This window comes from Rhizobium sp. 01T437 (assembly GCF_056398505.1).
Genome location: NZ_JBFTPM010000004.1, coordinates 283,196 through 395,963 on the forward strand (window position 1 = coordinate 283,196; position 112,768 = coordinate 395,963).

The window sequence follows — 112,768 nt, forward strand, 5'->3', positions numbered from 1 at the left end:
GACATGCGCCCATCGAGCTTCAGGAAGGCGATGATCGAGCCGGTGAAGGTCAGCGCGCCGATCGCCACACCGATCGCCATTTCGATGCGTGCTTCCGTATGGATCTGGCCGATCTCGCCGATACCGAAAGCATCAGGCGTATAGAGCGCCGACGCCGCGACCAGAACCGCGGCAAGACCAACCAGTGAATGGAAGCCGGCAACGAGCTGCGGCATCGAGGTCATGGCGATGGTGCGGGCAATATAGGCGCCAGCGCTGCCGCCGATGGCAAGACCGAGAATGATGAGCACGAAGCCGCCGAAGTCAGGCGTCGCCAGCACCAGCGTCGTGAGAATGGCAATCCCCATGCCGATCATGCCGTAGAGATTGCCCTTGCGGCTGGTCGCCGGATGCGAGAGCCCCCGCAGCGCAAGGATGAAGAGAACGCCGGAGACGAGATAGAGGAAGGCTGCAATATTGGTCATCGGCCCCTCACTTGTCCTTCTTGCGGTACATCGCCAGCATGCGCTGCGTGACGAGGAAGCCGCCGAAGATATTCACCGAGACGAGCACGAGCGCAACGAAACCGAAGCCGGTCGCAAGGCCGCTGGTCGAAATGCCGACGGCAAGCAGCGCACCGACGACGATGACCGAGGAGATCGCGTTGGTAACGGCCATCAGCGGCGTATGCAGCGCCGGCGTTACCGACCAGACGACGTAGTAGCCGACGAAGATCGACAGCACGAAGATCGCGAACTGGAAAACGAAGGGATCGATCGCCCCACCGGTGGCAGCACTTGCCGCTTCAGGCGCCTGGGCCGCAGCGGTGATGACCGCGGTGACGGCCTGGTCGAGCTGCTCCAGCGCCTTGTCCATTGCTTCACTGGCCATCAGTTATCCCCCTTCTTGGCGCCGCCGAATGCCGGATGCACGACATCCCCCGCATAGGTCAGCATCGTCGCCCTGATGAGCTCGTCCTCGAGGTTGAGCACGACCGATTTCGTTTCCTTGCTCACCATCGTCTCCAGGAAGGTGACGAGGTTCTTGGCGTAAAGCGCTGAGGCACTGGCCGCCACACGGCCCGCCATGTTCGGAAAGCCGATCACCTTCACACCTTCGACATTGGCGACCTGCCCTGTAACCACACCTTCAATATTGCCGCCACGCTCGACTGCGAGATCGACAGCAACCGCCCCAGGCTTCATCGAGGCCAGCATGGTGCGCGAGACGAGCCGCGGCGCCGGACGGCCGGGAATGAGAGCCGTGGTAATGACGATATCCTGCTTGGCGATGTGCTCGGCAACGAGTGCAGCCTGCTTCGCCTGATAGTCGGCCGACATTTCCTTGGCATAGCCGCCGGCCGTTTCCGCCGCCTTGAACTCGTCATCCTCGACGGCGATGAACTTCGCGCCGAGCGAAGCAACCTGTTCCTTCGCTGCGGGGCGAACATCGGTTGCCGAAACGGCGGCACCGAGACGGCGCGCCGTCGCAATAGCCTGGAGGCCGGCAACGCCCGCGCCCATGACGAAAACCTTGGCGGCAGGAATAGTACCCGCTGCCGTCATCATCATCGGCATGGCGCGGTCATAGACGACGGTTGCCTCGATGACCGCCTGATAGCCTGCAAGATTGGCCTGCGACGAAAGCACATCCATCGACTGCGCACGGGTGATGCGCGGCATCAGCTCCATCGCGAAGGTGGAAAGACCGGCGCGGGCCATTGCGGCGACCGCCTCATCATTGCCATAGGGATCCATGATGGCAATGACGACGGCACCGGTCTTATAGCCGGAAATTTCGCTTTCGCTCGGCCTGCGGACCTTGAGGATCACATCGGCGGACGCTGCATCCGCGAACGTGCCGATTGCGGCGCCCACGGCCTCGAACTCACTATCCGGAATGCGAGAAAGTGCTCCGGCGCCCGCTTCGACGATGACATCGAAGCCGAGCGACTTTATCTTTTTCACGGTTTCGACAGACGCGGCAATGCGCGTCTCATCGCCCGTAATTTCCTTTGCTACGAAAACGATATTGGCCAACTGCCCCCTCCTCCGGGTCAGCTGGGCCGTGGCAGGCTGCTTGCCTGCACGGGCCAAGCATCTACATCACAAAGTTCGGAAGACCGTGCCTTCCCGCAAGCCGCGCTTAGCGGAGCAGGAAGATGCCGGCAACGAGGATGATGAGGAAGACGAGGATGCCGCCGAGGAAACCGGCGCCGCCGAAGAAACCGGCAGCCATGGCAAGCATCAGGGCGATCAGAAGCATCGAGCCGTATTTCGTGCCGGCAATGAACATGTTGTAGGTCTTTTCATGTTCCTTGTAGTCCATCGGCGCGCCGGTCTCGACCGGTCCGGTATGATGTTCGGCCATGAATATCGTCTCCCTGAAATGCCTTAGCGCTGCCTGATTCCCTCGCCTCGGCGAGGCAAATCCCCACCCGCAGGGATTACACAATGACGGGCGAAAGCGCAATGCATGAGAATGCCGCAGGGACGCCCTTCTCCTGATGTGGAGAGGGCATTCCCTATAGATGAATCAAAGCGGCAGATCCGTTCCGAGCTGGCCTTCCGGCACGAAACGGGCGGTGGGAACGATGGTGAGCGAAGGCAGCGTGTTTTCCGGGCCGCGTGCGAACATCATCCGCTGCTCGCTGGCGCTGGAAATGAAGAAGGGATAACGCGTGAGAAGCTTTCGGCCGACCTCGATGACGTTGGTCGCCATCAGCGTCATGTCGATCCCGTAATTTTTGGCCTTCTGGCCCGGCACGACGGTGTCTGCATAGAAGACACGCTTGTAGAATGCCGCATGCGGCGGGCGGACGAACTGCAGAACCCGATGTGCGCGGAAATACGCGGCCGCGACGATGCTTGGCCGCAGCGTCAGGTAGGGAATCCAGGTCAGATCGGCGGTCAGATCGGGATCAGCGGCAAAACGCGCCGGATCGATCAAGCTGAGGCCGGCATCCAGGAGCGCATCGATTGCTTCCGGGAAGGCTCCGGCCGACTGGCTGACGCGATGTTCCGGCGTCACATGGTGGATACGGATCGTGCTGACGAGCTCGCCGTAATAATAGAGCCCGAAAACATGGGCATGGCTGTCGAAATCCGTGTCGTCGAGCAGTCCCTTCGGGGCCAGCGCCAGCGTGTCGTGCGCCTTGTAGGCCTTGTAACGCAGCCGCTCGACATCCTCCATGTCCTCAGTGCTTTCGACGCGGCGATATTCGACATTATCAAGAACTTCGAGAACCTTTTTCGAAAAGTCACTCGTACTCAAAGGGACAGACGCCATAGATGCACCCCGTTGTTAACGGGTCATTAATCATACCCCATTCGTTAAAGCGCAAGATTTGATAAGAATTTTGGACGTATTTGAATCATTAAGGTTAACGGCCGCGAATATGCCCGTGGTCACACCGTCAGGTAGCGCCCTGATCAGGCGACCTTGCTGCGGCGCCGCGGTGCCGTGCGGCGGTTGAGAGCGTGGGAGAGGATGCCGATTTCCTTCGAGGGGACCGGCGGGGAAAAAACGTAACCCTGTACGAGATCCGTGCTGCGGTGCTTGTTGAGAAGCGCTAGTTGCTCCGGGGTTTCGACACCCTCGACGACGATCTTGAGGCCGAGTTCACGGGCAAGATGCACCGTGCCGCGCAACAATTTCAGACGGCGCGTATCTTCAACGATGTTACGCACGAAGGAGCGGTCGATCTTGACGATGTCGAGCGGCAGCGTGTCGAGATAGCTGAGGCTGGAAAAGCCGGTGCCGAAATCGTCAATAGCGATGGTGATGTCGCGGCTGCGCAATTCGGCGAGGATGGCGCGCACGACCGCCGGCTCGTCGATCAGGCTGCTTTCGGTGATTTCCAGATGCAGGCGCGATGCCTCAAGACCGGAATGCGCCAGCGCGTCCGAAACGACCGACAGGATGTCCGCGTCACGCAGGTCGCGCGCCGACAGGTTGACCGAAACGGCGATATGATCCGGCCAGCTCATGCATTCTTCACAGGCCTTGAAGAGCACGAAACGCGTGATCTGCGAGATAATGCCCATCTCTTCTGCGAGGCGGATGAAGACGTCGGGCGGAATGGAGCCCTTTTCCGGATGCACCCAGCGAGCCAGTGCTTCTGCGCATTCGATGCGCGTACCATCAGCCTTGAACATCGGCTGGAAGGCGAGGTGCAGCGCATTTGCAGCCACAGCCTCGCGCAGATCCGCTTTGAGCTTCTGCTGCTCGATATAGCGACCGTCCATTTCGTGCTCGAAACCGGTGATGCCGCCCTTCAAGCGCGACTTGCTTTCGAACAGCGCAAGGTCAGCCTTGACGCTCCACTCGTCCATGGCGAAGGCGTCGCTCTCGAGGACTGCGTACCCGGCACTGAGCGAGACGAGGAAGGTCACCTCATCGACTTCGTACTGACCCTGGATCGCGGCATGTAGCTTGCGGATGTCGGCATCCAGCACCTGCCGGTCACGCGCATGCGGGAAGAAGAGGATGAATTGGTCGCCCATCAGGCGGCCGACGATGGCGTTGCCGGCCATCTCCTTGACCCGCACGGCGATGGCGCAGAGCAGGTGGTCACCGGTCACATGGCCCCGCATGTCGTTGACATGCTTGAACTCGTCGATATCGAGGATCATAAAGCCGAGCGGACCGCGTTTCTTCGAATGTCTGGCGAGATAATCCTGCACGAGGTGGCCGAAATATTCGCGGTTCGGCAGGCCGGTCAGCGCGTCGAAGCGCACCATGTGCAGGATCTTCTGCTCGGCCTTCACACGGCTCGAGACGTCTTCGAAGATCAATACCGCACCGCCATCTGCGCGCCGGCTTGCTGAGAATTCCAGCGACAGCCCCTCGGGGAAATGGATGAGCGTGCGCGACAGGCTGCCTTCGGCCACCTGTGTCAGTTGCCGCAGGATCAGCTCCGGCTGCGAAGCGTCCATGAAGCTGTAGCGTGCGCCATAACGCAACACGGCGCCGAGATCGCGATCTTTCAGCCGGTCCGGCGCGCCGATTTTCAACAGTTCGCAGGCCTTGCGATTGATGACCTGGATCCGGTTCTCCTCGTCGACCATGACAAGGCCGTGCGGCATGTTGTTCAGCGCCGTATCGAAGCGATCGGCAATCGAAGCGATCTCGCGGCGCGCGATCACATTCTCATAGAGGAACTCGCGCACGCCAGTCGCCATGGCCCGCGTCGTCAGCCAGAAAGGAATGAGGAAGACCGACAGGATGCCGCGGTAGAAATCCAGCGTCATGATGCTGCAGATGATCATCGGCAGGCAGCATGAGAAGGTCTGCAGATCGACCGCCATGCGCGAGCCGTAGTTGCGGCCGACGACCGAAACCATCGTCGCCATGGTCACCGCAATACAGGCGAGCTCGGCAAAGGAATCACGCGTGAAGAAGATGGCATAACCGCTGCCGATACCGAGCAACGTGGTGATGCCGGCTGCGCCGACCACGAGAATCTTCTCCCAGCGCTCGATCTCGGCAAAGGAGAGCTTCTCCTTGTCTACCTTGTCGAACAGGCGGAAAATCGCCATGCGGGCGCAGAACACCATGATGACGGCGACAGCCAGCAATATATAGACGGGGGAGTCGGTCTTGGCGGCGACAGCCAGGAAAGTGGCGGAGTGTACAATGACGCCAGCCAGAAGCGTCATGCGGTTCCCGGAGAGGGAACTCACAAACGACAGATACACATCCTTAGGGACCCTGTTCGGGTTATGTGGCTTCATCCATACTTTCCCTGTGCGCGGGAAATGTAAACCGAACCCTTTAAAAATTGATTTCAAACGGTTCAAACATTTGGTCAATTTTTCTAAAACCCTAGGATGAGTTACTCATCCTAGGCGCGATAATACAGCTTTCTCGCGAGGTTCTTGAAATAAATATCCGCGCCTGAGTTGCCAGAATTTTCCAACGGCATCACAGGGTCTAGCCGCATACGACTATACTCCAAGGCGGGTCATTTATCCTTCCAATTTCAAAAACCCTAGTTTACACCGATTGCAGAGGGAGAACTGCCGAAAACGGCAACATAATAAGGGGAGGCGAATGTCGGTATTACTGGCCGTCAGTCGGCTGATCGACTCGATCAGCGAGTTCATTGGCAAACTATCCGAATACATGGTGTTGTTCTGCTGCCTGATCAGCGCCGGAAACGCCGTCGTCCGCTACGCCTTCAACTACAGCTCGAACGGCTGGCTCGAGATCCAGTGGTATCTCTTCGCCTTCGTCGTGGTGCTCGGCGCCTCGCATGCGCTGCGCAACAACGAGCATGTCCGCGTCGATCTGATCTATGGTTCGGTTTCCGACAGGGCGAAGATCTGGATCGACATCGTTGGCCTCATCCTCTTCCTCATTCCCGTCTGCATCTTCCTCACCTGGGTCTCCTGGCCCTTCTTCGCGCTTTCCTACCGGCAGGGGGAAATATCGGGCAACGCCGGCGGGCTGATCCGCTGGCCCGTCAAGCTGGTCCTTGTCGCCGGTTTCGCGCTGCTCTCCCTTCAGGGCGTTTCCGAGCTGATTAAGCGGATCGCAGCCGTTACCGGCCATATCAACATCGACACGAAATACGAAAAGCCGCTGCAGTAACGCGCGCCTGGAGGAACGGATTTGTTTGATTTCGGCATCATTCCGCCGGCCATGTTCCTGGGCATGGTCATCTTCATGCTCTACGGCTTTCCGGTCGCCTTTTCGCTGGCCGCCGTCGGCCTGTTCTTCGGCATCATCGGCATCGTCACCGGCCATTTCGACGAAGCCCTCCTGCAGGCGCTGCCACTGCGCTTCTTCGGCATCGTCTCCAACGACCTCTTGCTTGCCATTCCTTTTTTCACCTTCATGGGCGCGGTGCTGGAGCGTTGTGGGCTGGCCGAAGACCTGCTCGAAGGCACCGGCAAGCTCTTCGGTGGCGTTCCCGGCGGGCTGGCCTATGCTGTCATCCTCGTCGGCGCCGTGCTTGGCGCGATCACCGGCACAGTGGCTGCCTCGGTCATCACCATGGGTGTGATTTCGCTGCCGATCATGCTGCGCTACGGCTACAATCCGCGCCTTGCCACCGGCGTTATCGCCGCCTCCGGCACGATCACCCAGGTGATCCCGCCCTCGCTGGTACTCGTCGTTCTCGCCGACCAGCTCGGCAAATCGGTCGGCGACATGTATCGCGGCGCGATCGGCCCGTCGATCCTGCAGGTGGCGATCTTCCTGCTCTTCATCCTGGTGCTGTCGATCGTCCGGCCAAAATCGATGCCGCCACTGCCAAAGGAAGTGCGCGGCGACTTCAATTGGGCGCTGCTCATCAAGGTGCTGATGGGCATGGTGCCCTCGATCGTGCTGATCTTCCTCGTGCTCGGCACGATCTTCATGGGTCTTGCGACGCCGACGGAAGCCGGCGCGCTCGGCGTCGTCGGCGCCATGCTGCTCGCGGCCATGAACCGGCGCCTCACCTGGCCGTTGATCCGCGAGGCGATGACATCGACCACGCACATCACCTCCATGGTTGTGATGATCCTTATCGGCTCCACCTGTTTCAGCCTGGTCTTCCAGGGCATGGACGGCTCGCGCTGGATCGAGCACATGCTATCGGGCATTCCCGGCGGCCCGGTCGGTTTCCTGATCTTTGTCAACATCTTCATCTTCGTGCTCGCCTTCTTCCTCGATTTCTTCGAGATCGCCTTCATCGTCATCCCGATGCTCGCCCCCGTCGCCTCCAATCTCGGCATCGACCTGATCTGGTTCGGCGTGCTGATCTGCGTCAACATGCAGACGAGCTTCATGCACCCGCCCTTCGGCTTCGCGCTCTTCTACCTGCGCTCGATCGCCGGCCGCGAGGTCAAGACCTCGGATATTTACATGGGTGCGCTTCCCTGGGTCGGCATGCAGCTGATCCTGGTGGCGATCGTGATCTTCTGGCCACAATCGGTGACCTACTGGCTGGACCATGGCCCGAAGGTCGACCCGAACTCGATCAAGATTGAAGTCCCGGGCTTCGGCGGTCAGCTCGGCCTGCCCCCGCTCGGCGGCAACAATGGCTCGCCGCAGATCCCGGGCCTGACCCTGCCGCCGCTGAATGGCCTGCCGGGAGCGCCGCCGGCGCCTGCCAAATAGCCAGCAAAAAAGCAAAACCCCGGATCGAAATCCGGGGTTCTGGTATCGTGTTCGTGTAAACCACCAATGTTAGCGGCGGGGGCTCCTCAGATCTTACCCGCGCGCTGCTGGATCATCATGAACGTATCGAACGTGTATTCCGAGAGCTGCATCCAGAGATAGGCATCCCGCTTGAAAGCAGTCTGGTCATCGTAGATCTTCTTGAAATATTGGTTCGTGCCTGAGATTTCGCCGTAGATGCCCATCGCGGCCTGGAAGCAGGCTTCCATGATCTCCTGGCTGAACGGCCGCAGCGTTGCGCCTTCCGCAACAAGCTGCTTCAGCGCGCTCGGGTTCTTCGTGTCGTATTTTGCCAGCATGTTGGTGTTGGCGAAGGCACAGGCGTCGTTGAGCGCTGCCTGATAGTGCTTCGGCAGGCTGCTCCACTTATCGAGGTTGAAGAAGGCATGYACCGTCGGGCCACCTTCCCACCAGCCCGGGTAATAGTAGTACTTCGCCACCTTGTGGAAGCCGAGCTTCAGGTCGTCATAGGGGCCGACGAATTCTGCCGCATCGATCGTTCCCTTTTCCAGCGCCGGATAGATGTCGCCGCCGGCAATCTGCTGCGGGATGACACCGACCTTCTCCATGACGCGACCGGCGAGACCGGCAATGCGCATCTTGACGCCCTTGAGATCGTCGAGCGTATTGATTTCCTTGCGGAACCAGCCGCCCATCTGCGCACCGGTATTGCCGGCCGGCAGGGCATACATGCCCTGCGTGGCATAGAATTCGTTCATCAGTGTATTGCCGTTGCCCTGGTAAAACCAGGCATTGGTCAGGCGGCTGTTCAGTCCGAACGGAATGGCAGTTCCGATGGCATAGGTCGGGTCCTTGCCGACGAAATAATAGGAGGTGGTGTGGGCTGCCTCGACAGTACCGACCGCCACCGCATCGACGGCCTGCAGGCCGGGGACGATTTCGCCGGCTGCGAAAGGCTGGATCGTGAAATTACCATCAGTGGCAGCCGAAACATGCTTGGCAATATCTTCGGCGCCGCCATAGATCGTGTCCAGGCTCTTCGGAAACGACGAGGTCATACGCCAGGCAATCTTCGGGTTTTCCTGCGCAATTGCAGGTGCTGCCAAAGCAGTCGCGGCAACGGCACCGGCGCCGGCTGTTCCCGCCTTCTTCATAAATGAACGACGATCCATCAAAAACCTCCCGTATAGATGGCACTGCGTGGTCAATCCTCACCCCTACCCGCAGTAATGGCAAAGCTAAGCATGGCGGAAGAAGCGTTTCAAGCTTTAGTCTATTAGTCTTTGGGATCACGACGCTTCTGTGGCGCAGGCCACACATCCATCGGAATCAGCAGCTTAGCTGCATGGTGCCGGCCGCTTCCGCGATGAAGCGACCGGGCTTGCCTTCGGGATCAATGATGATCGTCGTCCTCGTCGTCATGCTCATGTTTGAGCCAAGTGCAGAGTTCGGCCGGAAGCAGTTTTTCGTAGGCATCGTCGCTGYCGACGAACTTTCCGAGATCCCTGACGCTGACGAAACCGACATTCGGGAAATGCTCCGCGGCGCTACGCAGGAATTCAAACTTCTCGTCGCCGATACCGACCATGACATAGTAAATCTGCGAATCAGCCTGTTCAGCCTTCTGCAGCAAGTCCCAGGCCGCGTCCCGGTCGGAATTCTCCCCGTCTGTCAGGAAATAATTGATTGCCGGAATGCCCGACCGCGTCTCCTCACCGAAGGCGTCGCGCCGCATGCCGAAGATCATGCCGAGCAGGCCACCTGCCCCCTCTTCCTCCATCAGCCCGTAAGCCATGAGGTTCGAGCGGATGACCGGACCGTAATCAGTGCCGCCCCACAGGATCGGCTGGACATCCTGGTTGCCGACAATCTCGCGCTGAATGTAGCCCTCGTAATTCTTGGCCGTGGCAGGCGTCAGCGACGCCATATTCTGCTTGTTGGAAAAAGCCCAGGTATCGATACGGCCATCATCGTCGAAATAGAGAGCGACGGGAAGGATGCGCTCCAGCGCCGCCTGCACCGCGCCGGATTTGAAAAGGTCGCCCATGGAGCCCGAGACATCGATATTGATGCCGACCTGCGCCGGAATGCGCTCGTGAATGCCCTGTTTCTGCAAAACGAAGCCGACGCGGCGAACCTCTTCCTCCGGTTTCTGTAGCTTGAATGTCGTCACGGCCTATTCCTCTCCAGTTTGAGTTTTCCAAGAATGCGGGTGTGAAGGTCGCGAAGCGACACCGTTGTCCTTGCCTGCTCCGCCGATTGAGCGGTTCGCGCTGCCGTTAGGGCTGCGGAATATGCCGCATGCCAGGCAGGCAGGTCTTCCTGCAATAGGCCCTCGGCCAAGCGGGCGAGCGCTTCGATTTCCTGCGAGACGGCCGCAACGGTCCAGATGCTCATCTCGACGGTCGCCTTCGTTGCCGAAAGGCTTGATGTCCGTGTTTCCAGTGCTTCAGCCTGCGAGGCATAATGAGCCTGCCGCTCGCGGTCGGGCAGTTGAAGGCTGCCGATATGGTGGACGAGGAATCGACCGGCAAGAATATGCCCGGCAAGGTTATTCGAGAGTGACTTATAGGCCTTGCCGACAGCACGTACCTGCTTGGCAACGGCAACAATCTCGGGCGCAAGCGCATTAAGTTCAGTCGCCAAAGCCCGCACCTCCGGATAGAGGCGAGAAAAAAGGCCGGCTGGATCACGGGGCGCGGCGAGAGCCTTGACGGTATTGAGAAAACCGCCGCGGACAGCAAACACCCTTTCCGGATCGAGGTCCGTCAGGCACTGCAGCAATTCGGCGGCAATCCGTCTCCCCTCTGCCACAACTTCACTGCTGACGATCTTGAGTTCGCTTTCCGCCAGTCTGCCGTGCTCGATCTGCAGAGGAGCACCGAAACGGACCACATCATCGAAATAATGATCATCGAGATTGGTGCTATCGACAATCCGCAACGCTGCTTTTGCCACCGCCTCGGTCGCGTTCACATCCATGCCCTGAAGATCGGCGACGCTGCAGGAGATGCGTTGCCTCACCTCCCCAGCGGCTAGAACCCGTGGGCGATCGCCCTTGGGCGCGGGAGCACGGGGCGCACCGAAGAGTATCTTCGGCTGGTTCCCATCCTTCGAAGCGACAACAGGCTCTGGCGCGGCACTTTCCGGGAAAAGCACCCTGGGTGATCCGCCCGGCTTTTTCTCCGGCGGTTCATCTGCCTTGCCGCTGGTCAAGCAGAGCCTCCGCTCAGCCGAGATAGGCCTGGATGACATCGCCGAGCCCGGCATTCGATCCCGCGCCGACGGCATAGAATTTCCAGGATCCGTCCGCCTGCTTCAGGAAGGACGCAACCTGGATCGTCGTTTTGCCGGCAAATTCGGCCGTCAGCTGATAGCGGCAGAGCTCGTCGTCCATAGCATCGCAGACTTCGATATAGGCGTTCTTGACCTTGCCGAAATCCTGCTTCTTGCGAGCGGCATCGTGGATCGTTGCCCAGACGGCGAGCTCGGAAATCTCGCGCGGCAGCTTCGCCAGCACGATCTTGAACTCCTCGCGAAAGCCCTCGTCGTGATGACCGCCGCCATGATGATCGTCACCACCATCGTCATCGGGCTCCGGCTTTGTGAGAGCGCCACGTCCGGTGCGGTCGTCGCGCTCATGCCACATCGAGCCGTCATCCGTCTGGAAGGATCCGTCGGCATTCTTGGACAGTGATCCCTCGGGATTGCTGGAGCTGCGCACGAATGCGTAGCATAGCGCATGCGAACCGTCATTGTAGAGCCGCGCCCGGTTTGAATCGCCACCAGGATGAACCAGCGCAAAACAATGGACATCGAGGTCGAAGGCCGGACCGGAGCCTTCCGGCGGATCCCAGACGAGGCCGGAATGAACGAGCTGGATCTCTTTCTGGATCTGGAACGACTGACCCTTGTTGAGATTAAAGGTTGCCATGCGCTGTCTTCTCCTGAGGTCTCAGATCGGGCGGGCAATCACGATCTGGCGTGCTTGTTCAAGCTTGGTGCGGGCGGCGGCATAGCGCTCCTTGTTGCGCTCGCCTTCGGCAACGACCTTGTCGGCGATCGCCCGCAGCCGCTGGGCGGTACCGAGCACAAGATCGGCATCCGCAAGGCGGGTTTCGCCGGCTGCCTTTACCGCATTGACCGAAACATCTTCGAGCACCTGCGAGCCATACTGCTGCAGCGAGGCCCGCAGCTCACGCCGCATAGCATTGATCTGCTGGATCGACTGCATCTGGAAGAGCGCATGCAGCCTGATCAGGATCGACTTGATGTCGTTGAATTCGGCATTGGCAGAGGTGACGGTATCAGCGAGCGTCGCAAGGGCCGCACCCCGCGCAATGCCGATCGAGTCGAGATCCGTCGGCGCCTTGGCGTAGGCCGTTTCAAGAACGAGCACGCGGTTCTGGAAGATATCCAGCTTCTGCGAGAAGTCGCGAGCTTCCTGAACCTTGAGCGGATCGCCCGAGACCGCCTCTTGCTTCAGTCGTTCGAGATCCCTGCTTGCGTCAGCGATGAGGCGACGGCCGGCCTCGACGAAAACCCCGAGCGAAACGATCGTATCGCGATATCCCTCCGCCAGGGTGCTCATACGCGAGACTTCGAGAATGAGCTTGCCGCTTTCCTCATCAATCTGGGCTTCCATCGGCTTGATGAGATCGCTGAGCGACTTCGCCTTGCTCTGTAGCATGCCGCGCACTTCATCCGTCACGGACTTCAACCGTTTGGCAGGGTCGCCAAGACCGACCGCCATCAGCAGACGTTCGAGAAAGCTTCCCTTCAGCTTCTCTCGGATGCTTGCCTCCAGCTCTTTCAGATCCGCATCCTTCACACCCTCGCGAATCGTGCGGAAAAGCTCGAAAAGCACCGGCGACTGGGCGTTGGTAATCTGCGAGAGAATAGTATCCAGCTTGGCACCGAAACTGCTGATGGCTTCCTGGCCGAAGGTAACAAGCGTATGCGGCTCTGCCGTCGCCAACCGATACCGCTCTGCCAGATCGCTGATATCGCCAGCCTTTTCCGGCGGAAGCACGATGGTCACGACGGCGGGCGGGCCGCCGGCCGCAATCGAGGGCATGAAGTCAGGTTTCGTCTCGAGTGCCGTCGTCTTCGGTTCCGACATGCCGTCAATCCTCTTGGTCCGTCCTCTTAACGATACGGTCAAGCCGCACGAAAATTACGAACACAGGTTGCAGAAATCGGCTGGAATGTAATTCAAGGGATGACACTCGGCAACACGATCCCCAACAATATTGGATGTATTTACCGACACTCCGATATTGTCGCGTTTGAAACTTGAAAGAGCTGGAAAACTTTAAAATCAATTATTTAGCCAACTTCCAGTAAACACCGGACTTTTGAACCGTCGCAATTTGGCCACCGCGTGCATCCAAGCGTTGACTTCACGGTCGATCTGGCCGCACAAACGTCCGATATTGTTTTCTTCGGGGCAAAAATGACGAAACCGATCGTTGCGATTCCCGCCGATATCAGCAGCCTTGATGGCGCAACCTGGCATGCCGTGCAGCATCAATATGTGCGCGCGGCGCTGAATGCAGCCGGCGTAATGGCCTTCATCATTCCGGCCTTTGAAGAAGGCTATGACATAGATGCCATTCTCGATCGCGTGGACGGCGTGCTGGTTTCCGGCTCCGCAAGCAATGTGCACCCCTCGCTCTACGGCCTCGAAGCCACCGAAGCCGATGGCCCCTTTGATCCCGCCCGCGACGCCACGAGCCTGCCGCTGATCCGCCGCGCCATCGATCGTGCCATCCCGCTTCTTGCCATCTGCCGCGGCATTCAGGAATTGAATGTTGCGCTTGGCGGCTCGCTTGCGAGCGAAATCCAGGAACAGCCCGGCATCTGGGACCACCGGAAACCCGATGTGAAAGATCGCGACGGCATGTATGCGATCCGCCAGAGCGTCTTCGTCAAGGAAGGCTCCTGCATCGCCGGTATCATCGGCGCCGGTGAAATTCGCGTCAACTCGCTGCATCGCCAGGCAATCGCCAAGACCGCCCCGCGCCTGCAGGTCGAAGCTACAGCAGAGGACGGCACGGTCGAAGCCGTCTCCGTCATCAACGCCAAGGCCTTCGCAGTCGGCGTACAGTGGCACCCGGAATACTGGGCCGAGACCGACAAGCCCTCGAACAAGCTCTTTACCGCTTTCGGCGATGCCGTCAGAGATTACGCCGGCGGCAAGTTGCCATCGCTTCCGGTGCAGGCAATCGCCTGAAAACAGAAAGGCCGCCGGATCGCTCCGACGGCCTTCTTCATCTCTAACTCAATGGCTCAGCGGCCGCCTTCGATCTTGCGGTGACGCTGGTTGGTGCCATTCGCACCATACGGATATTGCCCCGGCGTCGGCGCGCTGACTTCGTTGAGCTTTGCCGTCTCTTCCGCCGAAAGCACGAATTCCGCCGCAGCGAGATTGTCGGCGAGCTGTTCGGATGTGCGTGCGCCGAGAATGACCGAGGTCACTGCCGGACGCGCGGCCACCCAGGAAAGTGCCACCTGCGCCATGCTGACGCCGCGTGCCTTGGCGATCTCCTCGACAGTGCTGATGATATCCCAGGTCCGCTCCTGCGCGTTGCGGGCAGCATAGGCTTCGCCGCCGCGATTGGGATTTTCGCCGAGGCGCGTCGCACCTGTCGGCGTCTCGTCGCGCTTGTACTTGCCAGTCAGCCAGCCACCGCCGAGCGGCGACCAAGGCAGCAGGCCCATGCCTGCATCCTGGCAGGCATCGACGATCTCGAGCTCGATGTCGCGCATCAGCAGGTTATACTGCGGCTGCAACGTCACTGGGCGCGTATAGCCCTGTGCCTTGGCGATCTCGGAAGCCTTGGCAATGTGCCAGCCGACATAGTTGGAGAAGCCGTAGTAACCGATCTTGCCCGCGCGAACGGCATCATCGAGGAATCGCAGCGTCTCCTCGATCGGTGTCAGCGCATCCCAGGCATGCATCTGGTAGAGATCGATATGCTCGACGCCGAGCCGGCGCAGCGAGTCGTTCAGCGCCTGATTGAGGTGGCGGCGGGAAAGGCCGATATCGTTCGGTCCGTCGCCCATTGGGAAGCGACCCTTGGTAGCGATGACGGCCTGCTTTGCCTGCGTCGGACGCGCCTTGAGCCAGCGGCCGGTGATCTCCTCCGATGCACCGGCGCTATAAACGTCAGCTGTGTCGATAAAATTGCCGCCCCAGGCAAAATAGTCGTCGAGCATCTTGAAGGAAGCCGCCTCATCGGACTCCTTCCCGAAGGTCATGGTACCCAGGCAATATGCGGTGACGATGGCCCCGCTGGGACCGAGCTTGCGATAATCCATTTCTGCCTCCTTCCAGAGGCGCCGGCTGCCCGCGCGAAAAGTCGCCGGGCGGAGCAGACGCTCCCCGATCAAATCGCTATGTGTAAGCTTGAGACGGCGAAATGCCGCCGATGAAATCACGGCCGCTGGGAATGGACGCGGCCGGAACCAATCATAGCTAATCCTTCCCGGTCGACCAAGTGGGAAACGGGAAAAAGACTAAGGGCAAAATAGGAACAAGCGAAACCCGCCCTCCGCCTTCACGGAAGGAGTGAGGAACGGCCTATTGCTTGACCGGGGTTTCCGCCACGGATGTCACCGGCTTGCCCTGCTCGAACCAGGAGATGAGGTTTTCCGCCACCAGATCCGCCATCGCATTGCGCGTCGGGATGGAGGCCGAGCCGACATGCGGCACCAGCACAGTATTCGGTGCGGAAAGCAGACCGGCCGGCACGTTCGGCTCATCATAGAAAACATCGAGGCCGGCGCCACCGATGGTGCCTGCATTGAGCGCAGCAATCAACGCATCCTCATCCATCGTCCAGCCGCGGCCGACATTGACGACGATGCCATCAGGCCCGAGCGCGGAAAGAACCTCCGCGTTGATCGTGCGGTGAGTCTGCGGCGTTTTCGGCACGATCGCAATCAGCGTGTCGACGGCTTCGGCAAGCCCCTTCAGCGTCGGGTGATAATCATAGGGCGCATCGGCATGGCGGGAGCGTGTGTGATAGCTGATCTTCACCTTGAAGGGTTCCAGCCGCTTGGCAATCTCAAGGCCGATGCGACCGAGACCATAGAGGCCGACATGGCGGCCTTTCAGTGAAAAACGCGTCAATGGATAGGAGGCACCAGGCTTCCAGTTGCCGTCCCGCAGCCAGGCTTCCGCCTTCGGCAACTCGCGAACGGTATTGAGCAGGAGCCCAATGGCCGTATCGGCCACCTCGTCGTTCAGCACGTCAGGCGTATTGGTGACGATGATGCCCTTCGAGCCCGCAAGTTTCGCATCGATGCCGTCGTAACCCACCCCGAAACTGGCGACGATCTCCACATTCGGCAATTGTTCGAACCAGGCGGCCGGGAAAACTCCGCTGAGCGCCACGCCGCGAATACGTTTCGCCGTCTCGGCATCGAGCTTCAGCGTCTCGTCGCGATCGACGGTTACTACCTCGAAACGATCCTTTAGTTGGGCGAGAACGCGATCATGTATCTTCCCGGGAACGAGAACGGCAATGCGGGACATGGCTTTTCCTCTTGGCTTCGGCGGTCAGGAACGCGGCCGATAAGGGCTTGTGGACTGGCGGATACGCATTTCCGGCTTGATGAGATGGATACCATCAGGCTCATGACTGCCGGCAAGCCGATCAAGTAGGGCGCGGGCGGCAAGACGTCCAACCTCCGTCTGGCCGTTCCAGACGGTGGTCAGTGCCGGCGTGGCGATCGAGGCTTCCTCCAGATCGTCATAGCCGGTCACCGAGATATCGCTGCCGGGCACGAGGCCGGCACGCGCTATGCCGTTCATAAGGCCGATCGCGACCAGATCGTTCCAGCAGACGGCCGCCGTAGGCTTCTGCGGCAGGGAAAGGAAATGCACCGCTGCCTCGAAACCGCCCTGCTTCGAGCGCGGGCCGGGAATGCGCAGGTTCGGATCGACCTCGATGCCGGCCTTGCGCAGCGCATTGACATAGCCCTGATAGCGGTCGCGCCCGGTCGAGGTCTGGTCTGTACCACCGATCATCGCGATCGTGCGATGGCCGAGGCCGATCAGGTGGTTGGTGGCAAGCGAAATGCCGTAGCTGTCGTCGCCGCGATAGGTCGGCACATCCTGGCTGTCCATGGAGCGGGCGACAAGGATCGCCGGCATGCCGTTTTCCTCAGCGAGCTGGATATCCTCCGGCGGCGTGCCGATCGCCGGCGACATGATGACCCCGTCACCACCGAGCTGCAGCAGCGTTTCGATGAAGGTGCGCTGCTTCTCGACGGAATCGTAATGATTGGAGAGAATGAAGGTGTGGCGGCTGCGATCGAGTTCGCTTTCGATCGCCTTCAGGATTTCCCCGTAGAACGGGTTCATGATGTCGTGAACGACAACACCGATAATGCCGGAGCGCGACGTGCGCAGGCTGGCGGCGCGGCGATTGTAGATATAACCGAGCGCGCGGGCCTGTTCCTTGATCTTTTCGCGGGTATTACCGGCAACCAGCGGACTGTCACGTAAGGCAAGGGAAACAGTCGCCGTTGATATGCCGAGCGTTTCGGCAATCGTCGAAAGCTTGATCTTCTGGACCACGTCTCCTCCTCCAGGCAACGCGTGAAGCTGGTCAACGGCTGCCGCAGTGCAACGACAGCCTTAAAAAGTTTAATTAAAAGATTTAAGCGGCGCAGGCAATTCGCCTTTTGAGGAAATTTTCAGTCTTCCTCATCTTCGTCGACATGCATTGCCTCCGCCTGCAGATTGGCGTCGATCGCCTTAAGCAGACGCACCAGATTGCGGATCTCCTTTTCGGAGAAATCGAGCGTCGCGAGCTTGTCGCAGGAGGAAGCCGCAAGTTCGATCCCCTGAACGCTGCCGCGGCCGAGCTCGGTGAGATAGACCTTGGTGAGGCGGGCGTCTTCGGCGTCGGGCTTGCGCTCCAGGAAGCCCTGCGCCTCCATGCGGCCGATCGTGCGGGTCATGGTAGGCGCCTTGACACCAAGCTTCTGGGCAAGCCCGCCGGCTGTCATGCCGTCGCTTTCGGAAAGGGAAATGATGACGCCATCCTGGCCGGCATAGAGACCGCTTTCGAGCAGGTTGCGCGACAGGACCGTGCGCATGGAGCGGGCAGCCTGCGTCAGAGCCGGCGAAAGATCGACAAGCGTATACTCGGTCTGGTCCTTCTTTTTCTTGCGCTTCTTGCCGTCCTTATGCTTCTTGCCCATTGCCATCCCTTTGATCTTTAAGCACTGCCCAGGCTGCGTTATGACATTGCCCATCATCTCGTCATAAACAAGAGGCAAGGCCGATGTTGGTTCCGTCGTTCCGTTTCGAGGACAATGATCCCGCACTTGCTCCAGAGGCCCGGCACCAATGGATTACGGTCCTGCCACTCGGCGCACATGAACAGCACGGTCCCCATCTGCCCTTCGAAACCGACACATTGATCGCGCAGGGCATCGTCAACAGGCTCAAAACCGCCCTTCCGGCCGGTTTGCCCGTCACCGTACTCCCTGTCGAATCGGTCGGCTACTCCTTAGAGCACATGGATGTTGAAGGAACGAAGACGCTCTCTTTTGATACAGCCGTAAAGCGCTGGCTCCATATCGCTGAAAACCTCTCGAAGCTCGGTATCCGCAAACTCGTGATGCTGAATGCCCATGGCGGCAACTCGCCACTGATGACCATCGTCGCCACGGAAGCACGCGTGCGCTTCAACATGCTGGCCGTCGCCACGAGCTGGACCCGCTTCGGCCTGCCGGAGGGTGTGATTTCGCCGGATGAAAAGGCTGTAGACATTCATGGCGGAGATATCGAAACATCTGTCATGCTGGCTCTCTATCCGGGCAGGGTGGATATGGAGAAAGCTGCCGACTTCCCTTCCAGCCAGACAGAGCTCGCCCGGCGCTTCAAGCACCTGCGCGCCTATGGCCCGCATGCCTTYGGCTGGAAGATGTCCGACCTCAACCCGCAAGGCGTTGCAGGCAATGCGAAAAAGGCAACCGCAGAAAAGGGCGAGGCGCTGATTGCCCATGCGGTCAGCGGATTGGTGGAGTTACTGCAGGATGTCGATGCTTTCGACGCAGAAACGCTGCGATGAAGGCGCGGCTTTGCACAGAAAGCAATGTGATCTTATAACATACAAAACCCTTTGAACTGCCGCTTCCAAGCGCCTATATGAAACCGACCCATTCAGGCCCCGCACTTTGCCCTCGGGGTCAATATCCTACTTTCGAGGTTCTCATGACCGACGCGATCCAGACACAGCAGAAGCCCATCCCCGTCACCGTGCTTACCGGTTATCTCGGTGCCGGCAAGACGACGCTGCTCAACCGCATCCTTTCCGAAAACCACGGCAAGAAATATGCAGTCATCGTCAATGAGTTCGGCGAGATCGGCATCGACAACGACCTGATCGTCGAATCCGACGAAGAGATCTACGAAATGAACAATGGCTGTGTGTGCTGCACGGTCCGCGGCGACCTCATCCGCGTCGTCGAAGGCCTGATGCGCCGTCCCGGCCGCTTTGACGGCATCATCGTCGAAACCACCGGCCTCGCCGATCCGGTTCCGGTTGCCCAGACCTTCTTCATGGATGATGACGTCCGCGCCAAGACCGAACTCGACGCCGTTGTTGCCCTCGTCGATGCCAAGCACCTGCCGCTGCGCCTGAAGGACAGCCGCGAGGCCGAAGACCAGATCGCCTTCGCCGACGTCGTCATCATCAACAAGACCGATCTCGTCACGCCAGAAGAACTGGCCCAGATCGAAGACATCGTGAACGCTATCAACCCGGCAGCTCGCGTCTATAAGACGAGCCGTTCCGGCGTTGATCTCGCCCGCGTTCTGGACCAGGGCGCCTTCAACCTCGAGCGCGCGCTGGAAAACGATCCGCATTTCCTCGAGCACGGCCATGACGATCATGTCTGCGGCCCGGACTGTGATCATGATCACCATGGTCATGACCACCATCATCACGATCATGACCACGACCATCAACACCATCATCATGGTGAGATGTCGGCCATCCATGACATAACGGTGCAGTCCGTTTCGCTGCGCGGCGGCGAGATGAACCCGGAGCGCTTCTTCCCCTGGATCCAGAAGATCACCCAGACGCAAGGCCCGAACATCCTGCGCCTCAAGGGCATCATCGCCTTCAAGGATGACGCCGAGCGTTATGTCGTCCAGGGCGTGCATATGATCATCGAAGGCGATCACCAGCGTCCGTGGAAGGATGGCGAAAAGCACGAAAGCCGTCTCGTCTTCATCGGTCGCGACCTTGATCGCACAAAGCTGGAAGAATCCTTCAAGGCGTGCGAGGCGACCGCCTGATGCCAACAGTTGCACCGCTTGATCTCGACGGCCACGTTCTGGCCGTCGAATTTTTAGGTGATGTCCCCTTTTTCGCGAATGCCGACGGTACCTTTCACCGGCTCAATGGCGGCGACAAGGTCATCGAAGCCCATCAGGGCATGCTGACAGCGATCCGCGACCCCTACAGCGAAAGCCTGATTTCGGGCGGCGAGGATGGCAAGGTGCTGCGCATTACCGCTGACGGCAGCGTCAGCGAAATTGCCTCGGCCCCGCGCAAATGGATTTCGCAAGTCGCCGCCGGCCCGCAGGGTGCGATCGCTTATTCCTACGGCAAGAGCACGCTCGTGCGCCTCACCGATGGCACGACGAAGGAATTTCCCGAAGAGCGCACGGTCGAAGGCATCGCCTTCGCGCCCAAGGGCCTGCGCATCGCAGCCGCCCGTTATAACGGCGTATCGCTGCATTGGGTCGGCACAAGCGCCAAGCCTGTTGATCTTGAATGGAAGGGCGCCCATACCGGCGTCACCTTCTCGCCCGATGGCAACTTCCTGGTCACATCAATGCAGGAAAATGCGCTTCACGGCTGGAAGCTCGACGTCAAGTCTGGCACCGAAGCCCGCCACATGCGCATGACCGGCTATCCGGCCAAGGTGAAGTCGCTCTCCTGGTCCGCCAAGGGCAAGTGGCTTGCCTCCTCCGGTGCGCCGGCCGCCATCGTCTGGCCCTTCCAGGGCAAGGACGGTCCGATGGGCAAGGCGCCGCTGGAACTCGGCACGCGGGCCAACATCATGGCGACTGCGGTGAAATTCCACCCGGTTGAGGATATACTCGCCATTGGCTTCATCGACGGCATGATCCTTGCCGTTCGCCTCGCCGACAGTAAGGAAGCGCTACTGCGCCGTCCCGGCAAGGGCGCCATCACCAGCATGAGCTGGAGCAAGGACGGTAAGCTTCTCGCCTTTGCTTCCGAAACCGGCGATTGCGGCGTCGTGGATATTGCGACGGCCTGATCCCATGGCTGTCGAAGCAACGGCCCTGGGTTCCAAGGACATGTATGAGGCTGCCATGGTGCGGCGCACCGCATTATGGCGCGTGATGCCGCATCTTCCCGACCTTCACACCCCCGGAGGAGGACGAGGCCTGCTGGCGAACACATCTGCTGCGAGAACACACGGTTCTCGCAGCGTTTGTCGACAGACGGCTGGCTGGCGTTATCGCCTACGGCAATGGCTGGATCGAGCAGGTCTACGTTCTGCCCGACGTCCAGGGTGTGGGAATCGGCACGACGCTTCTCTCTTCAGCAATGAATGACATGGACGATATCCGCCTCTGGACCTTCCAGCGAAATCGCCGCGCCCGTGCCTTCTATGAATCACATGGATTCTCGTCCATTGAAGAAACAGACGGCAGCGGCAACGAGGAAAGAGAGCCCGACACGCTCTATTATTGGCGCCGCCTGCCAGAACCGGTGTATGATCCCGGCCCAGCCCATCGCTGACACGCCGCCGCAAGAAGATTTTTAAGAAGGACCCGACAATGCCTGTTCCGAATAACGCTGCCGCCGATGAGCCGCGCGCATTCTGGTCCGTCTGGTCGGCAATCCGCACGGAAGCGATCGATCTGGCAGCGCGGGAACCAACCCTGCGGACACTCCTTGAAACACAAATCATCCGCACAGAAAATGACGCTGATATCATCGCGCATGTGATTTCGGCGCGCCTCTCGGTCGCGAAGGTCGATGCCGAAGACCTGTTCCAGCTATTTTACAGCACACTGCAGGAACACCCCGATATCGGTGTCGCAATCGAAGCCGATCTTTTGGCCGTGCGCGAACGAGATCCTGCCTGCACCACCTATCTGCACGCATTGTTGAACCTCAAGGGCTTTCACGCCCTGCAGACCCATCGCATTGCCCATGCCCTATGGATGGCTGGCCGTGTCGAGATTGCGAGCTGGCTTTCAAACCTCGCCTCGCTGGTCTTCGGTCCGGATATCCATCCGGCTGCACGGATCGGTTCCTCGATCATGCTGGACCATGGGTCGGGCATCGTCATCGGCGAGACGGCCGTCATCGAAGATGAAGTCTCTATCCTGCAGAACGTTACGCTCGGCGGTACGGGCAAGGAGACAGGTGATCGCCACCCGAAGATCCGCCACGGCGTGATGATCGGCGCCGGTGCAAAGATCCTCGGCAATATCGAGATCGGCGCTTTCAGCAAAATCGCGGCCGGTAGTGTCGTGCTGAAAGCAGTCCCGGCCCATTGCACGGTTGCCGGCGTTCCCGCGGCTGTCGTGCGTATTCATCGCAATGATGAAATCCCAGCCGAAACTATGGATCAAAACATCTAGAAGGGGTGGGCCCGGCTCAAGCGGCCTGCTGGTTTTCCCCTGACGCTTCGACCCGGTCGCGGCCTTGGCGTTTCGAACGGTAAAGCGCCTCATCCGCCTTCTGCACGAGCCGCTCGAAGTCCCCGTTCCCTTCCGTGCGTGTGGAAACGCCGATGCTGAGTGTCGGGAAGATCGCCAGGTCCGGCATCTGCATGACAGCTGCCGCAAAGGAAAGACGGATGCGGTTTGCGATCTCTACCGCTTCTTCCCGATCGACATTGCGGAGCACCGCCAGGAATTCATCCCCGCCTTGCCGGGCAAGCAGGTCGCAGGAACGCATGATGCCCTTCGACACTTTGGAGAAAAGTCGTAGGACCTCGTCGCCGGCGGCATGACCGTGCTGGTCGTTCAACTGCTTGAAATTGTCGATATCGATGATGAGGAGCGATACCGGCTGGCCGGCGAGCAACGGCACATGCTGGGCAAGACCGCCGCGGTTGAGCGTGCCGGTCAGGGGATCGTGATGCGCAAGCTCGATGAGCTGGTTCCGGCTCCGTTCGGCCGCCATCAGCACCATTGCCATGCTGCGAAGCATGATGAAGGCCACGGCCGATACCGCCATCCAGCTATGGATGACGCTGCTGCCGAAGGGATCCGGCCCGCCGATGTCTCGGGTTGCGGCGAGAAGGCTGCGAACCGCGAAAATCGCCGCAGTGACGACGTAAAGCCCCAGAAGAAGAGCCGCCGAATAAAGTTTCTCGCGGCGGAGAATGCCGGCTGCTTCCCTGGCGATCGTGATATCGCAGAGGCAGCAGATCACCGAGACATAGAGGAGACGCTCAGATATCGCTGCGGGATCGCTGATGAAAAGCGCCACGGGCATGCTGCCGCAGATTATCACGAGCCAGGAATAGCGCCGGTCGATGGGATGTCCCGCAAAGGCGCGGACGGCAAAGAACATCAGCATGTAGCCGACGATGGTCAGCACATTACCCGCATCGATGGAGATGTAGTAGGGAACGAGATTGCGCAGCGCGACGAGGAAGGAACCGATACCGACGAGCAGGTTGCTGGCGCCCCACCAGAGCGGCCAGCGTTCGAAGCGGCCCGTCGCATAGGCAGCGAACTGGAGAACGCTCAAAACGACGCAGCTCACCGCAACGATGAAATAGATTGTCCGCAGATCCAGCAGCATCGAGCCTATCCCGAAGTCCTACGCCACGAACCCTACAGGACACGATTTGCAGTTTGATTGGATGCTTCGCTAAAAATTTAGCGACATCTGGTTTTTCTGCATCAGGCGGCCCGTACTGTGCCGATGATGTCAACCAGCGGGCCGTGCAGCGAATCCCGATAGCCGTTGCGGGCGGAAGGACCGCTCTCCTCCAAGGTGGAGCGATGAGCTAGCGCAGCGACGCGGTGACATCAGCAGCGGAAGTCAGCGATTCACGCGGACGTGAAACTCTATGATCCGCGCACTGGCCACTTGCAGTTCCGCCAAGCGGCACGACATACTGCGCATGACCAGCCCATATGCGCATCTGGAGGAGACTGCATGGCCCGCGTGATCGTCATCGGAGCAACAGGACATGTCGGCACTTATCTCATACCCCGCCTCGTCGAGGCCGGCCATGAGGTGGTGGCGATCAGCCGCGGCGCGGCCGCGCCCTACAAGGCGCATGAAGCATGGAGTCGCGCCGATATCAGGCATATGGACCGCGCAGCGCTCGAAGCCGAAGGCCGCTTCGGCGATGCGATCCGTGCGCTGGAGGGCGAGATCGTCATCGACATGATCTGCTTCACGCCGGAAAGCAACGAACAGCTCACAATCGCGCTTGAGGGGCATGTCCGCCATTTCCTTCATACCGGCACGATCTGGACGCATGGTTTCTCAACTGTGGTCCCGACACCGGAGGAGGCGCCGAAGAAGCCCTTCGGCGACTATGGCGTGAAGAAAGCCGCGATCGAAGCCGATCTGCTACGGATGGCTCGCGAGAAGAATTTTCCGGTAACTCTCATCCATCCCGGCCATATCGTCGGCCCCGGCTGGAACCCGCTGAACCCAGCCGGCCATTTCAATCCCGAGGTTTTCACCTCGCTCGCACGTGGAGAAACGCTTGCCCTGCCGAATTTCGGCATGGAAACAGTGCATCACGTCCACGCCGACGACATCGCCGAACTTTTCATGGCCGCCATCGCAAAGCCACAGGCGGCGATCGGCGAAGCTTTCCACGCGGTATCGGAAAAGGCGGTGACGCTGCGAGGCTACGCCGAGGCAATGGCTGCCTGGTTCGGCCAGGAAGCGAAACTGGAATTCCTGCCCTATGAAGCCTGGGCGGAGAAACAGCACCCGGAGGAGGCGAAAGCCACCTGGGAACATATCGCCCGCAGCCCCAACTGTTCGATGGAAAAAGCCCGCCGGCTGCTCGGGTTCACACCGCGGCACAGCTCGCTGCAAGCCGTGCAGGAAGCCGTCCGCTGGCTGATCGACAATGGCCGCGTCGAGGCAAAGGCTCCCTAGCCTTCAGTGATAGCCCCTAAACAAAAAAGCCCCTCCCGGAGAATGGGAGGGGCTTTGCCGATCAGGCCGCCTTCCGGACCGGCGCTCCGGCCAGCATGCGTCCCGAAGGAACGATCATGCCGGCCGCGCCGCCAAGCCAGCCCTCGACGAGCTCAAGCGCCAGAAAGCGCGAGCGTTCGAAGGGGCCGGGCATGACAAGGTGACGAGCCTTCTCGGCAAAAAAGCCGAAACGCTCGTAGTAGTCCGCATCGCCGACGAGCAGGATCGCGCCGTGGCCGCGGTTCTTTGCTTCGAGGATCGCCGCACGCATCAGCGCAGAGCCGATGCCCTTGCCGCCATGCTTGCCATCGACGGCGAGCGGGCCGAGCAGCAGCGCGTCGAGCGGCGTACCCTCGTAGTTGATACCGGCTTCGACATTCCAGAGGCGCACCGTGCCGATCGCATGGCCGTCGCGGTCGCGCGCGACCAGCGCCAGGCCTTCGGCCGGCACACGGTTGCGGCGGATCATCTCAGACGACTTCTTGCGGCGATCCGGACCCATGACGCGATCGAGCAGGGTTTCGCGAGCGACGACGTCGGACGGATTTTCCGCGTCGATGGTGAAAGTAACAGGCGCAAAGAATGCGCGGACAGAATCAAGAACAGCGGCCATCTTGGCCTCCCGTACCCAATACCGTTATCAGCGGTGATGACTGGAAATTGTGAAGTTGCCGCCCCGGCTGGTTACGGGGCTAGCAGAAACAAGACCTTAGATGACGTAGGCCTTCAGCGGCTCGAAGCCGTTGAACGCAACTGCCGAGTAGGTCGTCGTGTAGGCGCCAGTGCCTTCGATCAGAACCTCGTCGCCGATCGTCAGAGACATCGGCAGCGGATAGAGGTTCTTTTCATACAGCACGTCGGCCGAATCGCAGGTCGGGCCGGCGATCACGCAGGGCTCCATCTCGTCGCCGTCACGCTCGGTGCGGATCGGGTAGCGAATGGCTTCGTCCATCGTTTCGGCGAGACCGCCGAACTTGCCGATGTCGAGGAAGACCCAGCGCGCGTCGTCATTGTCCGACTTCTTGGAAATCAGCACGACTTCAGCCTTGATGACGCCTGCATTGCCGACCATGCCGCGACCTGGTTCGATGATCGTCTGCGGGATCTGGTTGCCGAAATGCGTGCGCAGCGCCTGGTAGATCGACTTGCCGTAAGCTTCTGCGGACGGAACATCGCGCAGATACTTGGTCGGGAAGCCGCCGCCCATGTTGACCATCTGCAGGTGGATGCCCTGCTTGGCAAGCTGGACGAAGACGCGCTTGGCATCGGCAAGAGCCGAATCCCAGGCATCGACCTTGGTCATCTGCGAGCCGACATGGAACGAGACGCCGTAGGACTGCAGGCCGAGCTGATGAGCGTAGACGAGAACGTCGACGGCCATCTGCGGAACGCAGCCGAACTTGCGCGACAGCGGCCATTCAGCGCCTTCACCATCGGTCAGGACGCGGCAGAAAACGCGCGCACCCGGAGCTGCACGGGAAATCTTCTCGACTTCTTCGTGGCTGTCGACGGCGAAGAGGCTGACGCCGAGTGCATGCGCACGGGCGACGTCGCGTTCCTTCTTGATCGTGTTACCGTAGGAAATACGGGCTGCGGTCGCACCGGCTTCGAGCGCCATTTCGATTTCTGCGACGGACGCGCAATCGAAGTTGGAGCCGAGGCCTGCAAGCAGCTTCAGCACTTCCGGAGCCGGGTTGGCCTTGACGGCATAGTAGATGGCGCTGTCCGGCATGGCGTGACGGAAGGCGTGAAAATTGTCGCTGATGACGTCGAGGTCAACCACGAGGCAGGGACCGTCGGGACGTCGGGTTGCGAGAAAGTCGCGGATGCGCTGGGTGGTCATATTGATTCCCTCTTCCAATTCCAGAGCTCCGGCATCAACCGGAGGACAAAGGGCATGCAAGAACCGCTCAGGAACCAGCCGGTGGAGACCCCGGATCCTTGACGGCGCTTGATGCGCGAATAGTGAACCAACGCCGCGAATGCGGTATAGGTTCGGCTTTGTCTGCCATGGATTGGAGGGAATATCCCTGCCGCACTTCCGGCAATGAAGGTGTGCCTCTTCAGTAACCCCCGCGGATGGAAAGCAGGGAGAGAACAAAAAGGCCCGCACCGTCGTTGCTTCAGGCGTCCTCGCATTTTCCGGTTGGCCGGAATAGCGACTGGAGGGGTTAATTCCAGGTACCTTACCGATTTCCTCACCAATTCGAGGGTTCGGCGGACACCCATGGGCACGTGCGACTTTGGGCTGAGGTGGAAATAAGAATATTCGCCGACATAATCAAGAGAATTTTTGATCACGCCCCAAAAAATAAATTGAACACAACAGCCAGATTTGTTCAATATTCTGAAACAGATCGGAGGAATCATGGACACGCTGACCCGCATACGCGCCTTCATCGATGTGGTCGAAGCGGAAGGTTTTTCCGCCGCAGCTCGGCGCACCGGCCGCTCCAAGGCGCTGCTCTCCAAATATGTACGCGAACTGGAGGACGAACTCGGCGCCTTGCTGCTCAATCGCACCACCCGTCAGTTCTCGATGACCGAGGCCGGACACACCTATTATCGCACGGCGTCCGACATCCTGAAGGAGATCGATAACCTCGCCGACCTCGTGCGCGAGAATAATGCGCAGCTGAAGGGCCGCCTGAAGGTCTCTGTGCCGCGCACCTTCGTCGATGCCGATGTCGGCCAATCGTTAATCGATTTCGCCAAGGAAAATCCAAACCTGCAGCTGGAGATCGCCGCGGACGACCGATTCGTCGACCTGATCGAGGAAGGCTTCGACGTCGCGGTCCGCGTCACCAAACTCGAGGATTCCGGTATGATCGCCCGCAAGATCTCCGATTTCCGCGTCCATATCTGCGCCACGCCGGAATTCCTCGAGCGCTACCCCAATATCGAGCACCCGAGCGATATCTCCAACGTGCCCTTCATCGTCGATACCAATTCCCGCAACCAGGCGAGCATCCGCTTCTACAATCCCGACAGCACCTCCTTTGCGGTCGCCGTTTCCGGCCCGATGGAAGTCAACAGCCCGCACGCGACACTGCGCGCCGCGCTGTCAGGGATCGGCATTGCGCTGATTCCAGACTTCATCGCTCGCAAACCGATCGAGGACGGCAGGCTGGTGACGTTGTTCAACGACTATATTCCGACTGACCGCGGCATCTATGCCGTCTATCCGCACCGCCGTTATCTGCCGGCAAAGGTCAGGATCTTCGTGGACTACCTCCACAACTGGTTCAAGAAACATCCCTGAAGCGAGCCGGATGCGCGCCCAAGCGTCGCAGGGGCGGTCCCAATTCCGTCCCATTTTCTGGTGAGAAATCAACCCAACCGAACAGGGCAGCGGGTAAGCATGAAAAGATCGACACTTCTGACGGCTGGGCTTCTTTCGCTCGCCCCCGCCACCGCCTTCGCCCATCCGCATATCTTCGTGGAAGCGCGGCTGGAAGTTGTCGCAGCACCCGACGGCAGCATTCAGGAACTGCGCAATGTCTGGCGCTTCGACGAGGTCTTCTCCTCTTCGGTCGTCATGGATTTCGACAAGAACACCGATCTGAAGCTGGAGCCGAACGAACTTGCCGAGGTCGGCAAGACGGTCCGGGATTCGCTTGCCGACTACGATTACTACATGAACCTGACGATCAACGGGAAGAACATCACCGTCCAGAAGCCCGACATCATCCACGTCGACTACAAGGAAGGTCAGCTTCTGATGTTTTTTGCGGTCAAACCGGTCGAAAAGATGCCGCTGAAGGGCAAGCTGACCTTTGGCGTCTATGATCCGACGCTCTACACCTCGATCGACTTCCCGACCGACAACGAACTCGCCATAGTCGGCGACGGCTTCAAGGCCTGCAAGCACGCGGTCGTGCGCCCGGACGCAGACGAGGTGATCTCTGAAAACAAGCAGTCGCTGACCGACGCTTTCTTCAACGATCCGACCGGTACCAATATGTCGAAACTCTTTGCCACGCGGCTGGAGGTCTCATGCTGATAAAGCGCCCGCCCCTCGCCCTGCTTGCGCTCGCTGTCATGGCCGTCGCTGCCCATGCGCAATCGCCGCTCGGCATCGGCACGGCCGAGCCGAGCTTCCAGCCGACGGGCGGACCGCTGGCGCCGCTTTTCCTCTATGTGAATTACGAGCAGCAGGCCTTCTATCGTGCGCTGACTGGCGCGCTGAAGGAGATGCGCCAGGATCCTTGGCAGCTTTCCTCGCTGATCGGCCTTTCCTTTGCCTATGGCGTCTTTCATGCCGCCGGCCCCGGCCACGGCAAGGCTGTGATCTCGTCCTACATGATCGCCAACGAAATCGAGCTTCGACGTGGCGTCGTCATCTCCTTCATCTCAGCCTTCGTCCAAGGCGTCATGGCCGTCGTCCTCGTCGGCGGCGCGTGGCTGGTGCTGCGCGGCACCGGCATCACGCTGACCATGGCAACACACGCCATGGAAATCGCAAGCTTCGTGATGGTCATCCTCTTCGGTGGCTGGCTGCTCTTCCGCAAGCTGCGCTCGATGGCCGGCAGCCTGCCACGCCGTCGGCTCATGGCAACGCCGGCCGGGCCTGTCAGCATGATGCTGGACTGGAAGGACAATGCCGCCGAACGCCAGAGCGCCAATTTCAGCTTCAACGGCAAGGCGCAGGCCGTGGACCTCGGCCATACCTATGTGCCCGGCATGGTCTGCGAGACCTGTGGCAATTCACACCTGCCCGATCCCTCGCTGGTCAGCGGCGACAAGTTCAGCGCGCGTGAGGCATGGTCTGCAGTGATCGCTGTGGGCTTGCGCCCCTGCTCCGGCGCATTGCTGGTTATGACCTTCTCACTGCTGAACGGGCTTTATCTTGGCGGCGTGCTCTCGGTCGTCGCCATGTCGCTCGGCACCGCTATTACCGTTGCAATTCTTGCCACGCTCGCCGTCACTGCCAAGAGCACGGCGGTGCGCCTCTCCGGCCGCGGCTCGTCCGCCTCCGTCTGGATCGGCAATGCGATCGAGATATCAGGTGCAATTCTTGTAATCTTGATGGGTGTATTGCTGCTCGGAGCCTCCCTGCAGGGATAGGCTTCAGGGCTTTCTGCTGCGCTGATAGCGCGCCCGCAGCCAGAATATGCCGAAGAAACACATCAGCAGGCAGACGCCGACGATGACCGCCAAAGTCGGCGAGAAACCGCCGATCCACAGCACGATGGTCGGCAGGAAATAGATCACCAGCCCGGCAGAAAACAGAATGATAGCGGCGGCAATCGCCTGCGAACGGCTTTCCGGGCTCATGGACATGCTCACTCCTCTTGTCCGGGAGTGGATAGGCCAGCCGCTTCGCAAAGGCAACTGGCCCCAGGATCACTGTACCGCTGACATCACTGAGAGAGGGTGACCTTGGCGGAGGAAACCGTCGCCTCGATATGATCGACGAGCTGATCGGGAAGACCGAGCCTGCCCGCAAGCAGATCGAGATAGCCGCGTTCGGCACGCGAATCCGGTTCGATCGTCAGGCGCGACGCCGTATAGAGCTCAACCTTCTGTTCCTCTGTCACTGCGGCTGCGACGAGCGCATCGATGTCCGTCGGCTCCGAAAGCTCGCGTTCGATGAAGCTCGCCGCCTCCCCGCTGACATCGGCAGCCTTGACCTTGTCCATGATGAGCGTGCGTTCCGCGTCGTCGATATGGCCATCGGCCTTGGCCGCAGCAATCATGGCGCGGATGAGGATGAGCACGAATTCATTGCTGGTCGCCGGTGAGGCCGAGCCGAAGCCGGATTCGGCAGGCGGCGGCAGGAGAACGGGATTGTTCGCCGTTGGCGCATCGGAGGGTGCTGCGGGCGCCTGTCCGGCCTGATAGTTCTTCCAGGCCTGGTAGCCGAGACCTGCGATGGCTGCGAGACCACCAATGGCGACAGCATTGCCTGCGATGCTGCGTCCAGTCTTGGTGCCGAGAAGCACGGCGGCAAGCGCGCCGGCCTTCAACGGATTGTCTTTGGCCACCTGGATCGCATCGCCTGCCCGGTCGCGCACGCTGCCGCCCACGCCCGGCACCTGCGATCCCAGAAACTGGTCGAGTAGCTTCTTTGCGTCGAACATGTCCTCATCTTCTCCCTGTTCTAGAGGCTCGAGGAGAACATAGGTTTGCGACTGCCGAAATACAAACGAGGGTGGCGCGGCCACCCTCGTTCAAAAACTGTCAGCTTTAAAAACCGGCAAGCTTTGAGAGCTCAGCCCTTCAGCGCGAACGCTTCGGAGGCGAGTTTGGTGATGCCTGCCCAGTCGCCCGCAGCAACCAGTTCCTTCGGCGCGACCCACGAACCGCCGACGCAGATGACGTTCGGCAGCGACAGATAGTCATTGGCATTCTTCAGCGAGATGCCGCCGGTCGGGCAAAAGAACGTGCCAGCAAGCGGCGAGGAAAGCGCCTTGAGATAGGCAGCACCACCGGCCTGTTCGGCCGGGAAGAACTTCAGCACCTGATAGCCTTCTTCGCGCAGTGCCATGACTTCGCTCGCGGTGGCGGCGCCAGGAAGCAGCGGCACCGGAGAATCGGCTGCGGCATCCAGAAGCTCCTGGGTCGTACCGGGGCTGACGATGAACTTGGAGCCTGCCTGCACGGCGGCTTCCCAGTGGGCGGCGTTGAGGATCGTGCCGGCGCCGACTTCAGCACCCTCTACTTCAGCGGCAACCGCGCGCACGGCATCGAGAGCGGCCGGGGTGCGCATCGTGATCTCGATGGCCTTCAGACCGCCGGCAACGAGGGCTCGAGCGAGAGACACGGCCGACTTCGCGTCCTCGACGATCAGGACCGGAACGACGGGCTGGAGTTTCAGGATGGAAAGGAGTTTTTCTGTCTTCTCGCCCATGGCCACGGTTCCCTTAAACGATTGAAATCGGTTTTCGAATAGCGCCCTCACAGAGGCTTGTCGAGATAAAACCGGCCCCTGCGACAAGCCGGGTATTAAATCATAATAAATTGGGGTACCGTGCGACGATCGTCACAAAAGGTTCATTTGCATGGCGAAAGAGATCGAACGGAAGTTCCTCGTACGCGGCGAAGCATGGCGCTCTGCCGTAGAGTCCAAGTCGGTCCTGAAACAGGGCTATGTAGCCTCGATGGATGATCGCTCTGTGCGGATTCGTATCCTTGATGAGAAGACCGCGCGGCTGACGATGAAAATCGGCCGCGGCACCCTCACCCGCGATGAATTCGAATACGAGATCCCTGTCTCCGACGCCGACGAACTGTTGGAAAACGCCATCGGTATCGTCATCGAAAAGACGCGTTACCGCGTCCCCTATGAAGGTTTCGTCTGGGAAGTCGATGTCTTTGCCGGCGCCCATCGCGGCCTCGTCATCGCCGAAGTCGAGATGCAGGCCGAAACTGACAATCCTCCCCTGCCCGCCTGGCTCGGCCGCGAGGTCACGGGCGATTTCCGCTATTCCAATCAGGCGCTGGCCACAGAATTTGAGCACGACAGGCATGGGCTATCGCATACGGCCTGAGGCCGACTTTACCGACGAGTTCCGAAGCGCCGCTGAGGAGCAGCTGAAGCGCGCCATCACCGTTCTCGACAAGCGGCCGGAAGGCGCCCATGAGGCGATCCACGCCTTCCGCAAGAGGATCAAGCGGCTGCGTTCGCTTTATCGTCTTGTGTCCCGCGAAGTGCCGGAATTCCAGAAGCAGGAAAATGCCCGTCTGAGAGAAACGGCACGGTCGCTGTCGGCCATCCGCGATGCCGCGGCAATCGTCGGTACCGCCCGCTACCTGCAGGACAATGCTCGCAATCTGGAAGAGGCCGAGGCGCTCGGCCGTATCGTTTCCATTCTGGAAGCCCGGCGCGACTGGATGGCGGAAGCCGAAAGCGGCCTTGAGGAAAGGCTGCATGATGCTGCCGGCAAGTTGCGGGAAGCGATCGCGGCACTCGACGATGTCGCCTTCGACAAGAGCCACCGCAAGAATGCCCGTATGCTGGCAAAAAGCTGGCGCAGGACGGCATCGCGCGCCAGAGAAGCGCTTGATGCCTGCCAAGAGGACACAGCGGCCGGAGATTTCCACGAGCTGCGCAAGCGCACTTACGATTATCGCCTCTATCACGCGCTTCTGCGCGATCTCTGGCCAAGCGCCATGAAGGCCAAGCGCGACTTCGCCAAGGATCTTGTTGAACGTCTCGGCCATATCAACGATCTCGCCGTGCTTTCAGGCCTCGTGGAGGCAGAACCACAACTCTTCACCCGCAACGACGATCTCGCCCATCTGCTGGATGCCATCATCTTCCGCCAGCAGGAAGATCGGCGCGAAGCGTTGAGCGACGCCGAAACGCTCTATGGCGATGATCCTGACGATGAGGCGCAGCGTCTGGAATTGCTTTGGGTGTCTATCGGCAATTGACGCATTTGATCTGTTGACCTCAACTATACTTGAGGTCCTAGCCTCGACCCGGTCAATGAACCGATCGAGGAAAATATGTCTGCAGACAATGCCACGACGCCCCAGATCCAGGGCATCTACGAAACCCATCTCACCGTCGCCGATCTGAAGACCTCCATTCCTTTTTACCGCGATATTCTCGGACTGGAACTCGCCGCCGAATTTCCCGAGCGTCGCATTGCCTTCTTCTGGGTGAACGGCAAGAAGAACGCCATGCTCGGCCTCTGGGAAACCGGCACCGGCCCCTTGAAGATGCGCCTGCACATGGCGTTCCGCCTGTCGCAGGAAGAAATGATGCGGGTGCCGGCGCTGCTACTCCACAAGGGCCTGAAGCGGCATGGCTTTCACGGCGAGCCGATCACCGAACCGATCGTCATCGGCTGGGTGCCGGCGCTGTCGCTCTATTTCAACGATCCCGATGGACATTCGATCGAATTCCTGAGCGTGCTCGACGAAGAGCCGGATGCCGCGTTTGGCATGCGGTCCCACGCCGAATGGAAGGCGCGCGGATAGGCCACAATCCCACAATGCCGTCCTTGCGTAATGTCATTGCGCAGGGACGGCATATTCTGTATTTCCACCCGCATGACCGACAATGCGACCCAAACAAGCCCCTTCCTGGTGGCAGCGCTCTATCATTTCGTATCCCTGCCGCGCTTCGAGAGCCTGCAGGCGCCGTTGCAGGCGCTCTGCGAGGAGAATGGCGTGAAGGGTACGTTGCTTCTGGCCCACGAAGGCATCAATGGCACGATTGCAGGACCGGATGCCGGCATCCATGCCGTCCTCTCCTTCCTGCGCGCACAGCCGGAATTTGCCGCCTTGGAGCACAAGCAAAGCCGCGCGTCCAAAATGCCCTTCCTGCGCATGAAGGCGAAGCTGAAAAAAGAAATCGTCACCATGGGCGTCAAGAATATCGACCCCAACAACGTGGTTGGGACCTATATCGATCCAAGTGACTGGAATGCCCTGATCTCCGATCCCGATACGATCGTCATCGACACCCGCAACGACTACGAGACGGCAATCGGCACATTCCGCGGCGCGGTTGACCCCAAGACCAAGACCTTCCGTGAGTTTCCGGACTGGGTGCGCAACAATCCCGGGCTGCACAACAAACCGAAGATCGCCATGTACTGCACCGGCGGCATCCGCTGCGAGAAGGCAACGGCCTTCATGAAGGAACAAGGCTTCGAAGAGGTTTATCACCTCAAGGGCGGCATCCTGAAATATCTGGAGGAAGTGCCGCAGGAAGAAAGTCTTTGGGACGGGGCATGCTTCGTTTTCGATGAGCGCGTTTCAGTGGAGCATGGTTTGAAGGAAGGCGAGCACAAGCTCTGCCACGCCTGCCGCAACCCGATTATGGCAGAAGAGGTCACCTCGCCCTATTACGAGGAAGGCGTTTCCTGCAGCAACTGCTACCATACGCGCAGTGAAGAAGACCGCCTGCGCTATCGTCAGCGCCAGCACCAGATCGCGCTCGCCAAGAAGCGCGGCCAGAAGCATATCGGCACGTAGAGCAATTCCAGCAAAACTGCGTGGCGGTTTTGCGTCCGGAATTGCATGAAAACAAAGAGATAGAGCGACGTTTTAGCCTGCGATCCGGCGCAGGACCCGGGCTTCGCGGCGCTCCTGCAATAGGCCATTGATCTGGTCGGCGGCCATGGGCTTGCCGAAGAAATAGCCCTGCAGACTGTCGCAGCCAAAGAGGCGGAGCGCGACAGCCTGCTCTTCCGTCTCGATGCCCTCCGCGGTGACGGGGATATCCAGCGCACGCGCAAGTGCGACCGTCGCCTGCAGCATTTCGCGCTGCCGGCTGTCGCCGGTAATATCGGTCACGAGCGAGCGGTCGATCTTGATGCGGTCGAAGCCGAACTGCCGCAGGTAGCCGATCGAAGAAAAGCCGGAGCCGAAGTCGTCGAGCGCCACCTTGACGCCGAGCGACTTCAGTCGCTCGATCGATTGGCGCGTGCGCTGCGGATTTTGGATCATGTAGCCTTCGGTGATTTCCAGCGTGACGCGGCTCGCCTCGATCTCCGTCTGCTTCAGCACATAGCGAACATAATCGGTGAAGGCCGGATTGCGGAACTGGCCTGGTGAAACGTTCACCGAGATCTTCAGCTCCGGCCATTGCTTTGCCGTTTCGCAGGCCTTGCGCAGCACGAAAAGGCCAAGGGATTCGATGAGCCCGCTGGTCTCTGCGATCGGAATGAAAACTTCAGGCGAAACCGGACCGTGGCCCGGCCGGTTCCAGCGCACCAGTGCCTCCACGCCATTCATCTCATGCGTCGCGGCATCGACGAGCGGCTGATAGGCAAGCGTGAGATCGCCGCTTTCGATCGCCATGCGCAGATCGAGCTCCAGCGCATTGCGCTGCGCGCGATCGGTATCCATGGCCGGATCGTAGAGCGTCATGCGGGCGCGGCCGGCTTCCTTGGCCTTATACATGGCAAGGTCGGCCCGGCGTACCAATTCCTCCCGGTCGATCGAACCGAGCGATGACATGGCGATGCCGATGCTGGCGCCGACCACGACGATACGACGGCCGACTTCGAGCGGTTCGGCAAGGAAATCGAGGATCTGCTCCGCAAGCTGCAGTGCGGCCGCATTCTCCGCATCCGAAAGGAATGCGATTGCAAACTCATCACCGCCGATGCGCGCGAGCACCGCATCATCAGGGATCAGCACGTCCAACCCTGCCGCGACAGCGCGGATCAGTTGGTCGCCGGTGCCGTGCCCATAACTGTCGTTGACTTCCTTGAAGCCGTCGAGATCGAGATAGAGCAGCAGGACGTTCCGCTTCGTCTGCTGGGCTTCCGCAACGAAGCTGTCGACGGCAAGCCCCAGGCCATCGCGATTGGAAAGGCCGCTCAGGCGATCGCGAAGTGCTTCTTCCCGCGCACTGTTTTCCTCCGCCTTCAGGCGCCGACCGGCCAGCCAGCCGATGATGAGGAGGACGACGAAAAACAGGCCGACCAGACCAAGCGCCTGGATGACCATGGGCCTGACCTGCGCATAACCGATATCGCCGGGCGAACGCGACACCCAGACAAGCTTGCCAAGAACCGCGCGAGCAGGATCTGCAATTTCCACCGAATAGGCCGAGGCAAAATCCGCAGGCACCAGCCGCAATCCATTCAGCACGTAAGTGGTGCCGAGAGCAGATATTTTTGCATCATCGAGATGCCGGGCGAAAATCAGATAACGATGCTGACCGGCAGGCATATCAAGCTCACCGGACTTCTCTCGCACCAGCGCGATACCGACGGCGGCAATGCCTCTGGCGGTCTTGATGAAACCGATGGCTTCCGGCTTCTCGCCGGCATCAGGTGCACGAACCTTGTCCAGAAGCCGCCAAAGCGAGGGGGAGAAGAAATCACTGACCGACATCTGCATTGGCAAACCGTCCTGATAGGACATGACGGTTTTCTTCTGGTCGTCAATGACGATGGCCATATCGAAGAGAGGGCTATTGAGGGACATCTCGCCGTAATTGCTGATCGTCCACGCCATGCCCTCCGGCTGATAGACATTGGCAGCCGCATCATCCCAGGCGGCATAGTCGTCAAGCGTGGCGGCAAGCTGATCTTCGAAGGTCTTGAGCGCCCCGACGGTGGTTTCACGCGAGCGCTCGTCGTCGAGCACATTGGCATTTTCCGAGACGCGCTCCAGCGCCGTCAGAACCATGATGGTGACAACTGCGACAATGACCGCAAAGGAAAAAAGCACGCCAGTAACCGTGGTATGGCGGCCTAAACCTGATCCGTTGCTTTTAGACCTCAAGACTGCCGGCAATTCATACAACTCCCCGTTCGAGAAATCTTCGCAGTCAAGGGTCAAGAAACGCTTAAGATCATGGGAACTATCGAGAATCCGGCTCAGGATTTACCTGAATACCGCATGTTTTCGCAAATTGACAACTAGTTTCCAATAATGGTAACTAGTTTTCATTATTGGAAACGGAGAATTGCGAATTTTGAAGCGCACAATCGAAGCCGATCTGCTGACGGACATTATGCTGATGGTCTTCCGCATCAACGGACGACTGTTGGATGGCGGCGACCGGCTGGGCGCATCGCTGAACCTCACCAGTGCCCGCTGGCAGGTACTCGGAGCAATTTCGCTGTCCCCAGGTCATATCACGGTGCCCGGAATTGCAGAGATGATGGGCATGACCCGTCAGGGCGCCCAAAAGCAGGTGAACAAGCTCGAGGAAGACGGCTTCATCGAAAAGCGGCCCAACCCGCGCCATCAGCGCTCGCCCTTCTATGTGCTGACACCGCAAGGCACTGAAAGCTATGCGCGGATATCAGCGCTTCATACCGGCTGGGCCAATGCGCTGGCCAGGGGACTAAATGCGCCGGAATTGCGGGCGGCGCTCGATCTCCTGAACAGGTTCGACCAACGGCTGGCGCTGGACGCCACGGAAAGCGAGGAGCAGAGATGAAAACGATCGTTCATGCCGGCGCAGGCACTCTTGCCATGATCCTGATTGCGGTTTTTCTGACCGCAACGCTGATCTCCGAATTTCTTCTGGATACGACTGCTATTCTTACCGTTAAGAAAGCGATCCTTGCCGGTCTCTGTCTGCTGATCCCGATGCTCGCAATGTCAGGCGGCAGCGGATTTTCGCTTGCCAGAGGCCGTCATTCGCCGGCTATCGAAAGGAAACGCGGACGCATGAAGATCATCGCCGCAAACGGGCTGCTGATCCTGCTGCCCCTGGCAATCCTGCTTTACCTTCGCGCGGCGGCAGGTCTGTTTGACGGTGTTTTCTATGCCATGCAGACGTTCGAAGTTCTGGCTGGCTCCGCGCAGCTGACGCTACTTGCCCTCAATTTCCGCGACGGGCGGAAAATGACGAGAGGAAAACGTCTCGCCGCGGCAAAGACGTTGAACGCGATCTGAATCGGCAGGGCATCGATGCCCTGCCGAAAATACCTGGCCTCAGACGGCCTTGTGGTTGCCCTTCGGGAATTGGCTGGCAAGTTCCCGATACCACTTCCCGCTCTTCTTGACCGTGCGAACCTGCGTTTTGTAATCGACGTGAACGAGGCCGAAGCGCATGCGATAGCCTTCCGCCCATTCGAAATTGTCCATCAGGCTCCAGGCGAAGTAGCCGCGCATCGGATAACCGTCCTTGATGAGGTCGGCGACGACATTGAGATGGTCGCTGACATAGTCGAGGCGCATCACGTCATCCACCGCGCCGTTGACCACATCGGTATTATCGCAGGCGCCATTCTCGGTGATGTAGCATTCCGGCAGCTCGTAACGGCGATAGAGGTCTTCGACGAGCAGCTTGAGGCCCGGCGAATAGACTTCCCAGCCGATATCCGTCTTCACGTCGCTTGCGGGAGGCGCTTCCACCGTCCAGGGGAAATCGCCCTTGCGGCTGGCGTCGTCGGCAACGCGCTCCGGCTTGTAATAGTTGAGGCCCCACCAATCGAGCTTCTGGTTGATCACCTTGAGATCGCCGTCCTCGATGACGGGCATGCGGTCGCCGAGCGCTTCGACGAACTCGTCAGGATATTGGCCCTTGAAGACCGGATCGAAGAAGGCGCCGTTATGGAACTGGTGCGCGCGTTCGCCAGCGGCGAGATCAGCCGCGCTGTCCGAGCCCGGAATGATCGACGAGGCGTTGAGCACCAGACCGACGGGCACGTTCGGCGCTTCGGAACGGATCGCCTCGACGCCGAGACCATGCGCCAGGTTCATGTAGTGCATGGCATGCAGGGCTGCCTGCATGTTGCGCTCGCCCGGCGCATGAATGCCGTAGAGGTGGCTGAGCCAGACGATGCACCATGGCTCGTTGAAGGTGGCAACGCTGTCGAGACGATCGCCAAGGCGGTTCATGACCGTCTTGGCGTAACGCTGATAGGCATAGGCCGTCGAACGCGCCGTCCAGCCGCCATCACCGGCGAGCAGCAGCGGCAGGTCCCAGTGATAGAGCGTCGCGAAGGTCTTGATGCCACGTGCCTTGCAGCCGTCGACGAGACGATCGTAGAAATCGAGGCCGGCTTCGTTTATCGGGCCTGTGCCGTCAGGGATGATGCGCGGCCAGGCGATCGAGAACCGATAGGCATCGACACCCATCTCCTTGATAAGATCGAGATCCTGTTCCAGCCGGTTATAGTGGTCGCAGGCAACATCGCCGTTATCGCGATTATAGACGCGGCCGGGCATGTTGCAGAAGGCGTCCCAGATGGACGGCTTGCGGCCATCGGCCTTGCTGGCGCCCTCGATCTGGAAGGCAGCGGTGGCAACACCAAAAGTGAAATCACCGGGGAAGCGGTCTGCAAGCTTTTTCGGATCGATCATTTGTGAATCCCATCTCTCAGTTATGGACTGACCGTTTGGGCGGGGTTTAGCCAAGCCCGCGCCCAAAGTACAGGCCGGCAGCACGAAAAACTGCAACGTTACAGGAAGAAAGACGACAGAACAGCGAGGCCGTCACAAGCCACTCTTCCGGATCTCATAACGCCAATGTCAGCAGTCGTGATTTGCCGTCGCACCCCTGATCCTTACACGGAAAGGGCATCACAATATGAAAGGAAACGAATGCTCTCTTCGATCCATCTGCTGCAGCCGCATCTCCTGAGCCTGCTGCGCATCGTCTCGTCCCTCGTGCTTTTCAGCTACGGAACGCAGAAGATCCTGCTTTTCCCGGCCGCGGCAAGCGTGCCGCCCGTCGGTTCGCTTTCGTGGGTTGCCGGCCTTATCGAACTCACGCTCGGCTTCCTGGTACTCATCGGCTTCCAGACCCGCATCGCAGCCTTCGTGCTTTCCGGCCTGATGGCCTTTGCCTATTTCATCGGTCACGCATCGAAGAGCTTCTTCCCGGCACAGAATGGTGGCGTCGCGGCGATCCTGTTCTGCTTCGTTTTCCTTTATCTGGTCGCCGCCGGCGCAGGTCCGTTCAGCGTCGATAACCTGCTGAAGCGCGGCCGCACTACGGTTGCAGCCTGATCACTACAAAAGGAAAAGCCGGGGCGATATCGAACCGCCCCGGCTTTTTTAATGACATGCGCCTTATCGGCTCAGAAGCTCAGACCTTGACCCACGCGCCATTGCGCTTGGACGACGCCACGCAGGCTTCCACGAAGGCGACGCCCTTCACACCATCATCGACGGTCGGGTAGACCACGGCCTTGTCGACCGCCTTACCTTTCTTGTGAGCGTTGATGGCATGTGCGGCTTCCGTATAGATCGTCGCAAAGGCTTCCAGATAACCTTCCGGATGACCCGACGGAACACGGGAAACGCGGGCAGCAGCAGCACCGGAACCGGCGCCGTTGCGGGTGATCAGCCGCTTGGATTCGCCGAACGGCGTGTACCAGAGATAGTTCGGATCGGCTTGAACCCATTCGATCCCGCCCTTGGTGCCGTAAACGCGCACCTTGAGGCCGTTCTCATGACCCGGCGCCACCTGGCTGCACCACAGCATGCCCTTCGCCGGCTTTTCCGAACCCTTGGCCTTGAAGCGCAGCATCACATGGGCGTTGTCGTCGAGACGGCGGCCCGGCACAAAGCTGTCGAGGTCGGCAGCAAGGCTGTCGAGCTCCAGCCCGGTGATGAACGAAGCGAGATTATAGGCATGTGTGCCGATATCGCCGGTCGAACCGCCCACACCGGACTGCGCCGGGTCAGTGCGCCATGCAGCCTGCTTCTGGCCGGACTGCTCGATGGCCTCCGTCAGCCAGTCCTGCGGATATTCAGCCTGCACGATGCGGATATCGCCAAGCTCGCCGTTCGCGACCATTTCGCGGGCCTGACGGACCATCGGATAGCCGGTGTAATTATGCGTCAGGATGAAGAGAGCGCCGCTCTCGTCGGCAACCTTCTTCAGCTTCTTGGCATCGGCAAGGTTTGAGGTCAGCGGCTTGTCGCAGATGACGTGGATGCCGCGGCGCAGGAATTCCTTGGCAGCGTCATAATGCACATGGTTCGGCGTGACGATGGAGACGGCTTCGATGCCGTTCTTCAGCTTCGCTTCGCGGATCGCCATTTCCCGGTAGCTGGAATAGGTGCGCGACGGATCGAGACCGAGATCGCGACCGGACTGGGCAGCCTTTTCCGGCGTCGACGACAGTGCACCGGCGATCAGATCATACTGATCGTCGATACGCGCCGCGATGCGGTGGACAGCGCCGATGAAGGCCCCTGCCCCGCCGCCGACCATGCCGAGCCGGATGCGCGGCTCGCGGGTCTGTTCGGATGATGCTTCGATTGCCATAATATTCTCCTCGAAATCCTGATCCGGTTACGACAGACCCAGCATGCGCCGGTTGGCCGCCTGGTCGGTGCCGCCGGCAGCGAAGTCGTCGAATGCCTTTTCAGTGACGCGGATGATATGTGCCGCAACGAATTCAGCGCCTTCACGCGCACCGTCTTCAGGATGCTTCAGCGCGCATTCCCACTCGACCACGGCCCAGCCGTCGAAATTATTGGCGGTCATCTTCGAGAAGACAGCGCCGAAATCGACCTGGCCATCGCCCAGCGAACGGAAGCGGCCCGCGCGTTCGACCCAGCCCTGATAGCCGCCGTAAACGCCCTGACGTCCGGTCGGATTGAACTCGGCATCCTTGACGTGGAACATCTTGATCCGGTCTTTGTAAATGTCGATGTTGTCGAGATAATCGAGGCACTGCAGCACGTAGTGCGACGGGTCATAGAGCATGTTGGCGCGCGGATGATTGCCGACGCGCTCCAGGAACATCTCGTAGGTGATGCCGTCATGCAGGTCTTCGCCCGGATGGATTTCGTAGCAGACGTCGATGCCGTTTTCGTCGGCATGATCGAGGATCGGCTTCCAGCGGCGGGCAAGCTCGTCGAAGGCGGTCTCGACGAGACCGGCGGGGCGCTGCGGCCAGGGATAGATGAAGGGCCAGGCAAGCGCGCCGGAGAAGGTCGCATGCGCCTTGAGGCCGAGATGCTTGGAAGCCGTCAGCGCGTACTTGACCTGCTGGACGGCCCATTCCTGACGCGCCTTCGGATTGCCGCGCACTTCAGGTGCGGCAAAACCATCGAAGGCTTCGTCATAGGCCGGATGGACGGCAACGAGCTGGCCCTGCAAATGGGTGGAAAGCTCGGTGACCTCGACGCCGTTTTCACGCGCCTTGCCAGCGAATTCATCGCAGTAATCCTTGGAGGTCGCCGCCTTCTTGAGGTCGATGAGCTGGCTTGCCCAGGTCGGAACCTGCACGCCCTTGTAGCCGATATCGGCCGCCCATTTGGTGATCGCGTCCCAGGAATTGAAAGGAGCGGTATCACCCGCGAACTGTCCGAGGAACAGGCCCGGTCCCTTGATCGTCTTCATGTCAGATTCCTCCCTGAATATCGATCGTAAACGTTTCCGATAAATCTTAGTGCGCCGTTTGACAAAGAAAAGGCGCCTCCCCGCCAGTGCGAAAGATTTAGCGGGTGGGCCAAAATCAACGCGGTCTGGACCTAATCACGCTCACCGCGGATCGGCAAGAGGTACGTGCCGCATTTTGGCTTCAACTTGTCCGAAGGCATGAAAAATGCGCCCATCCTTTCGAATGGGCGCACGATGAAAGTATTATCAGAACGGAGAATCCGGGAAGTAGAAGTTCTTGGCATTCTCCTTGGTGACGAGCGTTGCGTCGAGGATGTAGTTGCCGTGAACCGGAACCTGATCGTAGAGCGCAGCAGCCGTCAGTTCCATGGCTGTACCGACCATTGCCGGCGGATAGAGAACGTCAACCGGGATCAGCTTGTCGCCATCCATGACCTTCTTGACCATGTCCTTGGAGCCGGCGCCGGCAACGACATACTGGATGTCGGTGCGCTTGGCCTGCTCGATGGCCTGCAGAACGCCGACTGCCATGTCGTCATCCTGGCACCATACAACGTCGATCTTCGGATACTTCGTCAGATAGTCCTGCATGACCTTGAAGGCGTCGTCGCGGTTCCAGTTGCCGTACTGGCGGTCGAGAACCTTGACCTTGGAGCCTGCAATACCCTTGTCGAAACCGTCCTGGCGCTGCTGGTCGATCGGGATCGGCAGGCCGCGGATGATAACGACCTCAGCTTCCGGGGTCTTTTCGGCAATATACTTGCCGGCGACTTCGCCGAGTGCCGGATTGTTGCCGGCGACATAGAGATCACGCACGGAATTGTCGTTGTTCGACGGCGCGCGGTCAACGAGCGCGACGAACTTGCCCTTGCCCTTGACTTCCTTGATGGCGTTGACGAGCGGATCCGGATCCGACGGCAGGATAACGAGTGCGTCGATGCCCTGCGTGTCGAGGTCCTGCACGGCGTTTGCCTGCGTTGCGGCATCCGGCGAGGTCTTGACGATGACGTTCAGGCCCGGATGTTCGGCCATCAGCTTCTTGGCAACGCGCTCGGCATGGAACACGACGCCCGACGTCCAGCCATGGTCAGCGGCCGGAATGGACACGCCGATCGTGTAATTCTTGTCCTGGGCGTAGGCTGCGCCGGCAAAAGCCACCCCCGCAACCGCCAGACCCAACATGAGCTTGCGCATGCTATTTCCTCCCAAAAATATCAGGGACTTATTCAATCCGGGCCGGGTGCCCTGGATAGCCCGGCCAATCCGAGAAGCACTTGTCTTACGATTTGCGCACCAGCGACCGCTGCACCAGCATGGCGATGATGATGATCGCACCCTGGATTGCGCCGATCAGGTATTCGCTGATGAAATTCGAAAGCAGCATGATGTTGCCGACGAGCTCGAGAATGAAGGCGCCGCAGATCGTGCCCCATACCCGGCCGGCACCACCCTTCAGCGCCGTACCACCGACGACGACAGCCGTGATGGCCTGCAGCTCCCATAGGATGCCGGTCGTTGCCGAGGTCGAGCCGAGGCGCGGCACATAGAGCAGCACGGCGATCGCCACGCAGAAGCCCTGGATGACGAAGGCAATTGTGCGCACGCGGTTGACAGCAATGCCGGAATAGCGCGCGACATCACTGTTCGAACCGACAGCCACGACATGCCGACCGTAACGCGTACGATAGAGGATGAAGGCCGCGACGGCGGTGACCGCCAGGATGACGACGATCGGCACCGGCATGCCGAGAATGCTGCCGAAATAAGCCGGACGATAGAGCGTCTGGATATCTGCCGAGCGCAGCGTGATCGCGCCACCCTGCGAGAGCCATGTCGTCAGACCGCGATAGATGCCCATCGTACCGAGCGTCGCGATAAAGGGTTCGATCTTGCCGACCGTCGTGATGAGTCCGTTTGCGAGACCACAGAGCGCACCGGCGACCACCGCGAAGACGACAGCCGCAACCAGCATCAAGGTCGGATCGGCGATGACGCCGGAATTGATGAGCAGGATCATCAGGCTCGCGACGAAGGCCACCATGGAGCCGACGGAAAGGTCGAGGTCGCCGGCCGAGATCACGAAGGTTGCACCGACAGCGATGATGGCAATGAAGGCACAGCGCGTCGCGACATTCGTAAGGTTGGTGATGCCGATGAAATTCGGGTTGACCAGTGCGCCCACGATGAGGAGCAGGGCCAGTGCGGCAAAGGGCGCAACCGCGCGCAGATCGACGTCACGCCAGGATCTGCGCCGGATTTCCCTGGTCTCCTCGTTAACACTCATGTCCAAAACCAACCTCCCGTCCCATGACTGTTGGGCACTTTGTTTGTCCCGCGCGCAGCACGCCCGTGCCGCGCCGTGCCGGCTCAGGCAGCAGCCTGACGCTTCAGCCCCGCGGCGTAACGCATGATTTCCTGTTCGGAAATTTCATCCCCCTCGAGCATGCCGACGATCCGGCCTTCACGCATGACAGCCACGCGTGTGCAGAGACCGATAATCTCGGGCATTTCCGAGGACACGACGATGATCGACCGCCCGTCGCGGGCAAGCGCCGAGATGAAATGATAGATCTGCTGCTTGGTACCGACATCGATGCCGCGCGTCGGCTCATCGATGATGATGATCTGCGGTTCTGTTTCCATGACCTTGGCGAGCAGCAGCTTCTGCTGATTACCACCAGACATGCGGCCGGCAATGATATTGCCGTCGCGTACGCGGATGTCGAAGCGCCGCTTGGCCTTTGCAAGCGCTGCCGCTTCGCTGATGGGGCTCAGATAGCCATGGCTGACATGGCGTTCGAGCGATTGCAGCGTAAGGTTGGCGATCATACCCGAACCGAGCAGCAGCCCCTTCGACTTGCGGTCCTTGGTCATATAGGCAAGACCGGCGCGATTGGCGGCACGCGCATCGCCCGAAGACACGCTTTCGCCGTGGATAACGACCTCGCCGGAGAGGCGCGAACGCAGGCCGGCAACAGCTTCCATCAGCTCGGTACGACCCGAACCGATAAGTCCGGAAAACCCGATCACCTCGCCCTTGCGCACTTCAAAGCTCGCATCCTGTACATAGCCGGTAGACACCGAACTGACGCGAAGCACGACTTCCTCGTCGACATTGGGCTCGACTTTGGCGGGATAGAGGCTGGAAAGCTCGCGACCGACCATGAGCTGCGCGATGGATTCGCCATCCAGCATGGAGGTCGGCGCAGTCTTCACCCACTGGCCGTCACGCAGGACCGTGACCCTGTCGGTCAGTTCCATGACCTCATCGAGCTTGTGGGAAACGAAGACGAAGCTGGTGCCCTTATCGCGAAGCTTGCGCACCTGCTTGAAGAGCATATTGATCTCCTCGCGCGACAGAACCGCCGTCGGCTCGTCCATGAAGACCACACGCGCATCGCGGCTGATCGCCTTGGCAATCTCGACCATCTGTTTGTCGGCAATGGAAAGTGAGCTGATCATCGCATTCTCATCGACATGCGAACCGAGCATGTCGAGCACCCGGCGCGTCTCACCGCGCATATATTTACGGTCGAGCACGCCGAAATGCGTGACCTCGCGTCCGAGAAACAGGCTCTCCGTTACGGTCAGATGTTCAGCGAGATTGAATTCCTGATGGATGATGACGATGCCCAGTGCCTCGGCAGCACCGTTCGGCGGCAACACTATGGACTTGCCGTCGAGTAGGATCTCGCCCGAGGTTGGCTGCTCGAAGCCGGAGAGAATCTTGACGAGGGTGGATTTTCCGGCGCCGTTTTCACCCATCAGCGCATGGATTTCACCGGCGCGAAGATCGAAATTGACGCTGAAAAGAACCTGCACGCCGCTGAAAGACTTGCAAATGCGCTTGGCGGACAACACCACCGGTGCAGCCTCTGCGGTATCCACGGTCATGATTTCCTCCTGCGGCTCCCATCCGCTTATGTTGGGCATATGTAAACCTTTACATCAGGCATGTAAAGGTTTACATCGTGGATTTACACAGACTTGTCAGCAGTCGCCTTTGACCTCCCGGTAAGTCTGTGTAGTGTGCGGCGAAGACAGCCCAAGGCAGAGCCCCGTGTCGAATTCCACGCCCGCAACAATCGAAGACGTCGCCCGTATCGCCGAGGTTTCCATCGCGACGGTTTCGCGGGCAATTCACATGCCCGAAAAGGTGGCCAATTCCACGCGCCTGAAGGTCAACCAGGCGATCGCGATCACCGGCTACACGACCAATGCCATGGCGCGCAGCCTGCGGCTCGGTCGTTCGAACATGATCCTGGTCGTGGCACCCGATATCGGCGACCCCAACTTTTCCAATATCCTCATCGGGCTCGAAAACGAAGCACGGGCCCATGGCTACGGCGTGCTGATCGGCCACACGCAGAATGATGCGCAGCGCGGCCTGGAATATCTGAAGTTTTTCAGTTCCAACCAGGCCGCCGGCCTTATCCTCTTTACCGGCATCCTGCCCTTCGGCCACCAGACTGTGACGGCGCAGCTGCCGCCGAGCGTCGGCGTCTTTGAACCCGTCTTCAATGGCGGCATTCCCTATGTCGGCGTCGACGATATGGAAGGCGCAAGGAAAGCCGTCGATCTGCTTCTGGCGGAGGGACACCGCAAGATCGCCTTTATCGGTGATTCCCGCACCCGCCTCGCCTATAGCCGCCGCCGGCAAGGCTACGATGCCGGCCTGGACGCCGCCGGCGTGCCGAAAGACACGCGTATCGTGCTGGAAGGCGATGGCACGATCGAGAGCGGCCGCCATGCCGTGGAGCAGCTCTTCATGCGTGACACGCTGCCGACCGCCTTCATGTGCGTCAACGACCAGACGGCGATCGGCGTCATGATCGGCCTCAACGCCCGCGGCTATAACATCCCCCAGGATTTCTCCGTCACCGGCTTTGACGACGTACCGCAAGCCGTGTTCATGAGCCCGTCGCTGACGACCATTCGCCAGCCGCGCACGGCAATCGGCAAACAGGCCATGGCGCTGCTCCTGGAGCTTCTCTCCGACGGCCGCCCTGCCGAAACGGAAATCCTGCTGCGGCCGGATCTCGTCGTGCGCAATTCGGTGTCTGCGCCACCGCGCAACTGGCAGAAGCGATAAGCGAGTTAGGTTCTAAAGCTGAGCCTCGATAGCCGCCTTGTCGATGACCGACCAGACCTCGAATATCCGGCCGTCCATGAACGCGTAGACGACATTCTCAGCAAAGCGCACCCTTCTGCCATTGACCGGCAGACCGAACAGCATCCCTTTCGGCGTGCAGTCGAAAAGCAGGCGGCTCGCGATGCGCGGCGGCTCGCAGACCAGCATGCTGATATCGAAAAACAGGTCGGGGATAGCCCGGAAATCGCCTTCGAGCATCTCGCGATAGCCGGAGAGCCCGATACGCTTGTCATTATAACTGACATCCTCATGCACGAAATTGCTGAGATTCAGCCAGTTCTGGCTGTTCAGGCACGCAACATAGCCGCGATAGAGATCTGGAAGCTCAGTATCGGTCATGGAAACTATCCCCGCTCGTAGGTTGTCGGCTGGAAATTAGGACGGTGGGAGCACCAGACAATGTCGATCCGCGCATAAAAAAGCCGGGGAGCTCTCGCTCCCCGGCCCTCATGAGAAATCAAACCGGCATCAAACGTAGCGGTTGACGATGTTTTCGAGCAGTTCCTGCTTGCCGGATTTCGGCTGCGGGTTGACGTCCTTGCTCTCGACCCAATGGGTGATCTCTTCCAGCGAATATTCGCCGCGGAAGAGCTTCTGGCCCTCAGCCGAATTCCAGCCGGCATAGCGGTCTGCGAGCGGCTGGGAGAGCGCCTTGTCCTCGATCATCTTGGCAGCGGCCTTCAGACCGCGGGCGCAGCAATCCATGCCACCGATATGGCCGATCAGGAGGTCTGCCGGGTCGAGCGACTGACGGCGCAGCTTGGCGTCGAAATTGGTGCCGCCGGTCTTGAAGCCGCCGCCTGCCAGAACGTGGTAATAGGCGAGCGCCATTTCCGGAACATTGTTCGGGAACTGGTCGGTATCCCAGCCGGACTGGTAGTCGTTGCGGTTCATGTCGATCGAGCCGAAGATGCCGAGCGCGTTGGCGAGTGCCAGCTCATGCTCGAAGGAGTGGCCGGCCAGGATCGCATGGCCCTGCTCGATGTTGAGCTTCACCTCGTTTTCGAGGCCATGCTTCTTCAGGAAGCCATAGACGGTCGCGACGTCGTAGTCGTACTGGTGCTTGGTCGGCTCCTGCGGCTTCGGCTCGATGAGGATCGTGCCCTGGTAGCCGATCTTGTGCTTGTACTCGACAACGAGGTTGAGGAAGCGGCCGAGTTGGTCGAGCTCGCGGCCGATATCGGTGTTGAGCAGGGTTTCATAGCCTTCGCGGCCGCCCCACAGAACATAGTTTTCGCCGCCAAGCTTCTGCGTGGCGTCGATGCAGGTCTTGACCGTCGCAGCAGCGAAAGCAAAGACATCCGGATCCGGGTTGGTTGCCGCACCCGACATATAGCGGCGGTTCGAGAAAAGGTTCGCCGTGCCCCAGAGCAGCTTGGTGCCGGTGGCAGCCTGCTTCTCAGCGAAATAGTCGACGATCTCGTTCAGGTTCTTGGTGTTTTCGGCAAAATTCTTGCCTTCCGGGCGCACGTCGGCGTCATGGAAGCAGTAGTAGGGCGCGCCGAGCAGCGAGAAGAATTCGAACGCAACGTCGGCCTTGAGCTTGGCGGCCTTCATCGTGTCTTCAAACCACGGACGCAGGAAGGTCTGGCCACCGAAGGGGTCGCCGCCCGGCCAGGTGAAGGTGTGCCAATAGGCGACGGCGAAGCGCAGATGGTCTTCCATGCGCTTGCCGAGAACGATTTCGTCCGGCTGGTAGTAACGGAAGGCCAGCGGGTTGGTGCTGTCAGGGCCTTCGTACTTTATTTTCTGAATGTCGCCGAAAAATCCGGTGCTCATTTGGGTTCTCCTTGGGTTCAGTTCTTATGGATGGATCAATGGGCCAGCGACTTGATCGCCGGGTAGACGGAGCGGTAGCGCTTGTAGGCATCTTCATAGGCGCCGCTGAGGGCGGCGACAGGCTCGATCGTGCCGGCAGTGACCGGCGGCGTGCAGACGGCAACCGGATCAGCACCTGTTGCCGCAATCAGGCCAAGGCGGGCAGCACCGAAGGCGGCGCCGAAATCGCCGTCCGCCGGCATGTCGACGGGAACGTCGAGCGCGGTCGCAATCGAGGCGAGCCAGTAGCGCGAACGCGAGCCGCCGCCGATCGCCGTGACGCGGGAAATATCAGTACCGGCCGAACGCAGCGCTTCCAGATTGTCGCGGATCGCAAAGGAGACGCCTTCCAACACTGCCTGTGTCAGCACCGCACGGCTGCTTTCATGCTCAAGACCGATGAAGGCGCCGCGGATGACCGCATCATTGTGCGGCGTGCGCTCGCCCGAAAGATACGGAAGGAAGGTGACGCCGGTCGGCGCCTTCAGGCCTTCGCCGATTTCGCCGGTGAGATCGGCGGCCGACTTGCCGGTAACCGACGAATGCCAGTTCAGCGCGTCGGTCGCCGAGAGGATGACGCCCATCTGGTGCCAGGTATTCGGCAGCGCATGGCAGAAGGCATGAACAGCACTTTCGGGCTTCGGCAGATAGGCGGCATTGGCGGCAAAGAGAACGCCCGACGTGCCGAGCGAAACGAAAGCAGCCCCATCGCTGACCGTACCCATGCCGCAGGCCGAAGCCGCATTGTCGCCAGCGCCACCGGCAACGACGACATCACCGGAAATGCCCCAGGCCGAAACGAGCTCGCCGCGTAGCTTGCCGCCTTGCTCCGTGCCTTCGACAAGCGTCGGCATCTGCTTCTCGTCGAGATTGGTCGCAGCCAGCAATTCCGACGACCAGGCGCGCTTGCCGGTATCGAGCCAGGACGTACCTGCTGAGTCGGACATCTCAGAGATATGTTCACCCGTCAGCCAGAGGCGCAGATAGTCCTTCGGCAACAGAACCTTAGCGACCTTGGCGAAGATCTCGGGCTCGTTCTTGGCGACCCAGGCAAGCTTCGGTGCGGTGAAGCCCGGAAAAACGATATTGCCGGTCAGCTTGCGGAAGCGCGGATCGGCGTCGAGGGCCGCAGCCTCAATATGGGAACGCGTATCGTTCCAGAGGATGCAGGGACGCAGGACCTTATCGGAGGCGTCGAGCAGGGTGGCGCCGTGCATCTGGCCAGAGAGGCCGATACCCTTGACGGCTGCAAGCTCCTTCGGATGTTTGGCCTTGAGGCCGGCAACAGCCTCTTCCGTTGCGCGTACCCAATGGGCCGGCTCCTGTTCGGACCAGCCGGAATGCGGACGCGAGACGTCGAGCGAACCATTGGCGGAGCCGATGATCTTCTGATCGCCGTCGATCAGCATCGCCTTGACGCCCGAAGTTCCGAGATCGAGACCCAGATACATGTGGTATTTCTCCCTTTGCCGTTACGGCAGATTGTCTTTCAGGAATATGTCGAGGCGAATGCGCTCCTGTGCGTCGATGACCGAAAGCCCGTCCGCCTTTGCCTTGAGAACACGGATCGCGCTGCGCACCTCATGGCCGGCATCCTGATTGAGGATTGCGTCGATAGTGCCGTCGAGAAGGGCAGCGCGAGTATGTGCCGTCAATTCATGGGCAATCACCGTCAGCGCCCTGTCGACGGCCTTTTCCTTCAGCGCCCGGATCAAACCGCGGTTACCGGCACCGAGGCTGTAAATGCCGATGATGCCGTCGTTCTTCCCAAGCGCATCGGCAATCAGCATGTGGGCAACTTCAGGGTCGTCCCGGCCTTCGAGAACCGATAATAAATGCAGCGCCGGAAACTCCTGAGCCATGACGGCGGCGAAGCCCTCCAGGCGTTCGCGATGGTCGCGTACCAGCATAGAGCCGGCCAGAATGGCAATCTCGCCCTTGGCGCCGCCGAGGAAGCGTCCGAGCAGGCGCGCAGCGGTACGCCCTGCCGCAATATTGTCGACGCCGGCATAGTGGTGGCGCAGCGAACCCGTCAGATCGGAAACGAGCGTGACGACCGGAATGCCATCTTTCACCAACCGGTCGACGGCGGAGCGCACATCGGGCGCATCGGTCGCGACAAGTGCAACACCGGAGGGCTTTTCGGCCGCGAGCGTTTCCAACTCACGCACCAGCGCCTGCGGATCGAAGGCGGGCACCTCGACGATGCGGATATCCGTACGCTCGGCGACCGAACGCGCGATCGCTGTGCGGATTTCGGCATTCAGGCCATGCATGAATGAGTTGTCGCTGGCGGGCAGGATGAAGGTCAGCGGATAGACGCGACCTTTGGCAAGGTTTGCAGCGGCCACGTCGCGCACATAGCCGAGATCGCGGATCGCGGTTTCGACCTTCTCCCGCGTCACATGACGTACGCCCGGCCGCTGGTTCAGAACCCGGTCCACGGTCGCAAGACTGACGCCCGCCGCAGCGGCGATATCATGAACGGTTGGCCTCATCATTCCTCCTGGACGAGACCATTAGCGCCAAATTTGATGTACGTAAATCAAAAAAGTGCACGAGGTGGCAAACACCCTGTTGAAGGGAAGCGAAACYACCCRTGCAGAAAAACAAAAAGGCCCTCCGAAGAGGGCCTTTCTTGCAATGACGGCCGGAGGTCAGTGGCCGCCACCGCCTCCCCCGCCGCCTTGCGGCGCGGGTTTCTTGATCATGAAGACGCCAAGGACCATCGCCAGGAAAAGCACAGTCAGCATCAGGAAAATGTCGCCGAACGAAAGGATCATCGCCTGTTTGGTGGCCAAGCCGACCATCTGCTTGACTGCAACATTCGCACCATCCAGACCCCAATTATTGAAGTTGTTGGTCATGTTGTTCATCTGGTCGATCGCAGCCGTGTTGCCCCAGTGCACGTTTTCACGCAGACGCTCGTAGTGCACGTCCTGTCGGGTGGTCAGCACGGTGTTGATAACAGCAAGACCGACGGCGCCGCCGAGGTTACGCGTCAGGTTGAAGAGGCCGGATGCGCCACGGATACGCTGCGGCGGCAGGGTGCCGAGCGCAATGTTGTTGATCGGCACCATGCACATCATCAGGCCGAAACCGCGCAGGATCTGCGGGATGAAGAGCTCGTAGAAGTCCCAGTCCTGCGTCAGATGCGTCATGATATAGGTGCCGGCCGCAAAGCTCACGAAACCGATCGCCATCATGAAACGCAGGTCGAGTTTCGTCGACAGTCGGCCAGCAATCGGCGCGGTGAAGAACATCGCAAGGCCCGACACGAACATCGTCTCGCCGATCATCTGCGAATCGTAACCGCGGATGCGGCCGAGATAGACCGGATAGATATAAGTGAGCCCGTAAAGGCCGATGCCCATGACGAAGGAGAACACCGAACCAAAGGAGAAATTGCGGTTGGCAAAGGCCGTGAGATCGACGACCGGGAATTCCACCGTGAAGGCCCGGTAGAAAAAGACGACACAGGCGACGGCGGAGGCAACGGCGCCGATGACGATGGAGCTATCGTTGAACCAGTCGTTCGAATTGCCTTCTTCCAGCACATATTCCAGTGCGCCAAGGAAAACACCCATAGACAGCAGGCCGTACCAGTCGAACTTCTTGAAGAGCGACAGTTCCGGCTTGTCGAAATCGATAAAGTTCCAGGTGACGATCGTGACGATGATACCGGGCACGATATTGACCAGGAACAGCCAGTGCCAGGAGAAGGCATGGCTCAGGTAACCGCCGACCGTCGGGCCTATGGTCGGCGCCAGCGTGGCGATGAGGCCAATGATCGGCGAGACGATCGCACGCTTCGACGGCGGGAAGATCGTGAAGGCGGCCGCGAAGACCGAGGGGATCATGCCGCCGCCGATGAAGCCCTGAATGACACGGTAGACGATCATCTGGTCGATGTTCGTCGCCGTTGCGGCCAGGGCGCTCGCCATGGTGAAACCGGCAGCCGAGATTGCGAAGAGATACCGTGTCGAGATGATACGCGCCAGCGTGCCCGACAGCGGGATCATGATGACTTCGGCGATCAGATAGGCAGTTTGCACCCAGCCGATTTCGTCCGTGCCGGCAGACAGGCCTGCCTGGATTTCGGCGAGCGAAGCGGAGACGATCTGAATGTCGAGGATCGACATGAACATGCCGAGCACCATCGCGAAGAAAGCGATGAGCCTTTTGGGATCCATGCGATCGGCGGCATGCGCAGGCGCTGCCGGGATCGAACCTGCCGTTGCTGTCGCGCTGCCGGCCATGGGACTACCTCCGCCCTAAGGCCTTACTTCACCGGTGCCGTGCGGGTATCGACGTCGACCACGACGCTGAGACCGGCGCGCAGGCGGCCGCTATCGAGCGCATCCTGTGGCAAGACGATGCGAACCGGCACGCGCTGGATGATCTTGGTGAAATTACCCGTCGCATTTTCCGGCGGCAGCATCGAGAAGACCGAGCCGGAGGCCGGCGCAATCGATTCAACGGTGCCGACAACAGGATAATCGCTATAGGCATCGACATGGACGTTCACCTTCGAGCCGGCAACGAGATGCTGGATCTGCGTTTCCTTGAAGTTGGCGTCGATATAGAGCTGGCGCGTCGGCACGAGCGCCATCAATCGCTGGCCAGGCGAGACGAGATCGCCTTCCTGAACCGAACGGTTGCCGACGACGCCGTCATAGGGTGCCTTCAGCACCGTGAAGGAAAGGTCGCGGGCAGCCTTGTCGCGCTGGATTTCCATCGTGCGGACGGAGCCTTCGGCTTCCTTGCGCTGAGCCTCGAGGATTGTGATGTTGGCCTGCGCGAAAACGATGTTGGCATCGCCGCCGGCAAGGTTTGCCTTGGCCTGATCGAGCGCCGTATTCGCATCATCGAGATCGGCCGTGGTGCCGACCGACTTCGCCTGCAGGTCGCTCTGGCGCTTCTGCTTGATCTCTGCGCCGCGCACCGTGGCTTCGAGGGCAGTCTTCTGGGCCTGGGCCTGCACGAGGCTGGCCTTGGCGCCTTCGATCTGCGCATCGATTCGGCTGAGCGACAGCTGCTCGGTTTCGATCTGAGCGTTCGCCTGGTCGAGGGCGTTCTGGTAGTCGCCGTTATCAAGGGTAGCGAGAACGTCGCCTGCCTTGACTTCCTGGTTGGCGACAACATTCACCTTCGCGACATAGCCGGTGACCTTCGGCGAGATCGTCGCGATATCGCCCTCGATATAGGCGTCCTCGGTCGACACCATGAAGCGGCCATTCGTCCACCAGTCGTAGCCATACCAGCCGGCACCGGCGAGAAAAGCGAGCACGACGACGGGCAGCACGAGGCTACGGCGCTTCTTCGGGGCAGACGGAGCCGGTGCGACAGCAGGCGCGGACTGCGCGGGAGCCGTCTGCGGTGCCTCGGCCTTCGGGGCTTCAACGGGAACTGCGGTTTCCGCTTTTGCCTCTTCGGCGTCGGCATTTTCGCTGACGATGCGCGCGACGTTGCTTTTCTGGTTTGTCGACATGGACAAGCTACCGATCTGGAGTAAAATAATCGAACTGAACGGTTCGGTTCAGTTGACATAAATGGTTTTTGACTTCATATCAAGATGCATAGAACCAATCGGTTCGATTTCTTTAAAAGAAAACATGAATTCGCCAAGACGGTTAAGGAGACATGACACTGAAGCCCGAGGATACCGCCGTATTCAGCCCACCCGTTCCGGGAGGCCGCTTTGCTGCGGGTGAGGATCCTGCCAAGCGCCAGCAGATCCTTGATGGTGCCAGGCGCGTGTTCCTAAAGATGGGCTTCGACGCGGCCAGCATGAACGACGTGACCCGCGAGGCCGGCGTCTCCAAGGGAACGCTCTATGTCTACTTCGCCAACAAGGAAGAACTCTTCCACGCCATGGTCGAGACCGAGCGCGCCGCCTTCGTCGCAGCCGTGCGCATGGTCCTTGCGGAGCACGACGATGTCGAGGCCGGCTTGTACGAATTCGGGATAACCTTCGTTACCCACATGACCGAAGACAAGGTCATCGATGCCATGCGCACCGTGCTCGGTGTGCGTGAGCGCATGCCCCTTCTCTGTCAGCGCTTCTTCAAGGGGCCGCAGAACCTGCGCACTATCATGCACGACTTCCTGGAGCGGCACGTGCAAGCCGGCACCCTGAAGATCGAAGATATAGATCTCGCCGCCGGCCAGTTCCTCGACCTTGCAAGCGGCAGCTTCTTCAAGCTGCGTCTCTTCGGTAACATGGAAGGCCCGCCGCCGCGCAACGAGATCGAGCGCGTCATCCGAGGCGCGATCTATGTCTTCATGGCCGCCTATGGCGTGCGCAAGCACGAGCCCGCCTGATCCCATCTTGACCCCGATTGGTTTTCTGCCGGATTTGCGCAATAGCGATCAAATCCGGCCGCCGCATTTCCTCTAGGAATGAGGCGGCAACCAGGGGAGAAGAGATGAGCGCCATCGGACGGGCGATATGGTTCATCGAGAGCCATTTCGAAACTGATATAAGCCTCGATGAGATCGCAGAAGCCGCCGGATTGTCGCGCTATCACCTGTCGCGTGTCTTCGGTCTGGTGACCGGCCATTCGATCAGCGGCTATATCCGCGCACGGCGCCTGAGCGGTGCCGCGCTGTCCCTCATCTCAGGCTCATCCAGCATCCTCGAAGTTGCCCTCGATGCGGGCTACGGCTCACACGAGGCTTTCACCCGTGCCTTCCGCGACCAATTCGGCATGACACCGGAAGCGGTGCGCCGACAGGGGCACATTCGCAACCTCGCTTTGATGGAGCCTATCAGGATGAAAACCGCAAACCTTACCGATCTCGAACCGCCGCGTTTCGAAACCCTGCAGCCGATGCTTTTTGCCGGCCTCCAGGAAACCTACGCCTATGGCGGCAATGCCGCGATCCCCTCGCTCTGGCAGAAGTTCAATCAGCATTTCGGCCATATACCCAACCAGAAGGGCAATGTCGCTTACGGAATCTGTACCCATATCGACGGCGAGGCCGAGAAATTCCGCTATATGGCGGCGGCAGAGGTGTCCGACGCCGACGATCTGCCGGATGGCTTTGCGACACTGAAGTTGCCGACCCAGCGCTACGCCGTCTTCTCTCACCGCGGTCATGTTTCCGGTATACCGGTCACGATGGACCTGATCTTCGGCAACTGGTGGCCGACTTCAGGCCTCGAACACGGCAGCATGCCCGACATGTTCGAACGCTACGATGAGCGCTTCGATCCCCACACGGGGATGGGCGGAACGGAAATCTGGCTGCCGATCAAGGAATAAAAGCCTGATCGTTTTCGTATACCCCCTTGCGGCGCTTGCCCGGCAGGTCCGCAACGATACATTGTCCGCGTCCTTATGTGACGCAAGGGGGAAATACGCCGATGCAGGATATCATGACGCTCATTCAGGACCCGGCTGCCTGGGTGGCGCTTGTCACGCTCGTGGTGATGGAAGTGGTTCTCGGGATCGACAACCTTATCTTCATCTCCATCCTCACCAACAAGCTGCCGCCCGAGCATCGGGAAAGAGCCCGCAAGACCGGTATCGCCCTTGCTCTCGTCATGCGTCTTGCCCTGCTCGGCACCATCGCCTGGATCGTCCAGCTCACCGAACCTCTTTTCGAGCTTTTCGGCCACGGCTTCTCCTGGAAGGATCTCATCCTGATCGCCGGCGGTCTCTTCCTCGTCTGGAAGGCCACCAAGGAAATCCATCACAATGTCGATCCGGAGGATCAGCACGAGAATTTCATTGCAGGCAAGACAGGCACGAGCTTCGCCTCGGCGATCGGCCAGATCCTGCTGCTCGATCTCGTCTTCTCGGTGGACAGCATCATCACCGCCGTCGGCATGACCCCGCATCTGCCGATCATGATCATCGCCGTCATCGCTGCCGTCACGGTCATGCTTGTCGCCGCAACGCCGCTCGCCAATTTCATCGAGCGCAATCCGACGATCGTCATGCTGGCGCTCGCCTTCCTGCTGATGATCGGCACGACGCTGATCGCGGATGGCATGGGCTTCCACGTGCCGAAGGGCTACGTCTATGCCGCCATGGCCTTCTCGGCCCTCGTCGAGATACTGAATATGTTCGCGAGGAACGCGCGCCGGCGAAAGCGTGAGGGCAGCCACTAAGGCCGCACTTGCCGCACGGTTTAGCTGACTATCTCCGCCTTACTGAGTGAGGCGGAGATTTTTCTCAGCGCCGGCCGCCTTGCTGAAGAGCACCGACATCGCCGTCTTCATGTCGTCCCCAGGCTTCACTTCGAAGAAAAGATCATCCGAAGCGCACTCCTTGAGCTTCGGTCCGATCTGCGTGCCGAAGGTCGGATTGATCGCCCGGTTCCAGATCGGGTCCGTCGGAATGGGAAGATAGGTCGTGTAGAGGATCGCGAGCTTGATATTGCGGCTTTTGAGCTGCGAGCAATATTTCAGATCGATGGGTTCGAGACAGCGATCGGCATCGGCCCAGCCGAGATAGCCGGTGCAGCCGGAAGGCTTGCGACTGTCCCCTAGGCCATCGGTGACGAAGAAGATCACGGTCTGGCGGTCGCTTGTGCTCGTGCCGTTGCCGCCATTTCCCTTGATCTCATTTCCCATGTTTGTCAGCGCAGTATCGAAGCTCGTCAGCGCGTCCTCGTTGTAGCCGTGGTGGTCGGTCGTCATCAGCGTCACCTGCCCCACGGCATTGGCGATGCTTGCCATGTCGATCGTCGGCGCGGCGACTTTCAGGATGCCGTAGCCGGGCTCCTTTGCGGCCTTGCCGAAGTTGTAGGCTGCGACGCGGAACTGGTCCGGCGAGGTGCGCAGGCTTGTCACGTCATCCATCAGCGCCTTGGCGGCCTGCGCCACCACGTCGATGCGAAGCGTCACGTTATTGGCGCGAGCGATGTAGAAATTGCTGGACGTATCGTCATGCACGGTGCCGTCATTGCCGGTCCACGACATATGGCAGGCAAAGGCGCAGTTCCGTCCGGCAGCGTCCTGAGCATTGGCCGAGACGGAGACAAGCTTGTTGATATCGGCCTGCGTGGCACCGATCCCCATCGATGGGGTGTTGTCGAGCAGCATGTAGAAATCGGTATAGATGCGCCTCTCGGCACCATAGGTCGCCGTCGCAACACCGGTCACGGTCATCGTGTCCTGGCCGAGGATCTGCATGAAGGTTGTCGGAACCTGTGCCGTGAAGGTCACCTTGGAGCTGATGTCTCCTCCCGACTTGATGACCTTGACGTCTACGTCGAGCGCAGTCGTGCCGATATGCACGTCGCGCTGCGACAGGAAAAGCGTCTTGCCGTCGGCATCGCCGACATCCACTTCGCCATCCTGCTTCATCTGCTGGGCAGCAATCAGAGCCGGCGATTTTGACGATATCGCGCCAAGTGCTGCGGCATCCGCAGCCCCCATCAAATCCGAATGAATTTCGAGAGCGCTTCCATAATCGACCGCAATGCCGGCGGCGCCGAGCAGTGGGACGATCGCGAGAGCAGTCAGGATACCGAAATTGCCGCGGCGATCTCCGAGGAGACGCAGGAAAGGGGCGCGCATAATATGACCTGTAAAAAATCAATGATTGTTCAATGAGTAAAATAATGGATGGAAGAGCTTAATATATTGCCCAATGACCTCCGCTCCGGCGGGCCGGAAGTAGGCCGTCGAAAGCGGTTTTTCTTGACGCGCCCTTTTGAATATGGCCTAAGCGCAGCCACACGGATAATCGGCGGATTATGCGGGCAGACGCCTTGCTCCAGCCGATTTCTGATAGATATCTGCATTCTCCAGGCCGGACGTCGCTTTCATTGAAAAGCCGCTCGGCATTCATTGACGGGCACATAAAATGACAGCTTCCGGCGTCCGCGTCCGCATCGCTCCCTCGCCGACCGGCGAGCCGCATGTCGGCACCGCTTACATCGCTCTCTTCAACTATCTCTTTGCCAAGAAGCACGGCGGCGAGTTCATCTTGCGCATCGAGGATACCGATGCGACGCGCTCGACCCCGGAATTCGAGACCAAGGTGCTGGATGCGCTGAGATGGTGCGGGCTGGAATGGAAGGAAGGCCCCGATATCGGCGGCCCCTACGGCCCCTATCGCCAGTCCGACCGCAAGGACATGTATCAGCCCTACGCCCAGGAGCTGCTGGAGAAGGGCCATGCCTTCCGCTGTTTCTGCACGCCCGAGCGGCTGGAGCAGATGCGCGAAAGCCAGCGCGCTGCCGGCAAGCCGCCGAAATATGATGGTCTCTGCCTGACGCTCAAGGCCGAGGAAGTCACCTCGCGCATGGCCGCTGGCGAAACCACCGTCATCCGCATGAAGATCCCGACCGAAGGCTCGTGCGACTTCACCGACGGCGTCTATGGCGATGTGTCGATCCCGTGGGATTCCGTCGACATGCAGGTGCTGATCAAGGCGGACGGCATGCCGACCTATCACATGGCCAACGTCATCGACGACCATCTGATGAAGATCACCCATGTGGCACGCGGCGAAGAGTGGCTGGCATCCGTGCCGAAGCACATTCTGCTCTATCGCTATTTCGGCTGGGACCAGCCGGTGTTCATGCATCTGTCGCTGATGCGCAATGCCGACAAGTCGAAGCTGTCGAAGCGCAAGAACCCGACCTCGATTTCTTATTATTCCGCGCTCGGCTACATCCCCGAAGCGGTGATGAACTTCCTCGGCCTGTTCTTCATCCAGATCTCCGAAGGCGAAGAACTTCTGACCATGGACGAGCTCTCCGAAAAGTTCGATCCGGAAAACCTGTCCAAGGCCGGTGCGATCTTCGATATCCAGAAGCTCGACTGGCTGAACGGCCGCTGGATCCGCGAAAAGCTGTCCGAAGAGGACTTCCGTGACCGCGTGCTCAACTGGGCGATGGAAAACGATCGCCTGATGGCAGGCCTGCGCCTGTCGCAGACGCGTATCTCGAAGCTCGGCGAACTGCCGGATCTTGCAGGCTTCCTGCTGAAGTCCGATCTTGGCCTGCAGCCGTCCGACTTCGCCAAGATCAAGTCGCCGCCGGAAGAGATCCTCGAGATCCTCAACACGGTTCAGCCGGATCTCGAAAAGATCCTGGAATGGAACGTAGAAACGATCGAAGCCGAACTGCGTGCTATCGCCGACCGCATGGGCAAGAAGCTGAAGGTCGTGGTAGCCCCGCTCTTCGTCGCCGTCTCCGGCTCGTCGCGCTCGCTGCCGCTCTTCGATTCCATGGCGATCCTCGGCCGCTCGGTCGTTCGCCAGCGCCTGAAGCTCGCCTCGCAGGCGGTCGCCGCCCTCGTCGGCGCGAAGTAAGAACAGTCAGAGGATTTCGACAATGGCTGACAACAAGACCGAAAGCACCCTTTCTTCCGATGCAACGGAAGTGCGCGCCCAGAAGCTGAAGCTGCTGCGCGAGCAGATCGGCGACGTCTATCCGGCGCATTTCCACCGCACGCTGACCAATGCCGAGCTAGCTGCGAAATACGAGAACCTGGAACCCGACGTCGAGACACAGGATGTCGTGACGGTTGCCGGCCGCGTCTACTCGTCGCGCAACTCCGGCATGTTCATGGACATCCACGATGCCGGCGGCAAGATCCAGATTTTCAGTCACAAGGACACGACCCCGGAAGAAGCGCGTGCGCTTCTGCCGATGATCGACATCGGCGACATCATCGGCGTCACCGGCATCGTGCGCCGCACCAAGCGTGGTGAACTGACGATCAATGCCCAGAAGATCGAGATGCTGACGAAGTCGCTGCTGCCGATGCCCGAAAAGTGGCACGGCTTGTCCGACATCGAGCTGCGCTACCGTAAGCGCCACCTTGACATCATGACTAACGAGGAATCGAAGCTGCGCTTCCAGCAGCGTTCGAAAATCCTCTCCGGCATCCGCCGCTTCATGGAAAATGACGGCTTCATGGAAGTCGAAACGCCGATGCTGCATTCGGTCTATGGCGGTGCTACCGCCGAGCCGTTCAAGACGCATCACAACACGCTGAAGCTCGACATGTATCTGCGCATCGCGCCGGAACTGTTCCTGAAGCGCACGCTGGTTTCGGGCCTCACCGACAAGGTCTTCGAGATCAACCGTAACTTCCGCAATGAAGGCGTCTCCACCCGGCACAATCCGGAATTCACCATGATGGAGTGCTACTGGGCCTATGCCGATTACGAGGACATCATGGACCTCGTCGAGCGGCTGTTCGAGAGCCTGGCGCTCGCCATTCACGGCACGACCGAATTCCCCTTCGGCGACAAGACCATGTCCTTCAAGGGGCCGTTCAAGCGCGTCCCAATGCCTGATGCCGTCAAGGAAGTGACGGGCATCGACTTCCTGGCGATCAAGACCGATGAGGAAGCCCGCGCCGCAGCCGAGGCTGCCGGCTTCGAAGTCGAGAAGGACTGGACCTGGGGCGAATGCCTCGCCTTCATCTTCGAAGAGAAGGTCGAGCAGACGCTGATTCAGCCCTCGCACGTCACGCATTTCCCGAAGGACATCTCACCCTTCGCCAAGGAAGTGCCGGGCGAGCCGCGCCTGGTCGAACGTTTCGAGACCTATTGCAATGCCTGGGAACTCGGCAACGCCTTCTCGGAACTCAACGATCCGGAAGAGCAGCGCCGCCGCATGGTCGAGCAGCTCGAACAGGCCCATGCCCGCGGTGAAAAGGAAAAGCAGCTGGACGAGGAATTCCTCGATGCGATCGACCAGGGCATGCCGCCCGCCGGCGGTCTCGGCATCGGTGTCGATCGCCTGATCATGCTACTGACCAACGCACCGTCGATCCGCGACGTCATCCTCTTCCCAGCCCGCCGCAACAAGGCCGACTGAGAAACGGATTCTTCAGATGAAAAAGCGGAGCGCCCGAAAGGACGCTCCGTTTTGTTTTGAAGCCCTTCCCTCAGATCATGTAACCGCCACCGACTTCGATCGTCTGCGCGTTGACCCAAGCCGCATCGTCGGAAGCTAGCATGGCGATGACCCGGCCGACATCTTCGGCTTCGCCGATACGGCCAAGCGCTGTCTGTGAAGCGAGCAGCGCGGCAAATTCCGGATTTTTGTCCAGCGCAGCGTCGGCGAGGTTGGTGCGGATAGCGCCGGGCGAAATGGCGTTGGCGCGAATCCTGCGGCCACCGAATTCCTTCGCCTGATAGCGGGTCAGCGTTTCAAGTCCGGACTTGAGTGCTGCATAGGGCGCAACACCGGCCGTTGCGACGCGCACGGAAGCGCTCGTCACGTTCAGGATCACGCCGCCATCCGCCATCAGCGGTAAAAGTGCCTGCGTCAGGAAGAACGGTCCCTTCAGATGGACATTCGTGAGAGCGTCGAACTGTTCCTTGGTCACCGTCTCCATGAGATTGAAAATGCCGAAACCGGCATTGTTGACGAGGCAGTCGAAATCGCCGCGACCCCAATAGGTAGAGAGCAGTCGTTTGACCTCTTCCACAAAGATCGGGAAACTGTCGGCATCGCCGACATCGAGGGCAAGCGCCACGGCCTGGCCGCCTTCCGCCTTGATCTCGGCAACGACCTCGTCCGCACCAGGCTTGTAGCTGTTATAGGTGAGGACGACACCCATGCCTCGCCTTGCACATTCCTGCGCCGCCGACTGACCGATGCCCCGGCTGCCGCCGGTGATGATTGCAATTTTCATCTCTATCTCCTTTGCTTTGACAGCCGGAAGCTATGGGAAACAGCCGATCTGCGCTCCGCCGGAAACTGCCTCGTTCTTGCCTAATCCTGCTTTTGCCTTGCGCTCCGTTCCACCCTGGTCCAGAATTTCGTCATGCAAACAATGCTCGAAGAGATGCGCCGCTTGACGGCTCATGCCGAAAACCGGCCGACGGAAACCGGCATACCCGGCATTCTTATGGTCAAAGGGGAGATCCCCGAACACAAGCTCGGCGCCGTCTACGAACCGATGGTCAACCTGATCCTGGACGGCAGGAAGACTTTGACGATCGCCGGCCAGGACTACTGTTACGATCCCACCAGCTATTTCGTGATCTCGATCGATATGCCCGCAACCGGCACAGTCCAGCAGGCAGGTCCAGACAGGCCCTATGTCGGCGTTAGTCTGTCGCTTGATCCGGCAAGGGTCACAGCCCTTCTCATGGACCTTCCACCACAGTCCTATCGGGACGGGCAAAGCGGCGGCTATTCGGTCTGCCGCATGACCTCGGAACTCCTGAACGCATGGCTACGAATGCTGCAGCTCATGGAACGCCCGCAGGATATCCCTGCCCTTGCCCCGGCCTACGAGCGTGAAATCCTCTATCGTGTTCTGCAGGGACCGCAAGGCTGGATGTTGCACGATATCGCAGCACCCGACAGTGCCCTGGCGCGGATAAAGCTCGCCATCCGCTGGGTTCGCGAGCACTACGCCGAAGCGATCGAGGTCGAAAGGCTCGCTGCCCTCGCCTCCATGAGCGTCTCGGCCTTTCACCGCCATTTCAAAGCCGTGACGGCGATGAGCCCGATCCAATTCCAGAAGCGTATTCGTCTGCTGCAGGCCCGCCAGCTTCTGATTGCCCAATCCGGAAACGCATCGTCTGTCGCCTATGCCGTAGGCTATGAAAGCGCCTCGCAATTTACCAGGGAATATGCGCGCTTCTTCGGCCGGCCACCGGGGCGCGATATATCCTTGATAAGGGAAAGCATCAGGCCCGCGGCCTGATCGGCTTAATGTCCGCTCTTGGCCGGGGGTTCCTCTGCCGGAGTGGCTGCATCCTTTGCAGCCTGCTCTTCAGCAGACGGTTCCTTGGGCTCCTTGGCCGCCGGCTTGCTCTCTTTCTTGGTGGAAGCAACGGCAACCGGATCGATGCAATCGGCTGGATCCTTGAGGCTCGCATTCAGCGCTGCGATCCGATCGTCCGGCAATTCGATGCGCTCGCCATAGAAGAGGCCCTGCTCGCTCGCCTTGCCGTCATAATAACGGGCCGTATAGGGCTTGTCGTCGAGCCCTTCGACCATCTTGTCGGGATGCGCAATATAGACCACATCGGCACCGATCGCCCGGCCGCGAATATCCGAGCGCAAGGTCGGACCATTCTCGTCGAGGACAACGACCTGCACGAGGTCGGGCTTCTGTGCTTCATAGACCGCCTGGGCGACACGCAACGCCGTCTTGATGCGCGTCATGCCGTCAACAGGTTCGGTCTTGATGTACTTGCGGACCCAGACGTGATCCTGCTTCTTGATCGTCACCAGATTGACGTCGGTGCAGGCCACGCCATCGGCGGATTCCTCATCACCGAGCAGCCTGTCTTTACCGACATAAACCGCAGCACCGCCGGAAACGCCCGCTAACAGGGCGCTACCACCGATGATCAAAGCCAATTTCCGGGAAGGCCGGAATATGCGCAGTAAGGCCTTCACGCCAACTGCTCCGCCATCTGAAAACTCCAACGCAATACAAGTGACTGTGAAGCTAGGGAAATGACGTTTCCGAATCTTTAAGTGGACCGTCCGACTTTGTCTCGAATTGAATAAATACCAAAAAAGGTCCAGCCATTCGCAAGCTTGCCAGATCGCTCGAGCACGTGCTCTAAAATGCCATGGCCTTCACGCTTCGCCAGATTCAATATTTCGTCGCCGTTGCCGAACAGGGTTCGGTCACGCGCGCCGCGCAGAACCTGTCGATCTCCCAATCCTCGATAACGGAGGCGCTGAAGGAACTCGAAAACGACCTTGGAGTTGTGCTGTTCGATCGACACCCGCGGGGATTGTCAGTCACCCACAACGGCCATCAGTTCCTGCGGCACGCCACGAAAATCCTGGCAACGGTCTCCGACGCCCGCACCAGCTTTTCCGGCCAGGAGAACATACCCTCCGGCACGCTCAATATCGGCGTCACCTCGCTCGTTGCGGGCTATGTGCTTTCGGATCTGCTGGCACGCTATCGCCGCGCCTGTCCAGGTGTGGAGGTCAGCGCCATCGAGGACAATGGCAGTTACGTTGAGCATCTGCTGGTCGGTGGCGAGCTGGATGTCGCCGTCATGGTGATTTCAAATCTGCGTGATCGAATGGCCCTGCAGGCCGAAATCCTGGAAACCTCACCCTATCGCCTGTGGCTGCCGATGGGGCATCCGCTGGTTTCGGCGGATATCATCTCAATTGCCGACATCGCCCGCGAGCCTCTGATCATGCTGACAGTGGATGAAATCGAGGAGAATACCGGCAAGCTGCTGACCGCACTCGGCGCCCGCCCGCATGTCGCCTTCCGCACCCGCTCGGTTGAAGCCGTGCGCAGCCTGGTTGCGACCGGCGCCGGCGTCGCGCTGCTGCCCGATCTCGTCTACCGCCCCTGGTCGCTGGAAGGTGACCGCATAGAGAGCCGCGATGTTTCGGGCGCCCTGCCCGTCGTGCAGGTCGGTATGGTCTGGCGCAAGGGCTCCAGCCTGCCGCAGGCGGCACGCGATTTCGTGGCCATCGCCGAGAACATGCGATCGGGAAGATCCCGCTAGATATCGGAATTTCCGATATCGCCTTTCTGATAAATGAATTTGCGAAACCGGCCTTTCCGCGTCACCCTTTCTTCCGGGAACAAAACGCCGCAAAAGCGGCACCGAACCGGGAGACAGACGATGAAGCATCTTCTGAAATCGTGCACTGCTGCGCTCGCGAGTCTGAGCTTCGTGACACAGGTTGTCGCTGCCGAACCGCTGAAGACACTGGGCAAGGGGGAAGGCGCCGTCAGTATCGTCGCCTGGGCTGGCTATATCGAGCGTGGCGATACCGACAAGAATTACGACTGGGTCACTGACTTCGAGAAGGAAACCGGCTGCAAGGTTTCCGTAAAGACCGCTGCCACCTCCGATGAAATGGTGGCGCTGATGAACGAAGGCGGTTTCGACCTCGTCACCGCCTCAGGCGACGCATCCCTCCGCCTCGTTGCCGGTAAACGCGTCCAGCCGATCAACACCGACCTCATCCCGAGCTTCAAGACTGTCGACGAGCGCCTGCAGAATGCGCCCTGGAATACAGTGAACGGCGTCCACTATGGGGTGCCCTATCTCTGGGGGCCGAACGTGCTGATGTATAATACCGACACCTTCAAGGATAAGGCGCCGACGAGCTGGAACATCGTCTTCGACGAACAGAACCTGCCGGATGGTAAGTCCAACAAGGGCCGCGTGCAGGCCTATGACGGCCCGATCTACATCGCCGATGCCGCTCTGTATCTGATGGCGCACAAGCCCGATCTCGGCATCAAGGACCCCTATGAGCTCAACGAGGACCAGTACAAGGCCGCTCTCGACCTGCTGCGCGGCCAGCGCAAGATCGTCTCGCGCTACTGGCATGATGCGATGATCCAGGTCGACGACTTCAAGAACGAAGGTGTTGTCGCCTCCGGTTCCTGGCCGTTCCAGGTCAACCTGCTGCAGGCCGACAAACAGAAGATCGCCTCCACCTTCCCCGAGGAAGGTGTGACCGGTTGGGCCGACACGACCATGCTGCACGCCGACAGCGAACATCCGAACTGCGCCTATATGTGGATGGAACATTCGCTGAAGGCCAAGGTCCAGGGTGATGCTGCCGCCTGGTTCGGCGCTGTGCCATCCGTTCCGGCCGCCTGCAAGGGCAATGAACTGCTGACCGATGCCGGCTGCAACACCAACGGTTATGATCACTTCGACAAGATCAAGTTCTGGAAAACGCCGGTCGCCAAATGCGCAAGCGAGAGCGAATGCGTGCCCTATCATCGCTGGGTATCGGATTATATCGGCGTGATCGGCGGGCGGTAACGCCAAGCCGGTTCACGTAAACAAAGTCCCCTCCCCAACCCCTCCCCACAAGGGGGAGGGACCAGAGTGGCGCCGCCGCATTCCTGCCGAAACGCCGAAATGTTTGAGCGTGGGCGCGGCAGATTAAGCCCCTCCCCCTTGTGGGGAGGGGTTTGGGGCAGGGTCTTTTTGAAGATCAAAGCCTCTCTCAGATAATACAGCTCCGGAGCCCCCATGACGTCCGCCGTCCGTTTCCAGAAGGTCTCTCGCCATTTCGGTGCGGTGCGCGCCGTCGATGGCGTCGATCTCGAAATCGTACCAGGCGAGTTCTTCGCCATGCTCGGCCCGTCCGGTTCCGGCAAGACCACCTGCCTGCGGCTGGTTGCAGGCTTCGAACAGCCGACATCGGGACATATCGAAATCTTCGGCGAAACCGCCGAAGGCATCCCGCCCTATCGCCGCAACGTCAACACCGTCTTTCAGGATTACGCGCTCTTTCCGCATCTCGATATCCTCGACAACGTCGCCTACGGACTGATGGTCAAAGGCGTCGGCAAAGCAGAGCGGATCAAAGAGGCTGAAAGGACGCTGGAACTGGTGAAACTGCCGGGCTATGGCAGCCGCCGCCCCGGCCAGCTTTCCGGCGGCCAGCGGCAGCGCGTAGCGCTCGCCCGCGCCCTGGTCAACAAACCCCGCGTGCTTCTTCTGGACGAGCCGCTCGGCGCTCTGGATCTGAAGCTGCGCGAGCAGATGCAGGAAGAGCTGAAGAGCCTGCAGCGCGCCCTCGGCATCACCTTCATCTTCGTCACCCACGATCAGGGGGAAGCGCTCTCCATGGCGGACCGCGTTGCGGTCTTCAACAATGGCGGCATCGTCCAGCAGGGCACGCCGCAGGATATCTACCGCCGTCCGAAGACCCGCTTCGTCGCCGATTTCGTCGGCTCGTCGAATGTCATTTCCCCTGACGTCATGACGGCTCTTGGCGGCGAGAAGCGCTGGGCGAGCCTGCGTCCCGAGGCAATTCACCTCGCCACCGACGGCGTCGAAGCCAGGGTCGAGAATGCCAGCTTCCTCGGCGCGGCGACCCGGCTTACCGTCGATATCAGGGGATCGCGCCTGCATGTCATGCTGCCGGCCGGCAGCGACATCCCCGATATCGGCACCGCCATCCGCCTCGTGTGGCAACAGGGCGACGTGCATTACATGGATGATGCGGCATGACGGCTCTGGCGATAATCAAGGCGGAAACCTCGATCCTGCCGCGCCGCGGCGGTTTCTTCGGCCGCCTGTCGGATAGCTTCTGGCGTCAGCCGAAACTGCTTCTCTTCCTAATGCTGACGCCGCCGCTGCTCTGGCTCGGCATCATCTATATCGGCTCGCTGATCGCGCTGCTGTTGCAGAGTTTCTTCTCGATCGATGATTTCTCGGGAATGGTGAACCACGAATTCACCCTCGATACCTATGCCCAGCTCCTGAACCCTGGCAATTTCGACATCATCGTCAGAACCATCCTGATGGCGGCGCTGGTGACGGTGGCCTCCTCGGTCATCGCCTTCCCGATTGCCTATTACGCCGCCCGCTATGCGCAAGGAAAATGGAAGGCCCTGTTTTACCTTGGTGTCATGCTGCCGCTCTGGTCGAGCTATCTCGTCAAGATCTATGCCTGGAAGCTGATCCTCGCCAAGGAAGGCATCCTCACCTGGCTCTTCGACAAGCTCTATCTTTCCTGGCTGCTCGACGGCGTCCTCGCTTTGCCTGTTGTCGGCGGCAATTCGCTCTCCGTCAGCTACCTCGGCACGTTCATCGTCTTCGTCTATATCTGGCTGCCCTATATGATACTGCCGACGCAGGCAGCGCTTGAGCGCGTGCCCGGCAACCTCATCGAAGCATCCGCCGATCTCGGCGCAACGCCGCGCCAGACATTCCGCACCGTGCTTTTCCCGCTGGCGCTGCCCGGCATCGTCGCCGGTTCGATCTTCACCTTCTCGCTAACCCTGGGCGACTACATCATCCCGCAGATCATAGGCTCCTCACGCCTCTTCATCGGTCAGGCCGTCTACGCACAGCAGGGAACTGCCGGCAACGTGCCGCTCGCCGCCGCCTTCTCCGTCGTGCCGATCGTCATCATGGCGATCTACCTCGGGCTCGCCAAACGCATGGGAGCCTTCGATGCGCTCTGACCGCGGACAGAAATCACCCCTCGTCCTGAAGATCGCAGCGGCCGGCGGCCTGCTCTTCCTGCATCTGCCGATCCTGCTGATCTTCATCTATGCCTTCACGACCGAGGAGAAGAGCTATCAGTGGCCGCCACCCGGCCTGACGCTGCAATGGTTCGGCATCGCCTGGAATCGGCCGGATGTCTGGTCGGCACTTGGCCTCTCCCTGCAGGTTGCCTGTATCGCGACCGTGATTGCGCTGATCCTCGGTACGCTTTGCGCGGCCGCCGTCAGCCAGACGAAATTCTTCGGCCGCGAGGCGATCTCACTGCTCGTCATCCTGCCGATCGCCCTTCCCGGCATCATCACCGGCATCGCGCTGCGCTCCGCCTTCAGCCTGTTCGACATACCCTTCTCGGTCTGGACGATCGTGCTCGGCCATGCCACCTTCTGCGTGGTTGTCGTCTACAACAACGCCGTCGCCCGCTTCCGGCGCACGTCAGGCTCCCTGATCGAAGCCTCGATGGATCTCGGCGCCGACGGCTTCCAGACCTTCCGCCATGTCATCCTGCCGAATATCGGCACAGCGCTTCTGGCCGGCGGCATGCTCGCCTTCGCCCTGTCCTTCGACGAGGTCATCGTCACCACCTTCACCGGCGGCCAGCAATCCACCCTGCCGATCTGGATGCTCGAAGAGCTGATCCGTCCGCGCCAGCGCCCGGTCACCAATGTGGTCGCGATGGTCGTCGTGCTCGTCACCTTCCTGCCGATCCTGGCGGCCTATTACCTCACGCGCGACGGCGACCAGATCGCCGGCGCCGGCAAATAACCCGCAGTGGGACGCGGAGCCCCTTCCGCTCCCACTCGATCAACCACAAGGGAGAACGCCCATGGACACGCAAATGCTGATCGGTTCCCGCTTCGAGACCGGTACGGAAACGGAAGAGCACATCCTGAACCCGAAAACGGGTGAGACCGTGCTGAACCTTGCCGAAGCCTCGCTCGGCCAGATCGATGCCGCCGTGGATGCGGCCGAGAAGGCCTTTGTCGCCTGGTCGCAGACGACGCCATCCGAACGCTCCGCCTATCTATTGAAAATCGCCGATGCCATCGAAAAGGACGCGCAGGGCTTCGCCACGCTCGAGGCGCTGAACTGCGGCAAACCGATCAATGCCGTGCTGAATGACGAAATCCCGGCCATTGTCGATTGCTATCGCTTCTTTGCCGGTGCGGTGCGTAATCTGCACGGACCGGTCGCCGGCGAATATCTTCCCGGACACACCTCGATGGTCCGCCGTGACCCGATCGGCATTGTCAGCTCGATTGCGCCCTGGAACTATCCATTGATGATGATGGCCTGGAAGCTGGCGCCCGCCATCGCCGGCGGCAATACCGTCGTCTTCAAGCCGTCTGAACAGACGCCGCTGACGGCGCTCAAGATGGCAAAGCTCCTTTCCGATATTCTCCCCGAGGGCGTGGTCAATGTCATCCTCGGCCGCGGCGAGAGTGTTGGCAACACGCTGATCAACCATCCGAAAATCAATATGGTGTCGATCACCGGCGACATCGCGACCGGCAAGAAGGTGCTGCAGGCTGCCGCCAAGACCGTCAAGCGCACCCATCTGGAACTTGGCGGCAAGGCACCGGTCATTGTCTTCGACGACGCCGATATCGATGCCGTCGTCGCCGGGATCCGTACCTTCGGTTACTACAATGCCGGTCAGGACTGCACCGCCGCCTGCCGCGTCTATGCCGATGCGAAGGTTTACGACAATTTCGTCGCTGATCTGACCTCCGCTGTTTCCAGCATCCGTTTCAACCAGACCAATGACACCGAGAACGAAATCGGACCGCTGATTTCCAAGCGCCAGCGCGATCGTGTCGAAAGCTTCGTCACCCGCGCCGCCGAACACAAGCACATGGAAATCACCACCGGCGGCAAGGTCTCTGGTGACAAGGGCTTCTTCTTCGCGCCAACGGTTATCGCAGGCGCCACGCAGGAAGATGAAATCGTCCGCCGTGAAGTTTTCGGCCCCGTCGTCTCCGTTACCCGCTTCACCGATGTCGAGGATGCGGTGAACTGGGCAAACGACAGCGATTACGGCCTCGCCTCCTCCGTCTGGACCAAGGATGTCGGCCGCGGCATGAAGACTGCTGCTCGCCTGCAATATGGCTGTACCTGGATTAATACGCATTTCATGCTGGTCAATGAAATGCCGCACGGTGGCCTGAAACAATCAGGCTACGGCAAGGACATGTCTGTCTACGCCCTTGAAGACTATACGGCAGTCCGCCATGTGATGATCAATCACGGATAGTTGAACAGAAGCGTCTTAATCTTCTTCAAAAGTCACTGCCGCCATCAGTGACTTTTGTCACTTTGTCACAATACAACTGCAGATACTATTTCTGAACGTGGAATTGCCGTTTCGCTATATATGGCAACCCGCGATAAACGTGGTTCTTCACTGGATCAAAGAAATCGGTCAGGCATTACTTACCCATGGCGACGCGCATCGACATCTCCGAGCTCGAAACGGCCCTGGACGGATTGCTGGAATCCGCTCTGGTACCGGCAAGCTGGGAGCGCACGCTGGAGCAGATCAGCCGCGCCACCGGTTCCACCGGCACGCATATCATGCCGGTGCGCGGGAAATTCCCCTCCGGCTTCCTGAGCACACCGAATCTGCTGGAGGCCTTCCAGGTCTATTTTGACGAAGAATGGTACAAGCGCGACTTCCGCGAACGCGGCCTGGCGGTTGCGATGGCCAAGGGGGTCATCATTGAACACGACATCGCCGGCGATGAGGAGTTCAACCATCAGATCTTCTATACGGAGTTCCTGGCCCGCTTCGGCTTCCGCTATTCCGCCATGGTGGGCTTCACCTCCGGCGATACGATGCTGAGCCTCAACCTGCAGCGCCGCATTCAAGACCAGCCTTTCGATCGCGATGACGAGCGCCTGCTGATAAAGATGCAGTCGAAACTGACGGCCGCCGCCGAGATCATTCGCGCGCTGCATGTCGCCAAGATCGACAGCATGAGCGAGGCCTTTGAGTTCGCTGGCACTGCCGTGGTCTTCTTCGATCGTTTTGGCCGCATCACCCGGCTGAACCAGCGGGCGGAAATGCTGCTCGATGGCAATATCCGGATTGTCGATCGGGAGCTTACGGCTCTCAGTCAGGAAGAGACGGGGCTTCTGCGCCGCCATCTACAGGCGATCCTTTCGAAGGAGCCTTTCACCAATCCGGCCGTCTCCACGCCGGTTCTGTTTTCCCGCCCGGGAAAGGCGCCGCTGATAATCCGTGCCCAGCGGCTGAACGGAGTACCGGCCGAACTCTTCTCGCATTCCGCCGCCGTCGCCATCATCACGGATCTCTCCGAACGTGCGGCCCCGAGCCGCGATCTGCTGCGCCGGCTCTTTTCGCTCACTCCTCAGGAAACGACGGTAGCGCGCCTGCTGATGGATGGTTCGTCGCCACGCCAGATCGCCGAAATATCCGGCCTGACTTATGAGACGACGCGCGGCTACGTGAAGAAGGTTCTCGCCAAGACTGGCACACAGCGCCAGTCCCAGCTTATCTCCCTGCTCTCAAGCCTGAAAATCTAGACCCGTTTTAGGCCTGACCATAGAGCGCAAGCAGCTCAATGCCGCCTTCCCATATCATGTCGAGCGCCACATAGACGATGATGGCAAGGCCGATCCAGCCGATCCAGCGGAAGCGGTTGAGCAGCTTTGCCACAAAGTTGGATGCGACACCCATCAGGATGACGGAAAGGATGAGACCGAAGATCAAGGCATTCATGTTCGACTTCGCAGCACCGGCAACGGCCAGGACGTTGTCGAGCGACATGGAAAGATCCGCAAAGATGATCTGGCCGATCGCCTGACGAAAAAGCTTCGGCTTGTGAGCGTGACGTCCGGCTTCCTCGCCGGTCTCTTCGTCGTCCACCTCGCGCAATTCCCTAAACATCGTCCAGCAGATCCACAGAAGCAGCAGACCTCCGACGAGATTGATGCCCTTGATGACGAGCAACTGCGCGGCAATGACGGCGAAAACGATGCGGATAACGGCGGCTGCGGCAATGCCGATTACGATCGCCTTCCCGCGCAGCTCGGTGGAAAGGCCTGCAGCTGCCATGCCGATGACGACCACATTATCCCCTGACAGGATGATGTTGATCATGATGACTTCGAGGTAGGCGGAAGTGACCTGGGGGTCCAGAAAAGCGTGCATGGAGGGTGGCTTTCGTCGATGGGGCAAATCGATGATGATCCCTTCAAACAGATCGAGACACCTTTGAAAAGTCCGTGCAGGCCAGAGCGGTATGCCCTTAAGGAACGGCGTTCCATTTTCAACGATTTGGAACAAAATCAGCTTTGGCGCGTCTTCTTCCGGCAATCACGGAAGGAAGATATCCATGTTAAAATGGGCTCTGATATTTCTGGTAATTTCGATCGTCGCCGGCTTTTTCGGCTTCTCAGGCATCTCCGCGGCGACCACGACGATCGCCCGTGTGCTCTTCGGAATTTTCCTCGTTGTCTTCCTGATCTTCCTCATCCTGGCCTTGATGGCAGGACAGGCGATCTTCTAGCCACGGGGCTATGAACGACGACGACGACGGCAGCAGCTTCAAGACAAGTTCACTACAGCACCGCCGTCAGCCAGGGATGCATTCCCTTCATCTGCCTTTTCATGAAATTGTCGATAGACACCGATCCTGCACCCGAAACCGCAAGCACGAACATGCCGCCGGCAATTGCGAGATCCTTCTCGAAATGCAGCAGCTCATTCTGACTCGCGAAGTTGGTGTGGAACAGAAAAGCCGTCGCGAGGCAGAACAACCCCAGGGCCACCGCACCGAGCCGGCTAAGGAAACCGGCAGCAATAGAAAGGCCGGCACCGAGCTGCAGAGCAATGACGGCAAACGTCACCAGCGCCGGCAGGCCAAGCTTTTCGAAGGTAGCAAGCGTCGCGGTGATGTCTGAGATGAGCGACGAGCCCTCATGCAGGAAGATCAGGGATAGGAGAAGCCTACCCAGAAGAAGAATGAGATCGGCCAGCCGAGGCCGGATTGCAGCGTTTTCCATCATATCCTCCACTTTATCAGGAGCAGGCAGCGAACCACCTGCTCCCGCCGTTGATGTGTCGGTCACTTACCGCCCTTTGCGGTGATGGCTCCCTGAAGGTCTTCGAGTTCCTCGCAGCCGCCGGGGCAAAGCTGTTTAAGGACTGCCACCTGCTCCTCAGCCTTCGCCATATCGCCGGTCTCGACATAGAGTTCGCCGAGATATTCGCGTGCCGCCTTATGATTGGGCTGAAGCTCCAGCGCCTTGGTATAATAGGTCAGCGACGTCAGGTAATCACCGGTCTTGCGCAGCGTGAACCCCATCAGATTGTAGACGTCCGCCTGCTGATTATCTTCGGCAAGATCGCGAAGCTCCGCAAGTGCGCCGGCATAGTCCTTGGCGTCGATCTTGGCCCGCACCGAAGTCAGGTCCGGAGCGTCAGTCGACTCCATGTTGTCGACGGCGAAGGCTGGAAATGTGGTGACCGCGGAAAAGCCGGCGGAAATGGCGCAAGCCCAGATGAATCCCAGAATTGCATACTTCATCATTGTAACCTCCTCCGGCCTTTCAGGCCTGGATTGTTGGGGTGAAGGCATAGGCGCTTCCGTCCTTGACGAAGGTGCCCGAGCCGGGAAACGGGAAGTGCGAGCCGCAGATCGCGATATTGTCGGCAATGACGCGATCGATGAGACGGCGGCGCGTGTCGATGGCCGTCGGCCCATCCTGGTCGTAGCTGCCCTGCCATTCGGGATGCGGGGCAAGCAGCGCCGGCACATACATGATGTCGGCGGAGACGAGCAGTTGCTTGTTGCCGGAGGTGACAAGGTAGGTTGAGTGGCCGGGCGTGTGGCCCGGCGCTGAAAGCAGCCTGATGCCGGGAGCAACCTCGGCCCCGTCATCCACCAGCTTCCAGTTCTTCCATGTCGGGAAGACGGCGGCGATGCGCTTGCCGGCCGGCTTCCGACCTTCGGCGAGCTTCTCGACGCGACCCGGTGCCGTCCACCAGTTATATTCGGCAGCATTGACGATGAGCTCGGCATTCGGGAAGACCGGATTGTTCGTTCCCTTTTCCATCAGGCCCCAGACATGGTCCGGATGGAAATGCGAGATCATGATCATATCGATCTTCTTATAATCGATACCGGCCGCCGCCATATTCGCCGGCAGATGTGTGGCATTTTCCTGCCATTGACCGACGCCCGAGCCGGCATCCATCATGATCAGCCGGCCGCTGACTTTCAAAACGACCACCGTCAGCGGGATCGGCATGAATTCTGTCGTCAGCCCTGCCTTGGAAAGCGCCTCTTTGGTATCCTCGATCGAGGCGTTCTTGATGAATGCAGGATCATGCGGTTTTTTCCAGATGCCGTCATAGATCGCCGTGACCTCGATATCGCCGACCTTGTATTTATAGAAGCCGACCGTCGGTTCCAACGGTGTCGCGGCAAGTGCCGGCATAACGAATTCGAGCTTCGATGACAGGCCGAATGCAGCCGCAGCAGCGGCCGATCCCAGGACGGCGCGACGTGACATGGTAAACATGAATATGCCTCCTCTTGTTGATGGCATTTCGACTGGCGAAGACTGCAATTCATCTGACGCCCTCGCTGACGAACTAGATCGCCAGCGGGGCGCTGTTATTCCCGACCCGAACGATATTTTCGACAATCCATTGAAAATGCTCTGTTATTTTAACGGCGCACATCTTTCGTACCGCCGCGTGCAAATAAACCGGCGCTATTTGGAATAAAATCGCGCGCCGATCGGTCTAGACTGCAAGGGACCCGCATGTGACCGCGGCTCTCGCGTGCAATCGGCTGCTGTTGAAGCAGGGAAGATGATGACAAACGCTCAGATCACCTATCCCGTCGGATCGATCGACTGGATGCTGCTGCTCAATCGGCCGCTGCCGGAGACACGCATTCGAACATCAGCGCTGGCAACGCTTTTGGCGGGCGCTGTGCGGCTGTTCCACCTTATGGCAGCTGAAAAATCGGCCGACAGCCGTATCGCGTCGAAGGACGATGCGACCGCGCAGCGTGAATTCATGCAGCGCTTCCAGCACGTGATCGTTCCGCACCTGGACGCGGCCTATAATTTCGCCCGCTTCCTCAGCCGCGATGCCGAGGCCGCGCAAGATATCGTCCAGGAAGCGTTCCTGCGCGCCTACCGAAATTTTGAGACCTATCGCGGCGGCGATCCGCGTTCCTGGCTCTTTGCGATCGTCAGAAACTGCTGCCACGTCTGGCGCCAGCAGGATCGTCGCAAGACACATTTCGAGCGGCATCTTGACGATACCGGTGGTGCCGACCCCGATGAGGATGAAGGCTACCAGATCGCTTCGGAAGAAGATTCTCCGGAGACGGCGATGATCCGGGCAAGCGAACAGCAGCGTGTACGATCCATCATCAGCAAGCTTCCGGAAACGATGCGGGAGATCCTTGTCTTACGTGAACTCGAAGATCTCTCCTATCGGCAGATCGCCGAAATCATCGATGCACCGATCGGCACCGTGATGTCGCGCCTTGCGAGAGCCCGACGCGAATTCGCCGACATCTGGGATGCATGCAACAAGAGCGAGGCGGCAGGATGAGTGAGACCCATCAGAAAAGCTGCCCCGAATGGCGCATCATGCTGCATGGTTTTATCGACGGCGAACTCGACTCCGTTCATGCAGCACAGTTCGAGGATCATCTGGCGGCCTGCGAAAATTGCCGGGCGGAGATGGAAGGGGTCGCTGCCGTGAGGAAGATCATCGATCAGGATGGCGTGCGATGGAGAGCACCGGAGGCCCTGCGTTCACAGGTGCTTTCCATGCTGTCTTTCGAACAGACGGCGGCGATCTCCAGCCTGCCGGTGCCACGCCAAGCGCCTTTCTGGCGCCGCACTTTCGACTTCATCCGGCAATGGAGCTTCGTACCGTCCTTGGCGGTGCTCGCGGCAAGCGGTTTTCTGTTCGTCAATGCACCGTCACAGACCCTGGTCCTGCAGGACGAGATCATGGCAAGCCATGTTCGATCCATGATGGCCGATCATCTGACCGACGTCCTGACTTCGGATCAGCACACGGTAAAGCCCTGGTTCAATGGCAAGATCGATTTTTCGCCGCCCGTCAGCGATCTCGCCAAGGACGGCTTCCCGCTGGTCGGCGGCCGTGTCGATTATATCGGCGGCCGCGCCGTCGCCGCTCTCGTCTACAGACGCCATGGCCATGTCATCAACCTGTTCATTTGGCCTGCGGCTTCAGGTGCCCAGACGACAACGGAGCACGACGGCTACAACATGGTGCAATGGTCGGATGGCGGACTGACGTTCTGGGCGATTTCGGATGTCGCCTCGGGTGACCTTGCGGAGTTCGAGAGCTTCTTCCGGTCTGCAGCAAGACTCTAAAGCAGGCTTGCGCCAACATTGATCGCAAGTGCCAGAATGGTGGTGTTGAACAGGAACGAGAGCAGCGCATGCAGCAGGGTGAACTTGCGCATCGTCGTCGAGGTCACTGCTACATCGGCCGTCTGCGCCGCGACACCGATTGTGAAGGAGAAATAGAGGAAGTCCCAATAAGCGGGCTCCTCGATTCCATCAGGGAATTTAAGCCCTTCGCACTTATCCGAACCGCCATAGAAATAATGGGCATAATGGATCGTGAAAAGCGTGTGCAGGAAAAACCAGGAGATCAGGATAGTTAGGATCGCCGCAGCCGCACGCCACAGCGCGACATCTGCCGGTGCATCCTTGATCGAATGAAGCTCGATGCCGATTCCGGCAATGCTGGCGAGAGCCGCTGCAATCGATAGGAAGAGCAGGAAAGTATCGGAAAAATCGAGATCTTCGGATCGCTTCTTGATGCTTTCAACGGTCGCCCGAAGCATCTTGCGCCAGCTCAGCCCGATGAAGAAGATCGCCGAGGCATTCCAGCCGAACAGGATGTTGCTGGCGCTGACCTCCCGCGAAGTCAGCAGTAGAAAGACGATGAAACCGCCGAGCACCGAAAGGAAGAAGCTTGCATGCTTGTAGACAAGCGAGACCAGCGAATTTCCGTCATCCTCGTCAGCCACCACGATACTCCTGCCTCTATGCCCTTGATATCAACATGAAAAAGGCGCGGATGCCAGCGGCACCCGCGCCTTTCATCAAAGTTCGGCTTGCGCAGCCTTACGCAGCAGCGAGCTGCAGCTCCTTGCGGACCTGGCTGCGCAGCGTGCCGAGATCCTTTGCGAATGCGCGAATGCCTTCTGCGAGCTTTTCAGTCGCCATGGCATCCTCGTTCATCATCCAGCGGAAGGTCTTCTCGTCGACCGTGATCTTCGGCTCAGCCTTCTTGGTTTCCGGTGACAACTTACGCTCGAGCTTGCCCTGATCGTTGGACAGTTCGTCGAGCAGGTTCGGAGCGATCGTCAGGCGATCGCAACCGGCCAGCGCTTCGATTTCGCCGGTGTTGCGGAAGGAGGCGCCCATGACGACGGTCTTGATGTCATTTGCCTTGTAGTAGTTGTAGATGTCGCGAACGGACAGAACGCCCGGATCTTCTTCGGCAGTGAAATCCTTGCCGGTCGACTTCTTGTACCAGTCGAGGATACGGCCGACGAAGGGCGAGATCAGGAATACGCCGGCGTCAGCGCAGGCAATTGCCTGAGCCTTCGAGAAGAGCAGCGTCAGATTGCAATCGATGCCTTCCTTCTGCAGGACTTCCGCTGCGCGAATGCCTTCCCAGGTGGAAGCGAGCTTGATGAGGATGCGATCCTTCTCGATACCGCGCTCCTTGTAGGCCGCAATGATGCTGCGTGCCTTCTTTAGAGACGCTTCCGTATCGAAGGAGAGATCGGCATCGACTTCGGTCGAAACGCGGCCGGGAACGAGCTTTACGAGGGCAGCACCTACGGAGATGGCAAGGCGATCGGCAACGGCTGCGGCCGCAGCATCGGCATCACCGCCGAGCTTCTTGCCCCAGGCGATCGCTTCCTTCATGTCGTCGGCAAACATGTCGGTGCCGAGCGCCTTGAGAACGATGGAAGGGTTGGTCGTGCAATCAACCGGCTTCAGGCGAGCAACAGCCTGGATATCGCCGGTGTCGGCGACGACGGTTGTGATCTCGCGGAGTTGGTCAAGCTTGGATGTCATGGTCAAATTCCTTTGTGAACTTGGGCTGCGGACCGGCGCGAGTTCCGCCCGGCAAAGAGGTGATCTAAGGACAGATGGTTTGCATGCAGCAGGCGAATAGTCGCGCGTCCGTCACGGATGATTCATAAACGTGAGAGACACTGGCGGTGTTCCCGGGTGCGGAGTTCCCAACGCCGGAATACGACGAGCACATCACAAGCGCTGCCGCCTGCGGCGTAAAGGCCGGTCGAGACTTTCCGCATGCCCGCACATTGTCCTCCTCGGACGGACAAGAACGATATTGTCGACCACGACTATCGCCGCTCCAGCAACGAAAAGTCAAGGACATTTGTGCATTTCAATTGACATAAGTGTCACACCCGGCATTATCGCGGGAACAAAGCCGATGCCACAATCTTATGTCATCAATGACAAAGATCTAGGGCGAAATCGGCGCGGGAGGAGATGTGGTCAAGCTGAAACGCGGCACGCATACTGCCTATTCGGAAGCCTCTTCGCTCCGGCTGCGGGCCGCATGGCTCTATTATAATGAGGGCCTGACCCAGAAGGATGTTGCCGAACAGCTCGGTATCAGCCGCACGACCGTCATCCGCCTGCTCGACGAGGCGATGAAGCGCAGTGAAGTGCAGATATGGATCAACGACTCGATCGGCGACTGCGTAGAGCTTTCAGTCAAGCTGGAACGGGTCTATGGCCTCGATGAGGCGATCGTCGTGCCGGAGCCCGCGAATTGCGACGTGAATTCACTGGCAAAGAATGTCGGTCTGGCGCTCGGCCAATTCCTGTCGGAGGCCATTCCGGACGATTATACGATCGGCGTCGGCTGGGGCCGCACCATGACGGCCTCTCTCGCAAGCTTCCGGCCGCCACGACGCGACAATTGCAAGATCGTCTCCCTGCTCGGCGGCATCGTCGCCGTCCACCAGACAAACCCAATCGACTACACCTGGCGCCTTGCCAATCAGCTCGGCGCGGAATGCTATATGTTCCTGGCCCCGCTGCTCGTCGATTCCACCGAGACCAAGCGCAACCTCATCGAAAAATGCGGGCTCGATACGATCTATCGGCTAGCGGAAAACCTTGATCTCGCGATCGTCAGTTGCGGCGATATCGGCCCGCATTCGACGTCGCTGTCCGAGGGATGGATTTCGAAGGCCGAACTGCAGCAACTGATCGATGCCGGCTGTGTCTGCGACACCATGTTCAACTTTCTGGACAAGGACGGCAATTCCGTCGACCACTCGATCAATCAGCGGGTGATGTCGGTGGATCTCGATACGCTGAAGGAGGCGAAACACATCGTACTGTCCTCCGGCGGCGCGCATCGTGCCGTCGCGATCCGTGCAACGATCAAGCGGATCGGCTGCAATACGTTGATCACCGACGAGAGCGCGGCAAAGGCGTTGCTGGAGCTCGTCGAGGCCGCTTGAACGGCTTCGACTGATCCGGTCAGGCGTGCGCCGATTCCCAGCCAAGCATGGCCCGTTTGCGCGTCAGACCCCAATGGTAACCGGTCAATGCTCCATTTTTCCCGAGCGCGCGGTGGCAGGGCACGACGAAGGAAATTGGATTAGCCCCAACTGCCGCACCGACCGCGCGCATGGCAGTCGGCCGGCCGATGTCCTTGGCAATATCGCTGTAGGTTACCGCTTTGCCGAAGGGGATTTTCAGAAGGCTTTGCCAGACGCTGACCTGGAAATCAGTTCCGATCAGCACAACCCGCAACGGCTGGTCCGACGTCCAACGGCCCGGCTGGAAGATACGCTCGGCGTAAGGCGCCGTCGCTTGACGGTCTTCCACATATTCCGCATTCGGCCAACGGCAGGTCATATCCTCAAGGCAGGCCTTCTCATCACCGGAATCGCTGAAGGCGAGGCCTGCGAGGCCGCGGTCTGTCACCATAACGAGTGCCGTCCCGAAGGGGCAGGTATGGAATCCGTAACGGATCGTCAGCCCACCGCCCTTCGCCTTCCATTCGCCCGGAGACATTGCCTCATGCGTCACGAACAGGTCGTGGAGACGGCTGGGACCGGAAAGACCCACCTCGATGGAGGTTTCGAGCAGCGGCATTTCTTCCTTGCGCAGAAGCCGCTTGGCATGGTCGAGCGTCACGGCTTGCAGGAAGGCTTTCGGCGAAAGGCCGGCCCAGCGGGTAAAGGTCTTCTGGAGCTGCGTCGGCGACTGGTGCAGCCGAGCGGCAATCGCTTCCAGCGACGGCTGGTCGCGATATCCCTCGCTGATAAGTTCGATGACCTGGCGGACGATATCGTAATCAGGGCCATCAGGAGTGATATCTGTGTCGAGCTTCGCGATCATGTTCATCGTCTTTCTCCTTTACAAAGGAGATAATCAAGGGCGGGCAGCCAAACCACCCGTTTCTTGCGCGACATCTCAGATACGCTGTTTTACCGTTGCCAGCGCGCGCTTGAAGGCCTTGGCGAAGCTCTCCCGATCGTCGGGATTGAGGAAGGAGCCGACATCCGTACGTTTGCCCTCCCCGAAAATATGCATGGAGAGGATGCCGATTTCCTGATGCCGCCGCACGAGGAAGCGCGTCCAGAATGGATTGAAGTGGTGCTCGATCATACGGCCGGACGGAGAGAACTTGCGCACGGACACATCTGTGCGCGAAACCGTCACCTCTTCCCGCACCCTGCCGGATCGGTAGCTAAGCCAGAAGGCGCCGTAGAGCAGCAGGAAATCCAGCCCGAAAAAGAAGCCGATCGGCCAGGCGCCGGTGACGATGAAAAACATGCCGTATACGAAGCAGATGGCGCCGGAAACACTGAGCAACACCTTAAAGCCCTTCCGGCCGAGCGAGCGGTAAGGAAAGAGTTCGGCTGCGAAAACAGGCTGATCGTTACGGCTGTCGGCGTTGCTTTCCATCATGGCCAATGAGTATAGATTTTCCATGGCGAATCCGAAACTCAAATCCGTTACCAAATCGTCGCAAAACTCGAATGTGATCGTCCGCCGCAAGCCGGCGGCGGCGGTGAAAACCGCCTATTCATTGGCCGAGCGCGAGGAAATCTTCCGCCGTTTCTCCATCCAGCGTCCGGAGCCGCGAGGCGAGCTGGAACACACCAATCCCTTCACCCTCGTCGTGGCAGTGGCACTCTCTGCGCAAGCGACGGATGCCGGTGTCAACAAGGCGACTCGCGCGCTCTTCAGGATCGCCGATACGCCGGAGAAAATGCTCGATCTCGGCGAAGAGAAGGTCCGCGAATACATCAAGACGATCGGTCTCTACCGCAACAAGGCGAAGAACGTCATCGCGCTCTCGCAGATGCTGGTCGATGAATTCGGCGGTAAGGTGCCGGAGACGCGCGAGGAACTGGTTCGCCTGCCGGGCGTCGGCCGCAAGACCGCCAATGTCGTACTGTCAATGGCCTTCGGCCAGGCGACGATGGCGGTTGACACCCATATCTTTCGCATCGCCAACCGCATCAGGCTGGCACCTGGCAAAACGCCGGACGAGGTTGAGGACCGGCTGATGAAGGTAGTGCCGAAGCAATACCTTTATCACGCCCATCACTGGCTCATCCTGCATGGCCGCTACACCTGCAAGGCCCGTCGCCCGGAATGCGAACGCTGCGTCATCGCCGATATCTGCAAATCGCCGGAGAAGAGCAGCGATATCCCCGCACCACTGGTCGAGTTACCGCCGCAGGTGATCGGCGAGGCCGTCGAGTAGGGCAGCTATCGCCTGCTCGTAGTCCCCACGACTGCCGCCTGCTTCGATGGCGATCGCCGCGCGATCGAAAGCTGCTGACAGCATCGTCGTCAATGGTCCGAGCAAAGCACTGGCCTGCGGCAGCAAGTCTTCGAGCCCTGCCCGCAATGTCGCCTCTGCATTCTCGGCATCGATCTGCGCAGTCGCGGGCAAGCCGATGACCGCCGGTGCCTCGAGCAGAAGCAGCCGCGTCCGCCCTTCCACTTCCATTGCATCGAAATAGGCCGCAGCGCCTTTAAGCAGTGCGTCACGCGGTTCGGTTTGCCCCTTTGTGCGCCGCTCGACCTCGTCGGCGACATCAGCCGCCTCCCTTTCGATCACGGCCCGAAAAAGCGCTCTCTTGTCTTCGAAGTGATGATAGAGCGCACCGCGCGTGACGCCGGCCTCTGCGACGATATCGGGCGTAGCCGTCTCGGCATATCCCTTCTCGACGAAAAGCCGGCGCGCGGCATCCATCAGGGCCTGCCTGGTCTGTTCGGTTCTTTCGCGATTGCTGCGGCTCATCACCTCTATTTACATACAATCTGCCTGTATGTTAAATACAAAAACATACAGAGTGTACGTAAAATCCGAAAAGAGGAAAGCGATGAAATCGACGAGCTATTATCCCGTCATCATGACGGATGACGTTGCCGGCACGGCGGCCTTCTATTGCCGCCATTTCCGTTTCCAGCCGCTCTTCGAAAGCGACTGGTACGTTCATCTGCAATCGATAGAGGATGAACACGTGACACTCGCCGTGCTCGACGGCAGCCACGAAACCATCCCGGCCGCCGGCCGCGGCAAGATCTCCGGCCTTCTCCTGAATTTCGAGGTCGAGGATGTGGATGCGATCTATGCCACCTGCACCGAGGCCGGCCTGCCGATCCTGCGCGAAATCCGCGACGAGGATTTCGGCCAGCGCCATTTCATAACGGCCGATCCGAACGGCGTGCTGATCGACATCATCAAGCCTATCCCGCCGAGTGCAGAATTTGCGGCGATGTATGACGCTGCAGCGCTGCCCAACTAGACTTTGAAACCGGGATCGCGCGCCGAGACCAGCTTGTGCAGATGCACCATCATGCCGGCAGCAAAGAGCGGCGTGAGCAGGTTGACGATCGGGATCGCCAGGAAAAGTGCGATCACCAGACCGCCGAGAAATACGGTCGAACCATGCTTGGCGCGAAACAGCCTCGCCTCCGACGGCGAACGGAAGCGCATGGCCGCAAACTCGAAGAATTCTCGCCCGAGCAGGTAGCCGTTCACCAGGAAGAAGGCCACGAGATTGACGCCGGGAATGAAGAGCAGCAAGAGCGCGATGATATTGCCGACGATCACCACGCCGAGGAATTTGAGCGAGCTTGCCATTGCAGGGCCAAGCGGCATGGCCTTGCCAGCGGCATCCTGCGGATAATCCCGCTTTTCGATCACCTCGGCGACATCATCGAGAAAGAGGCCGGCAATCAGAGCGGTGACCGGCGAAAGCAGCAGCGCCAGCCCGAGTGCTAGACCGATGCCCGCAGCAATCAGGAAAACGAAGCTGAGCCAGCCCGCCCAATCAGGCATCTCAGGAAAGAAGCCGGCCACCCAGGGAAATGCGAAACTGATGAACAGACCGCGCAGCGCAAACCACAGGCCGATCAGCACCAGCACCGTCAGTCCCAGAACCTTCCAGAAAGCCGACCGGGTCTCCGGCGCAAACAGGTTGGCAAGCGAAAGGCGAGCGGCGTCAAGGATCATTCTCTGGCGTCTCCGTTACGCAGCGTGATGTAGGGAGCCGGCGTCCTCCCGGCAAGTCAGTTGAAAATTACATGCTTGAATAGAAAACTTGTCGAAAATTACATGCTAATATATAGTTCTCAATGTTGGAAATACGTGTGGGCCTAAGAAGAGCTTCCGGACAATATTAAGAAACAAGGATTCGGCTCTGCATGAATCCACGGAAGGYCTCTGAGGAAATGGGGGAGGCTGCGACGTGGAAGACTTTGTAGAGAAGCTTAGGCAATACGCGAAATCCGGCACGCCTGCCGAACGACGCATCGCGAAATATTTCACCGAACATTTGAACGACCTGCCGTTCGAAACCGCTGCGTCGGTTGCCGACCGGCTTGATCTTTCGCCGATGACGGTCGGCCGTTTCCTGCGAGCGCTCGGCTACCAGGGCCTGGACAGCGTCAAGGTGGAGATCCGCGAGACGGCAACAACCTCACCCGTCCAGTTCCAGAGCGCGATGACGGAGCTGCAGACGGATGCATCGGAAGGCAAGCCGCTCGCCGTTCTCGTGGCGGAGCAGATACAAGCGCTGCATCACATCTATCATCTGACTGCGCAGCCGCATTGGGGCGAAGCCGTCGCGATGATCGGCGCCTCCAGAGAGGTTTTCGTCGCCACCCATGCCAGACTCGCCGGCTTTTCCAATCATTTCTGCCAGCGACTGACCCTGGCTCGCGACGGCGTGCGTGCGATCGACGGCGCGGGTAACCGCTTCGCGGAGCTTTTCGCCCGCTCCTTCGTCGAGGACGCAGTGCTCGTCATCATCGATTGTCGGCGCTTCGCCAGGTCACGGCTGCTTGCGCGCACTGCCCGGCGTTACGGCTACAAGGTGATCCTGATTTCCGCTCAGCATGCGGACTGGCTGCCCGAACAATCGAACGTCGTCCTGCCTTTGCCGCCTGCCCGCGCGCCCGACATGGATAACCTGCCACCGCTGATCGCCTTGCTCGACTGTCTGTCCGAGGCGGTCATTTTAGGCGCCGGCGAGGAGGCGAGCCAGCGGCGCCGACGCATGGTGGAATTTGCAACTATCCTCGGCGAAACGGCAAATCGCTGAACTATTCCACCGCTTCCAGTTCCGCCCGATGGCGATACATGGCAAGAAAGCGGCGATAGTCGCGATCGTAAAGCGCCTGCTTGCTCCTGTCGGGAAGCCGCTGAGAGCCGCCGGGATACATTGTCTTGCCAGCCGCCGCCAAATCCTTGTGCAAGCCGCAGGCAACCGATGCAGCGATCGCGGTGCCGAGCAGTACCGCCTCGTTCATGTCAGGCACGACGACCTTGCAGCCCGTCACATCCGAATAGAGCTCCATCAGAACGGGGTTCTTCACATGCCCGCCGGCCACATGCAGCGTATCCGGCACGTAGCCGTGATCTCTCATCTTTTCGAGGATGTGGCGGATGCCGAGCGCAATCCCGACCGCGGTCCGCCAATAGAGCGCGCAGAGCCCGTCGAAGGACGTATCGAGCGTCAGGCCGCTGATGACGCCGACAGCATGCGGATCGGCCAGCGGCGACCGGTTGCCGTGAAAATCCGGAAGGACGAAGATCCGTGCACCGAGCGCGTCACCCTCTTCTGTCCTGAGTTCAGCGATACGCGCAACGATCCTCTGATGCAGCGCCGCAGTCGGCTCACCGCCGGCCGCGTGCATGCGCACAATATGATCGAGCAGCGCACCGGCCGCCGATTGGCCAGCCTCGACGAGCCACGATTGCGGAAAAACCGCCTCGTAATAGGGGCCCCACATTCCCTCGCTCGGCTTTCGCTCGAGGGAAAAGGCAACGATGCAGCTCGATGTTCCTGCAATCAATGCAAGCTGCTGCTCGAGCTTCGCCGGATCGCCAGCATAGCTGCTGAGTGTGCCGAGCGCGCCGGCATAGGCATCAATCATCCCGGCCGAAACATGGCAATCGGTGGTCAGACCCAACGCTTCGGCAGCCTGCGGCGTCAGTTTACCGATGCTCTCCCCAACTGCCACCGTCTCCTCAGGCAGCCTGCCGCGCAGCAGTAAATCCTCAAGACCGATCTGCTGCAGGAAATCCTGCCGCCAGCCCCTTTCCTTATGAGCTAGGTAATTCCATTTGGCCGTCAGCGTGCAGCGGGATCTGGCAAGCGAGCCGGTTGCCTTCCAGGTCAGGAAATCGGCAAGGTCGAAGAAGTATCCGGCTTTCTCCCAGGTCGCCGGCAGCTTCTTCTTCAGCCAGATCAGCTTCGGCATTTCCATTTCTGGCGACATGACATTGCCGGAATGTTCCAGCACTTCATGCTTCGTCGCCGTACAGAAATCGGCTTCCTTCAGCGCCCGATGATCGAGCCAGACGATCGTATCGAACCGCGTCTCGCCGCCGGTGGAAACGCTGATCTGCCTGCCTTCGGTATCGCGCACCACAAGCGAACAGGTGGCGTCGAAGCCGATCGCGCCAATTGCGGCCGCCCCAATGCCGGACTGGCCCATGGCCGTGCGCACGGCAGTGCAAACGGCCGACCATATATCCTCGGAATCATGCTCGGCATGGTTCTCGCGCGGCCGGTTCATGACGATTGGATGTTCAGCCTTGGCAAGCAGGCGTCCATGCGTATCGAAGACACCGGCGCGTGCGCTGCTCGTGCCGACATCCACCGCAACCACATGATCACGCATCAATGCTGAGTCCCGTCCAGCTTTTGTTTGCGGACAAGGTGTATCAATTCCGGCATGGCGTCAAACACGACTTCCGGCGAAAGACGGTCGAGTTCTTCACGGTAGCCGGCAAAGTTTGCATGCGAGCCGCCGGTAAAGGCAAAGACCGTCATGCCCGCCGCCTTGGCTGCAGCAATACCCGCCGGACTGTCCTCGATGACGATGCAGTCACGGGGCTCCACATGCATCTGGTCGGCCGCATAGAGGAAGAGATCAGGCGCCGGCTTGCCGCGCTTGACCATGGTGGCGCTGAAGATGTTTGGCAACTTCGGCAGCAGCCCGGTGACAGAGAGCGACAGTTTGATCCGCTCGACCTGGCTGGACGATGCAACACAACAGGGAACGCCAAGCGCATCGATCGTATCGCCAATGCCCGGCATGGCCTTCAGCTCGGTGCGGAAACGGGCATAGAGATTGGTGCGGATGCTTTCCAGGAATTCCTCGTTGGCATGCACGTTGAATTCCGTCTCCAATATGGAGATGAGGGTTGCGAGGCTCTTGCCGAGGAAGCGTTCATAGGCTTCGTCCTCGGTAATCGCCACGCCGAGATCGGCCATCGCCTTGATGAGTACGCTGATCGAAATCGGTTCGCTGTCGACGAGCACACCGTCGCAATCGAAAATGACCAGCCGTGGTTCAGCATCAGCCATGGAAGACCCAACCTGAGTTCAGTTCGGACGCAACCGTCCTGCTTTGTCCGCAAGGCCGGGATGGCGACAGAAATGCCGCCATCGTGATTCCTTACACTGCGAGCTTACCGTCGAGATAGAGCTGCAAGGTTTCCTTCGTGCCCTTTTCCCACAGGGTTTTCAGCGCATGGGCGAAACGCTTGCGGAAAAGATCTGATTTCGCGACTTCGCCGAAAATATCATCGAAGACGAGGAAGGCCGCCGGATGGTCCTTTGCCTTCACCGCCGCCGCATGCAGACGTTCTGCGCTGGCATCGTTGAAGACGATCTCCTTGCCGCTGTCGCTCTTGCCGAAGAAGTAGCGGCACCAGAGCGCCGAGACGAGCGCAAGCCCCACGACATCCTTGCCCTGGCGAAGATTGTCGAGCGTCGAGGGCAGGATGAATTTCGGCTGGCGGTTGGAGCCGTCCTGCGCCAGCCGCGGGATCGTGTCGGCGATTTTCGGATTGAGGAAGCGGCGCTCGATCAGCTTGAAATAATCGGCGAGCGACGTATCCGGCACCGGCGGCACGATCGGGATGATTTCCTCGTTCTCAAGCTTGGCGAGGAAGGCTCGGATCAAATCATTCTCCATCGCCTCATGCACGAAATGAATATCCATCAGCGCCGCCGGATAAGCGATCGTCGCATGGCCGCCATTGAGGATGCGGATTTTCATATGCTCATAGGGCGTGACATCGGGCACAAAGGTGACCCCGACCTTTTCAAGCGCCGGGCGGCCCATCGGGAACTTGTCTTCCAGCACCCACTGCTTGAACTCTTCGCAGTAGACCGGCCAGTTGTCCTCGATGCCGAAATTCTCCTTGAGGAAATCGATCTCGCGCTGGCTGGTCGCCGGGGTGATGCGGTCGACCATGCCGTTCGGGAAAGAGACGTTGGTCTTGATCCAGTCGGCAAAGGCAGGATCGGAAAGCTTCGCCGTTCCGACGATAGCATTCGCAGTGACGACGCCATTATGGGGAATGTTGTCGCATGACATGACGGTGAAGGGCTCGATGCCCTTTTCTTTACGCGCCTTCAGGCCCGCAACGATCAGACCGAAGACCGTCTTCGGCGTCGCCGGGTTCTGTCCGTCGGCGGCAATCGCTGGATGCGCCGGATTGAACTTGCCCGAGGCATCGATGAAGTAACCGCCTTCGGTGATCGTCATCGAGACGATGCGGATCGTCGGATCGGCGAGCTTGGCGATGATAACAGCGGGTTCGCCGACCGGCAGGATATCGATCATCGGCCCGGTCACGCGTGCCGCCGTCTTGTTATTGTCCTGCTCGACGACGGTCGTCAGGAAATCCTGTGCCGCGAGCTTGTCACGCATGGCTGCATCCGAAGGCAGGACGCCGGCGCCGATGATTGCCCAGTCATGATCACTGCCGGCGTTGAAGAGGTCGTCGAGATAGATCGCCTGATGGGCACGATGGAAATTGCCGACGCCGAAGTGCACGATGCCGGCTTTCAGCGACGCCCGCTCATAGGCCGGAACGGCTGCAGTCTTTGCTGCCTCGGCGAGCGTTGCCAGCGATAATTTGCACGTCATGTTTCAGTCCTCTTGAAGGTCTTGCGAAAGGGCTTTCGTCCTCCCGGTAGCGCGGGCCGGACGAGACTGCCCGGTCCGCATGTCTGCCCCCAGCCGGCGGCCGCCTCAGATGGCGAGGCCGCTCTCGTTGAATTTATGGATGCGTGTCTTGTCCGGCGTCAGGTAGACCGTGTCGCCGGCCTTGGAAGCAAAATCGCCGTTGCTGCGCGCCGTCGCCATCCCGATCCCGTCGACATCGACATGCAGGAACGTATCGGAGCCGAGATGTTCGGCCACCATGACCCTGCCCTTCCAGTCGCCACTTTCGGTCGACAGCAGCACATGTTCGGGACGGATGCCGATCGTGCGCGCATTGAGCTGCGCAGCATTCTGCCCCTTGATGAAATTCATTTTAGGCGAGCCGATGAAGCCTGCAACGAAGAGATTTCGCGGGCTGCGGTATAGCTCCAGCGGCGAACCGACCTGCTCGATATTGCCCTTGTTGAGCACCACGATCTTGTCGGCCATGGTCATGGCTTCCACCTGATCGTGGGTGACGTAGACCATCGTCGTCTTAAGCTGCTGGTGCAGTTCGCTGATTTCGATGCGCATGTTGACGCGCAGCGCCGCATCGAGGTTCGACAGCGGCTCGTCGAAGAGGAAGGCCGAAGGCTGGCGCACGATCGCACGGCCGATGGCGACGCGCTGACGCTGACCGCCCGAAAGCTGGCGCGGCTTGCGATCCAGATAGTCGCCGAGATTGAGAACGCGGGCGGCATCGGTCACCTTCCGGTCGATCTCGGCTTTGTCCATGCCCGCCATCTTCAGCGGGAAGGCGATGTTGTTGCGCACGCTCATGTGTGGATAGAGCGCATAGGACTGGAAGACCATCGCCAGACCGCGTTCGGACGGCGCCTTCTCGGTCGCATCCTTGCCGTCGATGACGATTTTGCCGCCGGAGACGTCCTCGAGGCCGGCGATCAGGCGCAGCAAGGTAGACTTACCGCAGCCGGAGGGACCGACGAAGACGACGAATTCGCCGTCCCTGATGTCGAGATCGATCGAAGGGATGACCTTGGCTTCGCCGAAGACCTTCGAAACCTTTTGAAGGGTAATGCTGCCCATGTTTCTCTCCCTATGATCTTATTTCACCGCGCCGAAGGTCAGGCCGCGGACAAGTTGTTTCTGGCTGAACCAGCCGAGGATGAGGATCGGCGCGATCGCCATGGTCGAAGCCGCCGAAAGCTTGGCATAGAACAGGCCTTCGGGGCTCGAATAGGAAGCGATGAAGGCTGTCAGCGGCGCGGCCTTGGAAGCCGTGAGGTTCAACGTCCAGAAGGCTTCGTTCCAGGCGAGGATGATGTTGAGCAGCAGAGTCGAGGCAATGCCCGGGACGGCCATCGGCGTCAGCACGTAGACGATTTCCTTGACGAGCGAGGCTCCGTCCATGCGTGCGGCTTCCAGGATTTCGCCGGGGATTTCCTTGAAGTAGGTATAGAGCATCCAGACGATGATCGGCAGGTTGATCAGCGTCAGCACGATCACCAGCCCGGTGCGCGTATCGAGCAGGCCCGAATTGCGGAATAAGAGGTATATCGGGATGAGCGCGCCGACCGGCGGCATCATTTTGGTCGACAGCATCCACATCAGCACATCCTTCGTCCGCTTGGTCGGCGCAAAGGCCATGGCCCAGGCGGCCGGGATGGCGATGATGAGGCCGATCAGCGTCGAGCCGAAGGAGATCACCACCGAATTCATGAAGTGGGTAAGATAGTCGGACCGGCTCTGCACCTCCGAATAGTTCTCGGTCGTCCAATGGAAGAACAGGAACTGCGGCGGCGAAGCGATGGCATCCGCCTCCGACTTGAAGCTTGTCAGAAACGTCCAGAGGATCGGGAAGAAGATCAGGATGCCGAGCGACCAGGCGATCGCGGTCATGACGACCTTGCGTTGGGTAGTGACCTTTCTAGCCATCTCAAGCCTCCAGATTCTTGCCGACGAGGCGGACGAGGAAGATCGCAACGATATTGGCAAGCACGACCGCCACGATACCGCCGGCCGAAGCCCCGCCGATATCGAACTGCAGCAGAGCCTGGGAATAGACGAGAAAGGTGAGGTTGGTGCTCTGCGTCCCCGGGCCGCCATTGGTGGTGACCAGGATTTCGGCGAAGACCGAGAGCAGGAAGATCGTCTGGATCAGGATCACCACGGTGATGGCACGGGCCATATGCGGCAGGATGATATAGATGAACTTCGAAATCGGCCCGGCGCCGTCCATCTCGGAGGCTTCCTTCTGCTCTTCGTCAAGCGATTGAAGCGCGGTGAGCATGATGAGCGTGGCAAAGGGAAGCCACTGCCAGGCAACGATCAGGATGACCGAGAAAAGCGGCACGCTGGCCAGCCAGTCGATCGGCTGCAGGCCGACAGCCTTTGCCATATAGGCGAAGAGACCATTGACCGGGTTCATGAACATGTTCTTCCAGACGAGTGCGGCCACTGTCGGCATGACGAAGAAGGGCGCGATGACCAGGATGCGCACGATGCCCTGGCCGTAAATCGGCTGATCGAGCAGGAGTGCAAAGAGAATGCCGCCGACCACGGTGATAACGAGCACGCCGGCAACCAGAACCAGCGTGTTGATGAGCGCGGCAAAGAAGGCCGGGTCGGTGAGGAAGTATTGGTAGTTTAAGAGACCGACGAAATTCTCCATGCCCGGGTTGAGCAGATTGTAGTTCAGCAGGGAGAAGTAAATCGTCATCGCCAGCGGGACGATCATCCACGCGAAGAGCAGCACCACGGAAGGTGCTATCATCAGGCGTGCTGCGGAGCGAGTGTGGAACGTTGCCATAGCAATCACCGGTCTGATCTGAAGCGGAAATGGCTGCGAAACAGCTCTGAAAAAGAGGCCGCCGATGCAGTTCGGGCAATCGGCGGCCCAGAGGTGCGGAATGTCAAACATTCCGTACATTCTCAGGAGGTTTTTACTTGATATAACCAGCCTTGGTCATTTCGCGGGTGGTCAGCTGCTGTGCGCTCTGCAGGGCCTGGTCGACCGAGATCTGGCCGGCAAGAGCTGCGGAGAACTGCTGGCCGACGGCCGTGCCGATACCCTGGAATTCCGGGATCGCCACGAACTGGACGCCGACATAGGGAACCGGCTTCACAGTCGGCTTGGTCGGGTCGGCGGAGTTGATGCTGTCGAGCGTCATCTTCGCAAACGAAGCGGCCTTCTGGTAATCCGCATTGGCATAGAGCGAGGTGCGGGTGCCGGGAGGTGCGTTCAGCCAGCCTTCCTTTTCGGCGACGAGATTGGTGTAATCCTTGCTCGTTGCCCAGGCGATGAACTTCTCGGCTGCTTCAGTCTTCTGCGAGCCTGCCGGGATGGCGAGGTTCCAGGCCCAGAGCCAGTTGCCGCGCTTGCCGAGGCCCTTGTCCGGAGCCAGCGCAAAGCCGACCTTGTCGGCAACCTGCGACTGCTTCGGATCGGCCACGAAGGAAGCAGCAACCGTTGCATCGATCCACATGCCGCACTTGCCGGTCTGGAAGAGCGCCAGATTTTCGTTGAAACCGTTGGAAGAAGCACCGGGAGGGCCGGCTTCCTTCATCAGGTTGACGTAGAAGGTCAACGTGTCCTTCCACTCGGGCTGATCGAACTGCGGCTTCCACTGTTCATCGAACCAGCGGGCACCGAAGGAGTTCGACATAGCCGTCAGGAAGGCCATGTTTTCGCCCCAGCCAGCCTTGCCGCGCAGGCAGATGCCGTAGATTTCCTTGTCCTTGTTGGTGACCTTCTTCGCAGCGTCTGCGATGAAATCCCAGGTCGGCGCGTCGGGCATCTTCAGGCCGGCAGCGTCGAACAGGTCCTTGCGGTACATGACCATGGAACTTTCGCCATAGAACGGAGCTGCATAGAGCTTGCCGTCCTGGCTGATGCCGCTGCGGATTGCCGGCAGCAGATCGTCCACGTCATAGTTGGCGCCGAGGTTGTCGAGCGGCAGGAGCCAGCCTTTCTTCGCCCAGATCGGAACTTCATAGGTGCCGATCGTCAGGACGTCGTACTGGCCGCCCTTGGTCGCGATGTCGGTCGTGACCTTCTGGCGCAGAACGTTTTCTTCGAGAGTTACCCATTCAAGGTCGATGCCGGGATTCTTCGCCTTGAAATCATCCGTCAGCTTCTGCATCCGGATCATGTCGCCGTTGTTCACGGTCGCGATTGTCAGCGTTTCGGCCGAAGCCATGCCGGCAAACGCCATTGCTGAGCAGGCGCCCAGCAGGAGAGTTCTCAATGTCATATCTTCCTCCCAGAAGATGAGTGTGAGCATTCGCTTTGCTCATGGGCAATTACTCATCAACGGAGAAAATTTGTCAATTGGCAATCGTTGCTGCGATGCCGAACAATCGAGCTATGCTATTGATTCAAAATGGCAATATTTTTGCTCAACTACTGAGCAAAAACTCAGCCGTCTCTTCGTCGGTAATCAAACCGTTCACCTGATGGCCTGTGATGGCAGCCCTGATCGCCTTGAACTTGCGCTTGCCCTTGGCAATTCCGATGACAACAGACGAATCGCGCGGCGGGATGGGAGCGGAAGCAACACGCTCGTTGATCGGGTTGTCGAGCAACCTGCCGTCCACGTCGAAAATCCAGCCGCAGATCTCACCCACGGCGCCGCCGCGCATCAGCTCCATCATCTCGTCTTTTTCTAGGAAACCATCGACGCAGAGCGGGCCATCGATGCCGAGTTCGCCGATACCGACGAAGGTGACATCCGCCTGCGCGCTGATCGCCAGCGTCGAGCGCACGAGTTGCTGGCCGTGCAGAAGCTCCCGCTCCTCCGCCGAGGTGACGAGAACCGGCAGCGGCATTGGATAGTGCCGCGCCTTGACGGCATCGGCCATGCTGAAGATGACGTTGTAATAGGCCGCCGAACCGTCCGGCGCGATATTGCCGGTCAGCGAGACGATGCGGTGATTGGGACATTCGATCGCCGGCAGCTGGTCGACAGCCGCTTTCAGCGTTCGCCCGGTGCCGACGGCAAGCACGATCGGATCGGGGCGTTTCAGCCAGCGCTCGATTTCGGAAGCAGCCGCTTCGGCAATGCCAACCGTCGTCGACGATGAGCCCGGATCGCTCGGAACGATCTCGACATGCCGCAGACCGAATTTCTTGCGCAGCTGGTTGCCGAGCTCAAGGCAGGCGGCAATCGGATGGTCAAGCCGTACCTTGATCAGCCGCTCGGCCACGGCAAGCGAAACGAGCCGCTGCGCCGACTGACGCGAAATACCCATCGAGGATGCGATTTCATCCTGCGTGCGGCCGGCGACATAATAAAGCCAGCCGGCGCGCGCCGCATCGTCCAGCCGTCCGGAAGTCTCCGCTCTTTTTACCATCTATCGCCGCCGATTAATTTCTTTGAGTCTATCTGGCGCCAGATCAAAACAAAAATCGGGCAAATGTCGAGGGCGTTGAAAAAATGAGCAGCCGCTTCCTTATCCAAACCACTGCATGACGATGTAGATGGCCGCCTTGGCGAGACCGTAGATCACCCCGCCGGCAACGATGAGCGAGACGGCCGTCATCGCGAAGCCGAGAAGCGAAAACAGCCCGTCTCGGCCAAGAATGGCAAAGGCGAAGAGCGAAATCGCAATCGCCGGCAGGATATTGCCGAGCGGCACCGGCAGCACGAGAACGATCGCCAGCACCAGACAGCAGAAGCCCGCCAGATATTCCGCCGGCGGCTCGACGAAAATGCTCAATCGTGGCTGCAGCATGCGCTCCGCCCAGGCAAGCCAGGGATGAATGCGCCCGACGATCGTCTCGAAATCCTCGCGCCGCATGGAGCGCGCCGCAATCGCTTTCGGCAGCCACGGCTTCAGGCCAAAGGTAAGCTGTGCGGCAAGGAAAATCAGCGGTGCGCCGAGCAGGGAGGACGTGCCGGGCGGCGTTGGAAAAGCGTTCGGTAGCGCAAAGATCAGCATCAGCGCGCCGATCGCCCGATCGCCCATCGTCTGGAACAGGTCGCCGATCGACACGCGTTCGCGGCTTCGATCCGCCGCCATCTGTCGCAGGATGGAGGACAGGCGCCGGCCTTTCGGACGCGGCCTGCGGGCGATCGTTCTGTGAGTTTCGGTATTTTCGATTGTCATGAATCCGGCCGGGGAGGGTGAATGATGGGAAGCTTGCCCATGCAATATGCCAATAGCATGACCTTGGCGGATGAAATTATTAGCTCATAACGATCGGGCTTTGTTCATTTATCGAATAATCCTTGTAATTCGCCGCCAAGAGTGCGAGCAGACGCCAAGCACAGACAATTGGCAGACATCAGATGATTATTTCATTCGATATCGGAGGCTCCGCCATCAAGGGCGGGATTGCGCGTTCGGAATCCGACATCGTACCACTTGGCCGCCGCCCGACCCCCAAGGATGATTTCCCGGCCTTCGTCGAGACGCTGAAGAGCATCATCGCCGAGACCGGCGAACAGCCCTCGCGCATTGCGCTCTCGATTGCCGGTGTCGTCGACCCGGACACGCAGCGCCTCATCGTCGCCAATATTCCCTGCATCCACGACCGCAACCTCGCCGCCGACCTGGAGAATGAGCTCGGCCTGCCTGTGCTGATCGCCAATGATGCCGATTGTTTCGCGATGGCGGAAGCCGAACTCGGCGCCGGTCGCGGCCACCGCATCGTCTTCGGCGCCATCCTCGGTACTGGCGTCGGCGGCGGCGTCGTCTCAGATGGTCGCCTCATCAATGCGTCGGGCGGCTTTGCCGGCGAGTGGGGCCATGGCCCGATCATCGCATCGCAGGCCGGCGCTCCGCCAGTCGCCATCCCCGCCTATGCCTGCGGCTGCGGCCAGAAGGGCTGTGTCGATACCGTCGGCGGCGCGCGTGGTCTGGAACGCCTGCACAAGACGCTGCACGACCTCGATTTCTCCAGCGAGGAAATCATCAACAGCTGGCGCAATGGCGAGGAAAAGGCCAATCGCACGATCGACGTCTATGTCGATCTCGTCGCCTCGCCGCTGGCGCTCGCCATCAACATCACAGGTGCAACCATCGTGCCCGTCGGCGGCGGTCTTTCGAATGTCGAGCCCCTTCTGGCAGAGCTGGATCAGGCGGTGCGCGCCCGTGTTCTGCGGAAATTCGATCGTCCACTAGTCGTGCGCAGCGAATGCCGCATCGAACCGGGGCTGATCGGCGCGGCACTTCTAGGCCTCAAGGCTGAAGCTGCATAGTGCAGTTCCAATAAAACTGTGCGGCGGCTTTGCTGGATCGCGTAAAAACAGAGTTCTAAAGCATCGGCCACATCCGGACGATCGCAGCAAAGCGCAGCCAGTCCTTACGCAGACAGGGAGTCCAGGCCGCTTCGGCGACGGCCGGCAGCCGCGGGAAGACCAGCCGGTTGAAATAGGCTCGCGAGACGAAATTCTCGCCCCAGATGCAGGCCTGGATGCCGCGCATCCTCTCTCTCAGCTCCTCCGGCAGTTCGCCTTCGGCTTCGTAAGCATAGGTCTTTTCCGGTGGTGTGAAGCCGGCCCAGCTGGCACCCGGCTCTCCCCAGTCTTCGGCCTGCGCCATGTCGAGATAGTAGGCCTGACCCGGCGTCATGACGATATCATAGCCCTCACCTGCCAGCTCGATACCGACGTCAGGTTTTTCCCAGGCCATCAGCAGCGTGCCTTCGCGATCGACGCCGCCGCCTTGCGAAACCTCGTTCCAGCCGGCAAGCTTCTTGCCGCGCTCGGCAAGCATCGCCTTGATCCGCCGGAGGAAATAGGATTGCAGTTCGGCCGTACCCGCAAGCTTCTCACGCTCCAACAGCGTTCTGCAAAGCGGCGAGGCAAGCCAGGAGCCATGTGGCACCTCGTCGCCGCCGATATGAATATATTCGGACGGAAAGAGCGGGAGCATTTCGTCGAACACCTTGCCGAGGAACTCATAAGTGAATTCGACCGCTGGATTGAGCGCATTGTTTGGATATCCCTGCACCGACCGGTAGCCGTCCGGCGCCTCCTGTCCATCGACGAGCTGCGGTAGAGAGAGGAGTGCGGCGGAGCTGTGCCCTGGTATATCGATCTCCGGCACAACTTCGACACGCAGCATGCCGGCATGAGCAACGATCCCTCGGACATCATCCTGGCTGTAAAATCCTGAACGTGGCTCCGCGCCATCGCCGAGCTGTGGCAACAGAACTTCGTCAGGCCCACGCTTTGCACCGATCTCCGTCAGCTCAGGATAGGCCTTGATCTCCAGCCGCCAGGCTTCGTCGTCGGTCAGATGCCAGTGAAAAATATTGAGCTTGTTCCAGGCGAGGATATCGATCAGCCGTTTGATATCAGGGACCGCATAAAACTGCCTGCTGACATCGAGATGACAGCCGCGCCATGTGTAGCGGGGCTGATCGGCGATAGTGCCGAAGACCGGAAACTGGAAGGTTTCCGGATCATGGCGCGCTCCATGCAGCAGTTGCGCAAGACTGATCAACCCGTAAAGCAGCCCGGCCGCATCGTCGGTACCAAGAATGATCTCCCGTGCCGTGAAACGCAGCTCATAGGCCGCCTCCATGATCGAGGATTCCCCCTTGAAGCGGATCTGCCGCCCCCCCTGAACCGGCTGCAGCGCGAAAGGCACGTTGTCAGCCGGAAAGAGCCGCTGGTAGAGGGCGAGCACCTTTTCCACGGCCCTGATATTCTTGGCACTCGAGCCAGCTGCCGGATAAAGTGCGACGGGCGGCACATCGCCCGGCCGCAACGACAGGTGCAACGGCCAGGGCAACAGCGAATATGGCTCAGTCACCTCACCATTCGGCAGAAGCTCTGGCAATTCGCCGCGCTCGGCACCATCGAGCATCAGATCGCCAAAGCTGACGGGCACGTGCCGGCCATCGGCTAGCGTGAGGTAAGCGGATTTGATGCCCGACGTGACATGTTTCGGGCCGTTCGTCAGGCCTTCCACCGTAAACTGCCAGCTGCCACCTGGCTTGATGGTGAGCCCCTCGGGCGGAGAATACTCATGAAAATTCGCCAGGCGCCGCTTGAGTGTCGCACCCTCGGCGGCATGCTCGTCCGCCACGCGGGTTAACGACGTGTAGGCAAGTGTAAAGCCGGACAGTGGCTTGGCGGACAGATTGAATAGCGTGAAGGTGAAACGCCCAAAGCTTCCTTCGACCGGACTCCAGCTCGCTTCCAGACGGTAATCGGCCACGGTCATACCTCCCTCCAGCTTATATAGAGCGATCTTTACTCCCGTTTAGCGCCACCGTCTTCTCGGCCGCTGGAAAATATCAGGCTGTACCGGCTACCTGCCGAACCCGATGGGCTGAAACAAAAATGGCGCGGCCTCGACCGCGCCATTGCCTCATTCGGCTGCCAATGCCGGCGGATGATGGATATCCCCGTCCGCCTCTTCCTGGTTGGCATTGGCATGTTCGTCATTCCTGGTCTTCGGCTCGCGACCGAAGAACAGGGCATAGCCTGCCGGCAGCACGAGGATGGTCAGCACGGTGGCGACCAGGATGCCGCCCATCATGGCGTAGGCAAGCGGACCCCAGAAGACGCCGCGCGAGATCGGGATCAGCGCCAGCACGGCCGTCAGCGCCGTCAGCGTGATCGGCCGGAAGCGGTTCACGGCCGCGCTGATGATCGCCTCCTGCCTGTGCATGCCCGCCTTGATGTTCTGGTCGATCTGGTCGACGAGGATGATCGAGTTGCGGATGATAATGCCGAGCAGCGCGATGACGCCGAGGATCGCCACGAAGCCGAAGGGTGCGCCGCTGATCAGCAGGGCCGAGGCCGCGCCGATGATGCCGAGCGGACCGGTGGCGAAGACCAGCATCGCCTTGCCGAAATGCTGCAGCTGGGCCATCAGCAGGATCATGATGACGACGAGCATGATCGGCGCCTTGGCGGCGATCGAGGCCTGGCTTTCGGCCGAATCCTCCGCACCGCCCTGGATCTCGATCTTGTAGCCGGCAGGCAGGCTGTCGCGCAGGCCCTGCATGTCGTTATAGAGCTTGGTCACGACGTCGTTCGACTGGACATTGTCGGGCAGGGTTGCACGCACCGATATCGTCGGCAGGCGGTCGCGCCGCCATTCGAGGCCCTGTTCAACGACAGGCACGACCTTGGCGATCTGTGAGACCGGAACGAAGCCACCGAAATCCGTCGGCACGTAGACCGAGTTGACGGCCGAGAGCAGCGAGCGGTTCGCGTCCGGCTCGCGGGCGACGATCGAGACCGTCTCCTCGCCGTCGCGGAAATCGTCGAGCGGCGCGCCGGACATGGCGGTCTGCAGCATCTGTCGGACGCGCTGCGAGGTGACGCCGAGTGCGCGGGCACGGTCTTGGTCGATGACCAGCTTCATCGCCGGCACCGGCTCCAGCCAGTCGTCATGAACAGCACCGAGTATCGGATCCTTGGTGAAGCGCTCCTTCACCTGATCGGCAATCCTGCGTACTTCGGCGCGGTCGGGACCCATCACGCGCATCTGCACCGGCCAGCCCGTCGGCGGGCCGAGGAAGAGACGATCGACCTTGCCGCGGATGTCGGGGAAATCTTCCGCGAGGATCGTCCTGAGCTTGGTGATCAGCCGCTCGCGGGCAGGCTCGTCATTGGCCATGATCAGGAGCTGGGCATAGTTCGGGTTGCGAAGCTGCTGGTCGAGCGGCAGGAAGAAGCGCGGCGCACCTTCGCCGATATAGGTGGCGATGAACCTCTTGTCGGGATCGTCCATCATCTTGGCTTCCAGCGCCTTGGCCTCGACTTCCACCTGCTTGATGCTGGTGCCCTCCGGCAGCCAGAGATCGACGAGGATTTCCGGACGCGAGGACTGCGGGAAGAAGTTCTGCGGAATGAACTGGAAACTCCACAGGCTGGTGACGAAAGTGGCAAGCGTCAGCGCAAGTACGATGACGCGATGGCGTACCGCCCAACCGACCGTACGGCGCAGGCCGCGATAAAAGCGCGTGTCGAACACGTCGTGATGCTCGCCGGCATGCTTGCGCTGCTTGAGGATCATGTAGCCGAGCCACGGCGTGAAATAGACCGCCACGAACCAGGAGGTCACCAGCGCAATGCCGACGACATAGAAGAGCGAGCGCACATATTCGCCGGCCGTCGATGCAGCAAAGCCGACGGGAATGAAGCCGGCCGTGGTAATCAGCGTACCCGTCAGCATCGGGAAGGCGGTGGACGAATAGGCAAAGCTTGCCGCATCGATCTTGACCAAGCCCTCTTCGAGCTTTCGCTCCATCAATTCCACGACGATCATCGCATCGTCGACGAGCAAGCCAAGCGCGATGATGAGCGCGCCGAGCGAGATGCGCTGCAGGTCGATACCGAGCTCGTACATGATGGCGAAGGTCGCGGCCAGCACCAGCGGAATGGCGATGGCGATCACCAGACCCGAACGCCAGCCGATCGACAGGAACGAAACGATGAGCACGATGGCAAGCGCTTCGCCGAGTGCATGCATGAATTCGCTGACCGCATCGGTGACGACGTCAGGCTGGTTGGAGATCTGGTCGACGGAAACGCCGTAAGGCAGCGAGTCCTCGAAGCGCTTGTAGGTCGCATCCACGTCCTTGCCGACGTCGGTGACCTTGAAGCCCTTGGCCATGACGACGCCGACCTGCACGCTCTCGTGACCGTTATAGCGGTACTTGCGCTGATAGGGATCTTCGAGGCCGGAGGTAACGGTGGCGATATCGCCGAGGCGCGTCACCTGATTGCCGGAGCGCAGGCGCAGTTCGCGGATATCCTCGACTTTGTGGACATTGCCTTCGACCGAGATGCGCACCGAGCGCAGGCCGGTATCGACATTGCCGGCCGGGTCGACGGCGTTTTGGCCTTTGATGGCATTCTGCAGGTCGAGGATCGTCAGGCCGCGCTCGGCGAGCGCCTTGGAGGAGACGTCGATATAGATCTTCTCCGGCTGGTCGCCGATGATGACGGCCTTTTCGACGCCGGGCGTCGTCAGCAGCATGTCACGCGCCTGGATCGCGTACTTTTTCAGCTCCGGATAGGAATAGCCGTCACCGCTGACCGAATGCAGCGTAATGAAAGTATCGCCGAATTCGTCGTTGAAATACGGGCCGAGCAGGCCCTGCGGCAGGTCGCCGCTGATATCGCCGACCTTCTTGCGCACCTGGTAGAAGGCATCGGCCACCTGGGCGGAATCCGTATCGCCCTTCACCTGCACGGTGATGATCGTGCTGCCGGCGCGCGTATAGGACTTCACCCAGTCGAGATGCGGCGTTTCCTGCAGCTTGCGCTCGATCTTGTTGGTGACCTGGTCTTCCATGTCCTGAAGGGAAGCGCCCGGCCAGAGCGCCTGGACGACCATGACGCGGAAGGTAAAGTCCGGATCTTCCTTCTGGCCCATGCGGGTCAGGCCGAGCACGCCCGTAATCAGGATCAGCCCGAAAAGGAAGCGCGCAATGCCCGGATGGCCGATCGCCCAGCGCGAAAGATTGAAGGGGCGCTTTTCCGTGGTGTTTGCGTCCATGATCCTGTTCCCTCTCCTTGAGCCGCTCAGCGAACGGCTGCGTCCGTTTCGGCGGCAGCCGATTGCTGATCGGGAAGCTTGACCTTCAGGTTTTCGCTCATGAATTGCGTGCCGGCGGCCACGACGAGATCGCCGCTATCGAGCCCCTTGGCGACACGAACACCGTCGCCGGTGAAATCGGCGACCTCGATGCCACGGGAGTGCACGGTCGCCGTTCCGCGATCGACGGTCCAGACGACCTTCTTGCCGTCCTTCTGCGCCAGTGCGCTGAGCGGGATGGAAACGTAGGTATCCATATTGCTGACATCGGCCTCGATCGTCGCCGTCATGCCGAGCAGCACACGCGGATCGTTCGGCAGGCTGACACGCACAGCGAAGGTGCGCGACTGTTGGTCAGCACTACCCGCGACCTCGCGAACGGTGCCGTCATGTACAAGCTTGTCATCGGACCAGAAGCTCGCCTTCACGATCTTGCCCGGCTTGAACTGGGCGATATCGTTTTCCGGCACCGCGATCTGCACTTCCTTCTCGCCATCGACGGCAACGGCAACGACCGGCGTGCCGGATCCCACGACCTGTCCGACATCGGCATTGATGGTGGTGACGATACCGCTATGGTCTGCCTTGAGTTCCGTATAACTCACCTGGTTCTTCGCCTGATCGAGCGCGGACACTGCGGCATCACGGCTCGAAATCGCCTGGTCATGGCTGAGCGAAGCCTGCTCGACCTGGGATTTCGGCGCGACATTCTTGTCGAAGAGCTGCTCGGCACGGCGGTTGACGAGATCGGCCGTCTCGACAGCCTTTTCGGCAGCGGCGAGATTGGCGTCGGCGGTCTTCACCGCAAGCTGATAGTCGGTCGAGTCGATCCGCGCGAGAACGTCACCCGGCTTCACCTGCTCGCCGATATCGACGAGACGCTCGGTGATCTTGCCGGCGACGCGGAAGCCAAGGTTCATTTCCGTGCGCGCCCTCACCGATCCGGAATAATCGAGCGTACGGGTATCGCCAGCCTTGGCGATTTCGACCACCTTGACCGGACGGATAACGTCCTTGACCTCTGCCTTTTCTTCCGTGCAGCCGGCGACGCCGAGCCCGACCGCGCCAAGGAGCGCGAGGCTCAGGACGGACGGCACGCGGTTGCTGAAGGTCTTGAGCGAAAACATCTTTCGCACTCCTGATCGTTTCGGGTTTTTCTTGACGGTCTTTGCCGCGCTTATTTTCTGAGTGCCCTGATCGCAAATTCGATCAATTCGTCCACGGTCGCCCGGTTTGTCTTGGCAAGACATTGGGCAACCATTTGCGGGTGGCAGAGATTGATGGTCGCCGCCCCGAAGCAGCGGGAGGCGACCTCGGGGTCCTGGTCGGCGAATTCACCGGCAGCGATGCCTTCGCGGATAACGTCGGCAATCAGTGCATGGATGGAGTCGATGTGCTTCTCGATGACATGCCAGTCGCGTTCGATCGCGACGATCACCATCTCATGTACCTTCTGCTGGTCGAGCATGGTGTCGAGCGTCAGCTGGTACTGGCTGCGCACGAACTGGCGCAGCCGGTCCGAAGCGCTGATCCTCTGATGGCAGATATTGGCTGCAAGCTCATAGCTCATCGCCAGCATGCGTCCGCAGATCGCCTGGTGGATCTCAACCTTGGAGGCGAAGAAACGGTAGATATTGGCAGGCGACATGCCGAGGTCGCGGGCCACATCCGCGACCGTCGTCTTGGAATAGCCGTAGTGGCGGAACAGCCGCTCGGCCGCATCCAGGATGCGGGTGATATTTTCCTGCCGTGTGACGTCCAGCGTGTTTTCCGCGATGTCATTCATGGTTTCGGCCTGATATTTTACGACTGACGAATTTTGATTTTCATCAGTCGTAAAATATCATCCTTCACTTGTCAATGATTTTGCGATGCAAACAAAAATGCCGCAGCCTGGGCAGGCTGCGGCATCGCAACGAAAACAGGTTTGAAAGATCAGACGAGCTTGACGTCGAGCGTGATCGGAACGGCAGAAAGTGCCTTGGAAACCGGGCAACCAGCCTTCGCCATGCCGGCAAGTTCTTCGAACTTCGCCTGGTCGGCGCCGGGAATGCTGCCCGATAGCGACAGGTGGATGGCGGTGATGGCAAAGCCGCCTTCGACGCTTTCCAGCGTCACCTTGGCGGAAGTTTCCATATGGTCGGCCTTGAGACCGGCTTCGCCGAGGATCAGCGACAGCGCCATGGTAAAGCAGCCTGCATGGGCAGCGCCTATAAGCTCTTCCGGGTTCGTGCCGGCGATGCCTTCGAAGCGGCTTGCGAAGCCGTAGGGATAATTGCTCAATGCGCCGCTCTGGGTCGAGATCTGCCCCTTTCCGTCCTTGAGACCACCCGACCACTGGGCCGAAGCTGTACGATTGATCTGCATGCCGTCCTCCTGTTTCGATTGATTTTCGAAGCGTTGCGCCGCTCCACCGCGAAGGACACTCTGCCCTTACGACCGGCAATATAGTCCTCTATCCGCGGAAGACGACACCAGATTGAATGCCAATCATCATACAAGAGCATTGTTTATGTATGATGATTGCTTTAAAAGACCGGTCACGAGGAGCCTTTCGATGCAGCCTGCAGCAAGACGCGACGAAAAGAGCTCGGCGCCCGAGCGCCGTCCGCGCGTTCGCCGTAATGTCACGGCGGCGATTGCTGAAGATATCTGCGCCAACCGCTATGCCGTCGGTACGCTGCTGCCGCGCGAAAACGATCTCTGCGAACTCCATGGCGTCAGCCGCACCGTCATCCGCGAATCCCTGAAGGTTCTGGAATCCAAGGGACTTGTGCGCGGCAAGCCACGCATCGGCACCACCGTCTGCGACAAGGATGAGTGGAATATCCTCGATCAGGATGTGCTGGAATGGATGGGACCGCATCTCGGCGATTTCGACTTGCTTGCCAGCATTCTCGAAGCTCGCCGCACCATCGAGCCGGCTGCCGCCGAATATGCTGCAAGCCGCGCGACCGCCCAGGAGATCGCCAATCTCGACGATGCCTGGCAGCGCATGCAATCGGCGAGCGACGATTCCGAAGCTTTTACCGAGGCGGATCTCCTCTTCCATACGGTGCTTCTCAAGGCGAGTCATAACCAGGTCTTCCATCGCCTCTCCAGCGCTATCCATGCTGCCCTGAAATTTGCGCTCCACGCCTCGAACCTCGCCATGCCTGATCACCGAGAGGCGCTTGCCCTGCATGGCAAGGTGGTCGAGGCACTGCGTCTGCGGGATGCGGCAGGCGCGCGCGATTGCGTCAACCGAATTCTCGACCTCGCCAAACGCGACCTGACCGCCGCCGGCCGAACGAGATAACGAAATGACGAAATAACAGAACTCAGAACAATATCGGCGGCTCGGCCGCTGATGGGAACACGAAGCGAAACGAAAGCACGACGTCCATGAAGATCACCAAACTGACCACCTACATCGTCCCACCGCGCTGGCTGTTTCTGAAAATCGAAACCGATGAGGGCATCGTCGGCTGGGGAGAGCCGGTCGTCGAAGGTCGTGCTCTAACCGTCGAGGCCGCCGTCCACGAGCTCGCCGATTATCTTGTTGGCAAGGACCCCTTCCTGATCGAAGACCACTGGACCGTCATGTATCGCGGCGGCTTCTACCGCGGCGGCGCCATCCATATGTCGGCAATCTCTGGCATCGACCAGGCGCTCTGGGACATCAAGGGCAAGGCACTCGGCCAGCCGATCCATTCGCTGCTCGGCGGCCAGGTGCGCGATCGCATCAAGGTCTACTCCTGGATCGGCGGCGACCGCCCCTCTGATGTCGCCCGCAACGCCAAGGATGTCGTCGCCCGCGGCTTTAAAGCCATCAAGCTCAACGGCTGCGAAGAGATGCAGATCGTCGATACCAACGAGAAGATCGACAAGGCGGTCGAGACCATCGCCACCATCCGCGAGGCGATCGGCCCGCATATCGGCATCGGCGTCGATTTCCACGGCCGCGTGCACAAGCCCATGGCCAAGGTGCTTGCCAAGGAACTCGAGCCCTACAAGCTGATGTTCATCGAGGAACCGGTTCTGTCCGAACACCGGGAGACGCTCAAGGAAATCGCCAACCATTGCTCGACGCCGATCGCGCTCGGCGAACGCCTCTACTCCCGCTGGGACTTCAAGTCGGTTCTCTCGGACGGCTATGTCGACATCATCCAGCCGGATCTGTCGCATGCCGGTGGCATCACCGAATGCCGCAAGATCGCTGCCATGGCTGAAGCCTATGACGTGGCAGTCGCCCCGCATTGCCCGCTCGGTCCGATCGCCCTTGCCGCCTGCCTGCAGCTCGATGCGGTCTCCTACAATGCCTTCATTCAGGAGCAGAGCCTCGGCATCCACTATAACAAGGGCAACGACATCCTTGATTACATCTCCAACAAGGAAGTCTTCCATTATGCCGACGGTTTCGTCTCCATTCCGCAGGGCCCCGGCCTCGGCGTCGAAGTGGACGAAGCCTATGTCATCGAGCGCGCCAAGGAAGGCCATCGCTGGCGCAACCCGATCTGGCGTCACGAAGATGGCAGCTTCGCCGAATGGTAAAAAGAAGGGCCGCGAAAGCGGTCCTTTTTCATTCCCCTTGTCGGATATCGGGCGCGTCGTCCGTCATAGTGGAAACTCAAAGAGGAGATTTCAAATGGCCAGAGCAGTCGCAATCATCATTGCCCGTATCATCTTCAGCTTCATCTTCTTCATGGCCGCCGGCTTCAAATTTGCTGATATCGGCGCGACGGCGGCCTATATCACTGCGGCAGGCTTTCCAGCGGCGACATTCTTCACCTGGATTGCCGCCTTCTTCGAGATCGCGCTGGCGCTCGCTTTTATCACAGGCGCCTTTTTCAGCGAGGCAAGCCTGCTTGCCGGCATCTACGTGATCTTCCTCGCCTTTTCCTTCCATGGCCCGTCGCATTGGCAGCAGAACCAGGCCGAATTCGGCTTTTTCGTCGATCACTTCACCTTCCTGGCCGGCCTGCTCTTCGCCGCTGTTCACGGACCGGAAAAGTGGGCGCTTCGCCATAGCCTCCTGAAATAGTCCTCAACGCCACACGCTCCGGAACCAAGAGCCGCCCCGATCATTGCCTTTTCCGGCAACAGCAAAGAGGAGCGGCTCATGGAATTGCAGGGGAAGATCGCATTGGTGACCGGCGCAGGCTCCGGCATCGGCAAGGCAACCGCACTGAAGCTCGCCGTCGAAGGTGCAAAGGTCGCGGTGTTGAGCCGCACCGAAAGCGAAGTGCAACAGACCTGCCAGGAGATCGTCGCCGGCGGCGGCCAGGCGATCGAATTGACTGCCGATACAAGCGATGAAACGCAGATGCGCGCCGCCATCGATAAGATGACCGAAAGCCTCGGCGGCATCGACATCGTCGTCGCCAATGCCGGCATCAACGGCGTCTGGGCGCCGATCGACGATCTCAAACCCGACGAATGGGATCAGACCATGGCCGTGAACCTGCGCGGCACCTATCTAACCCTGCATCTGACCGTGCCCTACCTGAAGATGAATGGCGGTGCGATCGTCGTCGTCTCCTCCATCAACGGCACGCGCACCTTCACGACGCCAGGCGCCACGGCCTATACCGCCACCAAGGCCGGCCAGGTCGCCATGGTGCAGCAACTGGCGCTGGAGCTCGGCAAACACGGCATCCGCGTCAACGCCGTCTGCCCCGGCGCGATCGACACCAGCATTTCCGCCAACACCACCTCGCGCCATCGCGAGGAAACCGAGGTACCCGTGATCTGGCCGGAAGGCGAAATCCCGATCACCGGCGGCAAGGCCGGCTCGAGCGAGGATGTCGCCGAAACGATCCTCTTCCTCGCCTCCGAGCGAGCCAGGCATATCACGGGTACGCCCGTCTGGATCGACGGCGGACAGGGATTGCTGCGTTAAACGAGGTCAATTCAGGTCGTCAGCTGTTCTTCGGGCGGCTGGATCATCGGTTGTGTGCATAGGCTGCAGAGACTGCATAGGCATTTTTGGACGTACGTGGGAAAATGTCAGTCATTCACATGACAGATATATAATCCGACATTTCCTAGAAAGCGTGGGGAAGTGCCTATGCAGCCCCGGCAGCCTATGCAGGCACTGAAGCCTCGCAGATCTTGCCGAAGCTTGAAGCCTGTCGCGCGAAAATGCGAAACGATCCGCAACGGATCCGGTCCATCGCTCGGGCCATGAATTCGAGTCGCCTATGCCTCCGGCCGACCGAATCATCGGCAGTGCGCATAGGATGCATAGCTTGCATAGGTTTTTTCCTACCTACGCGGAGAAATGTCAGACATTCACATGACAAGGAATCTGACATTTCCTAGAAAGCGTCGGAAAGTGCCCCTGCATCCTATGCATCCTATGCAGGCACTGAGCGCTGATGGATCTTGCTGGTCAGCCGTTCAGCCGCGCGCTTTCCAGCGTATACAGCAACTGCGGGCGCTTGACGCCGCGTAGCGCATAGCGGCCGATACAGGCGAGAACATTGCGCTCCGCCTCGGGGATCGCCGCTTCGAAATCCGACGACATCAGCACGTTGAGATCGACCGACCGGCAGATAGAGGCGATACGGCTCACCTCGTTGACGGCCGGGCCGATGACCGTGAAATCAAGGCGGTCCTGGCTGCCGATATTGCCGTAGAAGACATCGCCGATATGCAGGCCGATATAGACATCCGTCGTTGGCCGGCGGTCCACCTCGCGTGCCGCGTTCAGCGCTGCAAGCTTCTGCCGCAGCAGACGCTCGGCCTGCAGGGCCGCGGCACAGCTTTCCGAGGGATGCTCGCCCTTGAAGATGGCGAGCACACCATCGCCGATCAGCTTCAGCACATTGCCGCCGGCCTCATGGATCGCGGTGATCGCCACCTCGCTATATTCGTTGAGCAGCGGGATGATCTCTTCCGGGGCGGAATTGTCTGAGATCTTCGTGTAGTTCAGAAGATCGGAAAACCAGAGTGCGGCCGAGATCCGCTCGGATTTACCACGCGAGATCTTGCCGTCCATCACCTGGCGCGCGGCATCCTCGCCGAGATAGACTTCCGCGATGGTGCGGGCGATGCGGGCGAGCGCCACGCATTTGATCGCGAGCCCCAGCACAGGAACCAGTTTGCGCAGAATGACAAGGTCCTGATCCGAGAACCCTTCTGGATGTTTGGTCGAGAAATGCGAGAAGAAGCAATCCATCTCGCCAATCGTGCCGGCCGGCGCGAAACGGTGCGCCATGGCGACATAATCGGTATGGCCCGATGCACGGATCTGCTCCAGCATGATGAAATCGATCGGATCGCCAAAACCGATCCTGCGCCGCACCTCTTTGGTGCCTGTTGTCCAGAGATGATAGAAAGCCGAACGGCGCCAGGTATCGAGGCCCTGCCCTTCGCTCGAAGGGCCATATTCGAATTCGCCCTCGAAGTCCTCTGTACTGTCCCAGCGAAAGGCCCGGCCTTCATGGACGGGATGAAGCGTATCCATCAGCGCCATGGCACGATCAAGCCGCATGCCAGCCTTGCGGCAGGCCTGGCAAAAACCGATCAGCAGCTCGGCTTCAGACACGCCATTCAGGCCCTGTTCCGTCACCCAGGCTGCAATTGTACTGACGTCGCTATAGTCCATGCGCGCTCCTCGCCACCCTCAAGCTGTAGCGTGAATCTGCTGCGGATGGAAAGACAATCAACCAGAACGGATCATTGCAGAACCGGCATATTGTAGGGCGTAACGATTTCGACGGCCGAAAACGCCGCCGGCGGCGTCCGGCTGGCAGGGATCGTGCGGGCCATGATGGCGCGAAAGGCCGAACGCGCATCGGTTCTGAGATCGTGATGCAGCACGAAATCGATCCGCCGCTCGGCAAGCAGCGCCCGGTTATCGGCATCGAGATCATGCGCCACGAAAACCGAGACCGGCCGCCCCGCCGCCTCGAAGGCCGCAAGCACGGCGCGATTGCCGCCGCCGACCGAATAGACGGCATTGATGGCAGGATCGCCGGCAAGTGCTGTGGCAGCGAGCGTACCTGTCGCGGCATCGGTGCCGTGCCCTTCGCTGACTTCGATAATACCGATCGAAGGATAATGCGCGCGGATCACCCGGCGAAAGCCGATCTCCCGCTCTTCCTCACCCCGGAAACGACCGCTCGACAGCGTCACCAAAACCTTGCCCCCAGAAGGTCCGAGCAGCCGGCCGATGAGATAGGCAGCCGTCTCGCCTGCCGCCCGGTTATCGGCCCCAGCATAGGCGAAACGCGCCGAATTCGGTAGGTCGGTAACAAGCGTAACGACCGGAATGGACGCCGCCTCCAGCCGTGCGACGGCAGCGACAACATCAGGCACATCGGGCGCTTTCAGCACTATGCCATGCGTGCCGCGCAGTCGGATACGGTCGAGAAGTTGCACAAGCTCGGCTGCCCGCATCACCTCGGCGAAATGGAAGCGGCAGCGGAAGACGGTCGGCAGGAAAGTCGCAACCTCCGCTTCAAATGCCGCCCGCACCGCATCGCTGAACCGCTCCGGCGTCTCCATGACGATATCGACCGCAAGCTTGCGGCCGGCCACATCGGCACCCGCCTGCTTTTCGAGTTCGACCATCGCCGCCCGCACTCGCATCTCTGTCTGCCGCCGCACGCCGGGGCGACCATTCAGCACCCGATCGACGGTCGCGGTGCTGACGCCAGCCTGGAAAGCAATGTCCTTGACGAGAAAGGGATGGGCCATAGCCGTCTTTATACCCTTGGCATTATGATGGATTTTTGATGGATTCCTGATCTATATCAGGATCACCGGCGGCGTATAGTCCATCCATCGGAAATGGAGGATCACCCGATGAAAACCGACGACCAGCAAAAACTGCGCGCCGACCGCGTCTGGCTGACCGAAGACGCCTGCGATCTCGACGATTTCCGCGCGCTTGCCGAAAAGACCACGGCCCTCGCCGATTATCCCTCGGCCGCAGCCGTCGAGAAAAACGTGCTGATCTATGACAGCCGCACGGTGATCGAGGCGGCATCGACGCCGGAAGGCCGCCGCGCCATTCTCGCCGAAATCTCGGAAGCCTTCGGCATCGGCCCCGGCGTGGTCGTCTTCAAGCACGCCTATGAAGACACCGGCATCATCGACCGTGCGAGCGTAATCTTCGACGAAATCATCGAGGAGCAGCACCGCACCTCGACCGGCGGCGGCGACCATTTCGCCAAGCCCGGCGCCAATGACCGCATCTGGAACTCGCTGGAAAAACACTGCCTGGCCGATCCGGAAAATTTCGCCCGCTACTACGGCAATGCCATCGTGGCACTGGCAAGCGAGGCATGGCTCGGGGCCTACTACCAGATGACGACGCAGGTCAACCGAGTGAACCCCGGCGGCGCGGCGCAATCGGCCCACCGCGACTATCACCTCGGCTTCCAGTCCTCCAAGGTGATCGAGCAATTCCCGGCCCACGTTCACCGCCTCTCGCCGGTGCTGACCCTGCAGGGGGCGGTTGCTCATTGCGACATGCCGCTCGAAAGCGGCCCGACGCTTTTCCTGCCGCACAGCCAGACCTATGAGCCGGGGTACCTCGCCCTCAAGCGCCAGGAATTCAAGGATTACTTCGACCAGAACCATATCCAGCTGCCGCTGGAAAAGGGCGATGTCGTCTTCTTCAATCCCGCCCTCTTCCACGCCGCCGGCACCAACCGCTCGAAGGATATCAAGCGTGTGGCGAACCTGCTGCAGGTCTCCTCGGCTTTCGGCCGGGCGATGGAAACCGTCAATCGCGAGCGCATGAGCGCAAAACTCTTCCCCGCCCTCAAGGCGTTGAAAGCCAAGCTTTCGGCAGGCGAGATCGCCAATGCCG

At 59.8% G+C, this 112,768-nt stretch carries 109 protein-coding genes and 1 pseudogene (2 of these 110 cut by a window edge); 47 read left to right on the forward strand and 63 right to left on the reverse strand.

The features are described 5' to 3' along the window. The 6 genes from AC1DM5_RS09925 to AC1DM5_RS09950 all read right to left on the reverse strand — a co-directional run. Positions 1–464, reverse strand: the 5' end (the start) of a protein-coding gene (locus AC1DM5_RS09925; protein WP_477818205.1) for an NAD(P)(+) transhydrogenase (Re/Si-specific) subunit beta. The gene continues 931 nt to the left of window position 1, outside the view; the window shows 464 of its 1,395 coding nt (coding positions 1–464); its start codon is at positions 462–464; the stop codon falls past the left edge of the window. Positions 465–471: 7 nt separating this feature from the next. Continuing rightward, positions 472–870: a proton-translocating transhydrogenase family protein gene (locus tag AC1DM5_RS09930; protein WP_007817406.1), complete on the reverse strand. Its 399-nt coding sequence runs from the start codon at positions 868–870 to the stop codon at positions 472–474. After that, a complete protein-coding gene (locus tag AC1DM5_RS09935) occupies positions 870–2,018 on the reverse strand; it encodes a Re/Si-specific NAD(P)(+) transhydrogenase subunit alpha (RefSeq protein WP_477818204.1) in 1,149 nt (382 codons plus the stop codon). Before AC1DM5_RS09935 ends, AC1DM5_RS09930 begins: the two co-directional genes overlap by 1 nt. 106 nt (positions 2,019–2,124) lie before the next feature. After that, a complete protein-coding gene (locus tag AC1DM5_RS09940; protein WP_007817412.1) occupies positions 2,125–2,349 on the reverse strand; it encodes an aa3-type cytochrome c oxidase subunit IV in 225 nt (74 codons plus the stop codon). A 165-nt stretch (positions 2,350–2,514) separates the two neighbouring features. Then, complete coding sequence (locus AC1DM5_RS09945; RefSeq protein WP_477818203.1) at positions 2,515–3,267, reverse strand: N-acyl amino acid synthase FeeM domain-containing protein; 753 nt, start codon at positions 3,265–3,267, stop codon at positions 2,515–2,517. 143 nt (positions 3,268–3,410) lie between these two features. Further along, positions 3,411–5,714 carry a putative bifunctional diguanylate cyclase/phosphodiesterase gene (locus AC1DM5_RS09950; protein ID WP_477818202.1) on the reverse strand — a complete coding sequence of 768 codons (2,304 nt, stop codon included), beginning with the start codon at positions 5,712–5,714 and terminating at the stop codon, positions 3,411–3,413. Positions 5,715–6,033: 319 nt separating this feature from the next. On the opposite strand from AC1DM5_RS09950, the gene AC1DM5_RS09955 reads away from it, so the two are divergent. After that, positions 6,034–6,573 (forward strand): TRAP transporter small permease subunit, encoded by a 540-nt coding sequence (locus tag AC1DM5_RS09955; protein WP_477818201.1) that lies wholly within the window; start codon positions 6,034–6,036, stop codon positions 6,571–6,573. 21 nt (positions 6,574–6,594) lie between these two features. Continuing rightward, positions 6,595–8,085, forward strand: a complete 1,491-nt coding sequence (locus AC1DM5_RS09960) for a TRAP transporter large permease (protein ID WP_477818200.1) — start codon at positions 6,595–6,597, stop codon at positions 8,083–8,085. 86 nt (positions 8,086–8,171) lie between these two features. Here the strand turns inward: AC1DM5_RS09960 and AC1DM5_RS09965 are convergent, their stop codons facing one another. From AC1DM5_RS09965 to AC1DM5_RS09985, 5 genes are all read right to left on the reverse strand, one after another. Continuing rightward, complete coding sequence (locus AC1DM5_RS09965) at positions 8,172–9,278, reverse strand: TRAP transporter substrate-binding protein (RefSeq protein ID WP_477818199.1); 1,107 nt, start codon at positions 9,276–9,278, stop codon at positions 8,172–8,174. Between the two features lie 221 nt (positions 9,279–9,499). Continuing rightward, positions 9,500–10,279: a VWA domain-containing protein gene (locus tag AC1DM5_RS09970; RefSeq protein ID WP_477974950.1), complete on the reverse strand. Its 780-nt coding sequence runs from the start codon at positions 10,277–10,279 to the stop codon at positions 9,500–9,502. Beyond that, a complete protein-coding gene (locus AC1DM5_RS09975) occupies positions 10,276–11,322 on the reverse strand; it encodes a hypothetical protein (protein WP_477818197.1) in 1,047 nt (348 codons plus the stop codon). The genes AC1DM5_RS09970 and AC1DM5_RS09975 overlap by 4 nt, the downstream gene beginning before the upstream one ends. A gap of 13 nt (positions 11,323–11,335) precedes the next feature. Next, positions 11,336–12,040 carry a TerD family protein gene (locus AC1DM5_RS09980; protein WP_477818196.1) on the reverse strand — a complete coding sequence of 235 codons (705 nt, stop codon included), beginning with the start codon at positions 12,038–12,040 and terminating at the stop codon, positions 11,336–11,338. A 21-nt stretch (positions 12,041–12,061) separates the two neighbouring features. Further along, a complete protein-coding gene (locus AC1DM5_RS09985) occupies positions 12,062–13,228 on the reverse strand; it encodes a toxic anion resistance protein (protein ID WP_477818195.1) in 1,167 nt (388 codons plus the stop codon). Between the two features lie 333 nt (positions 13,229–13,561). Between AC1DM5_RS09985 and AC1DM5_RS09990 the strand changes: the two genes are divergently transcribed. Then, complete coding sequence (locus AC1DM5_RS09990) at positions 13,562–14,341, forward strand: gamma-glutamyl-gamma-aminobutyrate hydrolase family protein (protein ID WP_477818194.1); 780 nt, start codon at positions 13,562–13,564, stop codon at positions 14,339–14,341. A 56-nt stretch (positions 14,342–14,397) separates the two neighbouring features. Here the strand turns inward: AC1DM5_RS09990 and AC1DM5_RS09995 are convergent, their stop codons facing one another. The 4 genes from AC1DM5_RS09995 to AC1DM5_RS10010 all read right to left on the reverse strand — a co-directional run bounded on the left by AC1DM5_RS09995 (position 14,398) and on the right by AC1DM5_RS10010 (position 18,324). Further along, positions 14,398–15,429 (reverse strand): aldo/keto reductase, encoded by a 1,032-nt coding sequence (locus tag AC1DM5_RS09995; protein WP_477818193.1) that lies wholly within the window; start codon positions 15,427–15,429, stop codon positions 14,398–14,400. Between the two features lie 262 nt (positions 15,430–15,691). Further along, positions 15,692–16,648 carry a 2-hydroxyacid dehydrogenase gene (locus tag AC1DM5_RS10000; RefSeq protein WP_477818192.1) on the reverse strand — a complete coding sequence of 319 codons (957 nt, stop codon included), beginning with the start codon at positions 16,646–16,648 and terminating at the stop codon, positions 15,692–15,694. 24 nt (positions 16,649–16,672) lie between these two features. Next, positions 16,673–17,695 (reverse strand): LacI family DNA-binding transcriptional regulator, encoded by a 1,023-nt coding sequence (locus AC1DM5_RS10005; RefSeq protein WP_113321897.1) that lies wholly within the window; start codon positions 17,693–17,695, stop codon positions 16,673–16,675. A gap of 119 nt (positions 17,696–17,814) precedes the next feature. Beyond that, positions 17,815–18,324 (reverse strand): MarR family winged helix-turn-helix transcriptional regulator, encoded by a 510-nt coding sequence (locus tag AC1DM5_RS10010; RefSeq protein WP_477818191.1) that lies wholly within the window; start codon positions 18,322–18,324, stop codon positions 17,815–17,817. A gap of 83 nt (positions 18,325–18,407) precedes the next feature. On the opposite strand from AC1DM5_RS10010, the gene AC1DM5_RS10015 reads away from it, so the two are divergent. The 5 genes and pseudogenes from AC1DM5_RS10015 (at position 18,408) to cysE (ending at position 22,765) form a co-directional block, all read left to right on the forward strand. Beyond that, entirely contained in the window at positions 18,408–19,199 is a 792-nt protein-coding gene (locus AC1DM5_RS10015; RefSeq protein WP_477818190.1) for a creatininase family protein, read from the forward strand. A 143-nt stretch (positions 19,200–19,342) separates the two neighbouring features. Further along, positions 19,343–20,434, forward strand: a complete 1,092-nt coding sequence (locus AC1DM5_RS10020) for a CobW family GTP-binding protein (RefSeq protein ID WP_477818189.1) — start codon at positions 19,343–19,345, stop codon at positions 20,432–20,434. Next, on the forward strand, positions 20,434–21,426 hold the full coding sequence (locus tag AC1DM5_RS10025; protein ID WP_477818188.1) for a WD40 repeat domain-containing protein: 993 nt from the start codon (positions 20,434–20,436) through the stop codon (positions 21,424–21,426). The genes AC1DM5_RS10020 and AC1DM5_RS10025 overlap by 1 nt, the downstream gene beginning before the upstream one ends. 4 nt (positions 21,427–21,430) lie before the next feature. Further along, positions 21,431–21,914: pseudogene (locus AC1DM5_RS10030) on the forward strand (N-acetyltransferase family protein). A 38-nt stretch (positions 21,915–21,952) separates the two neighbouring features. Next, complete coding sequence (cysE, locus tag AC1DM5_RS10035; RefSeq protein WP_477818187.1) at positions 21,953–22,765, forward strand: serine O-acetyltransferase; 813 nt, start codon at positions 21,953–21,955, stop codon at positions 22,763–22,765. Positions 22,766–22,781: 16 nt separating this feature from the next. Here cysE and AC1DM5_RS10040 read toward each other — a convergent pair whose 3' ends face one another. Then, positions 22,782–23,939, reverse strand: coding sequence for a GGDEF domain-containing protein (locus AC1DM5_RS10040; protein WP_477818186.1), 1,158 nt, complete (start codon positions 23,937–23,939; stop codon positions 22,782–22,784). A gap of 360 nt (positions 23,940–24,299) precedes the next feature. Here AC1DM5_RS10040 and AC1DM5_RS10045 point away from each other — a divergent pair, with 360 nt between their 5' ends. Then, positions 24,300–25,265 (forward strand): NAD-dependent epimerase/dehydratase family protein, encoded by a 966-nt coding sequence (locus tag AC1DM5_RS10045; RefSeq protein WP_477818185.1) that lies wholly within the window; start codon positions 24,300–24,302, stop codon positions 25,263–25,265. Between the two features lie 61 nt (positions 25,266–25,326). Here AC1DM5_RS10045 and AC1DM5_RS10050 read toward each other — a convergent pair whose 3' ends face one another. Then, positions 25,327–25,917: a GNAT family N-acetyltransferase gene (locus AC1DM5_RS10050; protein WP_477818184.1), complete on the reverse strand. Its 591-nt coding sequence runs from the start codon at positions 25,915–25,917 to the stop codon at positions 25,327–25,329. A 96-nt stretch (positions 25,918–26,013) separates the two neighbouring features. Next, complete coding sequence (gene odc2 / locus AC1DM5_RS10055) at positions 26,014–27,147, reverse strand: ornithine/lysine decarboxylase (protein WP_477818183.1); 1,134 nt, start codon at positions 27,145–27,147, stop codon at positions 26,014–26,016. A gap of 525 nt (positions 27,148–27,672) precedes the next feature. Here odc2 and AC1DM5_RS10060 point away from each other — a divergent pair. The 3 genes from AC1DM5_RS10060 to AC1DM5_RS10070 all read left to right on the forward strand — a co-directional run bounded on the left by AC1DM5_RS10060 (position 27,673) and on the right by AC1DM5_RS10070 (position 30,371). Further along, complete coding sequence (locus AC1DM5_RS10060; RefSeq protein ID WP_007817465.1) at positions 27,673–28,566, forward strand: LysR family transcriptional regulator; 894 nt, start codon at positions 27,673–27,675, stop codon at positions 28,564–28,566. Between the two features lie 99 nt (positions 28,567–28,665). After that, complete coding sequence (locus AC1DM5_RS10065) at positions 28,666–29,307, forward strand: DUF1007 family protein (protein WP_477818182.1); 642 nt, start codon at positions 28,666–28,668, stop codon at positions 29,305–29,307. Continuing rightward, positions 29,301–30,371 carry a nickel/cobalt transporter gene (locus AC1DM5_RS10070; RefSeq protein ID WP_477818181.1) on the forward strand — a complete coding sequence of 357 codons (1,071 nt, stop codon included), beginning with the start codon at positions 29,301–29,303 and terminating at the stop codon, positions 30,369–30,371. The genes AC1DM5_RS10065 and AC1DM5_RS10070 overlap by 7 nt, the downstream gene beginning before the upstream one ends. Positions 30,372–30,374: 3 nt before the next feature. Here AC1DM5_RS10070 and AC1DM5_RS10075 read toward each other — a convergent pair whose 3' ends face one another. From AC1DM5_RS10075 to AC1DM5_RS10085, 3 genes are all read right to left on the reverse strand, one after another. Then, the gene (locus tag AC1DM5_RS10075) at positions 30,375–30,581 is read right to left on the reverse strand and encodes a hypothetical protein (RefSeq protein ID WP_477818394.1); all 207 of its coding nucleotides are present in this window, start codon (positions 30,579–30,581) and stop codon (positions 30,375–30,377) included. A gap of 86 nt (positions 30,582–30,667) precedes the next feature. Beyond that, the gene (locus tag AC1DM5_RS10080) at positions 30,668–31,387 is read right to left on the reverse strand and encodes a tellurite resistance TerB family protein (protein WP_477818180.1); all 720 of its coding nucleotides are present in this window, start codon (positions 31,385–31,387) and stop codon (positions 30,668–30,670) included. Between the two features lie 131 nt (positions 31,388–31,518). Continuing rightward, positions 31,519–32,157: a 2-dehydro-3-deoxy-phosphogluconate aldolase gene (locus AC1DM5_RS10085; RefSeq protein WP_113181532.1), complete on the reverse strand. Its 639-nt coding sequence runs from the start codon at positions 32,155–32,157 to the stop codon at positions 31,519–31,521. A gap of 151 nt (positions 32,158–32,308) precedes the next feature. Between AC1DM5_RS10085 and AC1DM5_RS10090 the strand changes: the two genes are divergently transcribed. From AC1DM5_RS10090 to trhO, 4 genes are all read left to right on the forward strand, one after another. Continuing rightward, positions 32,309–32,797 carry a CYTH domain-containing protein gene (locus AC1DM5_RS10090; protein ID WP_477818179.1) on the forward strand — a complete coding sequence of 163 codons (489 nt, stop codon included), beginning with the start codon at positions 32,309–32,311 and terminating at the stop codon, positions 32,795–32,797. After that, entirely contained in the window at positions 32,775–33,683 is a 909-nt protein-coding gene (locus tag AC1DM5_RS10095) for a CHAD domain-containing protein (RefSeq protein WP_477818178.1), read from the forward strand. The genes AC1DM5_RS10090 and AC1DM5_RS10095 overlap by 23 nt, the downstream gene beginning before the upstream one ends. A gap of 75 nt (positions 33,684–33,758) precedes the next feature. Continuing rightward, the gene (locus AC1DM5_RS10100; RefSeq protein WP_477974952.1) at positions 33,759–34,235 is read left to right on the forward strand and encodes a VOC family protein; all 477 of its coding nucleotides are present in this window, start codon (positions 33,759–33,761) and stop codon (positions 34,233–34,235) included. Between the two features lie 72 nt (positions 34,236–34,307). Further along, complete coding sequence (trhO, locus tag AC1DM5_RS10105; protein ID WP_477818393.1) at positions 34,308–35,237, forward strand: oxygen-dependent tRNA uridine(34) hydroxylase TrhO; 930 nt, start codon at positions 34,308–34,310, stop codon at positions 35,235–35,237. Between the two features lie 72 nt (positions 35,238–35,309). Here trhO and AC1DM5_RS10110 read toward each other — a convergent pair whose 3' ends face one another. Continuing rightward, entirely contained in the window at positions 35,310–37,514 is a 2,205-nt protein-coding gene (locus tag AC1DM5_RS10110) for a bifunctional diguanylate cyclase/phosphodiesterase (protein WP_477818176.1), read from the reverse strand. Between the two features lie 181 nt (positions 37,515–37,695). On the opposite strand from AC1DM5_RS10110, the gene AC1DM5_RS10115 reads away from it, so the two are divergent. Together AC1DM5_RS10115 and AC1DM5_RS10120 are read left to right on the forward strand one after the other, a co-directional pair. Continuing rightward, positions 37,696–38,166, forward strand: a complete 471-nt coding sequence (locus AC1DM5_RS10115) for a MarR family winged helix-turn-helix transcriptional regulator (protein ID WP_477818175.1) — start codon at positions 37,696–37,698, stop codon at positions 38,164–38,166. Continuing rightward, entirely contained in the window at positions 38,163–38,627 is a 465-nt protein-coding gene (locus tag AC1DM5_RS10120) for a hypothetical protein (protein ID WP_477818174.1), read from the forward strand. The genes AC1DM5_RS10115 and AC1DM5_RS10120 overlap by 4 nt, the downstream gene beginning before the upstream one ends. Before the next feature lie 39 nt (positions 38,628–38,666). Here the strand turns inward: AC1DM5_RS10120 and AC1DM5_RS10125 are convergent, their stop codons facing one another. After that, the gene (locus AC1DM5_RS10125; protein ID WP_477818173.1) at positions 38,667–40,040 is read right to left on the reverse strand and encodes a GH1 family beta-glucosidase; all 1,374 of its coding nucleotides are present in this window, start codon (positions 40,038–40,040) and stop codon (positions 38,667–38,669) included. 240 nt (positions 40,041–40,280) lie between these two features. Here AC1DM5_RS10125 and AC1DM5_RS10130 point away from each other — a divergent pair, with 240 nt between their 5' ends. Beyond that, a complete protein-coding gene (locus AC1DM5_RS10130; protein WP_477818172.1) occupies positions 40,281–40,688 on the forward strand; it encodes a DoxX family protein in 408 nt (135 codons plus the stop codon). Between the two features lie 79 nt (positions 40,689–40,767). Here AC1DM5_RS10130 and AC1DM5_RS10135 read toward each other — a convergent pair whose 3' ends face one another. From AC1DM5_RS10135 to AC1DM5_RS10155, 5 genes are all read right to left on the reverse strand, one after another. Continuing rightward, positions 40,768–41,955, reverse strand: a complete 1,188-nt coding sequence (locus AC1DM5_RS10135) for a Gfo/Idh/MocA family protein (protein ID WP_007817496.1) — start codon at positions 41,953–41,955, stop codon at positions 40,768–40,770. Between the two features lie 27 nt (positions 41,956–41,982). Then, positions 41,983–43,038, reverse strand: a complete 1,056-nt coding sequence (locus tag AC1DM5_RS10140; RefSeq protein ID WP_007817498.1) for a sugar phosphate isomerase/epimerase family protein — start codon at positions 43,036–43,038, stop codon at positions 41,983–41,985. Between the two features lie 246 nt (positions 43,039–43,284). After that, the gene (locus AC1DM5_RS10145; RefSeq protein ID WP_007817501.1) at positions 43,285–44,232 is read right to left on the reverse strand and encodes a substrate-binding domain-containing protein; all 948 of its coding nucleotides are present in this window, start codon (positions 44,230–44,232) and stop codon (positions 43,285–43,287) included. Positions 44,233–44,317: 85 nt separating this feature from the next. Beyond that, complete coding sequence (locus tag AC1DM5_RS10150) at positions 44,318–45,322, reverse strand: ABC transporter permease (protein ID WP_477818171.1); 1,005 nt, start codon at positions 45,320–45,322, stop codon at positions 44,318–44,320. An 83-nt stretch (positions 45,323–45,405) separates the two neighbouring features. After that, positions 45,406–46,932: a sugar ABC transporter ATP-binding protein gene (locus AC1DM5_RS10155; RefSeq protein ID WP_477818170.1), complete on the reverse strand. Its 1,527-nt coding sequence runs from the start codon at positions 46,930–46,932 to the stop codon at positions 45,406–45,408. Positions 46,933–47,098: 166 nt separating this feature from the next. On the opposite strand from AC1DM5_RS10155, the gene AC1DM5_RS10160 reads away from it, so the two are divergent. After that, a complete protein-coding gene (locus AC1DM5_RS10160) occupies positions 47,099–48,130 on the forward strand; it encodes a LacI family DNA-binding transcriptional regulator (protein WP_477818169.1) in 1,032 nt (343 codons plus the stop codon). A 12-nt stretch (positions 48,131–48,142) separates the two neighbouring features. On the opposite strand, the gene AC1DM5_RS10165 is transcribed toward AC1DM5_RS10160, so the two are convergent. The 6 genes from AC1DM5_RS10165 to AC1DM5_RS10190 form a co-directional block, all read right to left on the reverse strand. Further along, the gene (locus AC1DM5_RS10165; RefSeq protein WP_477818168.1) at positions 48,143–48,529 is read right to left on the reverse strand and encodes an ester cyclase; all 387 of its coding nucleotides are present in this window, start codon (positions 48,527–48,529) and stop codon (positions 48,143–48,145) included. Positions 48,530–48,658: 129 nt separating this feature from the next. Continuing rightward, on the reverse strand, positions 48,659–49,969 hold the full coding sequence (xylA, locus tag AC1DM5_RS10170) for a xylose isomerase (protein WP_477818167.1): 1,311 nt from the start codon (positions 49,967–49,969) through the stop codon (positions 48,659–48,661). A 35-nt stretch (positions 49,970–50,004) separates the two neighbouring features. Further along, positions 50,005–51,459, reverse strand: a complete 1,455-nt coding sequence (xylB, locus tag AC1DM5_RS10175) for a xylulokinase (protein WP_477818166.1) — start codon at positions 51,457–51,459, stop codon at positions 50,005–50,007. A 21-nt stretch (positions 51,460–51,480) separates the two neighbouring features. Further along, positions 51,481–52,506 carry a LacI family DNA-binding transcriptional regulator gene (locus tag AC1DM5_RS10180; protein WP_477818165.1) on the reverse strand — a complete coding sequence of 342 codons (1,026 nt, stop codon included), beginning with the start codon at positions 52,504–52,506 and terminating at the stop codon, positions 51,481–51,483. A gap of 159 nt (positions 52,507–52,665) precedes the next feature. Then, on the reverse strand, positions 52,666–54,267 hold the full coding sequence (locus AC1DM5_RS10185; RefSeq protein WP_477818164.1) for a DHA2 family efflux MFS transporter permease subunit: 1,602 nt from the start codon (positions 54,265–54,267) through the stop codon (positions 52,666–52,668). A 23-nt stretch (positions 54,268–54,290) separates the two neighbouring features. Next, positions 54,291–55,499 carry an HlyD family secretion protein gene (locus tag AC1DM5_RS10190; RefSeq protein ID WP_477818163.1) on the reverse strand — a complete coding sequence of 403 codons (1,209 nt, stop codon included), beginning with the start codon at positions 55,497–55,499 and terminating at the stop codon, positions 54,291–54,293. A 152-nt stretch (positions 55,500–55,651) separates the two neighbouring features. Between AC1DM5_RS10190 and AC1DM5_RS10195 the strand changes: the two genes are divergently transcribed. From AC1DM5_RS10195 to AC1DM5_RS10205, 3 genes are all read left to right on the forward strand, one after another. Then, positions 55,652–56,332, forward strand: a complete 681-nt coding sequence (locus AC1DM5_RS10195) for a TetR/AcrR family transcriptional regulator (RefSeq protein WP_477818162.1) — start codon at positions 55,652–55,654, stop codon at positions 56,330–56,332. A 104-nt stretch (positions 56,333–56,436) separates the two neighbouring features. Further along, the gene (locus AC1DM5_RS10200; RefSeq protein WP_477974953.1) at positions 56,437–57,276 is read left to right on the forward strand and encodes an AraC family transcriptional regulator; all 840 of its coding nucleotides are present in this window, start codon (positions 56,437–56,439) and stop codon (positions 57,274–57,276) included. Positions 57,277–57,377: 101 nt separating this feature from the next. Then, positions 57,378–58,127, forward strand: a complete 750-nt coding sequence (locus AC1DM5_RS10205) for a TerC family protein (RefSeq protein ID WP_477818160.1) — start codon at positions 57,378–57,380, stop codon at positions 58,125–58,127. A 39-nt stretch (positions 58,128–58,166) separates the two neighbouring features. Here the strand turns inward: AC1DM5_RS10205 and AC1DM5_RS10210 are convergent, their stop codons facing one another. Continuing rightward, complete coding sequence (locus tag AC1DM5_RS10210) at positions 58,167–59,540, reverse strand: pilus assembly protein TadG-related protein (protein WP_477818159.1); 1,374 nt, start codon at positions 59,538–59,540, stop codon at positions 58,167–58,169. Between the two features lie 289 nt (positions 59,541–59,829). On the opposite strand from AC1DM5_RS10210, the gene gltX reads away from it, so the two are divergent. Next, on the forward strand, positions 59,830–61,284 hold the full coding sequence (gene gltX, locus AC1DM5_RS10215) for a glutamate--tRNA ligase (protein WP_477974954.1): 1,455 nt from the start codon (positions 59,830–59,832) through the stop codon (positions 61,282–61,284). Between the two features lie 22 nt (positions 61,285–61,306). Beyond that, positions 61,307–62,803 (forward strand): lysine--tRNA ligase, encoded by a 1,497-nt coding sequence (lysS, locus tag AC1DM5_RS10220; protein ID WP_477818157.1) that lies wholly within the window; start codon positions 61,307–61,309, stop codon positions 62,801–62,803. A 70-nt stretch (positions 62,804–62,873) separates the two neighbouring features. Here lysS and AC1DM5_RS10225 read toward each other — a convergent pair whose 3' ends face one another. Further along, positions 62,874–63,626 (reverse strand): SDR family NAD(P)-dependent oxidoreductase, encoded by a 753-nt coding sequence (locus tag AC1DM5_RS10225; protein ID WP_477818156.1) that lies wholly within the window; start codon positions 63,624–63,626, stop codon positions 62,874–62,876. 132 nt (positions 63,627–63,758) lie between these two features. Between AC1DM5_RS10225 and AC1DM5_RS10230 the strand changes: the two genes are divergently transcribed. Next, the gene (locus tag AC1DM5_RS10230) at positions 63,759–64,649 is read left to right on the forward strand and encodes an AraC family transcriptional regulator (RefSeq protein ID WP_477818155.1); all 891 of its coding nucleotides are present in this window, start codon (positions 63,759–63,761) and stop codon (positions 64,647–64,649) included. A 5-nt stretch (positions 64,650–64,654) separates the two neighbouring features. On the opposite strand, the gene AC1DM5_RS10235 is transcribed toward AC1DM5_RS10230, so the two are convergent. After that, positions 64,655–65,350 carry a hypothetical protein gene (locus AC1DM5_RS10235; protein WP_477818154.1) on the reverse strand — a complete coding sequence of 232 codons (696 nt, stop codon included), beginning with the start codon at positions 65,348–65,350 and terminating at the stop codon, positions 64,655–64,657. A gap of 179 nt (positions 65,351–65,529) precedes the next feature. Here AC1DM5_RS10235 and AC1DM5_RS10240 point away from each other — a divergent pair, with 179 nt between their 5' ends. From AC1DM5_RS10240 to AC1DM5_RS10270, 7 genes are all read left to right on the forward strand, one after another. After that, the gene (locus AC1DM5_RS10240; protein WP_477818153.1) at positions 65,530–66,438 is read left to right on the forward strand and encodes a LysR family transcriptional regulator; all 909 of its coding nucleotides are present in this window, start codon (positions 65,530–65,532) and stop codon (positions 66,436–66,438) included. 120 nt (positions 66,439–66,558) lie between these two features. Further along, entirely contained in the window at positions 66,559–67,719 is a 1,161-nt protein-coding gene (locus AC1DM5_RS10245; RefSeq protein ID WP_477818152.1) for an ABC transporter substrate-binding protein, read from the forward strand. Between the two features lie 213 nt (positions 67,720–67,932). Next, positions 67,933–68,919, forward strand: coding sequence for an ABC transporter ATP-binding protein (locus tag AC1DM5_RS10250; RefSeq protein WP_477818151.1), 987 nt, complete (start codon positions 67,933–67,935; stop codon positions 68,917–68,919). Continuing rightward, positions 68,916–69,878 (forward strand): ABC transporter permease, encoded by a 963-nt coding sequence (locus AC1DM5_RS10255; RefSeq protein WP_477818150.1) that lies wholly within the window; start codon positions 68,916–68,918, stop codon positions 69,876–69,878. Before AC1DM5_RS10250 ends, AC1DM5_RS10255 begins: the two co-directional genes overlap by 4 nt. Further along, positions 69,868–70,683: an ABC transporter permease gene (locus AC1DM5_RS10260; RefSeq protein ID WP_477818149.1), complete on the forward strand. Its 816-nt coding sequence runs from the start codon at positions 69,868–69,870 to the stop codon at positions 70,681–70,683. Before AC1DM5_RS10255 ends, AC1DM5_RS10260 begins: the two co-directional genes overlap by 11 nt. Positions 70,684–70,744: 61 nt before the next feature. After that, complete coding sequence (locus AC1DM5_RS10265; RefSeq protein WP_477818148.1) at positions 70,745–72,172, forward strand: gamma-aminobutyraldehyde dehydrogenase; 1,428 nt, start codon at positions 70,745–70,747, stop codon at positions 72,170–72,172. Between the two features lie 185 nt (positions 72,173–72,357). After that, positions 72,358–73,464 carry a helix-turn-helix transcriptional regulator gene (locus AC1DM5_RS10270; protein ID WP_477818147.1) on the forward strand — a complete coding sequence of 369 codons (1,107 nt, stop codon included), beginning with the start codon at positions 72,358–72,360 and terminating at the stop codon, positions 73,462–73,464. Positions 73,465–73,471: 7 nt separating this feature from the next. Here AC1DM5_RS10270 and AC1DM5_RS10275 read toward each other — a convergent pair whose 3' ends face one another. After that, positions 73,472–74,092 (reverse strand): YjbE family putative metal transport protein, encoded by a 621-nt coding sequence (locus tag AC1DM5_RS10275; RefSeq protein WP_477818146.1) that lies wholly within the window; start codon positions 74,090–74,092, stop codon positions 73,472–73,474. Between the two features lie 184 nt (positions 74,093–74,276). On the opposite strand from AC1DM5_RS10275, the gene AC1DM5_RS10280 reads away from it, so the two are divergent. After that, positions 74,277–74,450, forward strand: coding sequence for a DUF1328 domain-containing protein (locus AC1DM5_RS10280; protein ID WP_477818145.1), 174 nt, complete (start codon positions 74,277–74,279; stop codon positions 74,448–74,450). 52 nt (positions 74,451–74,502) lie between these two features. Here the strand turns inward: AC1DM5_RS10280 and AC1DM5_RS10285 are convergent, their stop codons facing one another. Genes AC1DM5_RS10285 through AC1DM5_RS10295 form a run of 3 tightly spaced genes read right to left on the reverse strand, consistent with a single transcriptional unit; the run spans position 74,503 to position 76,467 of the window. Then, positions 74,503–74,949: a DoxX family protein gene (locus AC1DM5_RS10285; protein ID WP_477818392.1), complete on the reverse strand. Its 447-nt coding sequence runs from the start codon at positions 74,947–74,949 to the stop codon at positions 74,503–74,505. Positions 74,950–75,008: 59 nt separating this feature from the next. Further along, positions 75,009–75,473, reverse strand: coding sequence for a tetratricopeptide repeat protein (locus tag AC1DM5_RS10290; RefSeq protein ID WP_477818144.1), 465 nt, complete (start codon positions 75,471–75,473; stop codon positions 75,009–75,011). A gap of 19 nt (positions 75,474–75,492) precedes the next feature. Further along, on the reverse strand, positions 75,493–76,467 hold the full coding sequence (locus AC1DM5_RS10295; RefSeq protein WP_477818143.1) for an MBL fold metallo-hydrolase: 975 nt from the start codon (positions 76,465–76,467) through the stop codon (positions 75,493–75,495). Between AC1DM5_RS10295 and AC1DM5_RS10300 the strand changes: the two genes are divergently transcribed. The 3 genes from AC1DM5_RS10300 (at position 76,457) to AC1DM5_RS10310 (ending at position 78,315) form a co-directional block, all read left to right on the forward strand. Further along, entirely contained in the window at positions 76,457–76,675 is a 219-nt protein-coding gene (locus AC1DM5_RS10300; protein ID WP_477818142.1) for a hypothetical protein, read from the forward strand. The genes AC1DM5_RS10295 and AC1DM5_RS10300 overlap by 11 nt on opposite strands. 87 nt (positions 76,676–76,762) lie before the next feature. Beyond that, the gene (locus tag AC1DM5_RS10305; RefSeq protein ID WP_477818141.1) at positions 76,763–77,518 is read left to right on the forward strand and encodes a sigma-70 family RNA polymerase sigma factor; all 756 of its coding nucleotides are present in this window, start codon (positions 76,763–76,765) and stop codon (positions 77,516–77,518) included. Further along, positions 77,515–78,315, forward strand: a complete 801-nt coding sequence (locus AC1DM5_RS10310; RefSeq protein WP_477818140.1) for an anti-sigma factor family protein — start codon at positions 77,515–77,517, stop codon at positions 78,313–78,315. Before AC1DM5_RS10305 ends, AC1DM5_RS10310 begins: the two co-directional genes overlap by 4 nt. On the opposite strand, the gene AC1DM5_RS10315 is transcribed toward AC1DM5_RS10310, so the two are convergent. Next, entirely contained in the window at positions 78,312–78,980 is a 669-nt protein-coding gene (locus AC1DM5_RS10315; RefSeq protein ID WP_477818139.1) for a DUF1345 domain-containing protein, read from the reverse strand. The genes AC1DM5_RS10310 and AC1DM5_RS10315 overlap by 4 nt on opposite strands. 97 nt (positions 78,981–79,077) lie before the next feature. Continuing rightward, complete coding sequence (tal, locus tag AC1DM5_RS10320; protein WP_477818138.1) at positions 79,078–80,043, reverse strand: transaldolase; 966 nt, start codon at positions 80,041–80,043, stop codon at positions 79,078–79,080. 446 nt (positions 80,044–80,489) lie between these two features. Here tal and AC1DM5_RS10325 point away from each other — a divergent pair, with 446 nt between their 5' ends. Further along, positions 80,490–81,473, forward strand: coding sequence for a sugar-binding transcriptional regulator (locus AC1DM5_RS10325; RefSeq protein ID WP_477818137.1), 984 nt, complete (start codon positions 80,490–80,492; stop codon positions 81,471–81,473). Positions 81,474–81,492: 19 nt separating this feature from the next. Here the strand turns inward: AC1DM5_RS10325 and AC1DM5_RS10330 are convergent, their stop codons facing one another. Further along, positions 81,493–82,365, reverse strand: coding sequence for a methylated-DNA--[protein]-cysteine S-methyltransferase (locus tag AC1DM5_RS10330; RefSeq protein ID WP_477818136.1), 873 nt, complete (start codon positions 82,363–82,365; stop codon positions 81,493–81,495). A gap of 69 nt (positions 82,366–82,434) precedes the next feature. Beyond that, the gene (locus AC1DM5_RS10335) at positions 82,435–82,932 is read right to left on the reverse strand and encodes a DUF2244 domain-containing protein (protein ID WP_037104014.1); all 498 of its coding nucleotides are present in this window, start codon (positions 82,930–82,932) and stop codon (positions 82,435–82,437) included. A 22-nt stretch (positions 82,933–82,954) separates the two neighbouring features. On the opposite strand from AC1DM5_RS10335, the gene nth reads away from it, so the two are divergent. Then, positions 82,955–83,737, forward strand: a complete 783-nt coding sequence (nth, locus tag AC1DM5_RS10340; RefSeq protein ID WP_477818135.1) for an endonuclease III — start codon at positions 82,955–82,957, stop codon at positions 83,735–83,737. On the opposite strand, the gene AC1DM5_RS10345 is transcribed toward nth, so the two are convergent. Beyond that, a complete protein-coding gene (locus AC1DM5_RS10345; protein WP_477818134.1) occupies positions 83,702–84,280 on the reverse strand; it encodes a TetR/AcrR family transcriptional regulator in 579 nt (192 codons plus the stop codon). The genes nth and AC1DM5_RS10345 overlap by 36 nt on opposite strands. Before the next feature lie 82 nt (positions 84,281–84,362). Here AC1DM5_RS10345 and AC1DM5_RS10350 point away from each other — a divergent pair, with 82 nt between their 5' ends. Continuing rightward, entirely contained in the window at positions 84,363–84,788 is a 426-nt protein-coding gene (locus tag AC1DM5_RS10350) for a VOC family protein (RefSeq protein ID WP_477818133.1), read from the forward strand. Here AC1DM5_RS10350 and AC1DM5_RS10355 read toward each other — a convergent pair. Further along, positions 84,785–85,498 carry a sulfate transporter family protein gene (locus tag AC1DM5_RS10355; protein ID WP_477818132.1) on the reverse strand — a complete coding sequence of 238 codons (714 nt, stop codon included), beginning with the start codon at positions 85,496–85,498 and terminating at the stop codon, positions 84,785–84,787. The two genes, AC1DM5_RS10350 and AC1DM5_RS10355, sit on opposite strands and share 4 nt — an antisense overlap. Positions 85,499–85,733: 235 nt before the next feature. Between AC1DM5_RS10355 and AC1DM5_RS10360 the strand changes: the two genes are divergently transcribed. Further along, positions 85,734–86,588 (forward strand): MurR/RpiR family transcriptional regulator, encoded by an 855-nt coding sequence (locus tag AC1DM5_RS10360; RefSeq protein ID WP_477818131.1) that lies wholly within the window; start codon positions 85,734–85,736, stop codon positions 86,586–86,588. 1 nt (position 86,589) lies between these two features. Here the strand turns inward: AC1DM5_RS10360 and AC1DM5_RS10365 are convergent, their stop codons facing one another. The 9 genes from AC1DM5_RS10365 to AC1DM5_RS10405 all read right to left on the reverse strand — a co-directional run bounded on the left by AC1DM5_RS10365 (position 86,590) and on the right by AC1DM5_RS10405 (position 96,483). Beyond that, on the reverse strand, positions 86,590–88,173 hold the full coding sequence (locus AC1DM5_RS10365; protein WP_477818130.1) for an FGGY-family carbohydrate kinase: 1,584 nt from the start codon (positions 88,171–88,173) through the stop codon (positions 86,590–86,592). Further along, positions 88,173–88,862 carry an HAD family hydrolase gene (locus AC1DM5_RS10370; protein ID WP_442206482.1) on the reverse strand — a complete coding sequence of 230 codons (690 nt, stop codon included), beginning with the start codon at positions 88,860–88,862 and terminating at the stop codon, positions 88,173–88,175. The genes AC1DM5_RS10365 and AC1DM5_RS10370 overlap by 1 nt, the downstream gene beginning before the upstream one ends. A 91-nt stretch (positions 88,863–88,953) precedes the next feature. Then, positions 88,954–90,435, reverse strand: a complete 1,482-nt coding sequence (locus AC1DM5_RS10375; RefSeq protein ID WP_477818129.1) for a mannitol dehydrogenase family protein — start codon at positions 90,433–90,435, stop codon at positions 88,954–88,956. 105 nt (positions 90,436–90,540) lie between these two features. Continuing rightward, complete coding sequence (locus tag AC1DM5_RS10380) at positions 90,541–91,539, reverse strand: ABC transporter ATP-binding protein (RefSeq protein WP_477818128.1); 999 nt, start codon at positions 91,537–91,539, stop codon at positions 90,541–90,543. 18 nt (positions 91,540–91,557) lie between these two features. Then, a complete protein-coding gene (locus tag AC1DM5_RS10385) occupies positions 91,558–92,388 on the reverse strand; it encodes a carbohydrate ABC transporter permease (protein WP_477818127.1) in 831 nt (276 codons plus the stop codon). A 1-nt stretch (position 92,389) separates the two neighbouring features. After that, the gene (locus tag AC1DM5_RS10390; protein WP_477818126.1) at positions 92,390–93,262 is read right to left on the reverse strand and encodes a carbohydrate ABC transporter permease; all 873 of its coding nucleotides are present in this window, start codon (positions 93,260–93,262) and stop codon (positions 92,390–92,392) included. A 133-nt stretch (positions 93,263–93,395) separates the two neighbouring features. Next, positions 93,396–94,706: an ABC transporter substrate-binding protein gene (locus AC1DM5_RS10395; protein WP_112544488.1), complete on the reverse strand. Its 1,311-nt coding sequence runs from the start codon at positions 94,704–94,706 to the stop codon at positions 93,396–93,398. Between the two features lie 145 nt (positions 94,707–94,851). Beyond that, positions 94,852–95,805 carry a sugar-binding transcriptional regulator gene (locus AC1DM5_RS10400; RefSeq protein WP_477818125.1) on the reverse strand — a complete coding sequence of 318 codons (954 nt, stop codon included), beginning with the start codon at positions 95,803–95,805 and terminating at the stop codon, positions 94,852–94,854. 99 nt (positions 95,806–95,904) lie between these two features. Next, entirely contained in the window at positions 95,905–96,483 is a 579-nt protein-coding gene (locus AC1DM5_RS10405; protein ID WP_477818391.1) for an exopolysaccharide biosynthesis protein, read from the reverse strand. Positions 96,484–96,743: 260 nt separating this feature from the next. On the opposite strand from AC1DM5_RS10405, the gene AC1DM5_RS10410 reads away from it, so the two are divergent. After that, entirely contained in the window at positions 96,744–97,655 is a 912-nt protein-coding gene (locus AC1DM5_RS10410; RefSeq protein ID WP_477818124.1) for an ROK family protein, read from the forward strand. A gap of 55 nt (positions 97,656–97,710) precedes the next feature. On the opposite strand, the gene AC1DM5_RS10415 is transcribed toward AC1DM5_RS10410, so the two are convergent. From AC1DM5_RS10415 to AC1DM5_RS10435, 5 genes are all read right to left on the reverse strand, one after another. Next, positions 97,711–99,624 carry a beta-N-acetylhexosaminidase gene (locus AC1DM5_RS10415; protein ID WP_477818390.1) on the reverse strand — a complete coding sequence of 638 codons (1,914 nt, stop codon included), beginning with the start codon at positions 99,622–99,624 and terminating at the stop codon, positions 97,711–97,713. 153 nt (positions 99,625–99,777) lie between these two features. Further along, positions 99,778–102,924, reverse strand: coding sequence for an efflux RND transporter permease subunit (locus tag AC1DM5_RS10420; protein WP_477818123.1), 3,147 nt, complete (start codon positions 102,922–102,924; stop codon positions 99,778–99,780). Positions 102,925–102,950: 26 nt separating this feature from the next. Next, complete coding sequence (locus AC1DM5_RS10425; protein ID WP_477818122.1) at positions 102,951–104,090, reverse strand: efflux RND transporter periplasmic adaptor subunit; 1,140 nt, start codon at positions 104,088–104,090, stop codon at positions 102,951–102,953. 50 nt (positions 104,091–104,140) lie between these two features. Next, on the reverse strand, positions 104,141–104,749 hold the full coding sequence (locus tag AC1DM5_RS10430; protein WP_477818121.1) for a TetR/AcrR family transcriptional regulator: 609 nt from the start codon (positions 104,747–104,749) through the stop codon (positions 104,141–104,143). 149 nt (positions 104,750–104,898) lie between these two features. Next, the gene (locus AC1DM5_RS10435) at positions 104,899–105,330 is read right to left on the reverse strand and encodes an OsmC family protein (RefSeq protein ID WP_113320446.1); all 432 of its coding nucleotides are present in this window, start codon (positions 105,328–105,330) and stop codon (positions 104,899–104,901) included. 190 nt (positions 105,331–105,520) lie between these two features. Between AC1DM5_RS10435 and AC1DM5_RS10440 the strand changes: the two genes are divergently transcribed. From AC1DM5_RS10440 to AC1DM5_RS10455, 4 genes are all read left to right on the forward strand, one after another. Next, a complete protein-coding gene (locus AC1DM5_RS10440; RefSeq protein ID WP_477818120.1) occupies positions 105,521–106,261 on the forward strand; it encodes a FadR/GntR family transcriptional regulator in 741 nt (246 codons plus the stop codon). Between the two features lie 86 nt (positions 106,262–106,347). Continuing rightward, positions 106,348–107,496 (forward strand): galactonate dehydratase, encoded by a 1,149-nt coding sequence (gene dgoD, locus AC1DM5_RS10445; RefSeq protein WP_477818119.1) that lies wholly within the window; start codon positions 106,348–106,350, stop codon positions 107,494–107,496. A 94-nt stretch (positions 107,497–107,590) separates the two neighbouring features. Further along, positions 107,591–107,986 carry a DoxX family protein gene (locus AC1DM5_RS10450; protein WP_477818118.1) on the forward strand — a complete coding sequence of 132 codons (396 nt, stop codon included), beginning with the start codon at positions 107,591–107,593 and terminating at the stop codon, positions 107,984–107,986. 78 nt (positions 107,987–108,064) lie between these two features. After that, positions 108,065–108,844, forward strand: coding sequence for an SDR family oxidoreductase (locus AC1DM5_RS10455; RefSeq protein ID WP_477818117.1), 780 nt, complete (start codon positions 108,065–108,067; stop codon positions 108,842–108,844). A gap of 492 nt (positions 108,845–109,336) precedes the next feature. Here AC1DM5_RS10455 and AC1DM5_RS10460 read toward each other — a convergent pair whose 3' ends face one another. Together AC1DM5_RS10460 and AC1DM5_RS10465 are read right to left on the reverse strand one after the other, a co-directional pair. Next, positions 109,337–110,554: an adenylate/guanylate cyclase domain-containing protein gene (locus AC1DM5_RS10460; protein WP_477818116.1), complete on the reverse strand. Its 1,218-nt coding sequence runs from the start codon at positions 110,552–110,554 to the stop codon at positions 109,337–109,339. Positions 110,555–110,625: 71 nt separating this feature from the next. Continuing rightward, a complete protein-coding gene (locus tag AC1DM5_RS10465; RefSeq protein ID WP_477818115.1) occupies positions 110,626–111,648 on the reverse strand; it encodes a LacI family DNA-binding transcriptional regulator in 1,023 nt (340 codons plus the stop codon). 108 nt (positions 111,649–111,756) lie between these two features. On the opposite strand from AC1DM5_RS10465, the gene AC1DM5_RS10470 reads away from it, so the two are divergent. Beyond that, positions 111,757–112,768 carry the 5' portion of a phytanoyl-CoA dioxygenase family protein gene (locus AC1DM5_RS10470; RefSeq protein WP_477818114.1) on the forward strand. 176 nt of this gene lie beyond the right edge of the window, so 1,012 of the gene's 1,188 nt are visible here — the first part of the coding sequence; its start codon is at positions 111,757–111,759; its stop codon lies beyond the right edge, outside the window.

What these genes read in the sequence shown, in the direction of transcription:
- AC1DM5_RS09930 (WP_007817406.1), bottom strand. Translation starts at nt 870, where the DNA reads ATGGCCAGTGAAGCAATGGACAAGGCGCTGGAGCAGCTCGACCAGGCC.
- AC1DM5_RS09940 (WP_007817412.1), bottom strand. Translation starts at nt 2,349, where the DNA reads ATGGCCGAACATCATACCGGACCGGTCGAGACCGGCGCGCCGATGGAC.
- AC1DM5_RS09945 (WP_477818203.1), bottom strand. Translation starts at nt 3,267, where the DNA reads ATGGCGTCTGTCCCTTTGAGTACGAGTGACTTTTCGAAAAAGGTTCTC.
- AC1DM5_RS09950 (WP_477818202.1), bottom strand. Translation starts at nt 5,714, where the DNA reads ATGAAGCCACATAACCCGAACAGGGTCCCTAAGGATGTGTATCTGTCG.
- AC1DM5_RS09955 (WP_477818201.1), top strand. Translation starts at nt 6,034, where the DNA reads ATGTCGGTATTACTGGCCGTCAGTCGGCTGATCGACTCGATCAGCGAG.
- AC1DM5_RS09980 (WP_477818196.1), bottom strand. Translation starts at nt 12,040, where the DNA reads ATGGCAACCTTTAATCTCAACAAGGGTCAGTCGTTCCAGATCCAGAAA.
- AC1DM5_RS09985 (WP_477818195.1), bottom strand. Translation starts at nt 13,228, where the DNA reads ATGTCGGAACCGAAGACGACGGCACTCGAGACGAAACCTGACTTCATG.
- AC1DM5_RS09990 (WP_477818194.1), top strand. Translation starts at nt 13,562, where the DNA reads ATGACGAAACCGATCGTTGCGATTCCCGCCGATATCAGCAGCCTTGAT.
- AC1DM5_RS09995 (WP_477818193.1), bottom strand. Translation starts at nt 15,429, where the DNA reads ATGGATTATCGCAAGCTCGGTCCCAGCGGGGCCATCGTCACCGCATAT.
- AC1DM5_RS10000 (WP_477818192.1), bottom strand. Translation starts at nt 16,648, where the DNA reads ATGTCCCGCATTGCCGTTCTCGTTCCCGGGAAGATACATGATCGCGTT.
- AC1DM5_RS10010 (WP_477818191.1), bottom strand. Translation starts at nt 18,324, where the DNA reads ATGGGCAAGAAGCATAAGGACGGCAAGAAGCGCAAGAAAAAGAAGGAC.
- AC1DM5_RS10020 (WP_477818189.1), top strand. Translation starts at nt 19,343, where the DNA reads ATGACCGACGCGATCCAGACACAGCAGAAGCCCATCCCCGTCACCGTG.
- AC1DM5_RS10025 (WP_477818188.1), top strand. Translation starts at nt 20,434, where the DNA reads ATGCCAACAGTTGCACCGCTTGATCTCGACGGCCACGTTCTGGCCGTC.
- cysE (WP_477818187.1), top strand. Translation starts at nt 21,953, where the DNA reads ATGCCTGTTCCGAATAACGCTGCCGCCGATGAGCCGCGCGCATTCTGG.
- AC1DM5_RS10040 (WP_477818186.1), bottom strand. Translation starts at nt 23,939, where the DNA reads ATGCTGCTGGATCTGCGGACAATCTATTTCATCGTTGCGGTGAGCTGC.
- AC1DM5_RS10045 (WP_477818185.1), top strand. Translation starts at nt 24,300, where the DNA reads ATGGCCCGCGTGATCGTCATCGGAGCAACAGGACATGTCGGCACTTAT.
- AC1DM5_RS10050 (WP_477818184.1), bottom strand. Translation starts at nt 25,917, where the DNA reads ATGGCCGCTGTTCTTGATTCTGTCCGCGCATTCTTTGCGCCTGTTACT.
- odc2 (WP_477818183.1), bottom strand. Translation starts at nt 27,147, where the DNA reads ATGACCACCCAGCGCATCCGCGACTTTCTCGCAACCCGACGTCCCGAC.
- AC1DM5_RS10060 (WP_007817465.1), top strand. Translation starts at nt 27,673, where the DNA reads ATGGACACGCTGACCCGCATACGCGCCTTCATCGATGTGGTCGAAGCG.
- AC1DM5_RS10065 (WP_477818182.1), top strand. Translation starts at nt 28,666, where the DNA reads ATGAAAAGATCGACACTTCTGACGGCTGGGCTTCTTTCGCTCGCCCCC.
- AC1DM5_RS10070 (WP_477818181.1), top strand. Translation starts at nt 29,301, where the DNA reads ATGCTGATAAAGCGCCCGCCCCTCGCCCTGCTTGCGCTCGCTGTCATG.
- AC1DM5_RS10075 (WP_477818394.1), bottom strand. Translation starts at nt 30,581, where the DNA reads ATGAGCCCGGAAAGCCGTTCGCAGGCGATTGCCGCCGCTATCATTCTG.
- AC1DM5_RS10080 (WP_477818180.1), bottom strand. Translation starts at nt 31,387, where the DNA reads ATGTTCGACGCAAAGAAGCTACTCGACCAGTTTCTGGGATCGCAGGTG.
- AC1DM5_RS10085 (WP_113181532.1), bottom strand. Translation starts at nt 32,157, where the DNA reads ATGGGCGAGAAGACAGAAAAACTCCTTTCCATCCTGAAACTCCAGCCC.
- AC1DM5_RS10090 (WP_477818179.1), top strand. Translation starts at nt 32,309, where the DNA reads ATGGCGAAAGAGATCGAACGGAAGTTCCTCGTACGCGGCGAAGCATGG.
- AC1DM5_RS10095 (WP_477818178.1), top strand. Translation starts at nt 32,775, where the DNA reads ATGGGCTATCGCATACGGCCTGAGGCCGACTTTACCGACGAGTTCCGA.
- AC1DM5_RS10100 (WP_477974952.1), top strand. Translation starts at nt 33,759, where the DNA reads ATGTCTGCAGACAATGCCACGACGCCCCAGATCCAGGGCATCTACGAA.
- trhO (WP_477818393.1), top strand. Translation starts at nt 34,308, where the DNA reads ATGACCGACAATGCGACCCAAACAAGCCCCTTCCTGGTGGCAGCGCTC.
- AC1DM5_RS10120 (WP_477818174.1), top strand. Translation starts at nt 38,163, where the DNA reads ATGAAAACGATCGTTCATGCCGGCGCAGGCACTCTTGCCATGATCCTG.
- AC1DM5_RS10125 (WP_477818173.1), bottom strand. Translation starts at nt 40,040, where the DNA reads ATGATCGATCCGAAAAAGCTTGCAGACCGCTTCCCCGGTGATTTCACT.
- AC1DM5_RS10130 (WP_477818172.1), top strand. Translation starts at nt 40,281, where the DNA reads ATGCTCTCTTCGATCCATCTGCTGCAGCCGCATCTCCTGAGCCTGCTG.
- AC1DM5_RS10135 (WP_007817496.1), bottom strand. Translation starts at nt 41,955, where the DNA reads ATGGCAATCGAAGCATCATCCGAACAGACCCGCGAGCCGCGCATCCGG.
- AC1DM5_RS10140 (WP_007817498.1), bottom strand. Translation starts at nt 43,038, where the DNA reads ATGAAGACGATCAAGGGACCGGGCCTGTTCCTCGGACAGTTCGCGGGT.
- AC1DM5_RS10145 (WP_007817501.1), bottom strand. Translation starts at nt 44,232, where the DNA reads ATGCGCAAGCTCATGTTGGGTCTGGCGGTTGCGGGGGTGGCTTTTGCC.
- AC1DM5_RS10150 (WP_477818171.1), bottom strand. Translation starts at nt 45,322, where the DNA reads ATGAGTGTTAACGAGGAGACCAGGGAAATCCGGCGCAGATCCTGGCGT.
- AC1DM5_RS10155 (WP_477818170.1), bottom strand. Translation starts at nt 46,932, where the DNA reads ATGACCGTGGATACCGCAGAGGCTGCACCGGTGGTGTTGTCCGCCAAG.
- AC1DM5_RS10165 (WP_477818168.1), bottom strand. Translation starts at nt 48,529, where the DNA reads ATGACCGATACTGAGCTTCCAGATCTCTATCGCGGCTATGTTGCGTGC.
- xylA (WP_477818167.1), bottom strand. Translation starts at nt 49,969, where the DNA reads ATGAGCACCGGATTTTTCGGCGACATTCAGAAAATAAAGTACGAAGGC.
- xylB (WP_477818166.1), bottom strand. Translation starts at nt 51,459, where the DNA reads ATGTATCTGGGTCTCGATCTCGGAACTTCGGGCGTCAAGGCGATGCTG.
- AC1DM5_RS10180 (WP_477818165.1), bottom strand. Translation starts at nt 52,506, where the DNA reads ATGAGGCCAACCGTTCATGATATCGCCGCTGCGGCGGGCGTCAGTCTT.
- AC1DM5_RS10185 (WP_477818164.1), bottom strand. Translation starts at nt 54,267, where the DNA reads ATGGCCGGCAGCGCGACAGCAACGGCAGGTTCGATCCCGGCAGCGCCT.
- AC1DM5_RS10190 (WP_477818163.1), bottom strand. Translation starts at nt 55,499, where the DNA reads ATGTCGACAAACCAGAAAAGCAACGTCGCGCGCATCGTCAGCGAAAAT.
- AC1DM5_RS10195 (WP_477818162.1), top strand. Translation starts at nt 55,652, where the DNA reads ATGACACTGAAGCCCGAGGATACCGCCGTATTCAGCCCACCCGTTCCG.
- AC1DM5_RS10200 (WP_477974953.1), top strand. Translation starts at nt 56,437, where the DNA reads ATGAGCGCCATCGGACGGGCGATATGGTTCATCGAGAGCCATTTCGAA.
- AC1DM5_RS10205 (WP_477818160.1), top strand. Translation starts at nt 57,378, where the DNA reads ATGCAGGATATCATGACGCTCATTCAGGACCCGGCTGCCTGGGTGGCG.
- AC1DM5_RS10210 (WP_477818159.1), bottom strand. Translation starts at nt 59,540, where the DNA reads ATGCGCGCCCCTTTCCTGCGTCTCCTCGGAGATCGCCGCGGCAATTTC.
- gltX (WP_477974954.1), top strand. Translation starts at nt 59,830, where the DNA reads ATGACAGCTTCCGGCGTCCGCGTCCGCATCGCTCCCTCGCCGACCGGC.
- lysS (WP_477818157.1), top strand. Translation starts at nt 61,307, where the DNA reads ATGGCTGACAACAAGACCGAAAGCACCCTTTCTTCCGATGCAACGGAA.
- AC1DM5_RS10225 (WP_477818156.1), bottom strand. Translation starts at nt 63,626, where the DNA reads ATGAAAATTGCAATCATCACCGGCGGCAGCCGGGGCATCGGTCAGTCG.
- AC1DM5_RS10230 (WP_477818155.1), top strand. Translation starts at nt 63,759, where the DNA reads ATGCAAACAATGCTCGAAGAGATGCGCCGCTTGACGGCTCATGCCGAA.
- AC1DM5_RS10240 (WP_477818153.1), top strand. Translation starts at nt 65,530, where the DNA reads ATGGCCTTCACGCTTCGCCAGATTCAATATTTCGTCGCCGTTGCCGAA.
- AC1DM5_RS10245 (WP_477818152.1), top strand. Translation starts at nt 66,559, where the DNA reads ATGAAGCATCTTCTGAAATCGTGCACTGCTGCGCTCGCGAGTCTGAGC.
- AC1DM5_RS10250 (WP_477818151.1), top strand. Translation starts at nt 67,933, where the DNA reads ATGACGTCCGCCGTCCGTTTCCAGAAGGTCTCTCGCCATTTCGGTGCG.
- AC1DM5_RS10255 (WP_477818150.1), top strand. Translation starts at nt 68,916, where the DNA reads ATGACGGCTCTGGCGATAATCAAGGCGGAAACCTCGATCCTGCCGCGC.
- AC1DM5_RS10260 (WP_477818149.1), top strand. Translation starts at nt 69,868, where the DNA reads ATGCGCTCTGACCGCGGACAGAAATCACCCCTCGTCCTGAAGATCGCA.
- AC1DM5_RS10265 (WP_477818148.1), top strand. Translation starts at nt 70,745, where the DNA reads ATGGACACGCAAATGCTGATCGGTTCCCGCTTCGAGACCGGTACGGAA.
- AC1DM5_RS10270 (WP_477818147.1), top strand. Translation starts at nt 72,358, where the DNA reads ATGGCGACGCGCATCGACATCTCCGAGCTCGAAACGGCCCTGGACGGA.
- AC1DM5_RS10275 (WP_477818146.1), bottom strand. Translation starts at nt 74,092, where the DNA reads ATGCACGCTTTTCTGGACCCCCAGGTCACTTCCGCCTACCTCGAAGTC.
- AC1DM5_RS10280 (WP_477818145.1), top strand. Translation starts at nt 74,277, where the DNA reads ATGTTAAAATGGGCTCTGATATTTCTGGTAATTTCGATCGTCGCCGGC.
- AC1DM5_RS10285 (WP_477818392.1), bottom strand. Translation starts at nt 74,949, where the DNA reads ATGATGGAAAACGCTGCAATCCGGCCTCGGCTGGCCGATCTCATTCTT.
- AC1DM5_RS10290 (WP_477818144.1), bottom strand. Translation starts at nt 75,473, where the DNA reads ATGATGAAGTATGCAATTCTGGGATTCATCTGGGCTTGCGCCATTTCC.
- AC1DM5_RS10300 (WP_477818142.1), top strand. Translation starts at nt 76,457, where the DNA reads ATGGTAAACATGAATATGCCTCCTCTTGTTGATGGCATTTCGACTGGC.
- AC1DM5_RS10295 (WP_477818143.1), bottom strand. Translation starts at nt 76,467, where the DNA reads ATGTTTACCATGTCACGTCGCGCCGTCCTGGGATCGGCCGCTGCTGCG.
- AC1DM5_RS10305 (WP_477818141.1), top strand. Translation starts at nt 76,763, where the DNA reads ATGATGACAAACGCTCAGATCACCTATCCCGTCGGATCGATCGACTGG.
- AC1DM5_RS10310 (WP_477818140.1), top strand. Translation starts at nt 77,515, where the DNA reads ATGAGTGAGACCCATCAGAAAAGCTGCCCCGAATGGCGCATCATGCTG.
- tal (WP_477818138.1), bottom strand. Translation starts at nt 80,043, where the DNA reads ATGACATCCAAGCTTGACCAACTCCGCGAGATCACAACCGTCGTCGCC.
- AC1DM5_RS10330 (WP_477818136.1), bottom strand. Translation starts at nt 82,365, where the DNA reads ATGAACATGATCGCGAAGCTCGACACAGATATCACTCCTGATGGCCCT.
- AC1DM5_RS10335 (WP_037104014.1), bottom strand. Translation starts at nt 82,932, where the DNA reads ATGATGGAAAGCAACGCCGACAGCCGTAACGATCAGCCTGTTTTCGCA.
- nth (WP_477818135.1), top strand. Translation starts at nt 82,955, where the DNA reads ATGGCGAATCCGAAACTCAAATCCGTTACCAAATCGTCGCAAAACTCG.
- AC1DM5_RS10345 (WP_477818134.1), bottom strand. Translation starts at nt 84,280, where the DNA reads ATGAGCCGCAGCAATCGCGAAAGAACCGAACAGACCAGGCAGGCCCTG.
- AC1DM5_RS10350 (WP_477818133.1), top strand. Translation starts at nt 84,363, where the DNA reads ATGAAATCGACGAGCTATTATCCCGTCATCATGACGGATGACGTTGCC.
- AC1DM5_RS10355 (WP_477818132.1), bottom strand. Translation starts at nt 85,498, where the DNA reads ATGATCCTTGACGCCGCTCGCCTTTCGCTTGCCAACCTGTTTGCGCCG.
- AC1DM5_RS10365 (WP_477818130.1), bottom strand. Translation starts at nt 88,173, where the DNA reads ATGCGTGATCATGTGGTTGCGGTGGATGTCGGCACGAGCAGCGCACGC.
- AC1DM5_RS10370 (WP_442206482.1), bottom strand. Translation starts at nt 88,862, where the DNA reads ATGGCTGATGCTGAACCACGGCTGGTCATTTTCGATTGCGACGGTGTG.
- AC1DM5_RS10375 (WP_477818129.1), bottom strand. Translation starts at nt 90,435, where the DNA reads ATGACGTGCAAATTATCGCTGGCAACGCTCGCCGAGGCAGCAAAGACT.
- AC1DM5_RS10380 (WP_477818128.1), bottom strand. Translation starts at nt 91,539, where the DNA reads ATGGGCAGCATTACCCTTCAAAAGGTTTCGAAGGTCTTCGGCGAAGCC.
- AC1DM5_RS10385 (WP_477818127.1), bottom strand. Translation starts at nt 92,388, where the DNA reads ATGGCTAGAAAGGTCACTACCCAACGCAAGGTCGTCATGACCGCGATC.
- AC1DM5_RS10390 (WP_477818126.1), bottom strand. Translation starts at nt 93,262, where the DNA reads ATGGCAACGTTCCACACTCGCTCCGCAGCACGCCTGATGATAGCACCT.
- AC1DM5_RS10395 (WP_112544488.1), bottom strand. Translation starts at nt 94,706, where the DNA reads ATGACATTGAGAACTCTCCTGCTGGGCGCCTGCTCAGCAATGGCGTTT.
- AC1DM5_RS10400 (WP_477818125.1), bottom strand. Translation starts at nt 95,805, where the DNA reads ATGGTAAAAAGAGCGGAGACTTCCGGACGGCTGGACGATGCGGCGCGC.
- AC1DM5_RS10410 (WP_477818124.1), top strand. Translation starts at nt 96,744, where the DNA reads ATGATTATTTCATTCGATATCGGAGGCTCCGCCATCAAGGGCGGGATT.
- AC1DM5_RS10420 (WP_477818123.1), bottom strand. Translation starts at nt 102,924, where the DNA reads ATGGACGCAAACACCACGGAAAAGCGCCCCTTCAATCTTTCGCGCTGG.
- AC1DM5_RS10425 (WP_477818122.1), bottom strand. Translation starts at nt 104,090, where the DNA reads ATGTTTTCGCTCAAGACCTTCAGCAACCGCGTGCCGTCCGTCCTGAGC.
- AC1DM5_RS10430 (WP_477818121.1), bottom strand. Translation starts at nt 104,749, where the DNA reads ATGAATGACATCGCGGAAAACACGCTGGACGTCACACGGCAGGAAAAT.
- AC1DM5_RS10435 (WP_113320446.1), bottom strand. Translation starts at nt 105,330, where the DNA reads ATGCAGATCAATCGTACAGCTTCGGCCCAGTGGTCGGGTGGTCTCAAG.
- AC1DM5_RS10440 (WP_477818120.1), top strand. Translation starts at nt 105,521, where the DNA reads ATGCAGCCTGCAGCAAGACGCGACGAAAAGAGCTCGGCGCCCGAGCGC.
- dgoD (WP_477818119.1), top strand. Translation starts at nt 106,348, where the DNA reads ATGAAGATCACCAAACTGACCACCTACATCGTCCCACCGCGCTGGCTG.
- AC1DM5_RS10450 (WP_477818118.1), top strand. Translation starts at nt 107,591, where the DNA reads ATGGCCAGAGCAGTCGCAATCATCATTGCCCGTATCATCTTCAGCTTC.
- AC1DM5_RS10455 (WP_477818117.1), top strand. Translation starts at nt 108,065, where the DNA reads ATGGAATTGCAGGGGAAGATCGCATTGGTGACCGGCGCAGGCTCCGGC.
- AC1DM5_RS10460 (WP_477818116.1), bottom strand. Translation starts at nt 110,554, where the DNA reads ATGGACTATAGCGACGTCAGTACAATTGCAGCCTGGGTGACGGAACAG.
- AC1DM5_RS10465 (WP_477818115.1), bottom strand. Translation starts at nt 111,648, where the DNA reads ATGGCCCATCCCTTTCTCGTCAAGGACATTGCTTTCCAGGCTGGCGTC.